The organism is Nitrospinota bacterium (assembly GCA_016208975.1).
GTDB lineage: Bacteria > Nitrospinota_A > UBA7883 > UBA7883 > JACRLM01 > JACQXA01.
In genome coordinates, this window is sequence record JACQXA010000004.1 from 841,114 (window position 1) to 953,149 (window position 112,036).

The 112,036-nt window shown below is 56.7% G+C and carries 115 protein-coding genes and 2 tRNA genes (2 of these 117 running past the window's edge); 53 read left to right on the forward strand and 64 right to left on the reverse strand.

Annotated elements, in window-relative coordinates:
• A protein-coding gene (locus HY751_07655) for a hypothetical protein (GenBank protein ID MBI4666267.1) crosses the window boundary here: on the reverse strand, positions 1-15 show its 5' end (the start). The gene continues 195 nt to the left of window position 1, outside the view; only the first 15 of its 210 coding nucleotides appear in the window; it begins with the start codon at positions 13-15; its stop codon lies off the left edge, out of view.
• A 174-nt stretch (positions 16-189) separates the two neighbouring features.
• On the opposite strand from HY751_07655, the gene HY751_07660 reads away from it, so the two are divergent.
• Genes HY751_07660 through HY751_07670 form a run of 3 tightly spaced genes read left to right on the forward strand, consistent with a single transcriptional unit; the run spans position 190 to position 3,072 of the window.
• Positions 190-612 carry a ferritin-like domain-containing protein gene (locus tag HY751_07660; protein ID MBI4666268.1) on the forward strand — a complete coding sequence of 141 codons (423 nt, stop codon included), beginning with the start codon at positions 190-192 and terminating at the stop codon, positions 610-612.
• A 7-nt stretch (positions 613-619) separates the two neighbouring features.
• A complete protein-coding gene (locus HY751_07665) occupies positions 620-1,432 on the forward strand; it encodes a ZIP family metal transporter (protein ID MBI4666269.1) in 813 nt (270 codons plus the stop codon).
• Positions 1,433-1,458: 26 nt separating this feature from the next.
• Entirely contained in the window at positions 1,459-3,072 is a 1,614-nt protein-coding gene (locus tag HY751_07670; protein ID MBI4666270.1) for a SagB/ThcOx family dehydrogenase, read from the forward strand.
• A 1-nt stretch (position 3,073) separates the two neighbouring features.
• Here the strand turns inward: HY751_07670 and HY751_07675 are convergent, their stop codons facing one another.
• Positions 3,074-3,535 carry a low molecular weight phosphotyrosine protein phosphatase gene (locus tag HY751_07675; protein MBI4666271.1) on the reverse strand — a complete coding sequence of 154 codons (462 nt, stop codon included), beginning with the start codon at positions 3,533-3,535 and terminating at the stop codon, positions 3,074-3,076.
• Positions 3,536-3,541: 6 nt separating this feature from the next.
• Complete coding sequence (locus HY751_07680) at positions 3,542-4,822, reverse strand: insulinase family protein (GenBank protein ID MBI4666272.1); 1,281 nt, start codon at positions 4,820-4,822, stop codon at positions 3,542-3,544.
• A gap of 264 nt (positions 4,823-5,086) precedes the next feature.
• Here HY751_07680 and HY751_07685 point away from each other — a divergent pair, with 264 nt between their 5' ends.
• Together HY751_07685 and HY751_07690 are read left to right on the forward strand one after the other, a co-directional pair.
• Entirely contained in the window at positions 5,087-5,317 is a 231-nt protein-coding gene (locus HY751_07685) for a type II toxin-antitoxin system HicB family antitoxin (GenBank protein MBI4666273.1), read from the forward strand.
• Positions 5,310-5,528 carry a type II toxin-antitoxin system HicA family toxin gene (locus HY751_07690; GenBank protein ID MBI4666274.1) on the forward strand — a complete coding sequence of 73 codons (219 nt, stop codon included), beginning with the start codon at positions 5,310-5,312 and terminating at the stop codon, positions 5,526-5,528. The genes HY751_07685 and HY751_07690 overlap by 8 nt, the downstream gene beginning before the upstream one ends.
• 217 nt (positions 5,529-5,745) lie before the next feature.
• Here HY751_07690 and HY751_07695 read toward each other — a convergent pair whose 3' ends face one another.
• Together HY751_07695 and HY751_07700 are read right to left on the reverse strand one after the other, a co-directional pair.
• Entirely contained in the window at positions 5,746-6,558 is an 813-nt protein-coding gene (locus HY751_07695) for a methyltransferase domain-containing protein (GenBank protein MBI4666275.1), read from the reverse strand.
• Positions 6,559-6,685: 127 nt separating this feature from the next.
• Complete coding sequence (locus tag HY751_07700; protein MBI4666276.1) at positions 6,686-6,901, reverse strand: hypothetical protein; 216 nt, start codon at positions 6,899-6,901, stop codon at positions 6,686-6,688.
• Between the two features lie 349 nt (positions 6,902-7,250).
• On the opposite strand from HY751_07700, the gene HY751_07705 reads away from it, so the two are divergent.
• Entirely contained in the window at positions 7,251-7,454 is a 204-nt protein-coding gene (locus HY751_07705) for a hypothetical protein (protein MBI4666277.1), read from the forward strand.
• Between the two features lie 80 nt (positions 7,455-7,534).
• Here HY751_07705 and recG read toward each other — a convergent pair whose 3' ends face one another.
• On the reverse strand, positions 7,535-9,664 hold the full coding sequence (gene recG / locus HY751_07710) for an ATP-dependent DNA helicase RecG (GenBank protein ID MBI4666278.1): 2,130 nt from the start codon (positions 9,662-9,664) through the stop codon (positions 7,535-7,537).
• Positions 9,665-9,790: 126 nt separating this feature from the next.
• Between recG and HY751_07715 the strand changes: the two genes are divergently transcribed.
• On the forward strand, positions 9,791-9,946 hold the full coding sequence (locus HY751_07715) for a hypothetical protein (GenBank protein ID MBI4666279.1): 156 nt from the start codon (positions 9,791-9,793) through the stop codon (positions 9,944-9,946).
• Positions 9,947-10,011: 65 nt separating this feature from the next.
• Here the strand turns inward: HY751_07715 and HY751_07720 are convergent, their stop codons facing one another.
• From HY751_07720 to HY751_07795, 16 genes are all read right to left on the reverse strand, one after another.
• Positions 10,012-11,997, reverse strand: a complete 1,986-nt coding sequence (locus HY751_07720) for a sodium-translocating pyrophosphatase (protein MBI4666280.1) — start codon at positions 11,995-11,997, stop codon at positions 10,012-10,014.
• A gap of 62 nt (positions 11,998-12,059) precedes the next feature.
• Positions 12,060-12,587 (reverse strand): aminoacyl-tRNA hydrolase, encoded by a 528-nt coding sequence (locus HY751_07725; protein ID MBI4666281.1) that lies wholly within the window; start codon positions 12,585-12,587, stop codon positions 12,060-12,062.
• 38 nt (positions 12,588-12,625) lie between these two features.
• Positions 12,626-13,324: a 50S ribosomal protein L25 gene (locus HY751_07730; protein ID MBI4666282.1), complete on the reverse strand. Its 699-nt coding sequence runs from the start codon at positions 13,322-13,324 to the stop codon at positions 12,626-12,628.
• A gap of 31 nt (positions 13,325-13,355) precedes the next feature.
• Entirely contained in the window at positions 13,356-14,312 is a 957-nt protein-coding gene (locus HY751_07735; GenBank protein MBI4666283.1) for a ribose-phosphate pyrophosphokinase, read from the reverse strand.
• An 88-nt stretch (positions 14,313-14,400) separates the two neighbouring features.
• Positions 14,401-14,475, reverse strand: a tRNA-Gln gene (locus tag HY751_07740).
• Positions 14,476-15,433: 958 nt separating this feature from the next.
• Positions 15,434-18,340 (reverse strand): fused MFS/spermidine synthase, encoded by a 2,907-nt coding sequence (locus tag HY751_07745; GenBank protein ID MBI4666284.1) that lies wholly within the window; start codon positions 18,338-18,340, stop codon positions 15,434-15,436.
• A gap of 462 nt (positions 18,341-18,802) precedes the next feature.
• Positions 18,803-21,334 (reverse strand): PBP1A family penicillin-binding protein, encoded by a 2,532-nt coding sequence (locus HY751_07750; GenBank protein ID MBI4666285.1) that lies wholly within the window; start codon positions 21,332-21,334, stop codon positions 18,803-18,805.
• Position 21,335: 1 nt separating this feature from the next.
• Positions 21,336-22,121 (reverse strand): uracil-DNA glycosylase, encoded by a 786-nt coding sequence (locus HY751_07755; GenBank protein MBI4666286.1) that lies wholly within the window; start codon positions 22,119-22,121, stop codon positions 21,336-21,338.
• Positions 22,118-23,326 carry a bifunctional phosphopantothenoylcysteine decarboxylase/phosphopantothenate--cysteine ligase CoaBC gene (gene coaBC, locus HY751_07760; GenBank protein MBI4666287.1) on the reverse strand — a complete coding sequence of 403 codons (1,209 nt, stop codon included), beginning with the start codon at positions 23,324-23,326 and terminating at the stop codon, positions 22,118-22,120. Before coaBC ends, HY751_07755 begins: the two co-directional genes overlap by 4 nt.
• A gap of 67 nt (positions 23,327-23,393) precedes the next feature.
• Positions 23,394-23,711 carry a hypothetical protein gene (locus HY751_07765; GenBank protein MBI4666288.1) on the reverse strand — a complete coding sequence of 106 codons (318 nt, stop codon included), beginning with the start codon at positions 23,709-23,711 and terminating at the stop codon, positions 23,394-23,396.
• 8 nt (positions 23,712-23,719) lie between these two features.
• Complete coding sequence (locus HY751_07770; GenBank protein MBI4666289.1) at positions 23,720-24,238, reverse strand: hypothetical protein; 519 nt, start codon at positions 24,236-24,238, stop codon at positions 23,720-23,722.
• 2 nt (positions 24,239-24,240) lie between these two features.
• Positions 24,241-24,456, reverse strand: coding sequence for a heavy-metal-associated domain-containing protein (locus tag HY751_07775; GenBank protein MBI4666290.1), 216 nt, complete (start codon positions 24,454-24,456; stop codon positions 24,241-24,243).
• 22 nt (positions 24,457-24,478) lie between these two features.
• Positions 24,479-24,871: a CBS domain-containing protein gene (locus tag HY751_07780; GenBank protein MBI4666291.1), complete on the reverse strand. Its 393-nt coding sequence runs from the start codon at positions 24,869-24,871 to the stop codon at positions 24,479-24,481.
• A 69-nt stretch (positions 24,872-24,940) separates the two neighbouring features.
• Complete coding sequence (locus tag HY751_07785; GenBank protein MBI4666292.1) at positions 24,941-25,285, reverse strand: P-II family nitrogen regulator; 345 nt, start codon at positions 25,283-25,285, stop codon at positions 24,941-24,943.
• Positions 25,286-25,302: 17 nt separating this feature from the next.
• Complete coding sequence (locus tag HY751_07790) at positions 25,303-26,025, reverse strand: DUF1538 domain-containing protein (protein MBI4666293.1); 723 nt, start codon at positions 26,023-26,025, stop codon at positions 25,303-25,305.
• Entirely contained in the window at positions 26,022-26,723 is a 702-nt protein-coding gene (locus HY751_07795) for a DUF1538 domain-containing protein (protein MBI4666294.1), read from the reverse strand. Before HY751_07795 ends, HY751_07790 begins: the two co-directional genes overlap by 4 nt.
• A 244-nt stretch (positions 26,724-26,967) precedes the next feature.
• Between HY751_07795 and HY751_07800 the strand changes: the two genes are divergently transcribed.
• From HY751_07800 to HY751_07845, 10 genes are all read left to right on the forward strand, one after another.
• The gene (locus HY751_07800; GenBank protein ID MBI4666295.1) at positions 26,968-27,855 is read left to right on the forward strand and encodes a hypothetical protein; all 888 of its coding nucleotides are present in this window, start codon (positions 26,968-26,970) and stop codon (positions 27,853-27,855) included.
• A gap of 129 nt (positions 27,856-27,984) precedes the next feature.
• A complete protein-coding gene (locus tag HY751_07805) occupies positions 27,985-28,431 on the forward strand; it encodes a GatB/YqeY domain-containing protein (protein MBI4666296.1) in 447 nt (148 codons plus the stop codon).
• A 24-nt stretch (positions 28,432-28,455) separates the two neighbouring features.
• Complete coding sequence (locus HY751_07810) at positions 28,456-30,231, forward strand: DNA primase (protein MBI4666297.1); 1,776 nt, start codon at positions 28,456-28,458, stop codon at positions 30,229-30,231.
• Between the two features lie 38 nt (positions 30,232-30,269).
• Positions 30,270-32,018 carry an RNA polymerase sigma factor RpoD gene (gene rpoD, locus HY751_07815; GenBank protein MBI4666298.1) on the forward strand — a complete coding sequence of 583 codons (1,749 nt, stop codon included), beginning with the start codon at positions 30,270-30,272 and terminating at the stop codon, positions 32,016-32,018.
• A 68-nt stretch (positions 32,019-32,086) separates the two neighbouring features.
• Positions 32,087-32,163: transfer RNA gene (locus HY751_07820), tRNA-Ile, on the forward strand.
• A 100-nt stretch (positions 32,164-32,263) separates the two neighbouring features.
• Positions 32,264-33,001, forward strand: coding sequence for a 1-(5-phosphoribosyl)-5-[(5-phosphoribosylamino)methylideneamino]imidazole-4-carboxamide isomerase (gene hisA, locus HY751_07825; protein ID MBI4666299.1), 738 nt, complete (start codon positions 32,264-32,266; stop codon positions 32,999-33,001).
• Positions 33,001-33,774 (forward strand): imidazole glycerol phosphate synthase subunit HisF, encoded by a 774-nt coding sequence (gene hisF / locus HY751_07830; GenBank protein ID MBI4666300.1) that lies wholly within the window; start codon positions 33,001-33,003, stop codon positions 33,772-33,774. Before hisA ends, hisF begins: the two co-directional genes overlap by 1 nt.
• Positions 33,771-34,082: a phosphoribosyl-ATP diphosphatase gene (locus HY751_07835; GenBank protein MBI4666301.1), complete on the forward strand. Its 312-nt coding sequence runs from the start codon at positions 33,771-33,773 to the stop codon at positions 34,080-34,082. Before hisF ends, HY751_07835 begins: the two co-directional genes overlap by 4 nt.
• A 4-nt stretch (positions 34,083-34,086) precedes the next feature.
• The gene (gene smpB / locus HY751_07840; protein ID MBI4666302.1) at positions 34,087-34,575 is read left to right on the forward strand and encodes an SsrA-binding protein SmpB; all 489 of its coding nucleotides are present in this window, start codon (positions 34,087-34,089) and stop codon (positions 34,573-34,575) included.
• A 132-nt stretch (positions 34,576-34,707) separates the two neighbouring features.
• A complete protein-coding gene (locus tag HY751_07845; GenBank protein ID MBI4666303.1) occupies positions 34,708-37,764 on the forward strand; it encodes a PAS domain S-box protein in 3,057 nt (1,018 codons plus the stop codon).
• Here HY751_07845 and HY751_07850 read toward each other — a convergent pair.
• The 14 genes from HY751_07850 to HY751_07915 form a co-directional block, all read right to left on the reverse strand.
• Positions 37,761-39,392 carry an SGNH/GDSL hydrolase family protein gene (locus HY751_07850; GenBank protein ID MBI4666304.1) on the reverse strand — a complete coding sequence of 544 codons (1,632 nt, stop codon included), beginning with the start codon at positions 39,390-39,392 and terminating at the stop codon, positions 37,761-37,763. The two genes, HY751_07845 and HY751_07850, sit on opposite strands and share 4 nt — an antisense overlap.
• Positions 39,393-39,750: 358 nt before the next feature.
• On the reverse strand, positions 39,751-40,380 hold the full coding sequence (locus HY751_07855; protein ID MBI4666305.1) for a V-type ATP synthase subunit D: 630 nt from the start codon (positions 40,378-40,380) through the stop codon (positions 39,751-39,753).
• Between the two features lie 4 nt (positions 40,381-40,384).
• The gene (locus HY751_07860; protein MBI4666306.1) at positions 40,385-41,773 is read right to left on the reverse strand and encodes a V-type ATP synthase subunit B; all 1,389 of its coding nucleotides are present in this window, start codon (positions 41,771-41,773) and stop codon (positions 40,385-40,387) included.
• Positions 41,774-41,777: 4 nt separating this feature from the next.
• Positions 41,778-43,529, reverse strand: a complete 1,752-nt coding sequence (locus tag HY751_07865) for a V-type ATP synthase subunit A (GenBank protein MBI4666307.1) — start codon at positions 43,527-43,529, stop codon at positions 41,778-41,780.
• On the reverse strand, positions 43,526-43,870 hold the full coding sequence (locus HY751_07870) for a hypothetical protein (protein MBI4666308.1): 345 nt from the start codon (positions 43,868-43,870) through the stop codon (positions 43,526-43,528). The genes HY751_07865 and HY751_07870 overlap by 4 nt, the downstream gene beginning before the upstream one ends.
• Positions 43,867-44,886, reverse strand: coding sequence for a V-type ATPase subunit (locus HY751_07875; GenBank protein MBI4666309.1), 1,020 nt, complete (start codon positions 44,884-44,886; stop codon positions 43,867-43,869). The genes HY751_07870 and HY751_07875 overlap by 4 nt, the downstream gene beginning before the upstream one ends.
• The gene (locus tag HY751_07880) at positions 44,868-45,458 is read right to left on the reverse strand and encodes a hypothetical protein (protein MBI4666310.1); all 591 of its coding nucleotides are present in this window, start codon (positions 45,456-45,458) and stop codon (positions 44,868-44,870) included. The genes HY751_07875 and HY751_07880 overlap by 19 nt, the downstream gene beginning before the upstream one ends.
• Positions 45,455-45,667, reverse strand: a complete 213-nt coding sequence (locus tag HY751_07885) for an ATPase (GenBank protein ID MBI4666311.1) — start codon at positions 45,665-45,667, stop codon at positions 45,455-45,457. Before HY751_07885 ends, HY751_07880 begins: the two co-directional genes overlap by 4 nt.
• A 19-nt stretch (positions 45,668-45,686) precedes the next feature.
• Entirely contained in the window at positions 45,687-47,555 is a 1,869-nt protein-coding gene (locus HY751_07890) for a hypothetical protein (protein ID MBI4666312.1), read from the reverse strand.
• Positions 47,552-47,869 (reverse strand): hypothetical protein, encoded by a 318-nt coding sequence (locus tag HY751_07895; GenBank protein MBI4666313.1) that lies wholly within the window; start codon positions 47,867-47,869, stop codon positions 47,552-47,554. Before HY751_07895 ends, HY751_07890 begins: the two co-directional genes overlap by 4 nt.
• Positions 47,870-48,019: 150 nt before the next feature.
• Positions 48,020-48,625, reverse strand: coding sequence for a DedA family protein (locus HY751_07900; GenBank protein ID MBI4666314.1), 606 nt, complete (start codon positions 48,623-48,625; stop codon positions 48,020-48,022).
• A 119-nt stretch (positions 48,626-48,744) separates the two neighbouring features.
• Positions 48,745-50,514, reverse strand: coding sequence for a hypothetical protein (locus tag HY751_07905; protein ID MBI4666315.1), 1,770 nt, complete (start codon positions 50,512-50,514; stop codon positions 48,745-48,747).
• A gap of 4 nt (positions 50,515-50,518) precedes the next feature.
• The gene (locus HY751_07910; GenBank protein ID MBI4666316.1) at positions 50,519-52,360 is read right to left on the reverse strand and encodes a VCBS repeat-containing protein; all 1,842 of its coding nucleotides are present in this window, start codon (positions 52,358-52,360) and stop codon (positions 50,519-50,521) included.
• A gap of 147 nt (positions 52,361-52,507) precedes the next feature.
• On the reverse strand, positions 52,508-53,659 hold the full coding sequence (locus HY751_07915) for a hypothetical protein (GenBank protein ID MBI4666317.1): 1,152 nt from the start codon (positions 53,657-53,659) through the stop codon (positions 52,508-52,510).
• Between the two features lie 328 nt (positions 53,660-53,987).
• On the opposite strand from HY751_07915, the gene HY751_07920 reads away from it, so the two are divergent.
• From HY751_07920 to HY751_07930, 3 genes are read left to right on the forward strand one after another with little or no spacing between them, the layout of a single operon-like run.
• Entirely contained in the window at positions 53,988-54,716 is a 729-nt protein-coding gene (locus tag HY751_07920; protein ID MBI4666318.1) for an EI24 domain-containing protein, read from the forward strand.
• Between the two features lie 30 nt (positions 54,717-54,746).
• Entirely contained in the window at positions 54,747-55,703 is a 957-nt protein-coding gene (locus tag HY751_07925; protein MBI4666319.1) for a DsbA family protein, read from the forward strand.
• Positions 55,673-56,629 (forward strand): retroviral-like aspartic protease family protein, encoded by a 957-nt coding sequence (locus HY751_07930; protein MBI4666320.1) that lies wholly within the window; start codon positions 55,673-55,675, stop codon positions 56,627-56,629. The genes HY751_07925 and HY751_07930 overlap by 31 nt, the downstream gene beginning before the upstream one ends.
• A 3-nt stretch (positions 56,630-56,632) precedes the next feature.
• Here HY751_07930 and HY751_07935 read toward each other — a convergent pair whose 3' ends face one another.
• Together HY751_07935 and HY751_07940 are read right to left on the reverse strand one after the other, a co-directional pair.
• Positions 56,633-57,019, reverse strand: a complete 387-nt coding sequence (locus tag HY751_07935; protein ID MBI4666321.1) for a HEPN domain-containing protein — start codon at positions 57,017-57,019, stop codon at positions 56,633-56,635.
• Positions 57,006-57,338, reverse strand: a complete 333-nt coding sequence (locus tag HY751_07940; protein MBI4666322.1) for a nucleotidyltransferase domain-containing protein — start codon at positions 57,336-57,338, stop codon at positions 57,006-57,008. Before HY751_07940 ends, HY751_07935 begins: the two co-directional genes overlap by 14 nt.
• Positions 57,339-57,558: 220 nt before the next feature.
• Here HY751_07940 and HY751_07945 point away from each other — a divergent pair, with 220 nt between their 5' ends.
• Entirely contained in the window at positions 57,559-58,473 is a 915-nt protein-coding gene (locus HY751_07945; protein MBI4666323.1) for a hypothetical protein, read from the forward strand.
• 63 nt (positions 58,474-58,536) lie between these two features.
• Here the strand turns inward: HY751_07945 and HY751_07950 are convergent, their stop codons facing one another.
• A complete protein-coding gene (locus tag HY751_07950; GenBank protein ID MBI4666324.1) occupies positions 58,537-59,034 on the reverse strand; it encodes a hypothetical protein in 498 nt (165 codons plus the stop codon).
• Positions 59,035-59,095: 61 nt separating this feature from the next.
• Complete coding sequence (locus HY751_07955) at positions 59,096-60,634, reverse strand: tetratricopeptide repeat protein (GenBank protein MBI4666325.1); 1,539 nt, start codon at positions 60,632-60,634, stop codon at positions 59,096-59,098.
• A 263-nt stretch (positions 60,635-60,897) separates the two neighbouring features.
• Here HY751_07955 and HY751_07960 point away from each other — a divergent pair, with 263 nt between their 5' ends.
• Together HY751_07960 and HY751_07965 are read left to right on the forward strand one after the other, a co-directional pair.
• Positions 60,898-61,494, forward strand: coding sequence for a LemA family protein (locus HY751_07960; GenBank protein MBI4666326.1), 597 nt, complete (start codon positions 60,898-60,900; stop codon positions 61,492-61,494).
• A gap of 20 nt (positions 61,495-61,514) precedes the next feature.
• Positions 61,515-62,297 carry a YgcG family protein gene (locus tag HY751_07965; GenBank protein MBI4666327.1) on the forward strand — a complete coding sequence of 261 codons (783 nt, stop codon included), beginning with the start codon at positions 61,515-61,517 and terminating at the stop codon, positions 62,295-62,297.
• 7 nt (positions 62,298-62,304) lie between these two features.
• Here the strand turns inward: HY751_07965 and HY751_07970 are convergent, their stop codons facing one another.
• Together HY751_07970 and HY751_07975 are read right to left on the reverse strand one after the other, a co-directional pair.
• A complete protein-coding gene (locus HY751_07970) occupies positions 62,305-62,751 on the reverse strand; it encodes an Hsp20/alpha crystallin family protein (protein ID MBI4666328.1) in 447 nt (148 codons plus the stop codon).
• A 120-nt stretch (positions 62,752-62,871) separates the two neighbouring features.
• The gene (locus HY751_07975; protein MBI4666329.1) at positions 62,872-63,492 is read right to left on the reverse strand and encodes a hypothetical protein; all 621 of its coding nucleotides are present in this window, start codon (positions 63,490-63,492) and stop codon (positions 62,872-62,874) included.
• 199 nt (positions 63,493-63,691) lie between these two features.
• Here HY751_07975 and HY751_07980 point away from each other — a divergent pair, with 199 nt between their 5' ends.
• Entirely contained in the window at positions 63,692-64,660 is a 969-nt protein-coding gene (locus HY751_07980; GenBank protein MBI4666330.1) for a WYL domain-containing transcriptional regulator, read from the forward strand.
• A gap of 161 nt (positions 64,661-64,821) precedes the next feature.
• Positions 64,822-65,049: an AbrB/MazE/SpoVT family DNA-binding domain-containing protein gene (locus HY751_07985; GenBank protein ID MBI4666331.1), complete on the forward strand. Its 228-nt coding sequence runs from the start codon at positions 64,822-64,824 to the stop codon at positions 65,047-65,049.
• Between the two features lie 60 nt (positions 65,050-65,109).
• On the opposite strand, the gene dnaK is transcribed toward HY751_07985, so the two are convergent.
• The 3 genes from dnaK to HY751_08000 all read right to left on the reverse strand — a co-directional run bounded on the left by dnaK (position 65,110) and on the right by HY751_08000 (position 69,447).
• Entirely contained in the window at positions 65,110-67,026 is a 1,917-nt protein-coding gene (dnaK, locus tag HY751_07990) for a molecular chaperone DnaK (protein MBI4666332.1), read from the reverse strand.
• Positions 67,027-67,182: 156 nt separating this feature from the next.
• The gene (locus tag HY751_07995; protein MBI4666333.1) at positions 67,183-67,773 is read right to left on the reverse strand and encodes an inorganic diphosphatase; all 591 of its coding nucleotides are present in this window, start codon (positions 67,771-67,773) and stop codon (positions 67,183-67,185) included.
• 474 nt (positions 67,774-68,247) lie between these two features.
• Positions 68,248-69,447 carry a hypothetical protein gene (locus HY751_08000; protein MBI4666334.1) on the reverse strand — a complete coding sequence of 400 codons (1,200 nt, stop codon included), beginning with the start codon at positions 69,445-69,447 and terminating at the stop codon, positions 68,248-68,250.
• Between the two features lie 634 nt (positions 69,448-70,081).
• On the opposite strand from HY751_08000, the gene HY751_08005 reads away from it, so the two are divergent.
• Positions 70,082-70,465 carry a c-type cytochrome gene (locus HY751_08005; protein MBI4666335.1) on the forward strand — a complete coding sequence of 128 codons (384 nt, stop codon included), beginning with the start codon at positions 70,082-70,084 and terminating at the stop codon, positions 70,463-70,465.
• A 636-nt stretch (positions 70,466-71,101) separates the two neighbouring features.
• The gene (locus HY751_08010) at positions 71,102-71,317 is read left to right on the forward strand and encodes a hypothetical protein (protein ID MBI4666336.1); all 216 of its coding nucleotides are present in this window, start codon (positions 71,102-71,104) and stop codon (positions 71,315-71,317) included.
• A 65-nt stretch (positions 71,318-71,382) separates the two neighbouring features.
• Here the strand turns inward: HY751_08010 and HY751_08015 are convergent, their stop codons facing one another.
• Both HY751_08015 and HY751_08020 read right to left on the reverse strand, forming a co-directional pair.
• Entirely contained in the window at positions 71,383-72,474 is a 1,092-nt protein-coding gene (locus HY751_08015) for an inorganic phosphate transporter (GenBank protein MBI4666337.1), read from the reverse strand.
• On the reverse strand, positions 72,467-73,162 hold the full coding sequence (locus HY751_08020; protein ID MBI4666338.1) for a DUF47 family protein: 696 nt from the start codon (positions 73,160-73,162) through the stop codon (positions 72,467-72,469). Before HY751_08020 ends, HY751_08015 begins: the two co-directional genes overlap by 8 nt.
• A gap of 451 nt (positions 73,163-73,613) precedes the next feature.
• On the opposite strand from HY751_08020, the gene HY751_08025 reads away from it, so the two are divergent.
• Entirely contained in the window at positions 73,614-74,882 is a 1,269-nt protein-coding gene (locus tag HY751_08025; protein ID MBI4666339.1) for an MFS transporter, read from the forward strand.
• A gap of 9 nt (positions 74,883-74,891) precedes the next feature.
• Here the strand turns inward: HY751_08025 and HY751_08030 are convergent, their stop codons facing one another.
• From HY751_08030 to HY751_08040, 3 genes are all read right to left on the reverse strand, one after another.
• A complete protein-coding gene (locus HY751_08030; protein ID MBI4666340.1) occupies positions 74,892-75,299 on the reverse strand; it encodes a PIN domain nuclease in 408 nt (135 codons plus the stop codon).
• Positions 75,296-75,496 (reverse strand): type II toxin-antitoxin system VapB family antitoxin, encoded by a 201-nt coding sequence (locus tag HY751_08035; GenBank protein ID MBI4666341.1) that lies wholly within the window; start codon positions 75,494-75,496, stop codon positions 75,296-75,298. Before HY751_08035 ends, HY751_08030 begins: the two co-directional genes overlap by 4 nt.
• A gap of 129 nt (positions 75,497-75,625) precedes the next feature.
• Positions 75,626-76,348: an isochorismatase family protein gene (locus tag HY751_08040; protein ID MBI4666342.1), complete on the reverse strand. Its 723-nt coding sequence runs from the start codon at positions 76,346-76,348 to the stop codon at positions 75,626-75,628.
• A 216-nt stretch (positions 76,349-76,564) separates the two neighbouring features.
• Here HY751_08040 and HY751_08045 point away from each other — a divergent pair, with 216 nt between their 5' ends.
• Positions 76,565-76,885: a helix-turn-helix transcriptional regulator gene (locus HY751_08045; protein MBI4666343.1), complete on the forward strand. Its 321-nt coding sequence runs from the start codon at positions 76,565-76,567 to the stop codon at positions 76,883-76,885.
• 12 nt (positions 76,886-76,897) lie between these two features.
• Here the strand turns inward: HY751_08045 and HY751_08050 are convergent, their stop codons facing one another.
• The 3 genes from HY751_08050 to lysA form a co-directional block, all read right to left on the reverse strand.
• The gene (locus tag HY751_08050) at positions 76,898-77,128 is read right to left on the reverse strand and encodes a type II toxin-antitoxin system HicB family antitoxin (GenBank protein ID MBI4666344.1); all 231 of its coding nucleotides are present in this window, start codon (positions 77,126-77,128) and stop codon (positions 76,898-76,900) included.
• Positions 77,129-77,623: 495 nt separating this feature from the next.
• Positions 77,624-78,457 carry a diaminopimelate epimerase gene (locus HY751_08055; GenBank protein MBI4666345.1) on the reverse strand — a complete coding sequence of 278 codons (834 nt, stop codon included), beginning with the start codon at positions 78,455-78,457 and terminating at the stop codon, positions 77,624-77,626.
• A 4-nt stretch (positions 78,458-78,461) separates the two neighbouring features.
• A complete protein-coding gene (gene lysA / locus HY751_08060) occupies positions 78,462-79,724 on the reverse strand; it encodes a diaminopimelate decarboxylase (GenBank protein ID MBI4666346.1) in 1,263 nt (420 codons plus the stop codon).
• A gap of 333 nt (positions 79,725-80,057) precedes the next feature.
• Here lysA and HY751_08065 point away from each other — a divergent pair, with 333 nt between their 5' ends.
• The 9 genes from HY751_08065 (at position 80,058) to HY751_08105 (ending at position 86,242) form a co-directional block, all read left to right on the forward strand.
• Entirely contained in the window at positions 80,058-80,303 is a 246-nt protein-coding gene (locus HY751_08065; protein MBI4666347.1) for a hypothetical protein, read from the forward strand.
• A gap of 143 nt (positions 80,304-80,446) precedes the next feature.
• A complete protein-coding gene (locus HY751_08070) occupies positions 80,447-81,193 on the forward strand; it encodes a hypothetical protein (protein MBI4666348.1) in 747 nt (248 codons plus the stop codon).
• A 56-nt stretch (positions 81,194-81,249) separates the two neighbouring features.
• On the forward strand, positions 81,250-81,618 hold the full coding sequence (locus tag HY751_08075) for a hypothetical protein (GenBank protein ID MBI4666349.1): 369 nt from the start codon (positions 81,250-81,252) through the stop codon (positions 81,616-81,618).
• 12 nt (positions 81,619-81,630) lie between these two features.
• Positions 81,631-82,590, forward strand: a complete 960-nt coding sequence (locus tag HY751_08080) for an alcohol dehydrogenase catalytic domain-containing protein (GenBank protein MBI4666350.1) — start codon at positions 81,631-81,633, stop codon at positions 82,588-82,590.
• Between the two features lie 47 nt (positions 82,591-82,637).
• Complete coding sequence (gene lgt / locus HY751_08085) at positions 82,638-83,420, forward strand: prolipoprotein diacylglyceryl transferase (GenBank protein ID MBI4666351.1); 783 nt, start codon at positions 82,638-82,640, stop codon at positions 83,418-83,420.
• Entirely contained in the window at positions 83,404-84,348 is a 945-nt protein-coding gene (locus HY751_08090) for an RluA family pseudouridine synthase (GenBank protein MBI4666352.1), read from the forward strand. The genes lgt and HY751_08090 overlap by 17 nt, the downstream gene beginning before the upstream one ends.
• Before the next feature lie 136 nt (positions 84,349-84,484).
• Positions 84,485-85,159, forward strand: coding sequence for a 1-acyl-sn-glycerol-3-phosphate acyltransferase (locus HY751_08095; protein MBI4666353.1), 675 nt, complete (start codon positions 84,485-84,487; stop codon positions 85,157-85,159).
• The gene (locus tag HY751_08100) at positions 85,156-85,809 is read left to right on the forward strand and encodes a ribonuclease HII (GenBank protein MBI4666354.1); all 654 of its coding nucleotides are present in this window, start codon (positions 85,156-85,158) and stop codon (positions 85,807-85,809) included. The genes HY751_08095 and HY751_08100 overlap by 4 nt, the downstream gene beginning before the upstream one ends.
• A 46-nt stretch (positions 85,810-85,855) precedes the next feature.
• A complete protein-coding gene (locus tag HY751_08105) occupies positions 85,856-86,242 on the forward strand; it encodes a YraN family protein (protein ID MBI4666355.1) in 387 nt (128 codons plus the stop codon).
• Between the two features lie 74 nt (positions 86,243-86,316).
• Here HY751_08105 and HY751_08110 read toward each other — a convergent pair whose 3' ends face one another.
• A complete protein-coding gene (locus HY751_08110) occupies positions 86,317-86,541 on the reverse strand; it encodes a hypothetical protein (protein MBI4666356.1) in 225 nt (74 codons plus the stop codon).
• Between the two features lie 241 nt (positions 86,542-86,782).
• Here HY751_08110 and HY751_08115 point away from each other — a divergent pair, with 241 nt between their 5' ends.
• The gene (locus HY751_08115) at positions 86,783-87,103 is read left to right on the forward strand and encodes a flagellar biosynthesis anti-sigma factor FlgM (protein MBI4666357.1); all 321 of its coding nucleotides are present in this window, start codon (positions 86,783-86,785) and stop codon (positions 87,101-87,103) included.
• A 66-nt stretch (positions 87,104-87,169) separates the two neighbouring features.
• Here the strand turns inward: HY751_08115 and HY751_08120 are convergent, their stop codons facing one another.
• Entirely contained in the window at positions 87,170-88,882 is a 1,713-nt protein-coding gene (locus HY751_08120; protein ID MBI4666358.1) for a serine/threonine protein kinase, read from the reverse strand.
• Positions 88,873-89,985, reverse strand: coding sequence for an alanine dehydrogenase (ald, locus tag HY751_08125; GenBank protein MBI4666359.1), 1,113 nt, complete (start codon positions 89,983-89,985; stop codon positions 88,873-88,875). Before ald ends, HY751_08120 begins: the two co-directional genes overlap by 10 nt.
• Before the next feature lie 497 nt (positions 89,986-90,482).
• On the opposite strand from ald, the gene HY751_08130 reads away from it, so the two are divergent.
• The 13 genes from HY751_08130 (at position 90,483) to rsmI (ending at position 103,310) form a co-directional block, all read left to right on the forward strand.
• Entirely contained in the window at positions 90,483-92,879 is a 2,397-nt protein-coding gene (locus HY751_08130) for a DNA polymerase III subunit alpha (GenBank protein ID MBI4666360.1), read from the forward strand.
• Positions 92,864-93,697, forward strand: a complete 834-nt coding sequence (locus HY751_08135) for a hypothetical protein (GenBank protein MBI4666361.1) — start codon at positions 92,864-92,866, stop codon at positions 93,695-93,697. The genes HY751_08130 and HY751_08135 overlap by 16 nt, the downstream gene beginning before the upstream one ends.
• Before the next feature lie 248 nt (positions 93,698-93,945).
• Positions 93,946-94,389, forward strand: coding sequence for a DsrE family protein (locus HY751_08140; protein MBI4666362.1), 444 nt, complete (start codon positions 93,946-93,948; stop codon positions 94,387-94,389).
• A gap of 128 nt (positions 94,390-94,517) precedes the next feature.
• Complete coding sequence (locus tag HY751_08145; GenBank protein ID MBI4666363.1) at positions 94,518-96,200, forward strand: N-acetylmuramoyl-L-alanine amidase; 1,683 nt, start codon at positions 94,518-94,520, stop codon at positions 96,198-96,200.
• 75 nt (positions 96,201-96,275) lie between these two features.
• On the forward strand, positions 96,276-96,533 hold the full coding sequence (xseB, locus tag HY751_08150) for an exodeoxyribonuclease VII small subunit (protein ID MBI4666364.1): 258 nt from the start codon (positions 96,276-96,278) through the stop codon (positions 96,531-96,533).
• A 3-nt stretch (positions 96,534-96,536) separates the two neighbouring features.
• Positions 96,537-97,433: a polyprenyl synthetase family protein gene (locus tag HY751_08155; protein ID MBI4666365.1), complete on the forward strand. Its 897-nt coding sequence runs from the start codon at positions 96,537-96,539 to the stop codon at positions 97,431-97,433.
• A 97-nt stretch (positions 97,434-97,530) separates the two neighbouring features.
• Positions 97,531-97,785, forward strand: a complete 255-nt coding sequence (locus HY751_08160; protein MBI4666366.1) for a type II toxin-antitoxin system HicB family antitoxin — start codon at positions 97,531-97,533, stop codon at positions 97,783-97,785.
• The gene (locus tag HY751_08165; protein MBI4666367.1) at positions 97,786-98,010 is read left to right on the forward strand and encodes a type II toxin-antitoxin system HicA family toxin; all 225 of its coding nucleotides are present in this window, start codon (positions 97,786-97,788) and stop codon (positions 98,008-98,010) included.
• A 118-nt stretch (positions 98,011-98,128) separates the two neighbouring features.
• Positions 98,129-100,066 carry a 1-deoxy-D-xylulose-5-phosphate synthase gene (locus tag HY751_08170; GenBank protein MBI4666368.1) on the forward strand — a complete coding sequence of 646 codons (1,938 nt, stop codon included), beginning with the start codon at positions 98,129-98,131 and terminating at the stop codon, positions 100,064-100,066.
• On the forward strand, positions 100,026-100,763 hold the full coding sequence (locus HY751_08175) for a TlyA family RNA methyltransferase (protein MBI4666369.1): 738 nt from the start codon (positions 100,026-100,028) through the stop codon (positions 100,761-100,763). The genes HY751_08170 and HY751_08175 overlap by 41 nt, the downstream gene beginning before the upstream one ends.
• 58 nt (positions 100,764-100,821) lie before the next feature.
• The gene (locus tag HY751_08180; protein MBI4666370.1) at positions 100,822-101,166 is read left to right on the forward strand and encodes a histidine triad nucleotide-binding protein; all 345 of its coding nucleotides are present in this window, start codon (positions 100,822-100,824) and stop codon (positions 101,164-101,166) included.
• 25 nt (positions 101,167-101,191) lie between these two features.
• On the forward strand, positions 101,192-102,571 hold the full coding sequence (locus HY751_08185) for a hypothetical protein (protein ID MBI4666371.1): 1,380 nt from the start codon (positions 101,192-101,194) through the stop codon (positions 102,569-102,571).
• Between the two features lie 46 nt (positions 102,572-102,617).
• Positions 102,618-103,310: a 16S rRNA (cytidine(1402)-2'-O)-methyltransferase gene (gene rsmI / locus HY751_08190; GenBank protein MBI4666372.1), complete on the forward strand. Its 693-nt coding sequence runs from the start codon at positions 102,618-102,620 to the stop codon at positions 103,308-103,310.
• Here the strand turns inward: rsmI and HY751_08195 are convergent.
• The 7 genes from HY751_08195 to HY751_08225 all read right to left on the reverse strand — a co-directional run bounded on the left by HY751_08195 (position 103,307) and on the right by HY751_08225 (position 109,977).
• On the reverse strand, positions 103,307-104,080 hold the full coding sequence (locus HY751_08195; GenBank protein MBI4666373.1) for a hypothetical protein: 774 nt from the start codon (positions 104,078-104,080) through the stop codon (positions 103,307-103,309). The genes rsmI and HY751_08195 overlap by 4 nt on opposite strands.
• Positions 104,067-104,474, reverse strand: a complete 408-nt coding sequence (locus HY751_08200; GenBank protein ID MBI4666374.1) for a hypothetical protein — start codon at positions 104,472-104,474, stop codon at positions 104,067-104,069. The genes HY751_08195 and HY751_08200 overlap by 14 nt, the downstream gene beginning before the upstream one ends.
• A gap of 129 nt (positions 104,475-104,603) precedes the next feature.
• A complete protein-coding gene (locus tag HY751_08205; GenBank protein ID MBI4666375.1) occupies positions 104,604-105,056 on the reverse strand; it encodes a hypothetical protein in 453 nt (150 codons plus the stop codon).
• A 119-nt stretch (positions 105,057-105,175) separates the two neighbouring features.
• Positions 105,176-107,095 (reverse strand): HAMP domain-containing protein, encoded by a 1,920-nt coding sequence (locus tag HY751_08210; GenBank protein MBI4666376.1) that lies wholly within the window; start codon positions 107,093-107,095, stop codon positions 105,176-105,178.
• A 6-nt stretch (positions 107,096-107,101) separates the two neighbouring features.
• Positions 107,102-107,758 carry a methylamine utilization protein gene (locus HY751_08215; GenBank protein MBI4666377.1) on the reverse strand — a complete coding sequence of 219 codons (657 nt, stop codon included), beginning with the start codon at positions 107,756-107,758 and terminating at the stop codon, positions 107,102-107,104.
• Positions 107,759-107,798: 40 nt separating this feature from the next.
• Positions 107,799-108,641 carry a hypothetical protein gene (locus HY751_08220; protein ID MBI4666378.1) on the reverse strand — a complete coding sequence of 281 codons (843 nt, stop codon included), beginning with the start codon at positions 108,639-108,641 and terminating at the stop codon, positions 107,799-107,801.
• 355 nt (positions 108,642-108,996) lie between these two features.
• Positions 108,997-109,977, reverse strand: coding sequence for an NADP-dependent oxidoreductase (locus HY751_08225; GenBank protein ID MBI4666379.1), 981 nt, complete (start codon positions 109,975-109,977; stop codon positions 108,997-108,999).
• A gap of 72 nt (positions 109,978-110,049) precedes the next feature.
• Here HY751_08225 and HY751_08230 point away from each other — a divergent pair, with 72 nt between their 5' ends.
• Positions 110,050-110,901 carry an alpha/beta fold hydrolase gene (locus HY751_08230; GenBank protein MBI4666380.1) on the forward strand — a complete coding sequence of 284 codons (852 nt, stop codon included), beginning with the start codon at positions 110,050-110,052 and terminating at the stop codon, positions 110,899-110,901.
• Positions 110,902-110,960: 59 nt separating this feature from the next.
• Here the strand turns inward: HY751_08230 and HY751_08235 are convergent, their stop codons facing one another.
• On the reverse strand, positions 110,961-112,036 hold the 3' portion of the coding sequence (locus HY751_08235) for a transporter (GenBank protein ID MBI4666381.1). 232 nt of this gene lie beyond the right edge of the window; 1,076 of the gene's 1,308 nt are visible here — the last part of the coding sequence; its start codon lies off the right edge, out of view; the stop codon is at positions 110,961-110,963.

A 112,036-nucleotide genomic window follows, 5' to 3' on the forward strand; every position in this document is an offset into this window, starting at 1 on the left:
GTTTATGCGGCTCATATTCTTTGTTCCCTCCCGGCTATCAAGCGGCGAAACAAATTATTAATGAACAGGGCGCTTGCCCCGGTCACCAATATATTATCCCACCGTTTCTTTTATAACCATATGCGGCGTATAATTTACACCTGGCTGGTGGAACGGCCTGTCCAAACAATATAAAGGGGGAGAACCGTCATGCCCATCACCAAAGAAGAGTTCATCGCCAAGCTCAACAAAGACCTGGAATGGGAATACGCCGCCATGATCCAATATATCCAGCACGCGGCGGTATTGTCCGGGGCCAAGTATGTTTCTGTCCAGAAAGAGCTTCTGATCCACGCCCAGGAGGAGTCCCAACACGCCATTTCCATCGCCACGCAGATTGATTACCTTGGTGGAACACCCACGGTAGCCGTGGAGAAAATAGAAACCTCCCCCAACAGTTTTGAGATGCTCAAGCAAGACCTGAAAGGGGAACGGTTCGCCATAGAAAGCTACCTGCAAAGGATAGCCGAGGCGGAGGAGTTGAGGCTATATGGCCTGCGCCGGGCGCTGGAGGACATCCTGATACAAGAAGAAGAGCACGAACGGGACATCCAGAACGCCCTGAAGGATTGACGGCCCGATGACCGGTTACCTGGTCTCCGCCCATCCGGCCATACAGGCGCTGGCGGCCTCCATGTTCACATGGGGGTTAACGGCGCTGGGGGCGGCTTCGGTGTTCCTGCATCGGGAACCGTCCAGGAAAACGCTGGACGTGATGCTCGGGTTCGCCGGGGGGATAATGGTGGCGGCCTGTTTCTGGTCTCTGCTCGCCCCTGCCATACGGATGGCTCACGACTGGCCGGTTCCCGCGTGGTTCCCCGCGGCCACGGGATTTGTGCTGGGCGCCGGGTTTTTGAACATGGTGGACCGGTTCCTGCCCCATCTGCACCTGGGCCTGCCCATGGAATCCTCGGAAGGGGTGAAAACCAAATGGCGCCGGGCCACTCTTTTAACCCTTTCCATAACGCTTCACAACATACCTGAAGGATTGGCCGTGGGGGTGGCGTTCGGCGCGGCGGCCCACGGTTTGCCAGAGGCCAGTTTCGCCGGGGCCGTGGCGCTGGCTTTCGGCATCGGCATACAGAACCTGCCCGAGGGAGCGGCCGTTTCCATCCCGTTGAGACGAGAAGGCCTTTCGCCATCGAGAAGTTTCTGGTACGGCCAGTTATCCGGCATGGTGGAGCCTTTGGCCGCGGTGACGGGGGCCGCCGTGTTCTTCCTCTCCCTCCCTTTCCTTCCATACGCCCTGGCGTTCGCCGCCGGGGCGATGATTTATGTGGTGGCCGAGGAGGTGATACCCGAGTCCCAGCAAGGCGGTAATGCGGATCAGGCCACCATGGGGTTCGTGGCGGGTTTTACTCTTATGATGATTCTGGATGTGGCTTCCGGTTAAACTGTATTGAAGGGGATTGTTCTGGCATGATGGAAGTCAAAAACTATCACGAACGGACCAAACACCGGATAGACCGGTACGCCGAAGGGCCCGGTTATCTGGATTGGGACACCCAGCCTAATCCTTACAGGTCTTTCACCGGAGCCCCTGTCACCCCCCTGCCCTTGACCTCGGACGAGTTGGAGGCCACCTGGCAGGAAATCCATCAACCCGGAGCGGTAAAACCGGCCCCCATTAATTTAAATACCATGGGCGGGCTATTCGAGCTTTCCCTGGGCCTTTCGGCCTGGAAAGAATATGGCGAAGCCCGCTGGGCTTTGCGGTGCAACCCCTCCAGCGGCAACCTGCATCCCACCGAGGCGTACCTGGTATCCAACGGCACGGGTGGAATCCCTTCCGGCGTGTTTCACTATGACTGTTACAACCATCAACTGGAGTTGAGGGTGTCTCCCGCTGGCGGGTTCCCCATGATACCCTCAGGCGCGTTTTTAATCGGCGTTTCCTCTATCCATTGGCGGGAGGCGTGGAAATATGGGGAGCGGGGTTACCGCTACAGCCAGCTGGACCTTGGCCACGCCGCCGCCGCTGTCCGCTACGCCGCCGCCACGCTGGGCTGGCGCGCCTCCATAATCCCCGATGTTTCTGACGCCGATTTAGAGACCCTTCTGGGTTTGAACCGGGCCGATGATTTTAAAAATGTGGAAATGGAACATCCAGGCTTCCTGATTCTTATAGACGCCATAAAAGACGGCTCGGCGTCTTTCGGGGCGGAATCCGCCCGGCAAGCCGCCGAAACAGCGCGGACCGGCGCATGGCATGGGGCCGCCAACGTGCTTTCAGCCACCCACGCCCATCAGTGGCCAATTATCGAGGGCGTTGCCAGCGCCGCCGTAAAACCCGCCACCGTGGAGACGCCATGGTCTATCCCCACCCGGGTGGAGCCTGTCCCCACCTTTTGCGACGAACACGCCGCCCATGTGATAAAACGCAGAAGAAGCGCCCAGGCGTTCGACGCGGAAACCACCATGCCACAGGAAAGTTTTTACAGGATGCTGGATGTGGCCCTGCCCAGGTCCGGTGTGCCACCCATGGATGCTTTTCCCTGGGAGCCCAGGATACATCTGGCCATTTTCGCGCATCGCATCGAAGGGTTGAAACCGGGGTTATATATCTTTCTTCGCAGGGATGGGGCATACGCCCGTCTCCGGGCCGCCATGCGGCCGGAATTTGTGTGGACCATGCCGGAGGACATCCCCCCTCACCTGCCGCTGTTCCACCTGACCACCGCCGACGGCCAGCGGGCCGCCCGCATGTTGGCCTGCCACCAGCAGATAGCCTCCGACGGGGCTTTCGCGGTGGGAATGTTATCGGAAATGGGCCTTTGCCTGAACGAGGGCGCCTGGTGGTATCGCCGCCTGTTCTGGGAAGCGGGGGCTATCGGCCAGGCTCTCTATCTTGAAGCCGAAACCATGGGCCTGCGTGGCGCGGGGCTGGGCTGTTATTTCGACGACGCATTTCACGACATGCTGGGGCTGAAAGACCAGACCTTTCAAAGCCTGTATCATTTCACCGTGGGAACAGCGGTGGAAGACACGCGGCTGGCCACCCTGCCTCCTTACGGGCATCTGTCTGGCAGATAGGCTAGCGGTACTCCTCCAGCCTTTCTAACAGTTTTTCCACCGCCCGGGCTATGTCTGTGAACACAGAGATGAAATACTCGTCCCCCTGCCCGTAGGGGTCTTCTATCTCCGGGCTTTCCCTGTCCGGCAAAAGCTCGCCGAGCAGGATTATTTTTTCGGACTCGCCCGGAGCCAGCGCCAGGGCCGAGTAGTAATGGTGTTTTTCCATCACCGCAACCAGCTCCGCGTCCTCTATCATGTTCCGGGTGAGGAGCCGCGCGCGGTGGTGGCGCAAGTCCAGCTCCCACAGTTTTGCCTCCGCCACAGCTTTGGAGGCGGCTGGATTACCCTCCAGCGCCATGGTTCCGGCGGATTCGGCAAATATGTTTTTCAACCCTCTTTCCGCCGCCGCCTTCTGCAAAAGATATTCGGCGAAAGGGGAGCGGCACAGGTTGCCGGAACACACGAAAAGCACGCGGCGCATGATGTTTTACTGGCCCAGCGCCCGGTCAAAAGGCTCCACGCTTTCGAACGGCCCAAGGATGGTCAGCTTTATCCTGGAGGTGTCGAAATAACGGGCAACCGCTTCGTTGGCCATCTCCAGCGTGACCGCCTCTATCTCCGCGGCGTATTCCTCCGGCGTCTTCACCTTGCGGTGCAGGGTTTCGTGGGTGGCGTATAGCGAGGCTACGCTCATGGAATCTTCCAGCGAAAGGTCGCTCCTGCCGTTTATGTTCTCCTTGGCGCGGGAAAGCTCGTCTTGCGTTATCCCCTCGGCGGAAAGTTTTCGAACCTCGTCCATTATGCAGGCGATGGCCTCTTCGGCTTTCTTGAGGTTTACGCCGGTGGATATTTTCAATGCCCCGGTGTCGGTATAGGCGTGCCTGCCGGAACGGATGTAATAGGCCAGCCCGCGCCGCTCCCTTATCTGGTGGAACAGCCTGGAGGACATGGTTCCACCCAGCGAGTTGTTTACAAGCTTTAACGCGGGCTGGTCTTCATGGTCGTCGCCTGGAATGGGAAAGCCCATAACTATGTGCGCCTGTTCGATCTCTTTTTTGCGAAGGAAACTGCGGGTGGGAGGCGCTATGGGTTTGAACGGCGCTGACACAGGCTTTACGCCACCGGCGCCGAAGGTGAAAAACTCGCTGGCAAGTTTCAGGTTCTCTTCATGGGTAATGCCACCGGCCACCACCAGCACGCAATTTCCGGCGGTGTAGAAATGGTCGCGATAACCCAGGAAGTCCTCCCGCCTCACCCGCTGGATAACTTCTTCCGGCCCCGCTATGTCCCAACCCAAAGGCTGGTCGCCATAGAAATGCTCTTTAAAATCCATCTGGGCGCGGCTCATGGGATCGTCATTGTACATGCGGATCTCCTCGATGATCACGCCCCGCTCCCGGTCTATCTCTTTTTCGTCGAACTTGGAGTTCAACAGCATGTCCGACAGCACGTCGTAAGCTATCCGCATTTTCCCGGCGGACAGTTTCACGAAATAGCCCACCCGCTCCTCGCCGGTGAAGGCGTTGAAGGCGCCGCCAACGCCGTCTATGGCCGAGGCCACTGCCATGGCGTCCGGATAGCGTTTGGCGCCCTTGAAGAACATGTGTTCCATGAAATGGCTCAGGCCGTTATGCTTTTTCTCCTCGTAGCGGGAGCCCGCCGCCACCAGCATCATCACCGTGACAGACCGGGCCGACGGCATGGGGACGGTTATAACCCTGAGGCCGTTGGGCAAGGTTTCTTTAACGAAATTATTTTCGGCTTTCAACAAAATCACTCCATCAGGTTGAGCCAGGCCCTTAATGCCAGGCTTGCGTGAACATTAATTCATCATTTTATCCCACATGAGGGATGGATGGGGAAATAGAGGCGGAGGCGCTGGTTCCCGGACAAGATTTGGAAAAATGTCACCCCGAGCTTGCCGGGGCGTGATTTGGCTCATTATAAAATTGATTGTCTCCCGGGGCAAACCGGTTGTAATATTTTCACGTAAGCTTGGAGAATCTTTGAACAATCCTTTGGTTTGGGAAAAATGAAGGACCTAAGTTACCGGATCATTCTCAAGCCGGAGCCCGAAGGCGGCTTCACCGTTACCGTTCCAGGCTTGCCTGGGTGCGTTACTTACGGTGAATCCCTGGAGGAAGCTCGTGTGATGGCCGACGACGCCATTAAGGCGTATCTTCAAAGCATGGAAAAGCACGGTGAGGCCATTGTGGACGACGCTGGCACTTTTGAAAGCCAGTTGATCGTGCATTATGCCTAAATCCCCTGCTTTAACTTCAAAGGAAGTAATCAGAATTCTTGAAAGAAACGGGTTCGTTTTCGATCACGCCACCGGGAGTCACCGGGTTTATTATCATCAACAAAACAAACGCCGGGCGGTAGTTCCGTTCCATAAAAAAGACCTGCCAAAGGGAACTTTGATAGCCATCCTAAAAGAAGCCGGGATACAAAGGGAAGAGTGGTCAAAATAATCAACCGCTCCCAATTGCTGGTGGTGTCTCAGTTTGAATCTCAAATAAAAGACAGATCCTTCATTTCGCTTGCGCTTCGCTCAGGATGACAATGTTATCAACGGCTTTTATATTGTCATTCTGAGCGTAAGTGAAGAATCTCCCCTGTACTTTCAAACTGAGACACTACCCAATTTCCCACTGTTTATAACAGCGTCTCAATACCGGCTACGCCAGCTTAAATCTTCCGGCCCACAGCGTATAGCGCGTTGACCGCAAGCCATATCCCCTCGGCGCTTTTGAGGGACTCCACTTCCTCCATATGCTCCCGCCGGAAATTTCCCAGACGTTCAGGGGGAATAGCGTTTACAAAACGGCGGAACCCGGCGTTCCACACCAGGTCCCACCATTGGCCAGCGCCGGTGAGATGATAGCCCACGTTATTGGCGCCAACGTTTATGGAGCCCAGCCCGGCTTTTGCCATCAGGGTTTCACACTCTTCCGCCGTGGCCAGTTTCTGCCACGACTGGGGCGTTTCCACCCCATATTTTTTCACCCGGTCAAAAAACATTTCCGCGATGGGCGAAAAAGAAGATTTCTGGAAACTGGTGAACAATATCTTGCCGCCAGGCTTTACTTTTTCCATCACATGGCGCAACTGCCGCTCCATGTCTTCCACGAAGAAAATGCTGAAGGAAAAAACCGCCGCGTCAAAACTTTCGTTTGGCAGGTCTATGTACTGCATGTCCATGGGGATGAGATAGATATTGGATATGCTTTCCCCGGCGATTTTAGCCCTTGCCCGCTCCAGCATCCCCTGTGAAAAATCTATCCCCGTAACCCGCCCGCGGGGCAACGCCCCGGCCAGCGCCATGGCGGCGTGGCCTGTGCCCGTGGCCACGTCCAGAACGCTTTCGTCCCCTTTCAGGCTTAAATATCCCGGAAGCAGTTGGGCGCTTTTCTGGAAAAAACGCAGGGCCGGGTTGTCGTACCCTTCCGCCACGGCGTTGAAGGAGTCGCAAATTTTCCGTTTCAGTTCCGTTTCATCCATAACAGGACGAAATTATACATTCAGAACGGGACCGGGGCAGGAGGTTTTTTAGATAAGCGGACGGATAGAAAATAAGTGTCCTTCCGTTCCATGGAACGGCGATGGGAGCCTGGGTTGCGTCTTCAAACTACATGGCCGGAACCAGCACGGAACAATCACTCTCTTCCATCAGCGCCCGGGCCGCTTTGCTTGGAGACAAACCCGCGTCGTACATCTTCCTGTACAATACCATCTCGTGATACATGGGGTTGATTATCTCCATGTCATAATCTGTGTCCATGTGCGCCTCGAAAAGGCGAAGCCAGCTGGCGAACACAAGGACCGGTCTTTTTCCCATTTCCATTTTTAAAGCCTCCAAACAATTTTTAATTGTTTGGAGAGTTCAATTGCAACTGTGATGCCAACACTCTTTCGCCATTATCCAGCTTTCCGGCTTATTTGAAGGCGCCTGAAAAGCTCCCAGCGATTATCTGAAAAACAATGTGTTGTGCGAAGCTGAAGACATTTGTCCGCCTCCATCTTTTACATCCATAAAGTTGACGCTTCCAGGCGGTGACAAATTTACGGGTTTGAAAATTGACGCCCCGCGTCAAACATCTCGCCAACATAGCGCCCTCTCCCCTCGCGCCTGGACTGCAAAATTTATACTGCCCGTGCTAACATGAAAAAAAGAGCGAATAGGATGTGGAACCATGAAAACCACCGGATTCATAGCGCTGGTCATAGTGGCGTTATTGACCAGTTCATGCGCCACTACCCGCCAGGATCAAAAATATATCGCCATAGGCGCAGGCGTGGGAGCGGCCACCATAGTTTTATTGGGAACCCCTTTAAGCGGAGTGGTGGTAGGCGCGGCGGCTGGAGGAGCGGCCGGTTACGCGCTCTCCCGGTATTAATAAAATTGCGAAACAACCGGTTTCCAAACCGGCAAAAGCCATCCAGCCGGTTGAACAAAAGGGGAGGCGTAGTTACACCCTCAACCGATATCCCCCAGTTCAAACCGGTCTTTCCAGCTTTCCTTTAGCGCCCCGGATAGTTTCCGGTTTTCGGGTTTGGAAAGGTGAGGGTCCTCCTCCACTATGTGGAACGCGGCCCTGCGGGCCTCGGCCAGAATGGCGTGGTCCCGCACGATGTCCCCTATCTTGAATTCAGGCAGGCCCGACTGTTTGACGCCGAAAAAATCCCCGGCGCCCCTCCGCGCCAAATCCTCCTCGGCTATCTTGAACCCGTCCAGGTGTTTTTCCATAACCTTCAGCCTGTCCCATCCCGGCGCGCCCCGGTGACACTCGGCCATCAACAGGCAGTGGGATTGATGCGCCCCGCGCCCCACGCGGCCCCGCAACTGGTGAAGCTGGCTTAACCCGAACCGGTCGGCGTGCTCTATCATCATCACGGTCGCGTTGGGATTGTCTATGCCCACCTCTATGACCGTGGTGGAGACCAGCGCGTCTATCTCCCCCCGGGCGAACCTGCCCATCACCTCGTCCTTCTCGGCGCTTTTCATCCGGCCATGGGTTAGGCCCAGCCTAAGGCCCGCCAGGTCTTCCTCGCTCAGGCTTTCAAACATGGCCGTGGCCGCTTTCAGCTCCAGCTTCTCGCTCTCCTCCACCAGCGGGTAGATGATATACGCCTGTCTCCCCTTTTTCACTTCGGCGCGAATAAGCTCCAGCGCGGCCCTGCGAACGGACGGATCGAATATCCGGGTGGTTATGCCCGCCCGCCCCGGGGGCATCTCGTCTATCACCGACACGTCCAGGTCGCCATACAGGGTCATGGCCAGGGTGCGGGGGATGGGCGTGGCGGTCATTATAAGGGTGTGGGTGTGGATACCGCGCTTGATAAGCTCCGCCCGCTGACGCACGCCGAACCGGTGTTGCTCGTCTATGACGGCCAGCCCCAGGTTGTGAAAAGCAACCCCTTCCTGTATCAACGCCTGGGTGCCCACCACAATGTGGCTCTCCCCCGAGGCTATCCGTTCCAGCGCCCGCTGTTTCCCCTCGGAGCCGGAGGTCACAAGCTCTATTTTCACCTTGGTGTCCGAGAGTAGCCTGGTCATGTTCCGGTAATGCTGGCTGGCCAAAATTTCGGTGGGGGCCATGATGGCCGTCTGCCGCCGGTTACGCGCAGTCATCAGGGCGCAGGCCAGCGCCACGGCGGTTTTTCCAGAGCCCACGTCCCCCTGCAGAAGACGGTTCATTGGTTTGTCCCCAGCCAGGTCTTTGGCTATCTCCTCCAACACCCTGCTCTGGGCGCCAGTGAGGGGGAACGGAAGCAAGGCGTATATCTTTTGTAATAGCTCCACGTCCACCCGCATGGCGCATTCGGGTACCGCTTTCCTCACGGTTCCGCGCTTCAACGCCAGCCCCGCCTGCATGAGGAAAAACTCGTTGAAGATGAGCTTTTTCTGGTGCCGGGTCTTGAATTCCGACAGATCCTGCACGCTCACCCCGTTGGGCGGCCAGTGGGTGAACTTCACGCTTTCCACGAAAGGAGGGATGCGGTACTTTACGTTCAACTCCCCGGGCACGAAATCCTCCAGCGCCTCCACGTAATCCATGGCGGCGTTCATCACCTGCCTCAGCGCCTTTTGCGAGAATCCCTCGGTTAGCCCGTAAACCGGCGTTATCCTCCCCAGGTTAAGCGAATTGGCGCCTCCGGTTTCTCCATTGTCCGCGTCCAGCTCTTCGGTGTCCGGATGGACCATCACCTTGCTTCCCCGGAACCGGTTCAGCGTAACCTTGCCGGAGATTATCCATTCGGAGCCTATGGCGAACCTTTTTACATACGCCTGCTCCGGGAACTTGAACCACGTCCCCCGCAGAACCCCGGTCTTGTCCGCGAAGGCCACCTCGAACACCTTCTTGCGTGACCGCGCCATTTGGGTGGCCGCCGCCGATTTCACCACGCCGCGCACCGTGGCCAGCTCATCCACGACAATCTGGGAGATGGTTTTTATATTGGCCCTGTCTTCATAACGCTGGGGGAAATAGAAGAGGAGGTCTCTAACGGTCTCCATACCCAGTTTTTTTAAAAGCTCCGCCCGGCGGGGGCCAACGCCTTTGAGGTATTGGACCGGCGAGTTTAGATTTATAGGGGTTGCGGCCATAGGCTAGATTATACTTTGTCCTGCCGCCAACTCCGCCACAGTGAAAAAACCCCTAATGCATTTTTCCGCAGGGGCCGATAAATACGCAAGGTTTGAACACAAGTTTACTGCGCAAGGAGAATGACTATGACCTCGGTAGCGGGTATTTCCAACGTAATGCCGGCAAAATCGCTAAAATCTTTCGCTTCAATGGCCCAATCCGCCACCAACGGCTTCATAGCCAACGGCAGACAGATCAATAACGGGGCCTCCGGCAGTTCCCGCATTAGTATAAAGGCGTAACCTCTCGCGATTCTCCGGCGAGGCCACGCGCCCGCCAGCGGAATTTTCCACCGCCCCCGCGCCGGTTAAATCAACAACGGCGCGATAACCAGCGATATGATGGACATAAGCTTTATGAGTATGTTCATGGCCGGGCCGGAGGTGTCTTTGAAGGGGTCTCCCACGGTGTCGCCAACCACCGCCGCCTTGTGAGCGTCGGAGCCTTTTCCGCCGTAAGCGCCGGACTCGATATATTTCTTGGCGTTGTCCCACGCGCCGCCGCCGTTTGCCATCAGAAGGGCCATTAACACTCCTGTCACCGTGGCCCCGGCCAGCATTCCGCCCAATCCCTCGGGCCCCAGAAGGGCTCCGGTGACCAGCGGCACGATAACCGCCACCATGCCGGGCAGTATCATCTCCCTCAGCGCGGCGGTGGTGGCTATGTCCACGCACCGGGCGGGGTCGGGCTTGGCTTTCCCCTCCATAAGGCCGGGGATCTCGTGGAACTGCCGCCGTATCTCCTCCACCATTTTCATGGCCGCCTTGCCCACCGAGGTCATGGTGAACGCGGCTATCAGGAATGGCACCACCCCACCGATGAACAGGCCCACCACCACGTTGGCGTTGATGATGTTTATGCTCTCAAGCTTCACCGTGGCGGTGTAGGCGGAGAAGAACGCCAGCGCCGTAAGCGCCGCCGAGCCGATGGCAAATCCTTTGCCGATGGCCGCCGTGGTGTTGCCAAGCGCGTCCAGGCTGTCGGTTATCTTCCTTGTCTCGGGCCCAAGCTCTGCCATTTCGGAAATGCCCCCGGCGTTGTCGGCTATGGGGCCGTAAGCGTCCACGCTCATGGTTATGCCCACCGTGGCCAGCATGCCCACCGCCGCCAGCGACACGCCGTAAAGCCCGCCGTACATGTTCGAAAAATATGTGGCCGCGCAGATGACCATCACCGGCAGGGCGACGGACTCCAGCGCCAGCGCGAACCCGTTGATGATAACCGTGGCCGCGCCGGTGGTGGAGGAGCTGGCCAGTTTTTTAACCGGGCCATAAATGCCCGTGTAATATTCCGTAAGAAACCCTATGGCTATGCCCGCCACGCAACCGAATAGAAGGGCCAACCATTGCCCCGTACCAACTCCCAGATTCCCTACCACGAACCAGGAGCCGCCCAGCATTATCGCCGCCGCAACCACGGGGGTGTATCTTAAGACTTCCGCCGGGTTGAGGTTCGTCATCATCTTCATGGACGCTATGCCTATCACCGACGCCACAAGCCCTATCATGGCCACCAGTATCGGAAGGGTCATGTATTCCGACTGCATATTGCCCATCACAGCGCCTATGGTGATGGCGGCCACTAGGGAGCCCACGTAAGACTCGTAGATGTCCGCCCCCAGCCCGGCCACATCCCCCACGCAGTCCCCCACGTTGTCGGCAATAACGCCGGGGTTGCGCGGATCGTCCTCGGGAATGCCCGCTTCCACTTTCCCCACCAGGTCGCTACCCACATCGGCGGATTTGGTGTATATGCCGCCGCCCACGCGGGCGAACAGGGCTATGGACGAGGCGCCCATGGAGAACCCCGCCACGTCCACCGCTCCGGCCGGGCCTCCCCCCATTTTGACGTAAAGGAAGTAAAACGCCGCCACCCCTATAAGCCCCAGGCTGGCCACGGTGATGCCCATTATGGCCCCGCCGGAGAAGGCCATCTGCAACGCGGCGGTGACACCCTTTTCGTTGGCCGCGGCAGAGGTGCGCACGTTGGCCCTTGTGGCGCCCATCATGCCTATGAACCCGGCGGCCATGGAAAACAGCCCGCCCACCACGAAAGCCGAGGCGGTTTTAACGGAGATGAATATGGAGAGGAGGATGAAAACAATAACGATAAAACCGGAGAGGATGGTGTATTCCCGTTTCAGAAATACCATGGCGCCGGTATGGATCATATCGGCGATTTCCCGCATCTTGTCGTTACCGTCGGGATGCCTTACGATGGACGCGTAAAGCCAGAGCGCCACCAAAAGGCCGCCGACGCCGAAAACAGGAGCAAGCCATACCAGCGGTTCCATGTTCCCTCCAGATAAATTTTATTACCGGCTTGGGCCAGGGCGAACCGGCTATTAGTTGAATTCTAAACCAAAAACCTCTCCTCCAGTAGATTCACGGCTTTTCCCAACGATTCCTCAACAATGGATTTTTCCCCTTTTTCGAACGGATCCAGCACATGGTCGGAGGCGGTTTTACCCGCTGGCGGGCGGTTCACGCCGATGCGGAGCCTGTGGAAATCCGGCGAGCCGAACTGCGCCATGATGGATTTCAGGCCGTTGTGGCCGCCATGGCCGCCGCCGGTTTTGTAACGCACATCCCCCAGGACAAGGTCTATATCGTCATGGACCACCAGCAGGTCGCCGATGGTGGCCTTGTAAAACTCCAGTACCGCCCGGATGGGATGGCCGGACAGGTTCATGTACGAGAGGGGTTTTATTATGATGACCGGCTGGCCGTGGATTTCGGCGGAAAGGGTGAACGTTCCGTTCTTCACCTTCCCGCCAGACAGGCCATGCCGGCGCATGAGATGGTCTACAGCCATGAAACCGGCGTTGTGCCGGGTTTTTTCATAGTCCGGGCCTGGATTCCCAAGCCCGGCGATGAACTTCACGTCTATATATGGCTATAAAGAAAAACCCACTGGCGGGATTACTTCCCGCCAGCGCCTTTCCCGCCACCAGCGGGTTTGGCGGCCCCGGCGGCAGGCTTGGCGGCGGCGGCCGGAGCGGCCCCGGCGGCTGGCGCGGCGGCGGCTGTCGCGGCGGCGGCCTCCTCGGCGGGCGTAGCCTTCACGGCCACAACGGCCACAACGGCGGCTTCCGGGTCTTCCAATACCTTCGCGTTGGCTATGGCGGGCAGGTCTTTCACCCTCAGGGTCTGGCCCAGGTCCAGGTCAACGATGGAAACGGTGACCAGGTCGGGCATCTGCGTGGGCATACACTCCACCGATATCTTGCCCAGGCTTATCTTCAGCTCGCCGCCCTTTTCCTTCACGCCTTTGGCGGGCCCGGCGAACTCCAGGTCCACCTTCACGCGGACGGGCTTGTTAAGGTCTATCTCCAGCAGGTCCACGTGGATGAGCTGGTCGGTCACAGGATGCACGTCCAGCTTCTTCACCATAACGTGGCGCTTCTTGGTGTCGCCATCGAACTGGGTGGTGATTATGTGGTGCGAGCCGCCGGTGGCCTCCAGTATTTTCAACAGTTGCTTGGCGGAGGCGGACACGGACACATTCTCGCCCATGCCATATACCACGCCGGGCACCAGCCCTTCGCTCCTCAATCTCCTGGCCGGGCCTTTCCTGCCGGCCTGGCGCACGGACCCGGATAAAACGTCGTTCTCACTCATGACAAGTATCTTCCTTCCTTGATGCTATAAACTAGTATTCGAACAGAGAGCTCACCGAACTCTCCTGGTGTATCCTCAATATGGCCTCGCCCAAAAGCTTGCCCACCGAAAGCACCGTTATCTTGCCGCAATCCAGCATGTCCTGGCTTAACGCTATGGTATTAGTGGCTATAAGCTCGGTGAGGTTGGATTTCATTATGCGGTCTTTGGCGGGGCCGGAAAGCACCGGATGTGTGCAACAGGCCGAAACCGACCTCGCCCCGGCGCCCAACAGCGCCGCCGTGGCCTCGGTCAACGTCCCGGCGGTGTCCACCATGTCGTCCACCACAAGCACGTCTTTGCCCTTCACGTCGCCTATTATGTGCATCACCTGGGCCACGTTCTTGGCCTCCCGGCGTTTGTCTATTATGCCAAGCCCGGCCCCCAGCGATTTGGCGAAGGCCCGCGCCCGTTCCACGCCACCGGCGTCCGGCGAGAAAACCACCAGGTTTTCCGGCCGTTTCTTTTTGACGTAATCGGTAAGGATGGGCGCCGCGTAAAGATGGTCCACCGGCAGGCCGAAGAAACCCTGTATCTGCCCGGCGTGGAGGTCCATGGTAAGCACACGGTCTGTCCCGGCGGCGGTCACAAGGTCGGCCACCAGCTTGGCCGTTATCGGCGTGCGGGACTGCACTTTCCTGTCCTGCCGGGCGTACCCGAAATATGGCAGAACGGCGGTTATCCGCTTGGCCGAGGCGCGCCGGAGCGCGTCTATCATTATAAGGAGCTCCATCAGGTTGTCGTTTACGTTGGTGGAGGTGGACTGGATAACGAAAACGTCCGCGCCGCGCACGTTCTCTTTTATCTGCACGAAAATTTCCCCGTCGGAGAAATTCGTCACCTCCCGCTCGCAAAGCGGGGCGCCTATGGAACCGGCGATCTCCATCGCCAACTGGGGATTGGATCTGCCGCTTATCAGCGCAAGCCTGCCGTTACCAGAGTCACTCATGTTTATATAGCCCCACCAACCTAAGAGCCAAACCAATCCAACCGGCGCCGTTTTTTGCCCGCCAGAAACCCGCCACCGGCGCGAGCCATGGCTGGGGCGGGAGGATTCGAACCTCCGAATCCGGGATCCAAAGACCCGTGTCTTACCGCTTGACGACGCCCCAACAGCAAAAAGAAACTACTGATAATATACGCTATCGCCTTAAAAATCCATTAAAATTTATGCGCATGGGCGCGGCGGGGGGCATGCGGCGCAAAGGGCATGTCTTGGTATTTCAAACAGATATATACGGGAACTGCCAGCTTCCCCGAGGCCGCTCTTTGGACGCTCCCCCGAGGTCGCCCGACCTCGGATCCCTGTTCCCCGCCTTGGCAAGGCGGGGTGGCGAAGGCAAAGCCTTACGCCGGGGCGGTTCCCGCGGTTGCAGTATGAGACCCTAACGGTTCGCTTCCCGCTCCCACCCCCTCGTCGCCTCTGGCGACACTCCCCCTCGGGCAGGGGGAGAAAAACAGACTGGGCCGCAGGTGAAGGATCCCGGCTAAATAGATTTACTAAAATCCAGCTTCCCCGTGGCCGCCCGACCACGGTTCTTTGGCGAGTTGGATATACCCCTCCTCGACAAGCTCGGGGTGACACGTTGCTTCCCCGTGGTCGCCCGACCACGGATCCCTGAGCGGAGTGGAGAAGACCGGGGTCAGCGACCCCGGTGAAGCGATCTTGAGGCGACCCGGTGAGGCGATCTTGAGGCGCCCCGGTGAAGCGAGAAATATTCAAGGAAGGTGGCACACATTATTGCCATGGTGAGTCCGGCGAACCATGACCAGCCATCCACCCCTCGACAAGCTCGGGGTGACACGTTGCTTCCCCGTGGTCGCCCCGGGCTGTTGCCCAAACCGTTTCCCGCAATGTCACCCCGGCCAAGCGAAGCGCGAGCCGGGGCCACGACCTTATATGTATTTGAAAAAAGGCCCTGATCCCGGGTCTCCGCCTGCGCTACGCCCGGGACGACATCGCTGAAACGGCGCTAAACTAATTGGGCAACAGCCCGGCCCGACCACAGCTCCTCTGATTTTCATGGTGGGGGCCTGCCAACCAACCACCCCGACAGGCGGTTTAAAACGCTATCTGGACGCCATGGTGAACAAAACCATGGAGTTCATGGACGGCCTATTGAGAAAATATTCATCCCTCGGGTCAAGGTCCCTGTTTATGTCGTCGGATTCAACCCTGTCTTCGGGAGTGAAATACACCACCGGGGATTTTAACAGCAGGTTTTTGATACCCTCCAGGTTCAAATTGGCCCCTTCAAAATAGGCTTGCGTTTCCGGGGCGCCCAGCGTGGCGGCCATGGCTTCCTTGTCCACGGGAACGGGCTGTTCGGCGCCGATCATTATGTCCCCCACCCTCGTGACGTAAGGAAACGCCCGGAGGAACGTCATGGCCGCCCGCTCCGTGGGTATCCATTGGATAACGAACCCGCCCGGGGCCAGGGCGCGGCGGGTCTGCTGGAAATACTCCAGCGAGTAAAGAAGCCCGCTGTTGGCCTCGTAAGGGGTGATGGCGTCGGTCTGGATTATGTCGTACTTCTCGTGGGAGGTGTAGAGGGCTTTCCTGCCGTCCCCCACAGTGAACTTGTAGCGGCTGTCGCCGAACAGTTTGGCCAATAGAGGGTCGCCAGCCTCGTTCAAATGGCGTTTTAGCGTCTTGTAAACCGGCGCCACTATCTCCACGGCGTGGATGCTCTCGGTGGCCCCGTGTAACCCCAGGGTATAGGCCTGCCCGCCGGAGCCTACGCCGATGAGCAATATCTTCTTGGGCGCCGGATGCAACATCGGGCCGAAAATGCTGTTGTAAACATGGAACGCGGAGAAGGGAAGGTATCCCTGCACCTTGCCGCCATTCGAAAGGACCAGCACGCCGGGAGCGGCGTTTTCATCCTCGCAAAGGGCGGTCATGCCGGTGTGGTCCGCGTTTACAAGGCATTTTCCCTTGTTACCCGTATGAATGACAGACCAGAAAGATTCCAGGCTGGGGAACATGATGGCGCCCATGGCCAGCGCCGCCGCCAGCCCCCACCGCCACCGCATGGGTTTGGCTTCCACCTGCCCGGCGCGCGCAAAGAAGCCTTCGGCCAAAAGCATGACGCTCAGGACGCATACCACTGTAAGGGAAAGGGTAATCCCGCCAACCATGAATATCAGCAGGCCTGTCACCAGGCTTCCGGCGGTGTTGCCAAGGATGTTTATCCATTGCAAGGCCCCCACCCGGCGGCCTATCAGGGCCAGGTCGTCATGCACGGCTTTCTGGACGATGGGGAAGGAGAACCCCAGCAAAAACCCGGGCAGGGCCGTAAGGGCGAAGGTAAAACCGAACATCACCCACACGTTTTCATACCCGTGTTTCAAGAAGGTGTGTTCGCTGAGCCATACCTGCGCCTGATGGATTCCATACACATAATAAAGCGCGCCCAGCGAGGCCACGGCGTAAAACGCCGCCAGCCCTATGACCACCGTGAAGAACGCGCCTGGGTTCTTAAGCCGTGGCGCCACATAAGAGCTGGCTATGATGCCCAGCCCGTCGGCCACAAGAAAGAAAGCCAGCACCAGCGAAAAGGTGTAAGGCGATGAATGGAACAGCGCGCCTATAACGCGGAACCACACCAGCTCCAGCGATATGGCTATAAAACCGGACACGAAAAATAAAAACGCCCAGCGCCGGAACACCTTTGTGGAATCCCGGGCGCCACTCTCCATCCCCGAAGTGGAAGCTTCCAGTCCGCTTCTCCGCTCCGGAACCAGCCCCACCGCCGCCAGCGCCATGGCCCCGGCGGCCACCAGAAAATTCAGCCCCACAGCCACGATAATGGCCCCTTCGTAACCATAGGCCCCCACCAGCTTCCACCCGGCCAGCATGGCCCCGATCCCCGCGCCAATGGTGTTGACTCCATACAGCCAGCCGATCCTCGCCGGAGCCTTGCCAATCTCCCTGACCATGGCCTTGGAGAGCAGGGGTAAAGACATGCCCATCAGGAACGTGGGGATCAACAGTCCGGCGAAAGCCATGGCGAAAATCAGGACGTAAGAGTCCACCTCGGACACCACTTGCCCGAAAAGGAAATCGTAAAGAAAGCTTTTGGAGAAATACGAGAATACGCCTATGGACACCTCGCAAAGGGCGAACAGTATGAAAGCCGTTTTGTTCATCAGACTGTCGGCCAGCCTGCCCCCTGCCAGGGCGCCTATCCCCAGCCCCAAAAGGAACGCGCCCACGATTATTGCGCTGGAGACGCTGTCCGACCCGCTGAACAGCCCCAGCATCCTCTGCCACGCCACTTGATAGATAATGGCGCTCACCCCCGAAAGGGTGAAGGCGGCGTACAACGCCGGGGTAAGGATTTTCTCACGGGCCTCATCGCTTGCGGCTTTAAACCCGCGCCTCGCCATTAAAAAGAACGCCGCAAGGGCGAACGGCCAACCGATAAAGATTAACCAGCGTTTCCACATGGGGGATGTGGCGTTCAGCGATATCCCGTCCAGCGCCACCCAGGAACCCTGGGCGTTTTTTATCACTATCGGGTTGGATGGATCTTCCAGCCTCCTGGCTGGAATTTGAACAACCTCGTCATATACCAGCCCGGACACGTTCCAGCTGGACTTGCCGGAACCCTTCTTTATGAAAACCTGGGTGAACAGCTCTCCCCCCGCGTAAATCTCCAGCTTTGGGGGATGATCGTTATGCGCGTCCAGAATATGCAATACCAGCGTGGTGTCTTCCCTGAAGGGCGGCTGAATCCTTATCTCGCTTTGAACGCCGTCACCCCATGAATCCATCGGGCCGGGTAGCTGGATGGGCGCTTTATCTTTCGGGCTGTTAAGCTCCACCGATTCCCGGTTTTTCCAGAAGCTGTCCCTCATCTTGCCCGAAACGCCATAGGAGACACCTATTATGTCCCTCATGACGAACTGGGCGGAGAACAAGACAAGGACAAGGATAAAAACTGAACCGGTTATGATTTTTAAACTGCGCATACCTGTCGGAATTGTTTTGGATGTTAATCTAAGCGCTTAATATTGTAGCGGAATAAACAGAAATATATACACTTATTTTTATAGAGCAGGCGCTGAATCGGGTCGTCAATTTTTTGACAGTGGACGGTGGGGCGCTATTGCTTCCCCGGGGTCGGGCGACCCCGGTCTTCTCACATCACGGAGTGCCGTGGTCAGCGACCACGGTGAAGCGTTTAGAGGGCGACCACGGGGCGGGGGCGGAGATTTGCAGAATCAGAGGCCGTCAATTGTTAACTGTGGACGGTGGGGCGCTATGGCTTCCCCGGAGTCGCCCGACCCCGGTCTTCTCACATCAACGGAGTACCGTGGTCAGCGACCACGGTGAAGCGTTTAAAGGGCGGCCACGGGCGTTATAGAGCGACCACGGGGCGGCGGATGATTTGCAGAATCAGGCCGTCAATTGTTGGCAGTGGACGGTAGTAGCTATGGCTTGGGGCTACCGGCGGGAGCGGGTGGCGCCGATTGGGCCGCGGGGGCCGTGGACTGGCCCGCTGGTGCGGATGTCAGCGACTCGTTAAATTTCTCCATCCAGTCCCCTTCCATCGCGCCGGTGTATTCCGTGGGCTGGGTGCCTTTGATAAAAGCTTCCATCAGGCTGTCTTCACCGGTGGAGTCGGTAAGAAGGCCGGTTTTTTTATCTACCCTCACGAAAATGATATCGTCCGGCGGCACGAATTCCGTGGCGATGCGGTTCTTTAACGCCTCTTTCATGAACCGCATCCAGATGGGTATGGCCGCCCGGGCGCCGGTTTCCTTGTGTCCTATGGGTTTGTTGTCGTCCCTTCCCACCCACACGGCGCAAACCAGGTCCGGAGTGAAACCGATGAACCACGCGTCCACGAAGTTGTTGGTGGTGCCGGTTTTCCCGGCGATGTGGCGGCCCAGTCCGGAAACTGTTTCCGCCGTGCCTTCCTGAACCACGCTTTCCATGACGCTGGTCATAAGGTAGGCCACTTCCGGCGAAATCACCTGCTCGCCCGAAGGCTCGTTGTTTTCCAGAATGGCCCCGTCGTTATCGGCCACGCTTTTTACATAATACTGGTTCATCCGCGCGCCGCCGTTGGCCAGGGTGGCGAAGGCCCCGGTCATCTCCTCCACCGTCACCGTGGAGGCGCCAAGCCCCAGCGAAAACGTGGGATCCAGCGGGCTTGTTATGCCGAACCGCCGGGCGTAATCCACCGCCGTCCTCACCCCTATTTTGCTCAGCACCTTCACCGTCACCACGTTGCGGGAGAAGGTGACCGCCTCGCGGATCCGGGTGGGGCCGAAATATTTTTCCTCGAAGTTCGTCGGCGTCCACTCCTTCATTCCGGTGAGCGCCATGTCGAAGGACACGGGAGAGTCCATCACGATGGTGGCGGGGGTGAACCCGTTATCCAGCGCGGCGGTGTATATTACCGGTTTGAAGGCCGAGCCGGGCTGGCGCATGGCCTGCACCGCCCTGTTGAACTTGCTGGTCTCCGCGTCGTACCCGCCCACCATGGCCTTTATACCGCCGGTCCGGGGGTCTATGGCCAGCAGGGCCGCCTGTACCTCGGGAGTCTGGTCCAGCATCAAGGGGTAAACCCCGTCCTTGCCCGGCTTGTCCAGGATCTTTACTTCCACCACGTCGCCCCGTTTCAAAACTTTGCGGGGGTCTTCCACCAATGGCGCCCACATCAGGTCCGACCCCGGTTTGGGCTTGTGGGCCCATCCCAGGTTTTCAACGGTTATGAGCCCCTTGGCGTCCTCAAAACCTATGCGGGCCTGGGTTTTGTCCACATACAGGACTACGCCTTTCAGTTTCCGCCCCGGCTTATAAAAAGCCGCTTCTGTCTGCCGGGGGTCGTCTTTGGGATTTAGCGTGGCCCAGTCCGGCTTGTGGCCCGCGTCCAGTTTTATGTTCGCCAGCGGGCCGCGATAGCCCAGCCGCTTGTCCAGTTCCTCCAGCCCCGCCGTCACCGCCGCGTCGGCGTGTTGCTGGAGCTTTACGTCCAGGGTGGTGTTCACCTTCAACCCGCCCCGGTAAAGCCGGGTGGCGCCATATTGTTTTTCCAGGTACCGCCTCAGGTGCTCGGCGAACCACGGGGCGCGGTTGGCCGGTTTTTTGTGGCCGGAAAGCTTGATGACTTCCATGCCGGCCCGTTCCGCCTGGTCCGGAGTGATGGCGTTTATAGCCAGCAGGCGGTTCAGCACATGCCCCCGGCGCGCCCGGGCTTTCTCCATGTTGTTATAGGGAGAATAACTGGAGGGCGCCTTGGGCAGGCTGGCTATCATGGCTATCTCTCCCAGCGTGAGGGCGGAAAGCTCCTTGCCGAAATATGTCTCCGCCGCCGCGGCGACCCCGTAAGCCCCATGGCCGTAATACACCTGGTTGAGGTAAATCTCCAGTATCTCGTCCTTGGAATAGTTCCGCTCTATCTCGATTGAAAGCAGGGCCTCTTTTATCTTCCTGTCGAAGGTGCGCTCGGGGGAAAGCAGAAGCACCTTGGCCACCTGCTGGGTGATGGAACTGCCCCCCTGCACCACCTTGCCCGCCTTGAGGTTCTCGAACATGGCGCGGGCGATGCCCTCGAAATTTATCCCGTGATGCTCGTAAAACTTGGCGTCTTCCACGGCGATGGTGGCCTGCATAAGCAGGCGCGGTATTTTGCCCAGGGGGGTGTACATCCTTTTTTCGGTGTAGAAATCGGCTACGATATCCCCCTTGTCGTCATAAACCCGGGTGGCGAAACTGGGGTTGAACTGTTTGATGGCCTTTATGTCCGGCAGGTCTTCGCCGAAAAGCTTGGAATAGTAATACCCCACCCCCGCCGCCGCGGCCACGGCCAATATCACAAGGATGGAGCCGGTCATGGTCAACACCCTGAGCGTGTCTCTCCTGCGCTCCCTGGCCGGGATGGGTGGAGGGGTCACAGTTTTATTCTCAGGCTGTGGCGCGGGCTTTTCAGGAGTACTACCGGGAGTTTCGGACATTTCAACCCTTCTTAGGCGGAACAGGCAGATTAAGTTGTTTCATCACCACCTTCAGATCCTCCCACGTATCTTTTTTGGCGGCGGGATTGCGCAGAAGATACGCCGGATGGTAAGTGGGCACAAGGGGCACGCCATGGTAATCGTGGATTTTGCCCCGCATGCGCGAAATGGGCGTGCCGGTTTTCAACAGCGTGGTGGCGGCCACCGCGCCCAGGGCGCAGATTATCTCGGGCTTTATTATGTCTATCTGACGGAGCAGATAAGGCTCGCAATGCTCCACCTCTTCCGGCGCCGGCGTCCGGTTGCCGGGAGGGCGGCATTTTAGGACATTGGCTATGTACACGTCGGCCCTTTTCAGGCCCATGGCGCCAATCATGTCGGTAAGAAGCTGGCCGGCCCGGCCCACGAAAGGCTCCCCCAGCCGGTCCTCATCGGCCCCGGGCGCCTCCCCCACGAACATCAGCCGCGCATATGGGTTGCCCACGCCGAAAACCGCCTGCGTCCGCAAGTTCCCCAGCGGGCATTTTGCGCAAACCACCACCTCCGCCCGGAGGTTTTCCAAAGCTTCTTCCCGGCTGGCCGGTTTTGCGCTAACTGTTTTTGACGGCAACGGCAACTCCACATCCCGCGGCTCCCGGGTTTTCTCCGGCCCGCGTAAAATTTCCATCCAGTTGGAGGGCAAGGCCCCCAACACCTCCCGGTGCCCGTGCAGGCGCAGGGTTTCAAGCTCCAGCCTTAAAGCCCTCAACCGCGCCAGGGTGGCATGGGTTTGCCCGGCCTGGCTCATTTGCCGCGCCCGCTGGCGTTGCGCTCTTTCACCGCCAGGTCCAGTATGGCGCGGGCCACCTTTGGTTTTTCCGACCGCGCCACGCTCTCCATGGCGCCGGAGCGGGTGATCATCGTCACCTCGTTATAGTCCGATCCGAACCCGATGTCTTTCCTGGACACGTCGTTTATCACTATCATGTCCAGGTTCTTGTATTCCAGTTTTTCCCTGCCGTATTCGACGGCGTTTTCGGTTTCGGCGGCGAACCCCACCAAAAACTGCGCCGTCTTGCGCCGGGAAAGCGTAAACAGTATGTCCCGGTTGGGCTCTAAAGTGAGGCTCCAGCTCTCCATCTTCTTCACCTTGCCGCCGTTGAGGCCCGCCGAACGGTAGTCCCCCACCGCCGCGGCCATTATAAGCATGTCCGCCCCGTCGAATTTCCCCGACAGCGCATGATAAAGCTCCTCCGCCGACTCCACCCGCTCCACGGTCACGCTGGCGGGCGGCTCCACCTCCATCGCCGCGGCGATGAGCGTTACATCCGCCCCGCGTTGAAAGGCCTCCTCGGCCAGCGCCACCCCCATTTTGCCCGACGAGCGGTTGCCGATAAAGCGCACCGCGTCCACCGGCTCCCGGGTTCCGCCGGCGGTGATTATGATTTTCAGCCCTTCCATGTCGCGCCGGGTTTCAAGGACGCGCTCCACGGCGGCGACGATCTCCTCCACCGGGGCCAGCTTGCCCTCCCCCTCGTCGCCGCAGGCCAACAGGCCGCTACCGGGCCCAACGAAGGTTATGCCCCGGGATTTGAGTTTTTCCATGTTTTCCCGCACGGCGGGGTTATTGTACATCCGGGTGTTCATGGCGGGGGCCACTATAACCGGTTTGCCGGCGGCCAATAGCATGGTGGTCAAAGTGTCGTCGGCGATGCCGTTGGCCATTTTGCCTATCACGTCCGCCGTGGCGGGGGCCACCAAGACCAGCGCCGCTTCCCGCAGGGCGCTGATGTGGGGCATGGGGTCTTCCCCCGGCAGGGGCATGCGGGCCAACAGCGCGGGGCGCCCCGTTACCGCCTCGAAGGTAAGAGGCGTCACGAATTTTTCGGCGTTGGCGGTCATCACCACCTGGGGCTCATAACCTGTGTCCATGAGCCTGCGGGCGATGTCCGCCGCCTTGTACGCGGCCACTCCGCCCGTAACGCCTAGTATTATCTTTCCTCGCGGGGCCATTTATCCGTCAAAAACTTAAATTATAACAATACCCGGCCCGGCGGTGGAAAGTGAAAATAAACCCGGGTCAGCTTTTCTCCCTGGCGGAAACGTACAGCCCCCAGGCCACCACCGCCACCATTATCCACTGCATAAAAAGCCTCTCCATGTCCAGCCGCACGCCAAAACTGGCGCTTATCTGCTGGCTGGCGCCGTTCACCTTGACCCCGATGGGGCCCAGGATGACCTGCGATAGCCTGTCCGGCGACGAGAAGACGCTGGCGTAGCCGCCCGGGGTTTGCACCCCCCCGGCGGGGCCCCAGGTGATGGTCCACGGGGGGAAAACGCCCATAAGAAAAATCACCAATATGCCGCCCCACATCGCGTATTTCTGATGCTTGTTCATGAGCGCTCCTATTTGTTTGAGTTTTTCCAGGCGGATATGAACTTTTCAACCCCTTCCAGCGTCCTGGCCTTCATCGCCTCAACCAAACCGGTTTGACCGGCTTTCACGCGGATGTCCAGAACCCAGGTGGGTATGGAACGTATCAGGGCGCTGTTCCTGACCAGCTTGGCGTCCTGCCGGAGGGCAAGGTGGATCAGATACGAATGTTCCGCCCCCTGTGAAGGCGTGTCCACGGTGACGTTGAGATATGGCGCCCCGTGCCGCTTCAGTTTTATGCCGGCCCCAAGACGAATGCCGGCTTCAGCGCTGGCCACATGCAACCCGGCGGTTTTCAACTTCTCCTCTACGGCTGATTGAACCCACTCCGATGTAAAGCCAAGCCCTTCAAGCTCCGCGTCCACCGGGTCGGCCACCACCATCAGGATCTTAAGCCCATCAAGCGAGGGGTCTTTCCCATTGTCCGCCGCCCCGGCGGGGATGACCGCCGCTAATATCAGAAAAAACGCGGCCAGGATAACGCGGAGCACGGTTACGATATCCCTTTAACCGTGTAACCGGCCTGAATCACCGCGTTGGAAAGCATCTCGTCGGTGACCTTGGTCTCGTCCAGGTCCACCACCGCATTCTTGGCCTCCAGGCTCACCTGTGCGTTTTCCACCCCGGCCAGGCCTTTTAGCGCGCCGGTTACCCATTCGGCGCAATGGCCGCAACTCATACCTTCTATGGTTATGGTTTTCGTCAGCATTCCCATTGTCTCCAGCCAGAAATCAGGTTTGTTTTTTCATGAGCGACTTGACCAGGTCCGTAAGCGACACTATCCCCTCAAGCCTGGAGCCGTTGGTGACGATCAGGCGGGAGATTTTAAGCTCGGTAAGCATCTTTGCGGCGAAGCGTATATCCAGCTCCGCGCTGATGGTGATGCACGGCTTGGTCATGATGTCGAACACGTTGAGCATCTCCAGCCGCTCGTCGTTGGCTATCACCTTTCGCGCTATATCGGTGAAGGTGAGGATGCCGAAAGCATCGCTGTCGCTCTTGGGGGTGACCACCAGGGACTTGACGGATTTTTCCGCCATTACAGCCAGAGCCTCAAGCAGGGAAGCGCCCGCGTCCACAGTCACCACTTCCCGGTTCATAACTTCCTTTACCCTTACGGGCATCGCCATTCTCCTGGAAAAAGTGTTTGCCGCTTTTCTATGGGAATTTTAACAGAGATTGAAAAACGCGGCTTAAATGTATTCCTCCGTTTCCTTTCTCAAAAGCAAAAGCTGGCTTTCAAGCCCCATAACCGTGTCTACCGGCAACGTGAAACATATGCCGTTGCCCGGTTTTACCATGTCGCCGGAATCATAAATGGCTTTCATGATCTTTGGGCACAAGTGGCGCTCCACCAGCATTATTACCGCTTCCTGCGGCCGGTCCAGCGAGAGGCCGAAAAAGGTTTTGGCCTCTTTTACTCCCGTACCCCGGGCCGAAAGCAGGGTGGCTCCGGTGGCCCCGGCGGCCTTTGCGGCCTCCACTATCTCCTCCTGCCTGTCCGCCGGGCAAATGGTGAATATCAGGTTGAACCTCATGTTTTCCACCCCCTCTCTTATTTGATTGAGTAAACAAGTTTTACGAACGATGCGTAGCCTAACAGGGCCATGATAGGGAACATCGAAGCCATGGCTATAAGCCCGAATCCGTCGAGCATCATTGACCGCCCCGGAACCCCTTGCGCCAGGCCCAGGCCCATGGCGAATATCACCGGAACCGTCACCGTGGAAGTGGTAACCCCGCCCGCGTCGTAGGCCAGGGGCACTATTTCCTTGGGGGCCGTAAATGTGAAAATGGCCACCGTGGCGTAACCGCACACGATATATACCCACAACGGCCCGCCGTAAAAAATCCTTGTCACGCCCAGCGCCATTCCGAAACCCACTCCCAGCGATACGGCGTTCCGTAGCGCAAAACCTTTCAGGCCCAACCCGGAAAGCTCCTCCACCTTGTGCGACACGGCGATAAGCGACGGCTCGGCCATGGTTGTGGAATAGCCTATGATGAAAGCAAACAAAAGCGCCGTGAGCCTGTTGGAAGGGTCCGCGAATTTCATGGCCATGGTTTCTCCGGCGGAATAAACCCCAGCGTCCATCCCCGTGAGGATCAGCCAGATTCCGGCCAGGACAAAAACAAAACCTGTGGCGATAACTTTTGGGTTGTGTATCTTACGGCGCAGGACCGCCCCATAGAAGAAAAGCACCATCACCGTAACCGGCGCCATGGACACCGTAACAGTCAGCGCGTTCTCGAAGGCCTTAGCGGCGAACTCGGTCATCCTATGATCATCCCGTAAAGGATGATGGTGATAATGGGCGCCAGGGAGGCGAACCCCACCAGCCCGAACCCGTCCATCGCCGGGTTCCTGCCGCCGATGGAGTTGGCCAGCCCCACCCCCACCGCCACCAGGAACGGCACTGAAACCGTGGATATGGCCGCCCCCGCAAAATCATAAGCTACCCCCACAATAGACTCCGGCGCCAGCGCCGTAAGAAGGGCGGCTAAAGAGTATCCCCCCAGGTAATAATAATGGATGGGATGCCCCAGCAATATGCGCAACACCCCGGCCATAACCCCCAAGGCCACCCCCAGCGCCGCCACGTTCCGCAAGGTAAATGCGGTGTATCGCCCATCGGAAAGCTCCTGGGTTTTCCCCGCCAGGGATATAAGCGTGGGCTCGGCTATGGCGGTGGTGTAACCTATGATCCCGGCAAAAGCCAAAAACCACCATATATTGCCCCGCTCGGCGAATAGATAGGCCATGGATTGGCCCAAGGGGAATATGCTGGTCTTAAGCCCTATATTGAATAATAACAGCCCCACAGCCATTAACCCCAGCCCGGAAAGCATCGGCCCCTGGCCTGATAACGGCTCCCCCAAGACAAATAGCTGGAAAAAAAGGACGGCGCCTATTAACGGCAAAACATCCAGAACGGATTTATAGAACAGATATAATAATTTGCGTGCAGTTCGCATCAGGCGCGCCAACCTGTAAAGTTTCGTGGATTATACGTTTTTTGGCCAAATCCCGCCAGCAATAGCGCCAATTCCGGAATTAGTTAAAGCGTTACTTTAACACCGCGGTTCTATGCTTCACATTTTTAGTATATTGACAACAGGGTTACCTGATGATATTATTTGCCGCATGTTGAAAAAGGCAGGTTTTACGGCGTTAGGTATTGCGGTGTTGGCCTTGGGCTTGCCCGTTACTGGGCAGGCTATGCCCAGCTATGCCCGCCAGCCCGGAGCTTCCTGTTTCAGCTGTCACACCCAGCCATCGGCGACCGATTTGAAAAACAGCCTGCTTTCTAATGGCAAGACGGATTCTAAAATCACCGCTTCGGCTCCCGTCACCGGGAAAATAAAGGCGGGGGTGTCGGTTCACAAGGCCCCTGCGGAAATAGGCCTGGTGGCTAAAAACCGATCCAAGACCGAGCCCGGCGTTCAGACCGAATCGGAGTCTTTCAATAAAATCGGCGACACCAGGACGCCCGCCCAAGGGCTTTCCGGGTTCGTAGCCGGGGAGAAATTCAGCGCCAGCCTTACCCTGCTAAATAACAGCGTTTCCGGAGCCGCCCCGGTGGATACCGGAGCCTCGCTGTGGTACCGGTTCGCTTACGCCCCGAAAGTGGACGGGTTGAACCTTGAAATGGGCGTCTTCGGCGAAACCCCGGTTAACGCCGGATACGCCTTAGGCGCGGCGGATCTGTACGGCAAAACCGGTTCGGCCAGTTCCTACGGCACATACGCCCAGATGCAGGGAAACCTTTTTGGTGACGTAACCTTAAATTTAAAAGCGATGTATATCAACTCAAGCGCCAATTCCAGCCAGTTCAAGGATGAAGCCCGCGCGTTGAAAGACATCACCGATGGATACGCCGCCGCCGCCCGCATAGGCAATAAAGATTACGGCTTAAGCGCCGCATACAGGGCCTATCGTGGAAAGCTTGAAGGGGTAAGCGCCGTGGAAAACGCCGCCACCCTTGGGGCGGACCTGGCCATCGCGGACAATTTAACGGTGAAATCCCAGATCACCGCGTACGGCATAAACCGCAACACCATTGTGGAAGACGGCGCTTTCACCCTCTGGCTGATATCGTCGTTCTAAAACTTTTCCCATCGCCCTAAGTCTTCAAAATCGCCCATAATCCCTTTTTTGGCCAAGCCACCCCCGTTATGCTGATAAAATGACCTGTTTGATTTATCAGGTATATTTGAACCGTCACGGAGGCAAGGCATGACCATCAAGGAAAAACTGGCTGAAGACATGAAAACGGCCATGAAGGCCAAGGAAGCCGCCAGGCTTTCCACCATCAGGATGATAAACAGCGCCATTAAGAATAAAGAAATAGACGCGCGGCATCCCCTCTCCGACGAAGAGGTGGCCCAGGTGATTGCCACTGCGGTAAAGCAAAGGAAAGAGTCCATCGAGCAATTCGGCGCCGCCGGCCGGCAAGACCTGGTGGAAAAAGAGCAGGCCGAGGTGGTTGTGCTGATGTCCTACATGCCCGCGCAGTTGACCGAGGACGAGGTGAAAGCGCTGGTTAAGGCCGCCATAGCCGAAACCGGCGCCCAGGCTCCAAAAGACATGGGCGCGGTGATGAAGGCGCTGATGCCCAAGACCAAGGGGAAAGCCGACGGGGCGATGGTAAACCGGCTGGTAAAAGAAGCCCTGGGCGGCTGACCGCCCAGCCCCGGATAACCACAGATGGCCACCATACCTGAGTCCGTCATAGAAGAGGTGCGTCGGCGCGCCGAGATAGTGGAGGTGGTGTCCCATTACCTGCCGCTGAAAAAATCGGGCGCCAACTACCGCGCCCTATGCCCGTTCCACCAGGAGAAAAGCCCCTCGTTCAACGTCAATCCGGCGAAACAGATTTTCCACTGTTTCGGATGCGGCGAGGGGGGGAACTCCATCACATTCGTAATGAAAAAAGAAGGTGTCACTTTCCCCGAGGCGGTGCGGATTCTCGCGGACAGGTATGGCGTGGACATCCCCAAGGAAAAACGGGGCGGCGAGGGTGAGCTGGACGACGTTTACCGGGCGCTGGAATCAGCGGCGGAGTTCTATCACCAGCGTTTGCTGAACGAGAAACCTGGCGCGGCGGTAAACCAATACCTCCAGAAACGGGGGGTGGACCACGCCATGGTGAATAAACTTCGGCTGGGTGTGGCGCCGGACGAATGGGACTCTCTCACCAGAAGCTTGATAAAACAGGGGTTCTCCACGCAAATCCTGGAAAAAGCCGGGCTGGCCCGCAAATCGGCACGGAATGAATTTATCGACCGGTTCCGGGCAAGGCTTATATTCCCTATATGCAGTCCCGGCGGAAGGCCGTTAGGATTCGCCGGTCGAACGCTGGGTGAAGATGCCGCTCAGGGGCCCAAATATCTCAACAGCCCAGAAACGCCGGTCTATCAGAAGAGCAAGATCCTGTACGGGTTCCATCTGGCCCGGGAGGCGGCACGGCGGGAGGGGTTTTTGTTCGTGGTGGAAGGGTATATGGACGCTTTGGCCCTGTACAAGGCCGGGGTGGAAAACTGCGTGGCCTGCGCGGGCACGGCCCTTACCCCCGGCCACGCCGAGCTTATCAAGAGGGTGTGCGACAAAGTAACCGCCCTTTTCGATTCGGACAAGGCGGGAGTGACCGCCGCAAAAAGGAGCGGGCCCATTTTGCTGGAACATGACCTGCGGGTGCGGGTGCTTGCCCTGGAGGGCTACAAAGACCCGGACGAATTTCTGGCCAACCGGAGCGCGGAGGATTTTTTAAACCTTGCGGCAAAGGCGCCCACCTTCCACGAGTACATGATAAACACGGCCATTAGTGATGTGGACATCACCGACACTGAATCCAAATTCGCCGTGATCCGGGAAATAATCCCCCACATCCGCAAGATAAAGGACGAAATAGAACGCGCCCATTACGCCCAGCTTTTAGCGGAACGGACCGGGACCGACGTGAAGGCGGTTCTTAAAACCGCCGCCAAACCCGCCCAGGAACATGGAGAGGCCAAACCTGCCGGGCCTAAAACCGGCGCAAGCGCATCACGGCAAAAACCGCTAGCCGCCCACCGGGCGGAACGGGTCCTGCTGGCGGCGCTTATATCCAATCCATCATATCTGGACACGATAGCCGCAGACCTGGCCCCGGAAGAGTTTTCAGACCCGGACCTGCGGAAGATATTCGAGGCGGCGCTGGACGCCAAAAACAGAGGCGCCCATACCTCCGCCGACATCATCCATTATGTGGAGGACGAGGAGGTTCGCCGGGCCATTACCTCCCTGGCGTCGGACAGGGGCGTGATAGACGAGGAGGAAGCGGAAAACTCGGCCCGGGATTGCATGGGCAGAATGAGGCGGCGAGGTGTGGACCGGCGCCAGGAGCTGGAGAAGGTCAAAGAGGCTGAAAAAACCGGGGATACGGAGAGCGCGCAAAAAGCTCAAAAAAAGTATTTTGATATAAGGAAAAATGGTTTAAGCTAAACAATTCGTGTTTCTTTGGGTTGGATGGAGATTGGCGGATGGCAAAGCCCTCTAAAATAGCTACGCTGGACAAGCTTATAGCCCGCGGCAAAGAGAAGGGTTTTTTAACATACGAGGAACTGAACGACTCGTTACCCGATGAGGCCATAGCGCCAGATCAGATAGAAGGCATAATGAGCCGTTTCGATGAGTTGGGCATAGACATTGTCGAGCCCGCTGAAGAAGAGGAACGGGCGCCTGCAAAAAAAGCGGGGGCCGATTTTCTGGACCGGGCTGGCCCCGCCGAGGGCAATGGCGAGGTAGAGGAGGGTTTCACCTCCTCGGAAGACCCCGTCCGCATGTACCTCAAGGAGATGGGTTCCATTTCCCTGCTCACCCGCGAGGGTGAGGTGGAGATAGCCAAGCGCATCGAAGAGGGCCAGAACGAGGTGATCAACGCTGTCATCAACTGCCCCATCACCATAAACGAGATCGTCAGCCTGGCCGACCAGGTGAAGAAAGAGGAAATTTCCCTCCAAAGTTTCGTCAACTGGGATGAGCCCGCCGAGGAAACCGCCGCTTCCGGCGCAAAGCTGAAGGCGGAGCTGAAAAGGGTGATGAACCTGGCCCGCCAGCTTAAAGTGGCTGGCGCCAAGCATGTGGAAGTAAAACGCAAGCTTGGGCTGAAAAAAAATACCGTAAAAGAGCGGGAAAAGCTTGCCAAAGAAGAGGCCAAGCTTAGAAAACAGGTGGCCGAGATAATTAAGGACATCAAGCTGGAAACCTCCCGGATGGATGACATAATCCATAAAATCAACGGGTTCGGCAGGAAATGCGCCGACAGCGAAAGGTCCATCCGCAACGCCGAAGAGGGGCTGGGTTTAAGGGAGCCCCGCCGGGTGGAGGTTGTCCGCAAGGGTGGCTCCCGCAAAAAACCGGTTTCAGCCGAACGTAAGGCGGAACTGGAGCAGGCCATAAAAGAAGCCCGGAAAGACCTGAAAAAAGTGGAAGCCGAGGCGGAGATGAGCGTGGAGGAGTTAAAATCCACCATCAACGCCATCAGCCGGGGCCATATTAAGGAGCGGGGCGCAAAGAAAGAGCTGGCCGAGGCCAATCTGAGGTTGGTGGTTTCCATCGCCAAAAAATACACCAACCGGGGCTTGCAGTTTCTGGACCTTATCCAGGAAGGCAACATCGGCCTTATGAAGGCTGTGGACAAGTTTGAGTACCGGCGCGGTTACAAGTTCTCCACCTACGCCACATGGTGGATACGGCAGGCCATTACCAGGGCCATCGCCGACCAGGCGCGCACCATCCGCATCCCGGTGCACATGATAGAGACTATCAACAAGCTCATCCGCACGTCGCGCCAGCTGGTTCAGCAGATCGGCCGGGAACCTACTCCCGAAGAGATCGCCGAGAAGATGAACATGCCGGTGGACAAGGTGCGCAAGGTGCTGAAGATAGCCAAGGAGCCCATCTCGCTGGAGACTCCCATCGGCGAGGAGGAAGACAGCCATCTGGGAGATTTCATCGAAGACAAAAAGGTGGTAAGCCCCATAGAGTCTGTCATCCGCACGGATCTAAAAGACCAGACGGCCTTGGTCCTTTCCACTCTGGGAAGCCGCGAGGAGAAGGTTATCCGCAAGCGGTTCGGCATCGGGATGGATTCCGAGCACACGCTCGAAGAGGTTGGCCAGGACTTTGAAGTGACCAGGGAACGCATCCGCCAGATAGAAGCCAAGGCGTTGCGCAAACTGCGCCACCCCAGCAGGAGCAAGAAGCTCCGCTCTTTCGTGGAGAGCTAAACCCGGCGGGTTTATAATCTCCACAGGAAGGCTCCGGCTTTCCCCTCAATCATGTAGAATCAACGTGGGGGCCTATAGCTCAATTGGTTAGAGCTTCCGGCTCATAACCGGGAGGTTCCAGGTTCAAGTCCTGGTGGGCCCACCATTTCCCCCTTTTCCCGTTAACAAAACCCCCTTTGAATGTGGCGGAAACCACGCCGGATGGTCTATCATTATTGTTTTGTGTTTGCGGGAGTTATTGGACAATGCGGATTCTGCCGGCCATAGACCTTATGGACGGGAAGGTTGTGCGCCTGACCAAGGGGGATTTCGCCCGGAAAACGGTATATTCGGACAACCCCGCCCAGTTCGCCAAAAAATGGGCCGACACGGGCGCCGATGCACTCCACCTGGTGGACCTGGACGGCGCCAAGGCCGGCCATCCGGTGAACCGCGAGGCGATAAAGGCCATCATAGACGCCATAGACATCCCGGTGGAGATAGGCGGTGGAATCCGTTCAGTGGAAACCGTAACCGAATATCTGGACCTGGGCATAAGCCAGGTTATCCTTGGCACAGCCGCCATTGAAAACCCGGAACTGGTGCTGGCCGCCGCCGACCTGTACCCGGACCGGATTCTGGTGGGCATAGACGTGAAAGACGGCAAACCCGCAACCAAAGGCTGGCTGGAAACAGCCCCGCTGGACCCGGTGGAACTTACGGAAAAATTCGCCGCCATGGGCGCCGCCGGGGTTATTTATACAGACATCTCGCGGGATGGGGCCATGGCCGGAGCCAACATTGAAGGGCTGAAAAGATTCGCCGGGGCCGTGGACATTCCCGTAACGGCCTCAGGCGGGGTGACGAATATGGACGACGTTAAAGCCATCCTGGAGCTGGCGCCTTTCGGCGTTTCCGCCATGATAATCGGCAAGGCCATTTACGAGGGGACGCTGGATTTGCACGAGGCTGTGAAAGCCGCGCAAACGGGCGCCAAACGGTAATGACACTAAAGAAACGGATAATCCCCTGCCTGGACGTGAAAGGGGGCCGCGTTGTGAAAGGGGTGCAATTCGTAAACCTGCGCGACGCGGGCGACCCGGTGGAGATAGCCGCCATGTACGACCGGCAAGGGGCCGACGAGCTGACGTTTCTGGACATCACCGCCTCCCACGAGGAGCGGAACATTATTCTGGACGTGGTGGCCCGCACCGCCGAGCAGGTGTTCATGCCCCTCACCGTGGGCGGCGGGGTGAGGACTCAGGAGGACATCCACAACCTGTTGCGCGCCGGGGCCGACAAGGTGGGGATAAACACGGCGGCGGTGAAAGACCCGGATTTTGTCCGCCAGGCGGCGGAACGGTTCGGAAGCCAATGCATCGTGGTGGCCATTGACGCCAAGCGGAAAGAAGGAGGCGGATGGGAGGTGTTCACCCACGGCGGCAGGACGCCCACCGGGCTGGACGCGGTGGAATGGGCCGTGCGGATGGAGCGGATGGGGGCCGGTGAGATACTGCTGACCTCAATGGACGCTGACGGCTCCAAAGAGGGGTACGACCTGGAGTTGACCCGCGCCGTGAGCCGCGCAGTCACCATCCCGGTGATAGCTTCTGGCGGGGTGGGCACTCTTGAGCACCTTTACGAAGGGCTTACATACGGCGAGGCGGACGCGGCGCTGGCCGCCTCCATATTCCATTTCCGTGAACATACCATAGGCGAGGCCAAACGTTACCTGAGCGAGAGGGGCGTTTGCGTCCGGCTGGAGGGGGAACAATGAGCGAAGAGATATTGAGGAAGATTTACTCCGTGGCCCAGGAGCGCAAAAAGGCCGACCCTGAAAGCTCCTACGTCGCCAAGCTTTACTCCAAAGGGGAAGACAAGGTTTTGGAGAAAGTTGGCGAAGAGGCCATAGAGGTTATCCTGGCCGTAAAAACCGGGGACCGGGGGCAGATAATATATGAAACGGCGGACTTGTGGTTCCACTCCATCCTCGCCCTGGCGTTGAAAGACGTAACCGTTGACGATGTGTTGAACGAGCTTTCCGGCCGGTTCGGCAAGACCGGTATCAGGGAGAAAAAGGATTGACCCCATGGCCGCAGGAAAAGGCCACAAGGGGGGCAAGGAAAACAAGCCAGGCCTACCCAATATTCAAAACCGCCAGGCCCGGCATGAATACCACATACTGGAGTCTTTCGAGGCGGGCATAGTCCTTTTGGGGTCGGAAATAAAATCGATCCGCGAGGGAAAGGTGAACATTGGCGACGCCTACGCCCGCATCATGAACGGCGAGGCGTGGATTATAGGGATGAACATACAACCCTACCGGAATATCAACACCTTCGACCCTTACGACCCCACGCGCACCCGCAAGTTGCTCCTGCGCCGCAAGCAGATCGAGAAACTGCACGCCGATACCCGGGAAAAAGGGCTTACGCTAATCCCTCTGAAAATATATTTCAAGAACGGCATGGCCAAGATGGAGTTGGGGCTGGGCAAGGGCAAAAAGCTCCATGACCGCCGCGAGGACATCAAGGAGCGGGACGCGAAACGGGAAATCCAGCGCGCCATGAAAAGGTGAAACTGCGGAGCAGGGCGGTTTAAAACCGCTATTAGATGATACAGGCTGGTGATAAACTATGCTGGTATTCAGGTTGGTCCAGGCATCATTGTTCCAGTAATGAAAAAGTCACCCACACGGGCAAATAGCGCGTTGAAAAAAGCCGGTCAAAAGGCCGCAACCAGCGGGAAACCCGGCCGCCCGGCCGCCGGGAAAAAAGCTCCCGCCCGCGCGGCGAAATCCGCGCCCGCCAGGAAAACGGCTCCCAAGGCGCCATCCGCCCCCAAAGGGAGAAAGAACGACAAATACCGGATCCTCCTGGAGAACGCCTCGGACGCCATCTTGCTTGCGGACATGGAGGGGAAATTAAAGGGGGCCAACAAGAAAGCCTGCCAGATGCTGGGCTATACCTCCCGTGAGATCGAGAAGCTCCATTTTACGGACATCCATCCTCCGGAAACCCTGGAACACGCCAAGAACAGTTTTAAGGAGATGGCGCAAACCGGTTTTGTCTATTACCACGACGGCTCGATATTGCGCAAAGACGGCCGCAGGCTTCCGGTGGACATCACCGCCACAATCGTTGAGATAGGCGGTGAGAAGGTAGCCCAGGGCATCTTCCGGGACGCAACCGTAAGGAAAGAAGCCGAACGGGCGCTGGCTGAAAGCGAGCGGAAGTTCCGGACATCCTTTGAAAACTCCACCATGGGCAAAGCCCTGGTATCGCTCAACGGCGAATTCATACAGGTCAATAATTCCTTCTGCTGGATGCTGGGTTATACCCGCCAGGAACTGGCCGGAAGGCTTTTCCAGGAATTCACCCATCCGGACGACCTTCCAGCCCACCTCAATTTCATAAGGAAAATAGTTGGGGGCCATCTGGAAAGCTACCAGCTGGAGAAACGTTTCACCCACAAGAGCGGCTCCACAATCTGGGTGATCCTTGGGGTATCAATGGTGATAGACCCCAACGGCGCGCCCGCAAGCCTGCTTTTCGAGGCGCAAGACATCACCCAATGGAAAGAATATGAGCTGGAACTGGAACGGCGCAAAAACCAGCTTGAAGACCTGACGCAGGAGCGGTCCGCCGAGGTGATGGAGATAAACGATCGCTTGATGCGCGAGAACGCCGGGCGGCGGGCGGTGGAGGAGGCCCTCCGCCGGAGCGAGGAGAGTCTGGCCATCGCCCAGAAAATAACCCACATCGGCAATTGGGACTGGGACATAAGCGCCAACACCCTGTTCTGGTCGGACGAGATATACAGGATATTCGGCCTGGAGCCCCAGGAGTTCGGCGCCAATTACGAGGCGTTCGTAAGCTACGTCCACCCGGAAGACCGGCATGTGGTGCAAAATGAAGTTGAAAAAGCGCTGGCCGACCCCACTGGCTACTATTTCGTGGAACACCGGGTGACGCGGCCCGGCGGGGAAATACGCCATGTCCGGGAAGAAGGGCAGGTGTTCCGGGACGCCGCTGGCGCTCCAACCCGCATGATCGGCACCGTGCATGACATCACCGAATGGAAAAAATACGAAGAGCGGCTGGTGCTGGCCACGAAAGTTTTCGAGAACGCCGCCGAGGGGGTGATGGTCACCAGCGACACGGGAATAATACAGTTCGTCAATCCGGCGTTCACATCCATCACCGGGTATGTGCCGGAGGAGGCCATCGGCCATCAGCCTAAGATCCTGCGGTCCGACAGGCACTCAAAAGACTTCTACGAGGATATGTGGAAAACCCTCACCCGGGAAGGCAAATGGCAGGGGGAGATATGGAACCGCCGCAAGGATGGGGAGCCTTACCCGGAATGGCTCACCATAACCTCCATCAAGGACAAGATGGGGCGCACCACCCAGTACGCCGCGGTTTTCTACGATATCACCGAGCTTAAACGGTCGCAGGAGCGCATAAAATACCAGGCCAACCACGACGCCCTTACGGGCCTGCCGAACCGGACGCTGTTCCACGACCGGCTGGCTGTGGCCATGGCCCATGCCCACCGGCACGAACGCAAGCTGGCGGTTTTGTTCATAGACCTGGACAACTTCAAGAACATCAACGACAGCCTGGGCCACGCTGTGGGGGATATTTTGCTCCAGAACATAGCCTCCCGCTTCGCCTTGTGCGCCCGGGAGGAAGACACCATCGCCAGGATCGGCGGGGACGAGTTCGTTATCCTTTTGGAGGAGATAGAAAGCGAAGAGGCGCCGCTGAATGTTGCCCGGCGCATAATACAAACCGTTTCAGAGCCCATGTACATCCGTGGGCATGAGCTTTACGCCGGAGCCTCCATAGGCGTCACCATATATCCGGCGGACGGGGAAGACGCCGAAACCCTGCTGAAAAACGCAGACACCGCCATGTACCGCGCCAAGGAGCGGGGCAAGAACAATTTCCAACTCTTTACACCATCCATGAACGAGAAGGTGGTGCGCAGGCTGGGGCTGGAGAACAGCCTTCGAAAGGCGCTGGACCGGGACGAGATGCGGGTTTTCTATCAGCCGAAGGTGGACGTGATCACAAGAAAACTCATCGGGGCCGAAGCGCTTCTGCGGTGGACGCCAGCCGGATCCAAGCCTGTGTCACCCATGGAGTTTATCCCCGTGGCCGAGGAGACGGGCCTTATAATCCGAATCGGTGAATGGGTCATGCGCGCCACCTGCGACAGGACCCGGCGATGGATGGACATGGGGTGGGACAGCTTGGTGGTCTCTGTCAACATTTCCGCCCGCCAGCTGGACCAAAGGGAATTTTTAGACTCTACCCGCGCCATTTTGGAAGAGACGGCCCTGCCGCCGAAAATGCTGGAGTTTGAGATAACCGAAAGCGCGGTGATGAGCAACATTAACCACGCCATAGACATAATGAACCGGGCCACGCAAATGGGCATAGGCGTGTCTATGGACGATTTCGGCACCGGCTATTCCAGCCTTAGCCAGCTTAAAAAATTGCCGTTGAACCAGCTGAAGATAGACAAGTCTTTCATCCACGACGTGCCGGAAGACAAGAACGCCGTGGCCATATCGCTGGCCATAATCTCCATGGCGCACAGCATGGGGATGAAAGTGGTGGCCGAAGGGGTGGAGACGGAAGAACAGCTCAATTTTTTAAAAGAGCACCGTTGCGACACCATACAGGGTTACTATTTCGCCAAACCCATGCCAGCCGAGGAGTTCGAGGAGCTGTTGCGGCGCGGCGGCCAGTTTTAGCCGGGCGTAACCAACCCCGCGTTCTTTAAATATTCGTAAAACGCCTCCGCCACCAGCCGGTTCCCCAGCGGCGACGCGTGGCCTATGAAATACGAGTCTATATCGTCCTGGTTACGCGCGTTTCGCGCCATGCCTTCCACGCCGTTGAAAACGCGATACCCCTTTTCCCCGCAATACGCAGTGATTTTTTCAACGGGGAAGCTTCCCCGCTTTTCCGCCCAATAATATTCCGCCTCGTCTTTTGTGGGCAGAACGGCTATCACCGGCTCGACCCCCATGGCGCGGGCGTCGGCCACGAAAGCGTCGAATATCCCGAAAAGCACATCCACTTCTCTGGAGCGCCAGATGTCTTGCAGATGGGCCGGGCGGGCTATCATGTCGTCTATCTGTTTATTGCCTTTCAGATAGTAAACCTCCAGCCAGAACCGCTTGTTCAGGAAAATCTTCAGGTAAGGGAACCCGAAAACCGGATAATCCCGCTGGTTGTAGATGTACCAGAAATCGTTCCGCCCTATCTTCTCAAGGAACGCCGGGTCGCCCAGTTTCTTTATCTCCCCCGCGTTTTCCACCGGGTTTGGGATTAGCTTAAGCTTCCCGTCTTCCATAATGAAACGTGGCTTTGCCATGGCGCCTTTGGTGGCCGGATAGTAGAACTTGCGGTACACGTTGGCCACCCGGCTTATGTTCTCCGGCACAAGGCACAGCGCGGCCACTTTGGTTTTCACCTTCGGCCAGTGCCGTTTGAACGCCAGATAAGCCTGGTCGGTGCCGTACCCGCCCACGCCGAAGTTATAAACGTTTTTGTTGAGCCTGGCCGCAAGGTAGGTCTCCCAAGTCTCATCATCGTCCACCTGGTCGCAATGGGTGAAGGAGTCGCCGAATGTGGCCATGAAACCTGTGGGGTACTCCACGGGCCGGGGCCGCTCACCGAACGGGGTTTGATAAAGCGGGCGCCAGCCCAACTGCCTGTCGTAACTTTTAGCCAGGCGGGTGGCGGTTTTCCCGTCCAACAGGTAACTGGAGAAATCGTAGAACGAAAACCTGTCTTTCGTGTAATGGAAGAAAATGGCCGCCATTCCCTCGGCCAGGGCAAGCGTTGAAAGCGCCATGGCCACACCGAAAAACGCTTTTTTTATAATTGGGGATTTTTGCAACTCCCTTCCAGCCACCGGCAGAATGTAGAGCGCCAGCGCCATCAGGGAAACCGCCAAAATCCATTTGGCCCAATATTGGGGGATGTGCCGCCATACTTCCCACGCCTCAGGCATGGGCCGGATGTTAACGCTATCCAGCGCTATCCAGGAGCCGGTTACAGAGCGGATGGCAATAACTCTACCGCTTCCCATGGCGGGGAGTTCCACCGTGTACTCCGCCGATTTGCCTTCGCTTTCCCACAGGGAGTCCGGAAGGCCCCGGCCTTTTTCGGTCTGAACGCTGGCTACCGTTGCGCCGTTAGCCAGAACGTCCAGCATAGGCGGGGCGGCCTCGTGGCTGTCCAGCGTTGAAATGGTCAAAATAGTTCCACCTGGATATGGATTCTCGATATGGATTGTCTTCGGCGCGCCGCCAGCCCATAGGTCCAGCGGGCCCGGCAGTTGGGCCGGGATTAATGAATCTCCCGCCCTCACCGTCACGGCGCTCCGGCCATTCCAGTATCCGGCTCCGCGTCCAGCCTCATCCGCATAGAGGAATACGCCTTGCTGAGGATCAGCGAGAAGCGCGGATGATGAAAGAAAGACCGCCGCCGCAAGAACCAACGGCGGCAAAACCCGTGCAAGGGTTTTAATGCGGTTTTTTATGAAGGATGAGTTCATCCGGTATTTTAGCGCGGGCTACGCCAAATTCAGCGGAATTTTAACTGGCGGAGGCTTTGCCAGGTCATACTGGTTTCAATTCCCCGCGGCCGCACGACCAGGTCTTATGTTTCATGTGGAAGCCCGGGGTCGGGGCTACCCCGGAGAAGCAACAATGGCGCAAGATTCCGGCTCAGCCCCGTTCCTTGATGGACTTGAACCGTTTCAGCCGGAAGGTTTCTTCCCGCGCCCGCTCCTCCAGCTGGGCCATGATGCGCTCCATGGTGGACTTTATCTCCGGCTCCACTTTCCGCTCCAGCGCGTTCACGCGCCGGGTGGCGTTGCGTATGGCCCCGCCGATGGACAGTAGCCTGCTTTCCGCCGCGGCGCTCTGGGCCAGCGCGGGAAGAACGTCCTCGAATAGCCCCGCCGCCTCGTCCACCGCCGGACTCCTATGACCGGGGGCCGATCCGCGCTCGAACGGTGTCCGGCGCTCTTCCGGGAAATCCACCGTGGCGATTTTCACCCCCCACACGTTCCGCAGGGCCACGTTGAACGAAATGTCCCGTTCCGCCGCCAAAGACTCGGTGAGGAGCGAATGGGCGGGCTCCATGGCCCTGGCCACGTTCAGCGCCCGTTCGGCGGTGAGGATCTTGTCGTCCAGCATCTTCCGGAGGTCGCGCACCTGCCGTACCACCCCTTTAAACTCCATTAGCAGGGCGTCCCGTTTGCTGGTGAGGATGCTTATGCCACGGGCCACCAGTTTCCTGCGGTCCCGGAGCCTTAACAGTTCCAGCCGCCCGGTTCGAACCCGCGCTTCCATATCGTTATCCGTTCCGCTTGCCGTATTTCTGGATGTTGTCCCGGCTTATACGCACCAGTTCGCTTTCCGGCAGGATGGAAAGAAGCCTCCACCCTTCCGCCAGCGTTTCCTCGATGGATCTGCTTATCTCCCCCTGGTTTAAAAATTCCCGTTCGAACGCCTCGGCGAATTTCAGGTACACCCGGTCCATGTCCGACAAACCCTCTTCACCGATGATGGCGGCCACGCGCCTCTGCTCTTCCCCCCGGGCGTAGCACATATATATCTGGTCTGACCATTGTCTGTGATCCTCCCTGGTCCTCCCCGCGCCGATTCCGTGGTCCATCAGCCGCGAGAGGCTGGGCAACACGTTAATGGGCGGGAACACCCCTTTCCTGCTTAACCCCCGGTCCAGCACTATCTGGCCTTCAGTTATGTAACCGGTCAGGTCCGGCACGGGGTGGGTTATGTCGTCGTCGGGCATGGTCAATATGGGCAATTGGGTGACGGAGCCAACTTTACCTTCAATGCGCCCCGCCCGCTCGTATATCCCCGCCAGGTCGGTGTACATATAACCCGGATACCCGCGCCGCCCGGGAATTTCCTCGCGGGAAGACGATACTTCGCGCAGGGCGTTACAGTAATGGGTCATGTCCGTGAGGGCCACCAGCACCTGCATCCCCAGGTCGAACGCCAGGTACTCCGCCGTGGTCAGCGCGAACCGGGGCGTGAGTAACCGCTCTATCACCGGGTCATCCGCCAGGTTCAGGAACACCACCGAATGTTCTATGGCGCCGGAATATTCAAACGCCTGCTTGAAATAATCGGCCTCCCGCGAGGTTATCCCCATTCCCGCGAAAACCAGGGCGAACCGCTCCCCCGGCCCGCTGACGCCAGCGTTGGCGATTATCATGGTGGCGATTTCGTTGGCGGGAAGGCCCGCTCCGGAGAAGATGGGAAGTTTCTGGCCGCGAACCAGGGTGTTCATGCCATCTATGGCGGAAACGCCGGTTTGAATGAAATCTTTCGGCATTGCCCGGCGGGTGGGGTTTAACGCGGAGCCGTTAATGTCCCGGCGCGCCATGGGCGGCGGTTTGGGCAGGCCGTCCAGCGGCTGGCCGCCTCCGGAAAAAACCCGGCCCAGCAGGAGAGGCGACAAGTCCACCTTGGCCCCCTCTTCGGAGAACCACACCAGCGTGGTGTCCGGGTTTATCCTTCCCGTGGGGCCGAACACCTGCGCCACGGCCCATTTCTCGCTTATCTCGATAATCTGCGCGGGCCGCGTGTCCCCCTCGCCGATGACAATGCTCACTATGTCGCCTTGGGCGGCCCGTTCCGCCCGGCGTATGAACACCAGCGGGCCCTTCACCGAGTCTATCGTGCCAAACTGCCTTGAAAGAAGATCGCCACCCATCCGCCTATCTCCTTTCGCTTTCCACGTACCGGACGAAAGCGGCTTTAAGCTCGCCTATAAGCGCTTCCAGTTCGTCTTCGGCAACCTCCTTGAGCCTCATCACCTGCTCCATTCCGGCGAACTTCATCACCATCTCCGCCGTCAGCCCCTTGTCCACGGCGTCCGCCATTTTCTCCACAAAGAAAAGATACGCGTCCAGCATCAACGCCTGGCGCCGGGTGGAGCAATAAGCGTCGGCGGGGCTGGCGGAGCTTTGCCGCAGATACCCCTCGCGCAGGAGCCGGGCCCCTTCAAGGATGACTTTCTCCCTGTCCTCCAGCGAATCCATACCGACTATCTTCACCACCTCCGAAAGCTCCTCCTCTTTCTGGAGCGTGGCGTGGATACTGCTCACCATCTCCCGCCATGCCGGGCTCACGTTCTGCTGGTACCACGTCCCCAGCGATGGATAGGTGAGGCTGAATGATATGCGCCAGTTTATGGCCGGGAAATGCCGCTGGTGCGCCAGGTCGTAATCTAGCCCCCAGAACGTGGAGGCCATCCTCAACGACGCCTGGGTGACCGGCTCAGAAAAATCCCCCCCCGGCGGCGACACGGCGCCTATCACGGTGACGGAGCCTGTCTCCTCCGGCCTGCCCAAAAGCCTCGCCCGTCCGGCCCTCTCGTAAAACGCCCCCAGCCGGGAAGCAAGATAAGTGGGGTACCCTTCTTCCCCCGGTATTTCCTCCAGCCGCGAGGACATCTCCCGCAATGCCTCGGCCCAGCGGGAGGTGCTGTCGGCCAGCACGGTCACCTTGTAACCCATGTCCCGGTAATATTCGGCGATGGCCATGCCGGTGTATATGGAGGCCTCCCGCGCGGCCACGGGCATGTTGGATGTGTTGGCGATGAGGATGGTGCGCTCCATAAGCGGCCTGCCGGTGTGGGGGTCTATAAGCTTGGGAAGCTGGCTTAACGTATCGGCCATCTCGTTTCCCCGCTCGCCGCAACCGACGTATATGATTATGTCCGCCTGGGCGTATTTGGCTATGGTCTGCTCCAAAACCGTCTTGCCGGAGCCGAACCCTCCGGGTATTATGGCCGCGCCCCCCTCGGCGATGGGGAACAGAGTGTCTATGACCCGCTGGCCGGTGATAAGGGGCGTGTTGAGCGGCAGACGCTCCAGCCGGGGCCTGGGCTCGCGCACGTTCCATTTCTGCCGCAGGGTTATCCGCTGGCCGTTGGTGAGGGTAACCGCCGTCTCTTCCACCGTAAGCTCCCCAACAGCCACCGTGGCCACCACGCCGGAAACATCTTTGGGAACCATAATGCGGTGGGTCACCCTTGGCGTTTCAGGAACAGTTCCCACCACCATGCCCCACTCCACATGGTCACCCGGTTTCACCGATGGGGTGAACTTCCATTTCCTGTTACGGTCCAGCCTTTTTACGCGGGCGCCGCGCTGTATGAAATCCCCCCAGCGCTCCGCAAGCCTGGGCAAAGGGCGCTGGATGCCATCGAATATGGAGCCTATCAGGCCCGGCCCCAGTTCCACCGAGAGAAGCTCGCCAAGCCGCTCCACCGGGTCACCCACGGTAAGGCCCATTGTGTCTTCATACACCTGGATCACCGCCGTGTCCCCCTCTATGCGGATGATCTCCCCCATGAGTTTTTCGGAGCCCACCAGGGCCACCTCGCTCATAAAACAGCCGAACATCCCCCCGGCCACCACCGCCGGGCCGGAAACTTTTATTATGCGGCCGCCGCTTGCCGTCACAGCTTTATCCTCATGTGGTAACCGATGGCGCGGAACGTGAGCCAGTCGGCCATATCCTCCGCCTCGCCGGTGAACCGCCACTGGCCCGGATATTCATACCTGGCCAGCAATGGGGTTACGCTTTTGCGAAGCGCTTTCTGGTTCCTGTCAGTGATCCATTCCTCCATCTGCGCCGGGATGGCCAGCACCCCCACGCCCCCTTCCGCCAGTATTTTTTCAATCTCGCCGTTAAGGGCTTCCGCGCCGGTCACCGGCACAACCTCCGCCCCGGCCAGGCGGAACCCGGCCTCCTGCCCCCAATAGGAGACAACCTTGATGGTCATCGGTTTGCCGGCGCTCATTGCCATGCCCTTATAAAATGTTCGGCCGCGTCCCCCATGGGCGTGTGGGACAAACCGAAACTCAAAGCCAGATGAAGGTTCGATGCGTTTGCCGAAAGCTCTTCCATGAAAAAGATAAGCCCCCAGGGGCCTACAGGCTCTTTCAAACTGTGGCGGCGGTACTTGACATAGAACGCCCTGCGTAGTTCCATGTAAAAAAGGGTGGCCGAGTTTTCGGAGCCCCGCCGTGGTTTAGCCCCCAGCCTCTCTTTTATCACCTTGTGCGGCGTGTCCCCCTGGCCAAACGCCAGCGTCTCAAAATCCTCCCGGCGTATGAGCCCTCCGCCGTCAATATAAAACTCCCGCAACTCCATGGGCCCCACGGAAGCCACCCGCGCCAGCATCGCGTTATTCACGTTGGCCATGTCCAGCTGGTCCCGGTAATACTCCCCTATCTGCCAAGGCAGATAACTTAGGCTCCGCAGGTATTTCGTGAAAAAATAGCGTTCAAGCCCCAATTCCGCATCCAGCGGGTTTTTCGCGAACAGCGCCGCGTCCAGCCCCGGCGCCAGCGGATGCCCGGCCTTTTTCATGAGTGTTATCAGCTCCGTTGCGGTTTTGTATCCGCCCCAGGCGGGGATGTTTTTAGGCTCGACAACCATCGGAGTAAAGCTGAACCTCCTGTCCTGGGAAAACCCGTCGCGCATAAGGTAGCGGATGGCCGATTTCAACTCTTCCAGCTCCCACCGCATCACCAGCGCCCTTCCCACGGTACTGTCCATATCTATCACCAGTTCGGCGAACCTGCGTTTTAGCCGCGCCAGCCCTTCGTTTATCACCCGCTCCATCAGCGCCGGGGTCGGCCGTAAACCGCCGCGCCTTATGATCTCCTCCATCTCCCGGGCGTAAACAGAGCTTTCTATAAGCTCCAGGGCGGGCTTTAAATCCCCCACCTCCAGAACCTTCATAAGCTCCTGCGGCGATACCAGGCGGCTCTTTATGGCCGCCAGCCGCGCCGTTACGTACTCAGCCTCCATCCGGCGGACTCCGTTAAACGGTTCACAAATTCGTTTCCCCTGGCGCGCCAGAGTTTTTCAAGCCTGGTCTCAAGAAGACACAGCCACTTTCTTCTGCCTCCGCCGGTGGACGCCACAAAGCCGCATGCCACATTTTCATCCACCGCTATTTTTTCCGGCCCTCCCAGCGACCTTATAATTTCAGCGGTCACCGCATCGGCCCTGACTTCCTCCAACTCCCCCGCCTCGGCCCTCACTGTTTCCAATTCACGCGCCACATATTGCCCGTATGCCGGTGAACCCATGAATTCTTGGAATAGACCGCGGGCCTCTTTCTTCACCGCTTGCGCCGCGGCGTCTTGCGCCTCAAGCATGGCCTCGCGCCGCGCCATCCTTTCCCGCGCCAGGCGCAACGCGTCCCGCCGGGATTCCATCAACTGCCGTTTCAGGTCTATCTCCCGCTGGATTGCGGCGCTCTTCTCCCGGGCGGCCACCGCCACTTCCTCCGCTTTTACGGCCGCCTCTTCCAGGATGGAGCGCTCTTTTATCTCCGCCTCCAGCCTCAGCGCGGAAAGCAGTTTTTCAACGCTCATTTGTAAATAAGCAGAACGGCGATGACGAATCCGAGTATCACCATGGTCTCAGGGATGGCCACCAGGATGATCATCAGCCCCGACACTTCTTTTTTCTCCACGATGGCGCCCACCGCCGCCGAGCCTATCCTGCCTTGGGCCCAGGCTGTAGCGAACGCGGTGAACCCTATGGCCAACGCCGCGCCCAATGTTGTCCAGTCCAATTCCATAAAATGCCTCCTTTGCGTTTTAAGGTCTGCCCAGCGGCGAATAAGCTACGCCGCCGGAGGTGTAGAACCGGCTGAAGAACTCCACGTAATGAAGACGGATAGCCTGTATGGCCGGGCTGAAAACGCCCATCACAAAGTTAACGCCGTGAATCAGCGCCGCCGCCAGCGCCCCGGCCACCGCCCACTCTATTGTCTTGTTTATCTCCCCGGCCACGTCGGCCATAATCACCGACGCCAGCCCCAGCGCCATGAGCCTGGCGTAGGAAAGCATATTGGAAATTATCCTTGGCGCCTCCAGCAACCCCTCCGATAAGCCCACCGCCGCCACCCTTACGGCCAGCGGAACAAGCGGGAGGAAATATGTCCACTTTGGCCCACCGGTGATGGCGGAAAAACCCGCCAGTAGCGCTGAAACTATAAATCCGAAATCGGCCAGCCGCTCCAGCGCATGGCGGCTCCGCTTTAGCCGTCTCTCCGCGAAGAAACCTATAAGACTCCCCAACGCCAGATGCATCCCTCCTGCGGCAAGAACCAGCATGAGCGTGAATACCACCTCATGTTTCCTGTCCAGCAACGGCGGCCAAAGATGGGCGGCGCCGAATATCTCGCAGAACAGCAGGCCGAACAGGGCCGATTGGGCCGCGCAAAGGTAAATGATTTTCGACATGTCCAGAGCCAGGGAATCCTCGGCGAATTTCCATCGCAACCCTGTCCCCACAGCCGCCAGCAATAACGCGTAACCCACGTCCCCCAGCATGAATCCGAAAAGCATGGGCATGGTGAAAGCTATGAGCGCCGAAGGATCCACCCCGCCGTACATCGGCGTGGCGTACAGATGGATTAGCCTTTCGAAGGGCCTGGCCCAGCTCCGGTTCTCAAGCTTTACCGGGGTTTCGGGAAATTCCGCAAGGCCGGGCCGGGCCGAATATAAAGCCACCGCTCCGCCAAATTCCCGCGCTACGGCGTCTTTTAACCGGGGCATCTCATCGGTAGGCACCCATCCGGATATCCAAAAGGTCATACCCGACGTGGCCAGATGCCCCTGCGAGCGCAAAAGCTCCGCGTACTGGCGCAGGCCCCGTTCAGCCGCCTTTATCGGCTCCAGCCATCTGGTGGAAAGCTCCACAAGCCTCGCCGAAGCCTCGCGGCGTTCTTTTTCCAGCTCCCGCTCCCGGGTGTACAAATATTTGAGCGTGGTGGCGAAAGTGCCTTTCTCGTATTTTTCCGGCAGGCGCACCGGCTGGACCTTGTGGCCGAACGCGCGCCGCCGCACCTCTTCGCCGATGGACTCGGGATATATGAGCAGAGCCGAAGATCCTTCGCCATTGGCCTTGCCCCGGAATATTGCGCAGGCGCCACCGGTGATCTCCTCCATGGTCAGCCGCATCTCGTTGAACATGTCCTCATAACCGGCGGTGAGGGTAACACCGGTTATCTCCATGCCCCGGAACGCGGACGCCTTCTCCAACAGCGGCTGGAACTCCTCGAAAAGCTCCCGGTAGGCGTTGGCCTCTTTTTGTTCCGCCACCAGCGACTCCAGCTTTTGGGCGGTTTTGGGAACCTCCTCCAGGACCTCCATCACGGATTTGCCCGAGGCGTAGGCCAGCCATTGGCTTTCATGCTGGAAAACCGGGGCAGGCTCCCGGGGCTCCTGTGGCGGAAGGTAAGTGACCGCTTCGGCCATCAGGTTAATGAGGCTCTCAGCCAGTTTCAGGTTGCTCTCCTCACCGGCGGGCAAAACCCCGTGTTCAAATGAAGCTTCTTTTAATAACTGGTCGCTGGCGGATGGCGTGACGTGAAAAACCCGATGGGCGAAAAGCAGGGCCAGCAGGCGCGCGGCGGCGGATTTGGGGCCCGCTATCCTGGTTCGCTCCATGGAGGCTATCATTTGACCTCCTCGCCCTTACCGGAGGCCAGCATGGTGAAAAGATCCCGGGCCAGCGTGGTGACAATTTCTTTTGGCGGAGGCGTGATACTCGGCGGTTCAGGGCCCGCCATGGCCCCGGTCAAAAAAGTTTCACCGGCGCGGTTGAGCGCGTCCAGCTCCGCCTGCAACCCATGGGTGGAGGCGGAGGCTTTTTGTTCCGCCTCGGTCACCATGTCCCGGGCTTTTTTCCGGACAGCCTCCAGCCTGGCGCGCAACTCGGCCTCAACCTCGCTTATCCGCTCAATGGCTTCTTTTTCTTCGGCGGCTTCGCTCATGGCGCTCCATCATTTCATACCGGCCGGCCGGCTATTGGCCGGGCGCAAGAAAGACCTCAGCAATCACCTATATTATATTTTTCACCGGCTCCCGGAGCCAGCCAATATATCAGGCTTCAGCCGTACCCCGGTAAGAAGCTAAAAGAGGGTTTAAACCTGCTGGTCCGGAACGGCCGCGGCAGGGCTTTGGGCGGAATATTTTTTCTTCCGGACGAAAAGGGAGATTATCCAGATCACCAGCCCCAGAACGCCAACACCTATCAGCGCCAGCATCTGGTAATGCTTGATGTCGCCGATGACGCTCTCCACCATCACCCCGAAAAGATAGCCCGCCATGCTTATGGTGATGGCCCAGATAATGGCGCCGATTATATTGAGCGTTACGAACAGCGACGTCTTCACGTCGCTCATTCCAAGGGCGAACGGGGTGACGTTCCGCAAACCGTACCAGAACCGGAAGAAAAGTATTATCCATGAATGCCAGCGTTCGAACCGTTTCTGGACACGGTCCATCCGCGCCTTCCAGGTAGGCCAGCGCCCAATATATTTCTTGCCCCAGAACCTGCCGATGAAGAAATAAAGCTGGTCGCCTGCGGTGGAGCCCGCGAAAGCGCACAAAATTACGAGGGTAACATCGAGGTATCCCAGGTGGGCCGCTATGCCACCCAGCACAAGGATCGTTTCGCCTTCCAGGAATGTGCCGACAAGTATGGCCAGGTAACCATAATTCTCGACCAGATACTGCAGATTCTCTATCAATTCCCGGCAACCCTCAACAGCTTATGAAATGAATCCGAACATGATAATTGATATGGCTCCCGCGGACAACCCGCCGCAAGCTTTCGCCACTATTCCTAACCTAAAAGAAAAAACCGTTACTCCACCGGCAATGCCAGTTCAGACATGTCAGAGATGGAGCCCGGCATAACCCTCACATAGCCCATGGCTGAAGGCGTAGCGCCGTCTTTGGACATGTCCACAAGGTCGCTCACCCAACCATCGCCTAAAATCATCCTGTCCTGGGTCTGGTAACCCTTTTGATTGATGGTTACAAACCTGACGGAGCCTTTCTCCAGCCTGGCGGCGGAAAACACGCCACCCGCCTTGTATTCCGCGCCCGCCACAGCCAGGGTGAGCCCGGCGTCTTTATCCATCACCGGCAAAACCTTCGGCGGAGCGGGCATGGAAAACTCCCGCCCGGCGGAAAGGTCCCGGGCGGTCAACCCGAACCCGGCGCCGCGCCACACCACTTCCCCGCTCTGGTTTACAATAACGAGAATCCCCCTGCCCGACAACCCCACGTATTCAAAAAACCCGTCTTTGTCTATGTCCAGCCGGTTGAGGCCTATGAGCGCCTCCTTCCCGTGGATGACCAGCGCGGGGATGAAACTTGGCTCGTCGCCGGAGCGGCTCACTATGAAAACCTCCGGCCCGGGAACCGGGACTTTCTCCATGCCTTTCTGGGCCAGTAAAACCCCGTCGGAAGCGGTGGAGAAGAAGTATGGGTGCCGGCCATCCCCCAGGGCGTAGCTTGCGCCTTGCCTCCGGATGAGAAGGGATTCCACCCCCTCCGAAGCCAATGCGTTCACAAACAGCTCCCGTTGTCCGTCGCCATCGAAATCATAAGCGGCGCAACTGATGAACCGCAGGCCTTGCGGCGCCCGGGTCTCCCAAAGGGTTTTCAGCTTGTCACCTTCCGGCCGCGCAATCCTCACCATGTCTCTGAAGGTGAGCGCCACTACCGGGCCCTCGGGGCTCACCACCGCCACAGACAGAAGCGCCCCTTCAACTTGATACTTTTTCCATCGCGCCCGGTCCCGGATGTCCATAACCTTCGTCTCCGGCGCCTGTTCGGCGACGGGTTCGGCGGCGCTTCTGGCTTTTAAGAATCCTGTTTTGGCCTGGGCCGTGGTGATGGATTCGCCAGTTTCGTCCCCCTGTTTTTTCTCCGTGGCCATTGTCATGGGCTTAACGTCTTGCAACATGGCTTCGGGCTGGAATAAAAACTCGCCTCCGGCTCCATACAAAGTCACTTTAACCTTGCTCCGGCCGTTAACGGGCTCTTCCCGCAATACGGCCACAAGTTCCGCGCCGGTGGCGGCCACGGCATTCACGGCCATCAGGTCTTTCGCCCACATGTCCCCGGCGGCCTGAATGGATGACAGCCTGTCCGAAATTACGCTGGGGGCCACATCGAACACCCCCTCATCCCGGAGGGCTTCTTCTATCAGCGGCAAAATTCCGCTCCCGTCATTGTTGAAGCTCCCCAGCGCCAGAAGCCGGGCCGGGGTTTTCAAACCGGCCACTATCTTGGCGGAGCCGGTGTTTTTAGCGGAGCCGAGTACCTGGCAAATGGCATGGCTTTCAGTAATCGAAACTATTTTTACGATGGCAATCCGCGCCCCGGAAGCGTCTAAAGCCTGGCCTATGGTGTTTTCCGAAAACGCGCCCGAAACCGGCAGGGTTATATATAAACGGGAGCCATCCGCTTTTATCACATAGCTCCGGAACGGGGATATGGCCCCAGCCAGTTTTCCGGCCAGGATACGGGCGGCTTGCGGCGGCTCATAAGCCATGGCCGTGGAACAGGCCAATGCCAGGGCCAGAATAAAAACGACGGTGGCCCTGTCCATCCAAACGGCCATCAGATCATTCCCCCGCTGTATATAGTATTAGTTCCGATTTATCTGGACCCGTCACATGGGTTTCCGTTTTTCCCGCCAGCGTATGGCCGGGTTTTCCCTGAACCGGAGCCATGGCGAAAATTACCCCGTCGGTGATGGGGGTGGAGAATTTTATCTCATACCCCAACCCGCCGTTCACAAGATAATGGACCCTGGATTTGCCGTAAACCGGCGCCGCGGTAATGTAGTATAGCGAATGAACGTTCTGCGCCGCTATTATCACCGCGAATTCCCCGGACATTCCGGCGGGGGCAACCTGCGGCTGAATCTCGAAATATTGGGGCAGTTCCCCGGCGTCGGGCAGTTTGATGGCCATTTCAGACCCGCCGAACTGGCCCGGAACCTTCACCCAGCTATTGAGCGCGCTGGAGAAGTAGGCGAAGTTCTTCCCGCCGTCAAACCCGGCCATGTCAATGGCCCCGTCACCGTCCATGTCGGAAAACGCCAGCCCGGAAAGATTGGCGCCGCCGGGCAGGTTGGCGAAGGGTTTTTCAATAAAACCCGCGCCACTCCGGGTAAGAAGTAATATCTTGTCCTCCAGTCCAAGATCCGCCCGTTGGCGCTGGCCGTACAGTCTGCCGTCGGACCCAGCGTAGAACAGCATGTTCCGCGTTTCAATGGTGGGAGCATAAACTCCACCCTTCTTCTCCATAACGAAAGAGCGCGCGGCGCCGTCGGCCAAGGCGTTAACGTAAATCTCCGGAACCCCATCGCCGTCATGGTCCCCCACGGCAAAACCCGTGATCATCAACCGCCGTCCGGCTTCATGTTCCCAAGCCTTCTCCAGCGTCCCGGCGCTTGTCATGTGGAGCAGGATTACTTTGTTATCCAGCCCCGCCAGCGTGTCCGTTACCCCGTCCGCGTCTATATCCCCGCCCCACAGGGCCGTTAGCTTCCCGTCCAGCCTGGCCAGGGTTACGCTTTTAAACCCAGTTCCGGTGGAAACTTCTTTCGGGGCGGGTTTTATTTCCGGCGCGGTGGGGGCCGGGATGATAACCGGCGCGGCCACAGGTTTTTTAGTTTCCCGCGTCTCCACTGCTTGCGAGGCCTCCTGCCCTGCCATACCTGCGTAACGCTCCAGCGCTTCGCCGCTGTCCAGGCTGTAGAGAACTATGTCCACAAGCTCCCTGCCTTTTTCCGTTTTAACGGATATGGCAAGCGCGTACCGGGCTCCTAAAGTTGCGGCGGCGGCAGACCGGTTGGCGCCGTCTTTGAGCCACTGGGCCGCGTCTGCTATGCCCCGGTCGAAAATCAGCCGTTCCACCGCCATGGGTGGGGCCACGGCCAGCCCGCGCCAGTTGGATAGCTCGTTGATGGCCGATGACCTGAGCGCGGCCTGCTCCGGATAACCGGGCGGGATGAAAAACATAACGGCCACCACGGTTGGCGCCTGGGGAACGCCTATATAGTCGCCTGGTTTTATCTTTTCCTTGCCGGAAACTATGGCGCATTTGATTATCTTGCCGTCGTCGGACAGGGTTTTGACATCCCCCACCGGCTCGGTTATGGTTCCAAGCTTCTCCCTTGTTACGGGATGGAAGAGCTGTTCTTTATCCCGGACGATCGAAAACCGCATCCCGGCGGGAACGGCCTGCCCCGGTGATGTTTTTGCGATAAAAACTTCTCCGCCCTTCACGCTTATTACGGAGCCCGAGGGTGTTTGCAGACGCGGCCGCATCTGGGCCAATCCCTCCATAAGGGCGCTTCCTCCCGGCGTGGCGTTTGCGGCGGCGGGGTATGGGCCGGCCACGGCCACAACCAGCGCGGCCGAAAGGGACATTAAGAGGATTTTTTCCAGTGCGATCATTTTTATCACGGCGCTGATTTGAAAATGACTTTAACTATAACATATGGAAGGTTAGCGAATCGTTAAAAGAAAAGGGGCCCGGCCATTACAGCCGAACCCCTTTTTATCCTGCCAGGGAACCTTTTTACGAGCCCCCGTTCAATCAGCTTAGTAGTACAGGACGGTCCTGAAAGCCAGCCGGGTGGGATCGTCGCTGGTGCCGTCCAGGTCCTGCTTCTCATACTCCAGGGTGAACACGAAAGCGTCCACATGCAGGCGAACGCCGAGGTCGTAACCGGTGTTCTTCTTCTCGCTGGCGCCTTTGCTCTTGATCTCGTCCCAGCCCTGGTAGCGGCCGATGAGTTCGAGGGTGTTCGGAACCAGGAAGTAGCCGAGGCGGGCATAGTAACCCTTCACCTCGTAACCGCCGGCCAGGGTGTCCTTGTCGGCCCCTTTCAAGGCGGCGTACTCACCGTCGATCCACAGGCCCAGGTCTTTCACGTCCAGCTTGGCGCCCACGGAGTACATGGAGCGGTCCAGATCCACCACCACTTTGGAAGAGGAGGAGGAAACGGCGCCGGTGGTAAGGTCGGCGGTGGAGGAGGTCACGTTAACAACGGCGTTCTCATGCTTGTTGATACCGTAACCGGCGTTGATGCGGAGGCCTTCCACCGGGGTCAGGATCAATGCCGCAGTGTAAGCCGCGTCCATGGTGCCGTTGGCCCAAATGGCTTTGGAGCCGGAGATGGAGCCGCCCACGTCGCCGTTGTTGCCGTAACCGTTGGTGGCGGTGATGCGCAAGTCAGCCATGCCGCCGAGCTTCTTGAACACCAACTCCACGCCGCGGTCGCGGGTGTTGTTGCCGGAGTCGGCCAGGAAGCTGGTCATCTGCTTTTTACCGGCCTGGTAAACATCGAGGTTCTCGATCTTGCCGCCGGAGGTTATACCCACTTCGTAGGTGCCGTAGGGGCGCATCTGGCCGATGTTGATGTCGAGAACGTCGCCGAGCGGGCGGAGGGTTATCCAGCCTTCAACGAAAGCGACCGAGCTGTTGGAGCCGGAGCCGTCGAACAGCACGTTATAGCCCAACACTTTGTCGGCCAGGTCGCCCTTGGCGCCAAGGCGCATCTGTTTAATCTGGAAACCGAAGGACTTGTCTTTCCCCTTCTCCCCGGAAGAGTCGGTGGCGGTGTTGAAAGCGCTCTCATCGAGAATGCCCCACACTGTGGCGTAACCGCCCACTGAATTGTTGTCGTTCACCTTGAAGGCGTAGGCGCCATTCGTGGTGAGGGTGATGGCCGCCATCATGGCGAAAGCCATCAATGCGAATCTCCTCATCGCGCTCATTTTCTTAAGACCTCTTAGAATGTTAAAAGGAAAATATAAGACGCTCACGGCGCAGGTTCGCCTCTTAACCTGCTCCGTGGGGTGTATTATTTTTTCAAAGCGAGGGGCAAGTCAAGCCGTTTTTGGGCCTTAACATAAATCTAACATTTGGATTTATAAAAGGTTATGGGTGGATAACGATATATGAATATATTTCAGGATGATAAATAACAGCGTCTTCCGGCCAAACGTAAAGCGCCCTGAGCCAAGGCATATTGCGTGATAAAATCCAGTTTTCGTAACTGGCGGTAAAGGCAAGAGAATGGGCGGATTCACATATCTGTTTCGCGGGCTGAAAATGATATTGGGTGACCGGCGCCTGTTAAAACTGGCCGCCATGCCCCTGCTGGTGAACATCGCGGTGTTCGCGCTGTTCTTCCTGTCATTTAATTTCTTCGCATTCCACATTTCGTCATATGTGTTCACCCAGTCTTCGCAGGAGTGGTACTGGGCGCTCCTCTCCATGGTAACGGGGGCGGCGCTGTTTGTGATATCCATTCTTGCGGTTATATTCACATTCACGGCCGTGGGGCTCATAATCGCGTCGCCGTTCAACGACGCGCTCTCCCGCGCCGTTGAGGAAAAGCTTACCGGCGGGGCTATCGAGCGCAAGATGCCCATATGGGCTCTGGCGAAACTTGTCATGGCCAACGAGTCCCGGAAAATGGCCCTTCTTCTGGCCATACAGGCGCTACTGTTCCTCATGAACCTTGTTCCCGGCATTGGCAATATGGCTTTCGTGGCCGCCAGCGGCTTTTTCGTGGCTTTCGCCATGGCCTATGAGTTTGCCGGTTACACCCTGGACCGGCGCGGGTACACGTTCGCGGAGAAACGAATGTTCATCCTGTCCCGGCCATGGACATGCCTGGGCTTTGGCCTTGCCGTGGCGGGAGCGCTTCTGATACCTTTTATTAACCTTGCGTTCATGCCTGTGGCCGTGGCCGGTGGCTCCATCCTGGCTGTGGAGAACGACCCGGCCCTGCGTGGCTGAACCAGGCTTTTCCTTCTGGAGTTTCAAGGAATGGACGTTTCCTTCGATAAAGAGATAATCCGCTTTTATCTTTCGTTTAACGACCCGGCAAGCTTCATCCTTGCCCCCATGGTGAAAAACCTCTCCCACGCCTATAAAGTGGATGTGGAATACATCCCCGTAACCACTTTTGACCGCACGGGGCTTTTTTCCATAAACGAGGCAGAGCGCAGGTATTACATCAGAGACATAGGGCGTTTTTCCAAAAAGGCGGACAGGAAACTAAATTATATAGACCAGCCGCTGGACTGCCGGAAAGCCTGCCTTGGCCGGTTCTACGCCGATGAAAAGATGCTGGGGCTTAAATACATCAACCTGGTGATGGCCGCCCGGTGGCTGGGCGCCAAAGACATTTCAAATACCGGGGCGATCGCCGAGTCGGTCAAGTTCATCGAACTGGGCGGAACCGGGCTTGCCATGGCGCTGGAGACTTCATTGTACGAAACAGCCCAGGCCGAGGCGGAGGCCGGGGCCGTTAAGGACGGCGTAATTGGCGTTCCGTTCATGGTTTTCCGGGGCGAGGGTTTTTTTGGGGCGGACAGGCTCCCTTACCTTGAAGACGTTATAAAGTCCGACCCGTCTCTTATAGTCCATCATGACGCAAGCTACTCGGTAATAAGCCCCGGTGAAATGGCCGAAAAGGTGAAAAACAACGAGCCCCTTTTGGCGCTGGATGTACGTATTCCCAAAGATTTCGGGCAGGGGCATATTCCGGGGGCCAACTGCCTTCCCGCCAAGATCGTTTACCGCAACATGAACAGGCTGGACCGCGACTGGACCATCATAGTGGTGGACGAAGGTGGCGTGGAGGCCAGCGAAGTGGCTTTCGCCCTGGCGGGCGCGGGTTTTGGCAAAGTGGCCGTGTTGTCCGGGGGCATGAAACTGTGGAACGGGGCCGTGGAAACCGGCCTGGACAAATGGCAGGACAAGTTAAAAACCGTAAAATGACGCTAAAACCCGTTTCGATGTTGACCGTGATGGCCCTATCGGCCATAACCATTGCCGGTCCGGCCCGGGCCCAGATATACAAATGGAATGAAGAAGGCGGCTCCGTAAGCTTTTCGGACGATGCGAGGAACATTCCCGTAAAATCCAGAAAAGACGCCCAGATAATCGCCACCCCCGATCAAAATAAAAAGAGCGAAGAAGCCGAGCCGCAGGATAAAGGCGGCTCCGGATTAGCTCCCCAGGCTGTGGCCCAACCCGCCGGGATGCGCTCGGATAAGGTGATCAACGTTCCGTTGAAGTCCCACGGGTTCAGTTATCTGGTGGATACGGAGGTGAACCGGGGAACGCGCGCCAGCTTTCTTGTGGATACCGGCGCCAGCTTCGTAATAATCTCCCCCGAACTGGCCAAGAAGATAGGTGTATCCAATATGGACAACCTGCCTAAAATGCCGGTTACCACCGCCGGTGGCGTCTCGTGGATATACCTTATCGAAATCGAGAGCCTCAAGGTTGGGGAGGCGGAAGCGGTACACGTTGAAGCTGGCGTATCCAGCAGTATTGGCGAGGGGTTTGACGGACTTTTGGGCATGAGTTTCCTCAACGAATTCATCCACCAGATAGACGGCCCCGGCTCCAAAATGCTTTTAAAATCCGCCAGGGGGGCCGGGCAATCGTTCGGCGGGCACGACAAGGGCTGGTGGCGGACAAAATATACCCATTACTCCGAAAGCATCCGCCGGTTCACCGCATACCGGGAAAGCCTTGTCACCGGCGCGCCTCTTGACGATCCCGAAATCAAAAAGGTGAAAGGCTTTACCGAGAAGGATGTGAAGAAGATTATCGACTACTACACGGGGTTGTTAAACTCGCTGGACCGCCGCGCCTCCGCCGCTGGAGTGCCCAGCGACTGGCGGGTGTATCCGTAAGATTTACTTTTGGTCTAATTGCCCATTAACATGAGCGATAAGCGCGCTGACCTTGCCAATCAATTCTGTCCTGTCCACCGGCTCTTCGTTGTATATCTCATAGCGGTATTCAACAGCGAAATCCGTGAGATCCGCCAAGTCCTTGAACCTTTCAATACTGGACGCCCCATATTTTTCAAGCTGGGCCAGAAGAAGCCTTAAGTCATGCTTTCCCTGGTAAGCCTGGTTATTAAGGCACATCCATGCCTTTAGTGTCTTTTCCACGGCTTGCTGGGCGTGAAAGCCGAAGATTGAATCCGAAAACATGGAAGGCTCCAGCATATTGGTCATCGCCTGAAAATCCAGCAAGGCCAGCGCTATCAACCGGCGCGCATGGTCAATGCCGTTCATAAAGCGATTTGCCTTCTCTGGCGGCTTTTTGGAGAACATGGTTTAAGGAGCTTTGCATCTCCTCGTACTCGTCAAGTGAATACACCAAAAGGTCTATTGGTAGCGGCGCGTCCCAAATAGCCCGCCGGATTTTACTGAGCTCTTTCCTGCGTGACCGGGCCGGGCCAAAAGGCTCCCTCTCAATGACCAGTATGTCATAATCTGAACCTGCCCCATGCTCACCCCTGGCCCTAGAGCCGAACAGTATTATTTTCTCCGGCTGTGTGGCATGGACTATGGCTTGAACCACGCCATCGAGATATTCGGTTTCTTTATCCATGGTTAAAGAATGATGTTAATTTGTCTTGCTCTGTTGTTTTACTATTTTCAGTAATTCTAGCATGAGAAGCTTGTGTGGGGTTCTTCAGCCAAGCCTGAGTTGCATTAATTCCACTCCCCCCGCAGTTTAAATCATTTTTTCGCATCTTCCCTCATCGCCGGGCATCAAATAGCGGTCACACACTCAACACGCCGTTTATTGAAAGAGGGGGAAATTGAAAATGCCCAGGTTTATCTACGCCCTGTTTATAGCTGTAACGCTCATTATTTCAGCTGGTTCATCTTTAGCCGCCACCTCCTTGCAACCATACTTAATCATGGGTGAGCTAAAAGGCTCCATGGCGGAAGCTGAAAAAGCCGTGGGCGAGGCGCTGGCCTCGGGCGGGTTCTCGGTGATTGGCGCATACTCGCCCGCCAGCGACCCAAAGTTACGCGCCATCGTTTTCACCCGGGACGACATAAGTTCAGCCTTGGGCGGCCTGGCCCCCACCCGGATGCTGGCGGCGGCTCTCAAGGTTGGATTAAAACAAGGCCCCGGCGGGGTGACTGTCACCATCGTCAATCCCGAATACCTGTTCCGCGCCTATACGCAGAAAGAATATTCAAAAGCGGAACGGGCGCTTTCCAAGGTTCACAACGACGTTCTGGCGGCGTTCAAACCAGACGCGGGATTTAGCGCCAAACCCGCGCCCATGGGTGGTGGAGGGCTTGCGGTCAAAGACCTGGAGCATTACCACTACATGATTGGCATGGAATATTTTGAGGACATGTCCACCCTCAACGACAAGCCTTCCACTTTCGAAGAGCTGACGGCGAAGATAGAAAAACGCCTGGCGGAGAAAGCTGGCGGGGCCGAAAAGGTTTACTCAATAAAACCGGCGGGTAAAAATGTGGCGGTATATGGCGTGGCCCTTACCGACACGAAAATGGGCGAGCGGTTTTTCCTGCCCATCATAGGCACAGACCACGTGGCCGCCATGCCTTATGAGCTTATCGTGGTGGATAAAAAGGCATACTGCCTGTATGGAAGATACCGCATCGCGTTGCACTGGCCAGCGCTCACCATGGGGACGTTCACAAAGATAATATCCACCCCCGGCGAGATAGTGGACCAGTTGAAAAGCCTGGTCAAATAGCGCGGTTTAATTGGCGCGGACGGTTACAGTTCAACGTCCGCGCCGTTACTTTACCGACGCGCGCTATTCATCGGTGGAAACCGACATCACCAACATGAACAAGGCGCTCATGAACGCCCCGGCAAGACCGAACGAGTAATAAACATTCTCCACTTCCCACTTTAGGGCCGCCATAAGCTCCGGAGCCATGTACCCGCCGCAAAGGCCCCCGGCCAAAGCGCCGTATGGGGCGGCGCAAACCACCCGGCGGAATACCCGCCGCATCCGGTTCCGGGTGTAGGTGAAATAACCTATCAAATCGAAACCCAGCCCGAATCCGCCAAAACACAAAGTAACCAGCGCCCCCCTCTCCAGCGTGGGGGCAATTATGATGCCCAACAGCGCCCCCGCGACGCCAAACAATATGGCGGCTCCGGGGAAATGCGTCCGCATCTTTATGCCGCATCTTGGGCACATTCCGTCCGGCGTGGATATCATCATCCCGCAAAGGGGGCAGACGGGGGGTTTTCGCTCCTCTTCTTCCATCGAGGGTTGATATTGATTGAAACCTTGCTCGTCCATGAGTGATTAAGCTGGTTGGGTTTGAAAAGTTGAGCCGCGTTACCAGGAAGCCGGGAGTCTATTACCCGCCGGCGTGCTCTCCCAGCATCTCCAGGTATTTGTCCACCTCGGTAAGAGACGGATCCAGCGTTTTGGCCTTCCTGAAATACTCCAGGCTCTTGTCTTCCTGGCTGGCCTTGAAGTAGGCCACCCCAAGGTTGAATATGATCGCCGCGTCGTTCGGGTCCAGCTGGGCGGCGCGCTGATACTCCATCACCGCCGCGTGACGGTCTCCCATGGTCCTGTATATAACCCCGCACAGGTTGTACGAAAACTTGTCCGAAGGGTTTATTTTCTTGGCCTTCTCGATGAAATAAAGGGATTCCCTGAACATCTTGCTCCGGTACAGCGCCAAGGCCGCCTCCTCGTACACTTCAAAAGTCCCTTCAGAAAGCTGGTCGGCCTTTTTAAAGGCGAAAAGGGCCTTCTGGGATTCATCGCGATTGAGGTACACCTTGCCCATCTCCACCCAGCCTTCGGCGTCTTTGGGCTCTATCTGGTGGGCGCGTTCGAACATCTCCATGGCTTTTAACTTCAGGCCGGTTTTCTGGTAGGCCACCATCAGGTTGTAATACGCCGAAACCATGTCTGGATCCAGCTCCACAGCCTTGTTCATGTTCCCGATGCCCTCTTCCTGCAAGGACTGGTCATTTTCCGCCTCGCCATGCTCAAACTTGGCCCGGCCCAGCGAGTTTTGCCCTTTGGCCTCCATGGCCCTTCTCAAATCCCGGGCGAAAAGCCATACGGCCTTGCCCAGATACTCGATGGCCTGGGGGTATTTACCATCCCTCAGGTAAGCTTCGCCCAGTTTCTGGGTTATGTCCGCAGATTCCGGCTGGGCTTGCAGGGCTATCTCCAGTTCCTTGATGGATTGGGGTATCTTGCCCAAGGCTTTCAAGGCCTGCGACAACAATTGATGCGCCTCCACCGCCCCGAAATCGCTGGCGATGACTTTCCTTAGCAGTTTTTCGGCGTCCCCGTAAAACCGGAACCGCATAAAAGTCTTGCCCACTTCCAGCTCCGGCTGGACGCTGAATGGGGCAACATCTCCTAAAGCCAGGAACCGGCGGGAAAATTCCTCCGCCTTGCGCCTTTGGCCCATCTCGGTTTCAGGGGCTTCCATGGCCAGGTCGACCTGGTCAAAGTAAGCGTCCACATCTTTCCGGACCATGGCGATCCTGCGTAGCAGTATGTGCGTAAGCCTTTCCCGGAAAAGATGGGGCATGGGGGGTTTAACTATGCACTCGTCCACCCCGGCGGCGGCGGCGGCGCGGATGTCGTCTTTCTTCTGCTCGTCAACCAGCATGATGAACGCCATGTTCCTGGAGCGGGCGTCGGCCCTCACGCTCTTCAACAGTTCGTAGCCGGACATATTGGCCCCGCCCCAGTCGGCCACTACAAGGCCAATGCTTTTGGATGGGGTGCTGGTGGAGAATATTATGGCGTCGAAGGCCTCTTTGCCGTTCTGGGTTTCCAGTATTTCGGTGAAACCAAGAAGCGATAACGCCGAGCGTATCCTCTGCCGCTCTACCGCCGCGTCTCCTGCGATCAGCGCACGCATCACCCGTTCCCCCTCTTCTGCGCCATGTGTCCGCGCGGCAAGGCAAGGCGCGGAGGCATAATATGGTGAAAGAATTGCGAGTTATTTTACTTCATTATCTTGAGGTCAATTCCAATACTGTGTCAACAGTTTATTGCCGGTTCAAAATGACAACCCCAACCGTTTTCAACTCAAACACTTGTCACGCCCACTGCGGGGTCATATCATGGTGGGGGCCGGTTTATGTAACAACTGTTTTCGTTTTGAGGTTTGTGATGGATAAAATGGCGAGGCTCTCACTCACCGCTATGCTGGCGGTGTTTGTCTTGACGTTGAACGGTTGCGGCTATAACGCCTTCCAGGCCGGGGATGAAAGCATAAAAGCCCATTGGGCCGAGGTGGTAAACCAGTACCAGCGCCGGGCGGACCTTGTGCCCAATCTCGTGAACGTGGTCAAAGGCTATGCCGCCCATGAAAAAGAGATACTGGAAAATGTCACCCTTGCCCGGTCTCGCGTGGCTTCCATCCAGGCGACCCCGGAGCTTTTGAACGACCCGAAAGCCTTCGCCGCTTTCCAACAAGCCCAGGCGGGCCTGCAAGGCGCCCTTTCCAGGCTTATCGCCGTGGCCGAGAACTATCCCCAATTGAAAGCCGATGGTGTTTTCCGCGACCTGATGGCCCAGCTGGAGGGCACGGAGAACCGCATCACCGTGGCCCGCAACCGTTACATAAAAGCGGTGGAAGGATATAACGTGACCGTGCGCTCGTTTCCCTCGAACCTCACGGCCATTGTTTTCGGCTACACGGTGAAACCCACCTTCGAGGTGGCTAACGAAAAAGAGATATCCACTGCCCCCAAGGTGGATTTCGGGCAAAAATAACCATCAGCCCTTTTAGATAAATGCGTATAAATATTTGGCGGCGCGCTCTTTTTATCCTGGCTCCCGCTACGGCGCTCTGCCTGTGGCCCGGCGCCGGGCGGGCCGAGACGCCAATACCCCCTTTGCGTACCGCCGTGACCGACCTGACCGGAACGCTTTCATCCAGCCAGGCCGCCGAGCTGGAGTCGAAACTCCGGGAGTTTGACAAAACGAAGGGGAGCCAGGTGGCGGTGCTTATAGTCCCGTCCACCAAGCCGGAGACCATAGAGCAATACTCCATCCGTGTATTTGAAAGCTGGAAACTTGGCCGGAAAGGGATGGACGACGGGGTGTTGTTCACCGTGGCCATGCAAGACCGTACCATGCGCATTGAGGTGGGTTACGGGCTTGAAGGGGCTTTGCCGGACGCAATTTGCAAAAGGATCACCAGCGAGCTTGTGGTTCCCAGGTTTAAGGAGGGAGACTACGCTACAGGAATTTCCGCCGGGGTGGACGCAATATTGAAATCCATCGCCGGGGAGAAATTGCCCTCGCCAGCAAGCGCCGGACAGGAGGATTTCTCGGGATGGGAAATCATATTGATCCCTATCATCCTCTTTATTGTGGTTTTTTTCATTATTTTGTCCAAGGCCGCAGGGAGGGCAAAAAGTGGAAGGCGTGGCCCGCCAGACAATGGTTCCGGTTATTATGGCGGCGGTAGCGACTATGGAAACTCTTCAAACAGCGGAAGCGATTCCGGTGGCGGTGATTTTAGCGGGGGCGGGGGCGAATCCGGGGGTGGAGGTTCATCGGACAACTGGTAGTTTGATCCTATTCCGACGACACGGGGATTACAGAACCCGCCGTTTGGGTTTTCGCTTTCGGAATGGTAACTGAAAGCAACCCGTCTTTTAATGACGCGCTCACGCTATTTTCATCCACCTCGCACGGCAGGATGAAATTGCGGATGAACTTGCCATAGTTCCGCTCTATACGGAAATAGCTTTCATCGCTCACGTCTTTCTGTTTTTTCCGCACGCCCACGAAGGTAACGGTGTTGCCGCTGATGTCCAGCACCATGTCGTCCAGGCTCATGCCGGGCACTTCCGCCTTTAACACGAACCCTTCGGCGTTCTCGTAAACGTCGCACAGCGGCACCCAAGGGGAGGGGAACCTTATGTCCACATCCAGGTTCGCCAGCACATACTCGAACAGCTTGCTCATCCTGTCCTGCACGAACATCAGGTCTTTGGCTGGATCCCAACGCAATATGGACATTTTTCCCTCGAACCCGCGCTTGCATGGTTATTATGTAATCAATATAAAAGGCCCGGCCCCGTATGGCAACTTTTTGTTGCCGGCGGGGGCGGGCTTTTCATTACCAGCCAGGCCATTGACCTATGGGGCCGCCTGCAACATTCCCTCAAGCTCGCCCAGCGCGGCCGCCACTTCCGGCCCGGCCTTTTCGCCTGAAGGGGCGCCAATTGTTTCACGCAATAGGCTTTCCGCCTCGTCCGAACCTTTGCCGGTATATTTGACTGCTCCTGTCCTGCCCCACGCGCCTGCTGAATATTTGTGAGACGTTGTGGAGTTCAATGCGTAGCATGGGCTTAGGCTACCGTTAATGGACAGGTAGAAACATCCAGTCAATCTTCCGTCTGATTCTATGACGAAGGTGTAATCGTAATACCAGCCGGTAATGGCAGTCTGGACAACCAAAAGATATTTTGAAAGTGATGGAGACCAAGCGGCCAAGGCCGAATATGTTGGATAATCAGCGTCATATCCGCTATAAATATCCTCACCATCGGAGTTTTTCTCCGATGTTTTGGCGTCCAGGGTAACTTTTTTTGTATACTCGCTGATGATGACATAAACGAACTTGAAGTTGCCCAGAAGCTTATCCGCCTCGGCCGTATTCGAACCGCCAGACCCTCCTCCGCCGCAGGCTGAAACCATCAACACCGTCATGAGAGCCGCTAACACCTTTTTCATCTTCCCCCTCCTTTTCTCGTTCATAACCGCTCCGGGGCGCGGGCTCCGGCGCTAATGGAGAGAGGGTATGGCGCCTTTGTGACAGGGCAGGTCACAAATTCCCTTGTACTATTTCATTTTGAGACCTTGCCTGTCACAACGTTCCGGTATAATTTGGTGTGGGTTTTTATGACGGGACGGAATACGCGTCCTGCCGAATTTCCATGTAACCCGGGAGGCCGGTTTGCCCAGGAACAGCCAAAGCGTCCGCATTATTGGCCTGATGAACGATTTGCGCTCGGCCTCCGGCGTTTATCCATCCCACGCCGCCAGTAAATACATGGTTACGGTACGCACCATCTACCGGGATATGGAGGGGCTGGAGAAACTGGGTTGCCCCATATATAAAGACGAAAGCGGATTCCGGGTTGTCTGGCGGATGCAGAAGACCAATGGAGCGGAATCCGGCGAAATCCCTTTTTCGCAGGGTGAAAAGTTGTCGCTCCTTTTTGCGTCCAATCTGGCGAAGAAGCTGGGTGGTTCCTCTTTTGAAAATAATATCCTGTCGCTGGTGGGCAAACTGGTGGCGCGGGGAAATGGAACCAACGGATTTCAGTCCGCTAAAAACCTGTTCTTCCCCTTCGTGAAAGGCGCGAAAGGCTACGCATCCCATGAACGCGCTCTGGACAAAATCGTTTCCGCCATCATCGAGTCCAGGGTTGTTTCCATCGTATATAATTCGTTCCATTCGGGCAGGGTGAAAAAGCTTTCTATCCATCCTTATCACGTCTTCGAGCATTCAAACGGGCTGTATGTTTACTGCCATTCCCCGGCGCACGGCAAAATAATAACCCTGGCGGTGGAGAGGATAAAAAACGTAACCGTTACAAATGAGCTTTTCCAGCCAGGCCCGGCGCGGAATATACCGGAAATTTCCCAAGACAGCATCGGCCTCGGCTCCGGCCGGCGGGTGAATGTGGAGCTGGAGTTCGACGAGAATGCGGCCAAATACGTCAAGGAGCGGCGCTGGCACCCTTCGCAGAAAATCGTTGAGATGGAAGATGGGCGCGTCCGGTTATCAATGCAAGTCTGCCTCGATTACGAGCTGACGCGGTTTATTTTGGGTTTTGGCCCGGCGGTGAGGGTGGTAAAACCTGCGGGATTGCGAAATAGAATTGCGGCCAGTTTAAAAGAGACGCTGGAGAATTATTAGAACATATATGAACTTCAGGAAAGCGCAGGAGTAATCATGTCTGGATTGACAATCACAGATGTTCTGTTCAGCCGCCTAAGCCCGTCGCCGGAACGTCGCGCATTTTTCCGCAAACGAAACAAGCAATAGCATTGTATCCTTATTGTAAGGAAACAAGGAATGTGCTTGCTAAAAAGACATCGAAGAACCAACTGACCCTTCCAAAAAAAATCGCAGATGGTTTTAATGGTGTGGACTACTTCGATGTTTCCGTTAAGGACAACTCCATAGTCCTCAAGCCTGTTAAAATAGAGCCCGCCAGGAAGGGGCTGGAGAGCATGAGGGATAAAATCAAGTCGCTCGGACTGGATGATACCGACATAAAAAAAGCGATTCGCTGGGCGCGCTAAATAAAAAGCCCCGCCGTCCTTTCGAATGGCGGGGCTGATTAACTCGACTGCCCTTAAAGACTACTTCTTCTCCTTGTCGCTGTCCACGAACTCCGCGTCCACCACGTCTTCCTTGGGGCCGCCTGAAGGTTCGCCACCGGGGCCTTCATGGCCGCCATGGGGCGCGCCGCCTTCCGCCGAGGCTTTCTGGTAGATGGCTTCCGCCAGTTTATGGCTGGCGGTCTGGAGCTTTTCAACAGCCGCGTGAAGCTCCGCCGGGTCTTTAGACTCCATGGATTTCTTCGCGTCCGCCACGGCGTCTTCCAGGTTTTTCCTGTCGCCGTCGGAAAGCTTGCCGCCGTGCTCTTTTAACGCCTTCTCGGTCTGGTAGATCAGCGCGTCGGCCTGGTTGCGCGCCTCGGCCAGTTCCTTGGCGCGTTTGTCCTCGTCCTCGTGGGCCTGGGCGTCGCCCACCATCTTCTTGATGTCGTCCTCGTTGAGGCTGGATGAGCCGGTGATGGTTATCTTCTGCTCCTTGCCGGTGCCCTTGTCCTTGGCGGAAACGTGGACGATGCCGTTTGCGTCTATGTCGAAAGTCACCTCAATCTGCGGCATGCCGCGCGGCGCGGGCGGGATACCCTCCAGGTGGAACCGGCCCAGTGTGCGGTTGTCCGTGGACATCTGGCGCTCGCCCTGCATCACGTGGATCTCCACCGATGTCTGGTTGTCCGCCGCGGTGGAGAATATCTCGCTTTTCCTCGTGGGGATGGTGGTGTTGCGCTCTATTATGCGGGTCATCACGCCGCCAAGGGTTTCAATGCCCAGCGACAGGGGCGTAACGTCTAGCAAAAGTATGTCCTTCACCTCGCCGCCCAACACGCCGGCCTGCACAGCCGCGCCCAGGGCCACCACCTCGTCGGGGTTTACGCCTTTGTGCGGCTCTTTGCCGTAATAGTTTTTAACCAGCTTTTCCACCATGGGCACACGGGTGGAACCGCCCACCAGTATGGCCTCGTGGATTTCCGACTGTTTCAGCCCGGAATCCTTCATGGCGTTCTCCACCGGCTTTCTGCTCCGCTCCACCAGGTCGTCTATCATCGCCTCGAACTTGGCCCGGGTGAGGGTTACGTTCAGGTGTTTGGGGCCTGAAGCGTCCGCGGTGATGAATGGCAGGTTGATGGCGCTCTCGGGGCTTTGCGAAAGCTCTATTTTCGCCTTCTCCGCCGCCTCTTTAAGCCTTTGCAGGGCCATCACGTCCTTGCTTAAGTCTATGGTGGTGTCTTTCTTGAACTCGGAGATCAGCCAGTCTATAACCCGCTGGTCGAAGTTGTCGCCGCCCAGGTGGGTGTCGCCGTTGGTGGCTTTCACTTCCACCACGTTGTCGCCCACTTCCAGGATGGATATGTCGAACGTGCCGCCGCCCAGGTCGTACACGGCCACCACTTCGTCTTTCTTTTTGTCCAGCCCGTAAGCCAGCGCCGCCGCCGTGGGCTCGTTGATGATGCGTTTAACCTCCAGCCCGGCTATCCTGCCAGCGTCTTTGGTGGCCTGCCGCTGGGCGTCGTTGAAATATGCGGGAACGGTTATAACCGCTTCGGTCACTTTCTCGCCCAGGTAGGCTTCCGCCGCGGATTTGAGCTTCATAAGAATATGGGCGGATATCTCCTCCGGCGAGTACTGTTTGCCCCGCACTTCCACCATGGCCTTGCCATCGGGGCCAGCCACAACCTTGTAAGGCACCAGCTTCATTTCCTGGCTCACCTCGCCGTACTGTCTGCCCATGAAGCGTTTTATCGAGAATATGGTGTTTTCGGCGTTGGTGATGGCCTGGTTCTTCGCGGCCTGGCCCACAAGCCTTCCACCATCTTTGGTAAACGCGACCACCGAGGGAGTAGTCCTGGAACCCTCTTGGTTTACAATAACTTTCGGCTCGCCACCTTCCATTACGGCAACGACCGAGTTTGTGGTTCCCAGGTCTATGCCTATTATCTTGCCCATTAATCCTCCTTCGGCTTATCTGTTAGAGCCCTATGGCTTTATATGTCCTTTTGCTTTATAAAACCGGCGCCAGGCCGCGTCAAGGCAATAATCAAAATAGGCGGGATTTTGTGGAAGAGATGGCCGGGGGTTAGCGCTTCCCCGGCCCGGCGTGAGCTATTTACCTTCGCCCCGCACGAACTGGGAATTGGGGATATAACCATACTCCTGGAACAGCCTCTTCTTCTCCGCCTGGAACATGTCCATGGAGCGGCGCACGGCCTTGGCCGCTTCGTCGTGGTTCAAGAAGTCTGTGACTTTCACCTCTTTTTTCTCCAGGGTCTTGTATTCCTCGAAGAACTTCCTCAGCTCGTCCCGCTGATACTGGGGAAGCTGGCTTATGTTGAATATTTCGGTATAGGCCGGGTCTGTGGCGGCCACGGCTATCACCTTGTCGTCAAGTTCCCCCTGGTCGAACATCTGCATGAGCCCTATCACCCTTCCCTCCACCAGTGAACCGCTAGGGATCGTCTCTGAGCAAAGGACAAAGATGTCCAGCGGATCGTGATCGTCACAATAGGTCTGGGGGATGAATCCGTAGCTGTGCGGGTAATGCACGGCGCCGTGCAGGATGCGGTCCACCTTCAGCAGGCCGGTCTTTTTTTCAAGCTCCAGCTTAAGCCGGGAGTTGGACTCTATCTCTATATAGGCGGTCACGTAAGTGGGGGCACGATCGCCAGTGTTGATATCAAACCAAGGGTGCATTATCTACTCCAATTCGCAAAAGGGTGAATTTAGCATAAAAACGGCATTGGGTTCAACAAAGGCTGGTTGAAGGTGGTGTCGCAGTTTGAATCTCAAATAATAGACAGATCTTTCATTTCGCTTGCGCTTCGCTCAGGATGACAATGTTATCAACGGCTTTTATATTGTCATTCTGGGCGTAAGTGAAGAATCTCCCCTGTACTTTCAAACTGAGACACTACCTGGTTGAAGAATCCGTGGTCAGCGACCACGGGGAAGCGGGGTAAACGGCGTCCACAGCGAAGCGGATCGGGCGGCCATGGGGAAACTGAATTGTCACCCTGAGCCTGCCGAAGGGTGACAACAGTTAGTGTCGGGCTTCGATAGGCTCAGCCTGACAGGCTTCAACAAGCCCGGACTGGCAAGTTCGGCTCCCGCAAATAAAAAGGGCCTCCACCCGAAGGTGGAGGCCCGTAAGAGCGTTACGCTTGCTTCGGTTTAGAAGCCGGCGAATACCATGACGGTGAGCTGGTTGTCCTTGCTCCGGCCATCTTCGCTGTACACAGTGTACTCCGGCGTGATGGACACGTTCTGGGCCAGGTTCCAGGTCAGCTTGCCAGTGATAGCGGAGGTCTTCAGGTCGGAAGAGCCGCTCTTATCAGTGGTGTTGCCATAAGCCAGGCCAAGCACCAGAGCCTTGCTCAGGCCGAGCTCGGCCTGCGCGGAGAGGTAGTCACCCTTTTTGTACATCACGTCATTCGCGGAGACGGTGACATACTGGGCCTGCAGCTCGAGGGTCATGCCACCCACGTCGCCCTGGGCCTGGAGGTCAACACCGAGAGCTTCGGTTTTGACTTCGGCGATGGCGGTGCCATCGAGGCCGAGGTTGCCGCAGTTGCCGCATTTGGTCTTGCCAGCGGTGCCGAACACGCCGATGAGGGTGTCAAAACCACCCAGGGTCGGCATAACAGCCACGCGATAGGAAGTGGACAGGTCGAACCCGGTGTCCGGGCCTTCGATGGCCGGGCCCCAGAGGCCGACGGCGGCGAATATCAGGCCGGTGTTGGCGTACAGGGTAAGACCGGTCACCTCGCCGTCACCCAAGCCGGAAGCCTGAGCGGCGGAGGTCTCTTTCCTGTGCTCGAAAGCGCGGGCAGAGCGGACAACGCCGGTGTTGGAGAGGTCCATGCCCCAGAAAGGCCCAAGGGCGTCGGTAGCGAAAGCCACCAAGCCGGCCCTTACGTCACCCACGGTGCCGGTGAAGACAACCTTGGAGGACACGGCAGGCCCGGGGAACTCTACGGCGTAACCCACGTTCTTGCCAGCGCGGCCGGCGAACCAGGCGGCGGCTTCATCATAAACCTGCCACTCACCGCGCTCCAGACCCACTTTCGGATCGGAAGACGTTTTGTTGGTGGCCTGCTGGTAGCGATACTTGATCACGAAGGACACCGGAGCGGTAGCCGGAACGGACACCAACTCGTCCTCGATCAGGTCCACAGCGGCGTCAGTGAAACCGCCAGCTTTGAACGAGCGCCCGAAAGCGTTCAGTTTCGGGATGTGCTGATAGTGACAGCTAAAGCAGGGCAGGTTCATCTGCCGGGCAAATGACGGAACCGCCGCGCTCTCCTTCGGCGTCACCATCACGCCCATCATGGCGAACGCCATGACCGACATAACGACAAAAAGTTTCTTCATTTAAACACGCCTCCTCAAAAAGTTAACTTAAGGCACCTAGACATATATTTCACACCCGCTCTGTAACCGGGTTTGAAATCACTGTGGACAGCTCGAATTGATGAGTTCTATTAATACACCCCTCTGCTCACCACTATAAGCGTGGGACAATTTTTATTACATTCAACACTTAATGTCAAGTCTAAATGTTAATTTTTGATTTGCCGGAAACCTGCCCCCTTATGAGGCTACTAATAGATGTCCAGGGTGGAAAGCGATTTGCGCCCGCAATTTCAACACCTGGGGCCTGTACATATGCGCGCAAAAGCTGTGGATAGAAAGCATCAACGCCCGCGGAGGCCATATAAAGAGCCTTTGAGCCCAAAATTTCCTTGACAGAGAACTGGTCAAAGTTTAGGATTTGGGCCTTAGTCAAACTATATAACGCCGCGCATCCGGCCGCTTTAACTTTTGTACCGGTATAAAGCGGGTTCGCTTACGCGGACACCGGCGTTGACGGGGGAATCCGGATGCTCTTTGGCTGACCGCTAAAATTATCTTTTGTCCTATTTGTTGGGGTAACACCGCGCGGGCTTTTTTGTCTGTAAAAATCCGCGAGGTTACGATAAATCCTTAACCGTTTTGGAGGAGTTTCATGAAGAAACACATTTTGGGCATGGTTACCGTTTGTTTCGCTATGGTGGTGGCCTTCGCCGGCTTCGCTTCCGCCGGGGACGCTGGCAAGGGCGAAGGGGTTTTCAAGGGCAAGGGCCAGTGCAAAAACTGCCACAAGCTCGATGATAAGAATTCCGTTGGCCCCGGCCTCAAAGGCGTGACCGCCAGGCATAACGACGAATGGCTTGGCAAATGGCTGGCCGACCCGCAGAAAACCTGGGAAGGTAACGACGCCGATGTACAGAAGCTGAAAACCTGGAAACCCGGCCGTGACAAGGCCGCGAAAACCGCTATGAAGATCCCCGCTCTTTCCGCCGAGGAAGTTGCGGACCTGATAGCGTTCCTGCATCAGAACGACAAATAAGCGTTTCCCGCTTATTTAGTTAAAAAACGCCCCGGCGGTAACCATCGCCGGGGTTTTTTATTCGCTGAATATTTTTAACATTCAATCCCATGTCCTTTTTTCCCCAAACTCCTGCTTTTTGTATCCATTTGATATTCTAAGGTATAGATAATATTTGCGGCGGCTTTATGCTCGCAAATAGCTACGATTTATTCCAAATGGCTCAATCCAAGCCCATTTGCATATTAAGTTGATTGAACACATATTAGATTTAAAGATGTTTTGGGTCAGCAGGAGGGTTGTTTCATGTCCGGAAAGACCATGGCCACTGAATCTGAACCTAAAAAACCCCAGGATTATAGGGATGTTTCAGTCAGTGAGTCCAAAACGGCGGAGGGGAAGCGAGAAGGATCCGCTCCGGCCCAGCAGAGCTTGGGAAAAGTGACCGGCAACGCAAGTGATGGCTTTTCAATGCCGTCCGACTTTTTCGGTTAGCATTGTTAATTGATCTGCTTTTTCCATAAAAGCCGGGCGCATAAAATCCGGGGCTAATCGTTTGAATATTTAATGTTTCCAAGCTTGGAGTTCTACAAGCCTTTGATTTTTACCGGGTACAGGCGCATATTAGAATCAGGGGCGGAAGTAGGAGATACGATCATGCTGGAGAGGGTTTCTTCAACCCAGATGGCTATCACGGAAAGACGCCGGGTGGCGCTCATAGAACAGGCCCAGAAAACGGGCATCATACTCACCGATGGCGAGTTTTGGGGCGGCATTGAACGCCGGGGCGGGAAAGGCATTCCGAGGAAAAAGGAAAAGCCCGAGGAGAAGACCCGGGAAGAGTGCCAGGAGCCGTGTGATTTCTTCGGTTAATTCGAAGGAGTGATTTATGGGCGAGAAGAGGAAAGAGGGGATTTCCGCAATCCCCCGGAAAGATGTTATTTCTTTGCTTTCAGCAAGAAAAGCAGGGCCGATGCACAGAAAACTGCAACGAGGAAGGCATCAAACCCAACACGCAGGGCGAGCCGGTAGGAAAGGAGGGAAATAAGCGCGGTTACCGGTATGGTTGCGGCCCAGGCGTATATGAGGTGGGTTACCATATCCCGCCCCATCTTGCCGGCGGTCTTCGCCGCCCCAACGCCAATTATTGAAGATATGGCAACGTGAGTGGTTGAAACGGGCATTCCAAGGCTTGTAGCCGCGGACAAAACCGCCCCTGTGGCGGCGTCGGCGGAAAATCCGTGGACAGGCTGGATGTCCGTTATTTTTTTGGCCACAGAACGTATTATTCTCCACCCGCCCGATAGCGTTCCCAGGCTTAGCGTGATAGCGCAAGCGGCCGTTACCCACAAGGGCACTTGCAGGCCTTCCGAATATCCCCCATGCATCAGGACCAGCGCCATTACCCCCATGGTTTTCTGGGCGTCATTGGCGCCATGGGCCATGCTGGAAAGCGCCGCCGAGGCCACCTGTAGCCGGGCGTAAACCCTGTTCGACTTCTGGATGGAAGTGGCCACGGGCCCGGCGGATCCGGCCCATCGGGCCGCTATCCTGAAAAATGCGAACCCAACCAAAAAACCGAAAACCGGCGAGGTGAAAAGCGCCATGGCTATCTGAAAAAGGGCGCTCCAGTGGATGGGCGCCGTCAAGGCCCCGTCCATTGTGGAGGCTTTGGCCACCGCCGCGCCCAATAGGCCGGAAATAAGCGCGTGGGAAGAACTGGAAGGTAGCCCGAAACGCCATGTGAAAAGGTTCCATATTGTGGCGGACAGCAACCCGCAAACCACAACCTGGGAATCCATGAAATGCGGATCCGCCACGCCACTTGCAATCGTGTAGGCCACCTTGTGGGAAATGAGGGAACCCGCCAGGTTGGACACCGCCGCCAGCATGAGCGCGGCGCGGGCCGTGAGCGCCCGGGTGGCGATGGCGGGGGCTATTGTGCTGGCCGCGTCGTGGAACCCCACGATATAGTTGAAAGCCAGCGCCAGGAACAGTGCGGCCAGATGGGTGAACGCCTGCTCAGGCATGCTCGATTAAAAGATCCTCCACGGTCTTTATCATGTCCACCAGGGTGTCCAAAAGCTCTTCCATCCGGTCCAGGATCATTTCGTCCATCATACCCCGGCGGTAATCCATAAGCCTGTTGGCCTCGGCGGCGGCGTTTATACCCGCCAGAATCTCTTTCTTGTGTCGCCAATACACCGCGTCCGCGGCGGTTTCCATGGCGTTCATCAAATCCAGCGTGGCGGCTATTTTGCCCATGTTGGCCCTGGAATCGGCCATCAACTCCGGCAGGGCCATGGCCTCGGCTATACCTTTCCTGTATATCTCCAGCTGTTCGCTTACAAACGCGGGGAACCCTGAACGGTAGTTCGAATGGATAACCAGCTTGGCCGACTCGTCGAGCATGTCCACCGCGTTGTCCAGACATTCGAACATCCTTCGCAGGTCCATGGCGGAATAGGGCGGGGTGAAGGTGCGTTTCAGGCCGCCAGCCACGCGGACAAGTATCTCGTCCCCTTTCTTCTCCAGCCGTTTGAGATTGTCCAACAGCCGTTCTTTTTCTTCCTGCGTGAGAGATTGTTTGGAGCAGGCATCCAGATACAAATCAACACCGGAGCTGATGAGCTTTAGCATCTCCCCCATGGGGCCGAAAAAATCCACCTCCTCGGGGAAGAAAAACCGGGAAAGCCTGCCAACCACATCAGAGAGCATCGTGCGCTCAACTTTTCGTTTTATTGTTTTTCATCACTAATCCAGGTCAGGGAAAAGCGAAAGTTGTTATATTGGCTTCGCCGGGGTCGCCCGACCCCGGTCTTCCACACACTAATAAAGAATCGTGGTCAGCGACCACGGTGAAGCATAACAAAGCCTGTTCAGAAAATCAGAAGGCATCGCGCGCTCCCGTTTTCGTTTCATCGTTTCCCATCACTAATTCCAGGTCAGGGAAAGGCGAAAGTTGTCATATTGGCTTCGCCGGGGTCGCCCGACCCCGGTCTTCCACGCGCGAGCATAGGACCGTGGTCAGCGACCACGGTGAAGCATAACAAAGCCTGTTCAGAAAATCAGAGGGCATCGCGCGTCCATTTTCGATTCATCGTTTCCCATGACCGCATTTTAACACTTATAATGTACGGACTTTTCGGGCAGTGCGAATTTAAGGAACATGAGCAAACAGTCCACTTCCCCATATCTATCGGTGTTCACCAACCGCCGGGTGGCCGCCGTGAGCATATTGGGTTTTTCATCGGGTCTGCCGCTGGCCATGACCGGTAGCTCGTTGCAGGCGTGGATGACCGTGGCGGGGGTGGATCTGACATCCATCGGCCTGTTCGGGCTGGTGGCCTTGCCTTACACGGTGAAATTCCTCTGGGCGCCGCTGATGGACCGGTTCGCGCCGCTACCTCTTGGGCGGCGGCGCGGGTGGATAGCTTTCACCCAATTGGCGTTAGCGGCGCTGATGGTACTGATGTCTTTCGCGGCTCCGGACGAAACCCCATTCGCGCTGGCGGCGCTGGCGCTTTCGCTGGCGTTCATGTCCGCATCGCAGGACATCGTGATAGACGCGTACCGGACCGATATTTTAAGGGAACGTGAACGCGGCGCGGGGGTGGCGGTGTTTGTCACCATGTACCGGCTGGCGATGATAACCTCCGGCGCGATGGCGCTTATCGCGGCGGACAGGTTCGGCTGGCCCGCCACGTTCCGCATGATGGCAGTTATCATGGCCGTACAGGTGGCGGGCACGTTGCTGGCTCCGGAGCCGGACGGGGAGATAAAACCGCCCCGCACGTTGTCCGAAGCGGTATGGGGGCCGCTAAAAAACTATTTCTCCAAAGACGCGGCGATTCTCACGCTGGCGCTCATCGTCCTTTACAAGCTGGGGGACGCTTACGCCGGTAGCCTTTCCACCACGTTTTTGCTCCGGGGAATGGAGTTTACGCAAACCGAGGTTGGCGCCATCAACAAGGGGTTCGGACTGGCGGCCACCATCGCCGGTTCGTTCCTGGGCGGAATACTGATGGCGCGGATGCCGCTGTACAGGGCGCTTATGGCTTTCGGAATTCTGCAGGCGGTTTCGAACCTTTCATATATGGCGCTGGCGGTTTATGGAAAAAATTTTGGATTGCTGATATTCGCCATAGGGTTTGAGAATTTCACCGGCGGCATGGGCTCCGCGGCGTTCGTGGCCCTGTTGATGGCCCTGTGCGACCACCGGTTTTCAGCCACCCAATACGCCATACTGTCGTCGCTATCGGCGCTGGGCCGGACGTTCGTCACCCCCACTTCCGGATATCTTGTGGAATATATGGGATGGGCCGCGTTTTTCGGATTCACAGCCATCACCGCATTGCCCGGCTTGGCCCTGTTGTGGTTCTTGAGGGGGAAGATAGATGGGTTGAACGGGAACCAGGAGAAAGAGGCGGCAGTATGATTCTCATTATTAAATATTGGGAACCTCATAGCATTTCAAGCCAGCGCATGCCTTGATAAAGTCAAAATCACTGTCTTTATGGAAGAGGGCCAGATTATTCTCCATGCATATGGCGGCGATGATGCAATCAATCGTTTTCCTTACTGTTTTTCCCTTTTTTCTGCATTCTTTGTAAATCCGCGCCGCCTCAATATACGTTTCGATGCCCTTCGGGCGCAAAACAGGAAACGTCATAAGGCTTTGCTTGACTGTTTGAAACTGGCGTTCGTCTTTAACGCCTTGAAGAATCTCCGTCATGATTATTTCAGTAATGGCCATGTCTTCATCGGCTTCAATAAGTCTATGAAGGGCTTTCCGGTGAGGCGAGTCCACGCCCCTAAAAAAGTCAATCCAGACGCTGGTGTCCACCAGGATCATGTTCTGCTTTTTCTCGTCTCGTCAAGATTACCAGCCCAGGCAACCTTGCCCTCCATGTCCAGAAGCTTCCTGCGCTTAAGTTTAAGCACAAGCTCCTCAATGGCGTAATTCACCAGCTCCTTTTTAGTCTTCTTGCGCGTAAGCCTTAAGGCCTCACTCACAAGCTTCTCGTCGAGCTCAATATTGGTTCTTAACATCCCAAACCTGCCTCCATCGATATACACATAGCATACCCCTTTTATGTGTACAAATAAAAGTGGGACTCGGCAGGCGCGCTGAAGCCTGTCAGGTGTTTTATTGAGTTATGAGGCGTCAGCGGGTTCGCTCTATTGGTCAAGAGCCGTTTTCAGTCCATCAACGGTTGTGGAACGGCCAAATTGAGTTTCAATAAGATTAGTGATAACTCTGTGCGTCCAGAACCCTTCAACTGTTTCCGGCGTCTCGAACGCCAGCGAAGCGTCTCTGACAAAGATAATATTGTATTTTTTAAGCTGTGATACGGGGATGATTCCAACCGGCCTGTTTATGACACAATAGTTTGAAGCGTATCCGGCGTACAAGACTGTCTTTATACCCGCTTTCTGTAAAAATCTATCAAATAAAGCTGTCGATTGGGCTATCTCCGGCCCCAATATGGTTTCGCCAGGAAGCGGGCGGATGCTCTTGCTGAGCTCCCACCCTTCATAAAGATGATGGGCATGAATAACCTTGATATTATGCCTGCGGGTCAATTCGAGAAGGGGCACGATTTTCTCCTGAATATTTCTTTGCGCTCTTGCTGACCATCCACCGTTTGGGTGCCGCTCCCACACATCAACAAGCACAAGAGCCATGCGATCCAAATCATAATCAAGCGTATCGTAACTAAAATGCGAATCCTTCTCTGTGTTCCATGTTTTATTTTTTACTGACGCAGTGAAACTTCTCACCTTAAGGCTGATCCGGCTCTTATTTTCTTCGCGTTGGGCAACTTGGCAAGACAAACAAAAAACACAGGCTGTTATAAACATGCTTGCCCTGAAGTATGGCTTGAGACAGGTATAGCTCACTTTCATATCGCCCAGCAAAGTAGCTGACAGATGCGGAAAGAAGGCTACCCATCCTCGCCAGCATATCCACCTTATTAATGGCCAAATAGCCTAACAATCAACCTAACAAATAGAGTTTCTATCTTATAGATAGATTTTGTCAATAGCTTTCTATCTATTAGTGCGTTCTGGATTTCCTCTACTCGGACACAATTATTGTGTTTGGAGGAAAGCGTCATGGCGGATATCAAGTCGTTCGGGTTGAGAGTGAAAACCTTGAGAGCCTTGCGAAAACTCACGCAGGAGCAGGTCGCGGAAAAATGCGGCATCAATTCCAAATATGTAAGTAGGATAGAGATGGGATACCAGTTCCCTTCATTCGACATCCTTGTAAAACTTTGCGCCGCAATGAACGTGGAAATGCAGGATCTTTTCAATTTTGCGCATACCGGCAAAAGCGCAAAGGAATACAGGAAGGGGCTGAACGAACTGGTCAACGAGGCGGATGAGGAAAAGCTAGAACTTGCCTACAGGATTATAAAGGCCGTTGTCAGATGACACAAAATCCATTTAAATCAAATCTCGCCAGGCCAGCATAAGCCTCCTGCCGCGCGGCTCCGGAATTGGATCGCCATATTCTTTAGCCGTATCAATCCACAATCTGATAGCCGCCTTTGCGTTAGCCAACGCTTTTTCCGGCGAGGCCCCATGCGCCATACAGCCGGGCAACTCTGGTATATCCGCAATAAACGCTTCATCCTCATCGCTCCAATATAAGATGATTTCATATTTGTAACTCATGGTTTTCCCCCAAATCCATATTTGATCGGAATTGGGTAGTGTCTCAGTTTGAAAGTACAGGGGAGATTCTTCACTTACGCTCAGAATGACAATATAAAAGCCGTTGATAACATAGTCATCCTGAGCGAAGCGCAAGCGAAGTGAAGGATCTGTCTGTTATTTGAGATTCAAACTGAGACACCACCTGATTTTCTCTTCAATACCATCTTTCCTGAAAACATGATGGCTCCCCCGGGTCCGTTCATCAAACCCCAGGCGCGCCAACAGGTTTCTCAATGAGTCAAACTGAACGTTGTTAACAGACTTGCCGATTAATATCGCCGCAAGAAGCTTATCGTGTTTCGACATGGCCAAATTACGCCACAAAGATGCGGTTAATGGTTGATTTGAAGCCCATCTCACCAGTGGCGGCAAAAGCGTGAATTCCGTTGATTTTCTGTGGCAGGAATAAAAAAGCGGACACGAATGTCCGCCACAACGATAAATGACGAGAGTCTAAACCCCCATCTTGCCCCTGAACACTTCCGTGGCGGGGCCGGTCATAAGCACGCGGTTGTCTTTGCCCCATTCAATTTTCAGCTGGCCGCCAGGCAGGTCCACCTTCACTTTCCGGCCGGTCTTGCCGTTCAACGCCGAGGCCACGCCCACGGCGCAGGCGCCGGTTCCGCAAGCCAGCGTAACGCCACTGCCCCGCTCCCACACGCGCACTTTCACATGGTCTTTCCCCACCACTTCAACAAACTCCACGTTGATGCGTTTGGGGAAATCCGGGTGGTTCTCCAGCACGGGCCCTTCCTGCTCCAGCGCCACATTGTCCACGCTGTCGGTGAAGATGACGCAATGCGGGTTGCCCATGGAAACGGTGGTGATGCGGTAATCCCTGCCACCCGCCGTAAACGGCCTGTCCACCACTTGCCCTTCAAACCTGGTGGGTATGGCCGGGCCGTCCAGTATGGGCTCGCCCATGTCCACCCGAACGAGCCTGTCGCCCACCATCTCGGGGCGGATTATCCCCGCCAGTGTCTCCACGGCAAGGGACTTCTTTTTCCTTATCTTCGGGTCTTTCCTGTCCCAAAGGTACTTGGCGAAACAACGGATGCCGTTGCCGCACATCTCCACCTCGCTCCCGTCGGCGTTGAAGATGCGCATTTTGTAGTCCGCCTTTTTCGACGGCTCTATGGTGATCAGCTGGTCGCACCCCACGCCGAAACGCCGGTCGCAAATAAGTTTCGCCTTTTTCGCCAGGCCGGGCATCTTCCGCTTGCGCAGGTCTATCATTACAAAGTCGTTGCCCAGCCCGTGCATCTTGGTGAATTCGAATATGGCCATGGCGTCACTCCAGGAAAGAGGGCACTTTTTCGCCCCGTATCAAGTCTTCCATGGTTTCCCGTTCGCGGACAACCTCAAAATTGGATCCGTTCACCATAACCTCCGCCACCCGCCTGCGGGAATTGTAGTTGGACGACATGGTGAATCCATAAGCCCCGGCGCTCATTACAGACATAAGCTCGCCTTGTTTGAACGAGGGTAGCACCCTGTCCTTGGCGAGGAAATCGCCCGATTCGCAGATGGGCCCCACCACGTCGGCGGAAACTTTCTTGCGCTCCGCCACCTCGGCGGATACGGGCAAAATGCCGTGATAACTTCCATAAAGCGACGGGCGCGCCAGATCGTTCATCCCCGCGTCCACCACGAAGAAGGTTTTGCCTTCGTTGTGCTTGGTGTAAAGCACACGGGTAACCAGCGCCCCGGCGTTGCCCACCAGCACCCGGCCCGGCTCGAAAACGATGGTGCAACCGGTGTCTTTCAATAGCGGGGCAACGGCGTCCGCCAAGTCTTTGGGATGGGGCGGGGCTTCGTCTTTATACGTTATGCCCAGCCCGCCGCCGATGTCTATATAGCGGATGACTATCCCTTCCTCCTTCAGCTGGCGCACCAGGTCCAGCGTTTTCTCCAGCGCGTCCACGAAGGGCGCTATCTGGGTTATCTGCGAGCCAATATGTTTGTGGATACCCACTATCTCTATGTTCGCCAAAGTGCGGGCCTGGCGGTATTCCTCCAGCGCCGAGGTGTAGCTTATGCCGAATTTGTTCTGTTTTAGGCCGGTGGATATGTATGGATGGGTCTTTGCGTCCACGTCCGGATTCACGCGCAGGGTGACGCGGGCCTTCACACCCATCTCGGCGGCCACGGCGTCTATGGCCATAAGCTCCTGGGACGATTCCACGTTGAACATCAGGATTCCCGCCTGGAGGGCCTGCCTTATCTCGTCCCGGGTCTTGCCCACGCCCGCGTACACTATGCGCTCGGCTGGCACCCCGGCTTTCAGCGCCCTGAAAAGCTCGCCGCCGGACACTATGTCCGCCCCGCCGCCGGACTTGGCGAAAAGTTTCAGGACAGCCAGGTTGGAGTTGGCCTTCACCGCGAAACATATCAGGTGAGGTACGCTCTCGAACGCCTTGTCGAACACCTCGAAATGGCGTTTCAGCGTGGCCGAACTGTAACAATAAAAGGGAGTACCCACCTTCTCCGCTATTCTGGAAAGAGGTACATCCTCGCAATGGTATTCGCCGTCCTTGTACTCGAAATGATGCATGTCACAAGCCCTGATATTTTAATGGTGTAAAACCCTTACCCGCCACCGGAACCGAACAATAAATGATGCTTTATGGGCTGTTTTTTGTCAACTTGGCCCCGGCGAGGGTAGTGTCCCAGTTTGAAAGTACTGGGGAGATTCTTCACTTACGCTCAGAATGACAATATAAAAGCCGTTGATAACATTGTCATCCTGAACGAAGCGCAAGCGAAGTGAAGGATCTGTCTATTATTTGAGATTCAAACTGAGACACCACCCCGGCGTGACTGTAATGGCTAACACATTGCGACATTTGAATATCTGAAAACCGCCCTGGAAGATAGCGACCCCAAAATGTTTCTTGTGGCCTTGAGAAATGTAATTGAGGCCCAAGGAATAAAGATTTCCAATATCGCTGGAAAAACACAACTGAACAGTGAGAACCTTTACAAGGTTCTGTCGGAAAAAGGTAATCCCAACTGGAAAAGCATCCACAAGATTCTTAACGCTATGGGGTACTCTCTTACGCTCACTGCGGGAAGACTAGCCAAACCAAAAAGAACCAGACGTGTTCACAAGCGGCCCGTTTCCGCTAATTAAAAAGTTGTTCAATCTTGACCCGGATATCCTAAAAGTCAGTCACAGTTCGCCATCCCTTATGGCCTTTTGACTGGCTGGAGCCACCGCAAAGGTGTATCCTTTTAAGCAAGATAAACATTGGGCTTTCTATACAGGGGGTCTTGATGAAAAAGAGTGTTTTAAATGTCATCCTGGCGGCGGCCTTCGGGCTGGCCATCTCCTCCGGAAACCTTTTCGCCGCGGAACCGGAAGCCACGGTTACATCCGGTGGCGGGCCCACCATGGAGCAGGCCCAGCAGGAGGCTTACAGCGGGCCGAAAGCTAGGCTGGCGGTGAACAAATTCACCGTAAAGTCCGCCAAAGGCGCGGGAGACCTGGGCCAGGGTCTGGCGGACATGCTTACCACCTCGCTGTTCCACACAAACAAGTTCATCGTTTTGGACAGGACCGACCATAAGGATGTAATGGCCGAGCAGGACCTTGGCGCCTCCGGCAGGATAAAACAGGAAACCGCGGCCCCCATCGGCCAGATGGAAGGGGCCGAACTGCTGGTTACGGCGGCTGTTACCTCCTTTGAGCCGGACGCGGGCGGCGCCATAGGCGGCGTGGGCGTTCCCGTTGGCGGCGGGGCGTTCTTCGGCCTGGGCGGCGGCGGCAAACAGGCGTATATGGCCATAGACATGAAAGTGGTGGACACAAAAAGCGGCCGTATAGTTGGCGCTGTCACCGTGGAAGGTAAATCCAGTGACTGGTTCGCCGGAATAGGCGGGGCCATCGGCGGCGTGCCGGTTCCGTTTCTTCTGGGGGGGTATGCGAACACACCCATGGAAAAGGCCATCCGCGTGTGCATCATTAAAGCGGTGGACTACCTGGCCACGCAAACGCCACCAGTATATTTCCATAGCAGGTAAGGCTTACGAAAATGGGGCTATCCTCTATTAAAACTATCGCCCTGGCGGTTGGTTTGATGATGATAACCGCCTTCGTGGCGGACGCGAAAGTTTTAAGCCGGTCGGCGCCGAAGGTTACCCAGGTACGCATAGTCCATGCGGTGAAAGACCCCGCCGCCCAACCTTCCAGTTGGGGGATAGACTCCAGTTTCATTGGCCCGGGGGACATCCGCCGGCTCGTGAGTATCGACATTTATCTGGACTCGTACAGCCGCATTGCGGCGGTTAAAATAGTCCGGCAGACCACCGTGGGGGATACGGTCACCCAGTTGTTCGCCGACGTAACGGAGCTGTCCATAGAAACCCTCAAGGAAGGCGCGGACCGGCCATTTAAAGATGTTCCGGTGACAGTGCAAACCGCCGACGGCCTGACCTTCCCCAACTAGATCCAAAACGCGGTGCTGGCCTTAAAACTCGATAACGTCATAACCCTTGACCGGGATTACCCCGTTCCAGCAACTAACCCCGGCGAGGCGCTTATCCGCCCCACCCTGGCGGGGATATGCAATACGGACCTGGAACTGGCCAAAGGTTACATGGGTTTTAAGGGCGTGCTGGGCCATGAGTTCGTGGGAGTGGTGGAACAGTCGGACGAATCGAGGTTCGTCGGAAAGCGGGTGACAGGCGAGATAAACTGCCCCTGTGGTAATTGTAACATGTGCCGGACAGGCTTGGGCAACCATTGCCCCAGCCGCACGGTGCTGGGGATAGTCAACCGCGACGGCGCTTTTTGTGAACGGTTCGTTCTGCCAAACGCCAACCTGCATGTCGTGCCGGATTCTGTAAGCGACAGGCAGGCGGTATTCACCGAGCCTCTGGCGGCGGCGTTCCAGATAAACAACCAGGTTCCCATAGGGCCGTTCCACAAAGTGGCGCTGTTGGGGGACGGCAAGCTGGGGTTTCTGATAGCGCAGACGCTGGCCATTACCGGATGCGGCTTGACGGTAGTTGGGCGGCATCCTGAGCGGCTGGAATTTTTGAAGACAAAAGGGGTGGAGTTTAAGACGGAAAGCCAGACGCAAACCCTTGGTCGCGCCTTTGATGTGGTGGTGGACGCCACCGGTTCCCAAACCGGCCTTGCCACGGCGGCGCGGCTGGTAAAACCCCGGGGGGTTATAGTGCTTAAAACCACCGTGGCCCAGCCTGGCGGGTTTGACTTGAACCAACTGGTGATAGACGAAATAACCGTCACCGGCTCCCGGTGCGGCCCTTTTGTGGAGGCGCTGGCGGCCCTGGAAAAAAACCTGATCGAAACCGGGCCGCTTATAGCCTCGGCGCAACCGCTGGAAAACGGCGTGGAGGCCATGAAAATGGCCGCGCAAAGCGGCGGGCGGAAGATTTTGCTGAAAATAAGCTGATAATATATCCGTAGTAACTTATTTTTAAATCGAAGGCGTAACCATAGATGCATCCTGTACTTTTTGAGTTCGGCCCCATAACCATCCACACTTATGGCCTGTTGGTGGCTTCCGGGTTTATGCTGGGCATCGCCTGGACAGCCAGGCTGGGCAACAAAGAGGGGTTCGATCCCCAGGTGGTTTACGACACGGCGTTCTGGCTGGTGCTTTCGGCTATCCTTTCGTCCCGCCTGGCCTACGTCATAGTTGAATATAAACATTTCGCCACCCATCCGCTGGACATCGTAAAATTCTGGGAAGGGGGCCTTGTGTTTTACGGCGGCGTTATTGGCGCGGTTTTGGCCCTTTACATCTGCGCGAAAAAATACGGCTTTAACTTGTGGAAGTTCGGCGACATCGCCGCGCCGGGGGTGGCCCTGGGGCATGTGCTGGGCCGGCTGGGCTGTTTCTTCGCAGGTTGCTGTTACGGGCAAGAGACAAACGTGCCATGGGCGGTCACCTTCCGCGATGTAAAATCCATCGCCCCACTGGACGTGCCGTTGCATCCCACCCAGCTTTACGATGCGCTCAACGAGCTTATAGTGTTCGGCATTTTGACACTCATCAGGCCATACAAGAAATTTAACGGCCAGATATGGTGGACATGGGTTGGCCTTTATTCTTCGGGCCGGATAGTGGTGGAATCTTTCCGGGGCGATCCCAGGGGGTTCTGGTTCCATGGTCTATTGTCCACCTCGCAAATACTTGGCGCCCTGGGTGTAACCCTGGCTATCGCCATGTATTTTAAAAAGCGGAAAGACGCCGCCGGGGCCGATGCCGGAAGGGATTAACAGCGTCACCCTTACGGTTCCGCCAGATTCCGCCGGAGCGAGGATAGACAAGTTCATAGCCGATTCCCCGGCTGGTCTCTCCCGCTCGTTCGTCCAGAAGCTGTTAGACGAAGGGCTGGTTAGCGTCAGCGGCAAGGTGGCGCATGCGTCCACAAAACTAAAATCCGGCGATACGGTGGCTTTCACCATCCCCGCGCCAAAACCGGCGCAGGTCCTACCCGAAAACATTCCGCTGGATGTCGTGTATGAGGATGATGACATCATCGTAATCAACAAACCCGCTGGGATGGTGGCCCACCCGGCCGCCGGGCATTTTACGGGAACGCTGGTGCACGCCCTGCTTGAGCATTGCATGGGCAACCTTTCCGGCGTGGGGGGTGAGCTGAGGCCGGGCATAGTGCACCGGCTGGACAAGGACACCACCGGGCTTATCGTGGCGGCGAAAAACGACCGCGCCCACCAATCCCTCACAAACCAGCTTTCCGAGAGAGCCATGTCCCGGGTATATGTGGCGGTGGTGAAGGGATCGCCAAAACAGGCCGAGGGAGTGGTTGAAGCCAACATCGGGCGGCATCCCAAGCAAAGGAAAAAGATGGCGGTGTTGAAAAGGGGCGGCAGGCCCGCCGCAACAAAATACCGGGTCACCCAAAACCTCGGGAAAGCCAGCGTGGTGGAGCTCTCCCTGTTGACCGGAAGGACCCACCAGATAAGAGTGCATATGCAGAGCATAAACTGCCCGGTGGCGGGGGATCAGGATTACGCCCGTTCCGGCGGGGGTTATCCAATCAAGCGCCAGGCCCTTCACGCGTGGCGGTTGAAACTTGTCCACCCGGTGTCCGGAGAGCATATGGAGTTTAGCGCGCCTCTGCCCGAAGACATGACGCAACTAATAAAATTTCTAGGCGGTAATCCGGAGCCTTATCTATAACGCGCCGGGGGCTTGTCCTGAAAGTCCCTGTCGGTTATATTCCATAATCATGCTGATAATTAGCGAAGACGAAGAGAAAAAGTTCAGCCTGTCCCCGATCCAGTCCTTTATTAATTTAATCGGGCGGGCGTCGGGTATGCCTCTGGCCTGGCTGTTTTACAAGGCGCTTAACCGCTCCAGGGCCATCGGTCTTGAGAACCTTCCCAAAGAAGGTGGGGCGCTTCTGGCGTCGAACCACGTATCCGGCGTGGATACCATGTTGATACCTTATTTCGCCTACTCCAAACGCCCGTTCATAACCCCAGCCAAGGAGGAGCTTTTCAAGGTTCCCGTGATGGGTCCAATTTTAAAGTTTTGGGGCGCGTTCCCGGTGAAACGCCACTCACGGGATGTGGAATCCATGAAACGAATCGCGGTATCCGCCCGGAAATATATGGTCATGATATTTCCCGAAGGCACCCGCACCAAAACCGGCAACCTGCTCAAAGGCAGGCCCGGCGTTGGCTGGATAGCCTACAGCGCCCATCCGGTGGTGATCCCCACCCTGGTGATAAATACCGACAAGTTTTTCTGGCCTGGCAGGCCCCGCCCATGGTTCGGAGTGCCATACACAGTGGTATTCGGTGAACCGGTGGATCTGTCCCGTTTCTACGACCTGCCAGACACCAAAGAAACTTCCCAGGCTATCGTGGACGAGATAATGGACAAGATAGGCGAGCTGAAAAAGAAACACAGCGATATTTATCTAAACCCGGTCCTGTTGCCCGACGGCTCGCCCGCCGGACAGCTTATAGACGGTGTGGTGAAATAATGCTCACCTTCGAGCGGAACGCGGCGGCCCAGGGGTTTTGCCGCGTGGCCGGGGTGGACGAAGCCGGCCGCGGCCCCTTGGCGGGCCCGGTAGTGGCCGCGGCGGTCATTCTTCCGCCGGGGGTGGACATGCCCGGCCTGACCGACTCTAAAAAACTTTCCGAAGATGCCAGGCGGAAGTTTTACCCCACAATCATGGAAACGGCGGTGGCGTGGAAAGTGGCCGCTGTGGAGGCGGATGAAATAGACCGGATAAATATCCTTCAGGCCACAAAAATGGCCATGCGCATGGCGGTGGAGGGTTTGGGTGTTGAGCCGGATCACCTGCTGATAGACGGCAACCAGAAGATATCCTGGCGCGGTTCGCAAAGGACCATTGTTAAGGGGGATTCGTTGTCCCTCTCCATCGCCGCCGCCTCGGTGCTGGCGAAGGTGACGCGGGACAGGATAATGGAAGAGCATGCCCTTCAGTATCCCGTTTACGGTTTCCAGCGGCACAAGGGATACGGAGTGGCGGAACATCTGGAAGCTATCCGCCAACACGGCCCCAGCCCCATCCATCGCAAAACCTTCAGGGGAGTGAAGGAGCATTTGGCCAAAGAAGTATCAGAAAAGCTTTTTGGGCAAATATCTATCCCTTCCTTAACCTAAAATGGGACATATATGGCGTAGCTTGATCCGCTGGATATTGGATAGAGTGGCGTTCTTGAAGGCAAGGACGGGTTCCAGCGCAGGGCATTTACGGCTGGGCAGGCTGGGGGAGGATTTGGCCGCCAACGCCCTTATTGGCGGGGGTTATAAAATACTCCATCGCAACCTGAAGGTGTACCGGCGCGAGGTGGACATCATCGCCGACCATAATGGGACTCTGGTGTTCGTGGAGGTGAAAACCCGGGCCAACCATTCATTCGGCACACCCCTGGGATCCATAAACCACAAACGGGAAAAACGGCTCCGGGAAGCCGCCGAGCTTTATGCCATGAGGAACAAGATAACCAACCGCTCCATCCGGTTCGACGTGGTTTCCGTGGATTTTAGCGAAGGAGGAGGCCCTAAGCTGGAGATAATAAAAAACGCTTTTTAAGTCAACCGGTTCAAGAGGGTTACGGGGAGCAATACACTATCTGAAAGCCTCAAGGGTAATAATCAACCAAGCCCTTATGCCTTGATGCTGATCTTAGAGCTTCCCTGGGCGCCCTGCGCCACTTTGCGGCCATTGGCCACAAAATTCTGCGTGTGCTGGGCCGCAACGCTCTGTAGCGAAGAAGGGTTGGTGGCCGGCATCATCTTGGAGTTCCCGGGGGGCGTCTGCATCATCTTGGTGCGGGAATAGCCCATACCCACCGTCCCATAACTACCGGCCCCGCTTGCGAATAACGGCATAACTCAATCTCCAGATTCCACCTCATCAGCTTTATCGGCGCTTTTTCGGAATACTTTAGTCCCCGCGCGCCAATTATTAATAATTATACATCCGCGATGATATAATCCTTAAACTATATTAAGGACTTGTACTGTTGAGGGTTGTTTGGGGGTAAACTGATTTCCCTAAACTTTGACCGTGAGGGTTCCGATATAACAATTACGAAAGACAATCGTGGTATCCTCGTAAAGGATATAGGTCATGGTAATTGAAAGAATAACGGGTGGTAAACCCCAGGAAGTCCGGAAAGCCGAAAAGGAGGATGTAAAGAAATCCCCTGCTCCGGCTAAAAAGGAGGCGGAAGCCCCAAAAGGCTTCGATATGGCTTCCAGCGCCGCCACGGTTTCCGAAAGAAGCAAAGCGGCCATCAAGGCTTATCGCATCGCCATGGAGTCGGACCCTTATTTGTCCAGGGCGGCCAAAGTGGCGCAGATAAAGTCCCAGGTGATGGAGGGAACGTATCATCCTTCCAGCGGAGATGTGGCCCAGGCCATTCTGCAGAGCATCGTAAAGGGGAGTTAGTCCAGCGCGGGGTTTTACAAAAAGCCTGCGCCGGTTAGCGCCCCTTTTTCTTTATCTTCCCCGGAATCAGCGTAAATCCAGCCGCAAAGTCTCACCGGCTTTTATCTTTACCCTGTTGTTATAAGGCGACCTGCCTTTAAACTGGACATATACAAGGTGCGTTCCGGTGGAAAGGTTTTTCACATGCACCCGCTCGGTCTTGAATTCCCTGCCGTCCACGTAAGTAACACTGCCGCCGGGGACAAATATCTCCAATGCGCCGGAATCGGCGGAAGCCGAAGTTGAGCCATTGGTGGTGGAGGGTTTAGCCGTGGATCCGGTTTGCTCGGCTATCCTGGTGAGGGCGGCGGAAAAGCTCCCCTTTGTCCCCAATGTGATCTGTTTCACCTGGGGTTTATAGCCTTTTTTGTTTATCTTTACGGTTAAATCACCGCTTTTGACCTTCATGTTATTGATTGGAGTGGAGCCGATAAACTTGCCGTTTATGAACACCTCGGCTCCGTCCGGCTCTGAATTCACCGTAAGATATCCGTATCTTGCGCCAGCCGCCGGAGCCGGTTTCTCCGTTTCCGGTGTTACAGAGGTAGCCTGCTTGACCGGCTCTTTCTTCTCTGGCTTAACCGCTGGTGTGCCCGGCGCCGCACCTGGCGCAGACGCCACCGGGGCGACGGGGGCAGATGTGGCCGCTACCGGCTCAGGCGCAGGCTTGGGCGTAGCCGCCGGGGCGGGCTCCACCTTGGCCACCTGTTGAGGCTTTTCTTCCCCTCCGCCGGAGAACACAAATACCGCCACCAGCAGGGCCAATACCACGCCCACACCACCGCCAATGTACATGCCTGTCTTTCCACCAAGCTTCGGCATACCCTTCATGGACGGGATTTTTGGGGCCATACGGCCATCAATAACGATGGTGGAGTCCCCTAAGATATTGAAATCCTTTTCTGAATTCGTAAGGATGGCGTTGAGCGCCCTTATATATTCCTGGCCGTTCTGGAACCGCGAATCCGGGTTCTTCGCCAAACCTTTCTTTATAAAAGCGTCCACCACCGGCGGCAAAGTGGCGTTCAGCCTGCGGGGTGGGATGGGCTCTTCGTTGACCACCTTATAGATTACCGAGGTGATAGACTCGGCCGAGAACGGTTTCTCGTTGGTGATCATCTCGTACAGCAGGACTGTTAGAGAGAAGAAGTCCGACCTGGCGTCCACCTGGCGCCCCTGCACCTGTTCGGGTGACATATAGTTGGGCGTGCCCAAAATGGTTCCGGTCATGGTCAAAGACGAATCCGAAAGCCTGGCCAGGCCAAAATCGGTAAGTTTCGGAATATTCTCTTCTGTAACAATGATGTTGGCCGGTTTAACGTCCCGGTGGATAACGCCCCGCTTATGGGCATAGTCCAGCCCTTCGGCTATCTGGCGGACAATGTTTACTATCTCTTCAAGGTTGGTGAAAGTGCGGTTGTTTATGTGCCAGTCCAGCCCACGGCCACTAAGAAACTCCATGGCGATGTAAACCATGGTACCGTCGGGAGTGGCTTCCTCCCCCGCATCGTATATGGTGACTATGTTGGGGTGGGAAAGCTGGCCGGCGGCCTGGGCCTCCACATGGAACCTGTGGGCGGCCTGCTGTTGGTCGGCGCTTTTGGAGCCTAGGGCCGGGCGCACAACTTTCAGGGCCACAAGACGGTTTATTTTTGGATCCCGCCCTTTATAGACGAGACCCATGCCGCCACTGCCTATTTCTTCTATTATTTCAAAACGGCCCAGATGCTTTATAGCCATTTTTCTGGAAATCTATACGAAAGTTCAAGGGATTCCGCCACTTGCGGGTGGGTAACCATTCCTTCGGCCACGTTCAAACCCATCCGCATAGAATAGTTGGAGCGCATTGTTTTATCAATCCCTTTTTCCGCCAGCTCCAGCAGTCCGGGAAAGGTGGCGTTGGACAAAGCGAAAGTTGAAGTGCGCGGCACGGCCCCAGGCATATTGGATACACAATAATGGGTAACCGAATCAACAACATAAGTCGGGTTTGAGTGGCTCGTGGGATGGGTGGTTTCGGCCATGCCGCCTTGATCCACCGCCACGTCCACTATCACGGAGCCGGGTTTCATATCGGCCAGCATGTCCCGGGTGATTAATACTGGCGTGCGCCCACCAGCCACCAGCGCCGCGCCGATAACCATATCGGCGTCATCTATGGCGGCGCAAACGGTATGCTGGTTCGAATACATGGTTTCGGCCCGCCCGCCGAAAATGTCGTCGATCATCCGCAACTTCGTCAGGTTCGTATCCAACACCTGGGTTCTGGCGCCCAACCCCAAGGAAATTTTCACCGCGTTCATCCCCACTATGCCGGCGCCTAGCACCACCACTTTTCCCGGCGGCACCCCGGGTACCCCGCCCAGCAATACCCCCCGGCCGCCATTTTCTTTTTCCAGATACCGCGCCCCGGCCTGAACGGCCATCCTTCCGGCCACTTCGCTCATCGGAATAAGCATGGGCAACGCCCCTGTGGCCTGATCCTGGACGGTTTCATAACCTATGGCTACGGTTCCGGTTTCCAGAAGTTTTTTCGCCAGCTCTGGCGCGGCGGCCAAATGCAGGAACGTGTAAAGGATCAACCCCTCGCGCAAAAACTGGTATTCGGAAGGGATGGGCTCTTTCACCTTGGCCACAATATTTGCGCCCCAAGCTTCCCCGGCGGTATCCACCATCCGGGCGCCAGCCTCTTCATATTCGGCGTCGAGTATGCCGGAACCTTCCCCCGCGCCACGCTGGACAAGGGTTTCATGCCCGGCAAGCGTCAACTGGCGGACTCCCGCCGGAGTGACGGCCACCCGGTATTCGTCTGGTTTGACTTCTTTTGGAACGCCTATGATCACCTATGTTCCCCTAAAAAGCGATTAGGGATTATAGCACTCGTGAACGCTTTTAGGATTGCGGCGGTAATTGAAGTGACGCCGCAGTCCGGCTGATCCGGCCCCGCAGGCAATAAGCGCGAACCCTTCACTCCAGCCTTCTGCCATTACCAGAAACGCGCGCTTTAATTTCACTGACCCGTTACTACGCAACCTTGGTAGTGTCTCAGTTTGAAAGTACAGGGGAGATTCTTCACTTACGCTCAGAATGACAATATAAAAGCAGTTGATAACATTGTCATCCTGGGCAAAGCGCCAGCGAAGTGAAGGATCTGTCTGTTATTTGAGATTCAAACTGAGACACCACCGCAACCCTCATTGACTTTCCCTGTAAACTGCGCCACAATTAAATCGAAAGTATAGCGAAAATACTTTCAAGAGGTGGTGGCAACGAAGATAGCAGATTGTATTTGCATGACTTATATTTTCGCTATTTGTTCGATATATTGGAGAGTGGTGGTATGAACCGGGGTTTTATCCATTTGAACAGTCATTCCTGCCATTCGCTGATGGCGGGGGCAGACACCTTTGAAACCCTGTTCAAACGCGCCGGGGAACTGGGCATGGAATCCTTGGCTATAACGGAAACCAACGGCGTTTACGGGATGATAGCGGCCCAGAAAATTGCCGGGGAAACCGGCGTGCGGCATATCGCCGGGGCGCTGGTGGACAGCCCGCAGGCGCCAGCCTACTCCCCCGATCCGCAATACGCCCTGTTGTTGCCGCTTACTTTGGAAGGCTATGGCGAGATGTGCGGCCTGATAACCGCCCGCCACCTGGATGAAAGGTTCAAACTGGCCAAAGCCGTTTCCACCCTGTCGCCGGACGTGATAGTCATCTCGCCGGACCACTCGGTGATAGAGGCTGGAAAACTGGCGGGACGCGACGGCGCGATGTACGTGGGGCTTGTGAATCATGACGACACGGCGTCCCGCAGGAAAATCGCCGGGGGGCTGAAACTGGCCCGCCGGTTCGGCGTCCCTTGCGTGGCAACGAACAACGTCCATTTCGCCATGCCGGAAGGATATGAGATCCACCGCGTGCTGGCCGCCATCCGGGAGAACACCACCGTTACCAGGTTACCAGCCGGGGCGGCCGTCCACAAAGAGTCGTGGCTCAAACCGGCGGAAGCCATGCGGAAACTTTTCGCGGAGGTTCCGGAAGCCGTGGAAAACGCCATGGCCATAGCGGACATGGCCCGGTTCCGGCTGGAGACGGGAAAGACCCGGTTCCCCAAATTCCCCGTACCCGGCCGGGAGACGGCCCCGGGCATGTTGCGCAGGCTGGCCCATGAGGGCGTCCCGCGCCGTTACGGCGAAGCCGCGGAAGAAGTGACCCGCCGGATGGAATACGAACTTTCGATAATCGAGGTCATGGGTTACGCGGACTACTTTCTGGCCGTGTGGGACATAGCCCGCGAGGCCAGACAGCGCGGCATCCCCACCTGCGGGCGCGGCTCGGCGGCCAACTCCATCGTCTGCTACCTGCTGGGGATAACCGACGTGTGCCCCATCACGCTCAACCTTTATTTCGAGCGGTTCCTCAACCCGGAGCGCACCGACCATCCGGACATAGACCTGGATTTCCCCTGGAACCGGCGGGACGAGATAATAAACTACGTCTATGAAAAATACGGCGCCGCCAACGCCGCCATGATATCCACCTACAACACGTTCCGGGGCCGCTCCATAATCCGCGAGGTGGGCAAGGCCCTGGCCGTCCCCATCGAAAAGCTGGACTGGTTCACGAAGAAAATGCCCGGCTACTACCGCCTCTCCGACATAGAGGAGGTGAAACGCCAGATACCCGAATGCCGCAACCTGCCTCTCAACGAGGAGCCGTACAGGACCATCATAGCCACGGGAAAGAAGATAGAAGGGTATCCCCGGGGTCTTTCGATCCATTGCGGCGGGATTGTGATAGCCCCATGCCCGATCACAAGGCTGGTTCCGCTCCAGCGTTCGGCCAAAGGGTTCAACATCACCCAGTTCGACATGTACCCCGTGGAGGACATGGGCCTTGTGAAGATAGACCTGCTGGGGCAGAAAGGGCTGGCCGTGATAGCCGACACCATGGAGGACGCGGAAAAACATTACGGCCACCACATTGACTGGCGCGTCATAGATCCCGTTGCGGACGGCCCAACCCGGCGGATCATGCGGGAGGGGCGGGTCATCGGCTGTTTCTACATAGAGTCGCCGGGAATGCGTAGCCTGCTTCGCAAGCTGAAGGTTGGCGATTTCGAGACGCTGGTGGCGGCCAGCTCCATAATCCGCCCCGGCGTGTCCGATTCGGGGATGATGAAAGCGTACATCAACCGCGCCCTGGGTCTGGAGAAACCGTCATACCCCCATCCTGTCATGGAGCGCGCCCTGGGAGGCGCCTACGGGGTGATGATATACCAGGAAGACGTTCTGAAAGTGGCCAACGCCGTGGCGGGAATGGGGTTGGGCGAGGCCGACAGCCTGCGAAAATGCATGAGCAAGAAACGCAACTGGGAGCGCATGGAGAAATACCGGGAGCGGTTCATCGAAGGCGCCGTGGAGCGGGGGGTGGAGATGGGCGTGGCCGAAGAGATATGGAGGCAGGTGGAGTCTTTCGGCGGATACGCCTTCTGCAAGGCCCACAGCGCATCGTTCGCGGTGTTGTCCTGGCGTGCGGCCTATCTGAAGGCCCATTACCCGGCGGAGTTCATGGCGGCGGTCATAAGGAACCGGGGCGGCTTCTACGACACAGCGGAGTACATAGAGGAGGCGCGGCGGCTGGGCATCAGGATATTGCCGCCGGACGTGAACGAAAGCGGGGCGGAATGCAAAAGCGTCCGCGTGAGGGAGGATGGGCCATGCGAAGCGGCGTGAGGGTGGAGCGGAACGCGGCTTTTTCGCCGGGAAGGCATAACGCCATCCGGGTGGGATTGTCCCACGTAAAGGGGCTTTCGAAAACGCTCATCGGGGCCACAACCGGGAACCGGCTGGCGGGGCGATACTCGACGGTGGAGGATTTTTTGAGCCGCGCCCGGCCGGACATGGCGGAGGCCGAGGCGCTGATAAACAGCGGCGCGCTGGACTGTTTCGGCCATACCCGGCCGGAGCTTTTATGGATAGCCCGGCTGTGGCGGGCCGCCGGACGTAACCGCCCTGCCCCGCATGACGGGCTTTTCGCGGAAACCGGCCAGCCCCCCTTCGCGCCGGACATCCCCCGTATTGCGGATTATCCCGCCGCCGAAAAACTCCGGATGGAGCGGGAAACGCTGGGCTTCACCGCCAGCGCCCATCCGTTGCGGATGTTCAGGCTCCATCCGGCCGACAGGATCATCCACGCCGCCGACCTCATTAACCACGTGGGCGAAACCGTAACGCTGGCTGGCTGGCTTGTTACCGCCAAACGGACCCGGACCGTCCACGGGCAGTTCATGAAGTTCCTCACGCTGGAAGACGAGACGGACATTTTTGAGGCCACGCTGTTCCCATCGGTTTACGCCCGTTACGGTCACCTGCTCACGGGCCGCGGGCCGTACCTTGTCACCGGCGTGGCGTCGCAGGATCACGAGGACCTGACCGTGACCGTTGAAAGCGTAAAACCGGCCGGACACGGGACAGGCGCATGGCAAGCCTGGGATTCGGTAGTGTCCCAGTTTGAAAGTACAGGGGAGATTCTTCACTTACGTTCAGAATGACAATATAAAAGCCGTTGATAACATTGTCATCCTGAACGAAGCGCAAGCGAAGTGAAGGATCTGTCTATTATTTGAGATTCAAACTGGGTCACCACCTGGGATTCGTCCGGTTTGACTTCCTTTGGAACGCCTATGATCATGTGGTATCCATACGAAAACGAATAGGGATTATAACCCCGGCGCGGGATTTTCAGCTTGATGGTGGTAATCTTGACAATCAGCCAACAATCAACCCGGAGTCGTCCATCATGAAAAGCCGCATGGCCCTGTTTCTGGTTTCAGCCCTTTTATTGATTAACGGGATTCCAGCCTGGGCGGATACCATCGCCAGCCCGGAGCCAGCGTTCGATAATCCCCGGAAACTGGTTATCCAGCTGAACACCGGCGACGTAAAACAGCAGGAGGCCGTATTCAACAATGTGTCGAACCTGCTCAAGTTCTACGAAAACAATGTAAGGATGGCGGTGGTGGTGTTCGGGCAGGGGATAGACGTGGTGTTGAAAGGCTCGGCGTTCAACGAACGTATCCAGTCCTTAAAAGCTTACGATGTGGAGTTCATCGCCTGCGGAAACACCCTGAAAGTCCGGCAGAAAACGAAAGACGACCTGCTTCCCGGCGTGGGGTACGCCACGGCGGGGCTGGCTGAAATAGCGGAACGCCAATTAAGCGGATGGGTATATCTGCGGCCATAAAAACCAGCCAGTTACATGCAACTGGGCCAAAGAAGTTGACACAATCAACAATGGAGGGATATATTTAAACATTACAATATATTGTACGCATTGGTTTAACAATGTACTTAAAGCTGTTTTCGGGTATTTTGACTGGCGTCGTACTCTGTTTTGGAACGGCGTTCTCCGGCCATCCTAACACCGAGGCGATGTATAAGAACGCCAAACAGCAATATCTTGCCCTCTTCTCATCCCCGAAAAAAATATCCAACCGGGCGGAGTGGGAGAGCGTTATAAGCCGGTTCAAGCTTATCGTAAAAACAAATTCCTCCTCCCCCAGGGCCGATGACGCGCTGTACACAATTGGGGTGATGTATAAAAACCTTTATCGCCGGTCCGGCTCGTTGGCGGACAAGAACGAGGCCATTGGAAGTTTCAACACCCTCGCAAGCCGATACCCTAAAAGTAGTCTGGCGGGGGAGGCGCGAAAACAGGTTGGCGATATCGAGTTTATGGCCAGGAACAACACCAAGGCCAAATACGCGTATAAAAGCGCCATGAAGCAAAAGGTGGACTCCCGGTACAAGGTAGCCAAGGCGCAAAATGCCCCATTGGAAACCAGCATAAAATCGCAGGCGCTGACACCCGCCAGGAAACCCGATGAACAGCTTGCCGCCAAAAAACCGGAGGTAAAGGGGGATGGCGCCCAGCCAGTGGCCACTTTAACCAACGTGCGCCGGTATTCCACCGACGGATACACCCGGGTGGTGCTGGATTTTTCCGACCGCACCGCCTTCCGCGTTGAGCCAGCCGGTGAAAAGGGCAAAGTTTACATTGACCTTATGGACACAAGCCTGGCCTCCAACCTATCCCCGGTGATGGCTTTCGACAATGGGTTGGCCAAAGGGTTGAAGGTGGGCAATGGGCCCGATGGGGTAAAGAGGGTGACTCTGGATATGGATGCCGGGGCCGAAAGCGCCGTGATGGCCTTAAACTCGCCATTCCGCATAGTAATAGATTTAAACCGCGCCAAACCCATGCCCGCCGTGGCAATGAAAGGGCCGGAGCCACAACCAAAACCTTCCATGGCAAGTTCATCAGTTAAGCCCGCCACGACTGTGGCGCGGGGTGGTTCGCTACGGACCATCGTGATAGACGCCGGGCATGGCGGGAAAGACCCTGGCGCCATAGGCCCCACAGGGCTTATGGAAAAAGACGTGGCGCTGGCTATCGCTAAAAAACTGAAGACCAGGCTGGAGAACCGGTTACGATGCAAGGTGGTTCTCACCCGGTCCACCGACAGGTTTTTGGAGCTGGACGAGCGGACGGTGTTCGCCAATTCGGTGAACGCCGATCTTTTTGTGTCCATCCATCTCAACGCCAGCCGGGACTCGCGCGCCAAAGGTGTGGAGACATATTTCCTCTCCCCCGCAAGGAGCAAAGACGAGCTTGAGACCGCCGCGCGGGAAAACATGATAGCCCACGGCGGACGCAACGAAATAGAGAACGACATCACCTACATAATGAGCGACCTGCAGAACACTCAGAAAGTGAACGATTCGTCCACGCTGGCCGGCGTGGTGCAACGGTCCGTGGTGGGCGGCCTGCGGGAAGACAACGTGCCCGTTAAAGACAAAGGGGTGAAACAGGCCATGTTCTATGTGTTGTGGCGCGCCTCCATGCCCAGCGTGCTGGTGGAAACCGGGTTTATATCAAACCGGGAGGAGGAACGGCGGTTCAGAGACGGAAAATACCTGGATACGCTGGCGGACTCCATCGCCGAAGGTTTGGAAAAATACGACCGCACATATATGGTGGCCGCGCGGGAGTAGGCGGGGCGGATAACTCCCCGTTCGCCAGGTCAACACCGTTCCCAATCCCGCCCGCTCATGCTAAACTTCAAAACCATGAGCGAAAAAGAAAACACAGGATTAAAATTCGAGGCGGCCATTAAACGCCTTGAGGAAATCGTGACCAAACTCGAAGGGGGCGACCTGGAGCTGGAAAACTCCATAGCGCTTTTCGAGGAGGGTATCCGCATGTCGAGGCTTTGCCAGAAAAAACTGGACGAGGCGGAGAAAAAGATAGAAAAACTCATCCGCGACAAGGAAGGGGCGCTGGCCACCGAGCCGATGGAAGACCCCACCCAGGACGCTCCCATCTAGCCAATGCCCCTTACCGCATATTTCAACGAAATCCGGTCCATGGTGGAGCGGGAAATGGACAGGCTGGTTCCAGCCGCCACGGCGTATCCGCCCCATCTGCACGAGTCCATGCGGTACTCCCTTTTCGCCGGGGGCAAACGGCTTCGCCCGATTTTAGCCGTGGCCGCTTGCGACACGGTTAAAGGAAACCGGGCGAAGGTTATCCCGTTCGCCGTGACGCTGGAGGTTGTACATACATATACCCTCATCCATGACGACCTGCCCGCCATGGACAATGACGACCTGCGGCGGGGCATGCCAACGAACCATATCAAGTTCGGCGAGGCGGCGGCCATCCTTGCGGGGGATGGCCTATTAACCCTGGCGTTCGAGATTTTGGCGGATGCGAAAAATTTCCCCGGCGTGGACCCGGAAACCTTGCTTGATGTAACCCGCCGCACGGCCCGGGCCATAGGTTCGCTGGGAACTGTGGGGGGCCAGATGGCAGACATCCAGTTTGCTGGCGACAAGGTGGAGGCGGACCTGGCCACCCTTGAATACATCCATACCCACAAGACCGGAAAACTTATCGAAATATCGGTGAGGGGCGGGGCCCAGTTGGCCGGGGCGCGGGAGGACGAAATCGAAGCGTTGGCGGAATATGGACGGAGCATCGGCCTGGCTTTCCAGGTGGTGGATGACCTGCTGGACATCGAGGGTAGCAGGGAAAAGCTGGGCAAAACCCCCGGCTCCGACGCGAAGAACAAGAAACTTACCTACCCGGCGCTTTTAGGGGTGGAAGAGTCGCGCAGACTGGCCACCAGGCTTACCGACAGGGCCATAAAGTCGCTGGAGATGTTTGGCGATTCGGCGGAACGGTTGAGCGACCTTGCCAAATACGTCATCGCCCGGGCTTTTTAAGTGGCATGTAGAACCCGGGAAGCGACGAGATTGAAACGCGTCGTTGAAAAGCGCAGAATAAGAAACGGTTGAAAGAATCCGCGATTGGGGATTTGGCATGAGTGAAGCGGCCATAAGGTTACATGTGGAACGGCTGGAGGAAGGCGGCTTTTTGGCCACAAGCCCGGACGTGCCCGGTTTGGTGGCCGAGGGACGCACAATCACGGAAACCGTCGAAATAGCTCAAGGGCTGGCGCGGAAGATACTGGAATCCTGCCTGGATCATGGAGATGAAATACCGGCGGCCCTGATGAAAATGGTGGACGAGGGGGTTTCGCCGACGGATTTTACTATTCCCGTCCCGGTCAGATAAATGGGGCGTCTGGCCGGTTTTAAATACCGTGAAGTGGCCAGAAAACTTCGTTTATTCGGCTTTATTTTTGACAGGCCGGGGCCAGGAAGCCATGAAATATGGCGTAACCCCAATACTGGCAAAAAAGTTACCCTCCCACATCACGGCAAGGATTTCGCCGAGGGCACTTTAAGGGCAATCCTGCGTGAATCCGGCATTGATGTGGATGAATTCCTCAAGGCATAACATTTCAACCAAGATACGGCTCCGCAGGCCGAGGGTATTAATAAACCGTTGATAGCCCGTAGGAATTGTGCGAATATCAACAAGTTAATTGAATCTTAATGACAACCGGGGCGCGTGGATGGGCCCAAAGGTCGATTACAATATATTAAAAACGATTTCAAGTCCTAAGGACTTGAAATCACTAAGCATAAACGAGCTTAACCAGCTCGCCGCCGAGATACGCCAGAGAATCATCGAAGTGGTCTCCCGGAACGGGGGGCACTTGGCGTCCAGCCTGGGTGTGGTGGAGCTTACCCTGGCCTTGCACTATGTGTTCGATGCCCCGGACGACAAAATTGTCTGGGACGTGGGGCATCAATGTTACGCCCATAAGATAATCACCGGCAGGAACGACCGGTTCGACACGCTCCGCCAGAGCGGCGGGGTGTCCGGTTTCCCCAGCATAAGCGAAAGCCCTTACGATTGCTTTAGCACCGGCCATGCGGGCACCTCCATTTCCGCCGCGCTGGGTTTCGCCCAGGCCCGGGACCTTGCGGGGGATAGCAATCGCGTGCTGGCGGTTATCGGGGATGGCTCCATGACCGCCGGGCTGGCCTTTGAGGGTTTGAACCACGCGGGCTCCATGCACACCAACCTTACGGTAGTGCTGAACGACAACAAAATGTCCATCTCCCGCAACGTGGGGGCGTTGTCTCAACATCTAAACCGCATCATCACCGGTAAATGGTATGTCCGGCTGAAAGAGGATATCGGCCAGACGCTCCAGCATTTGGCGGGGGACCAGGTGGCGCAGTTCACCCGGAGGTTCGAGGAAGCCATAAAAGGCATCATCGTGCCGGGGAAGCTTTTCGAGGATTTGGGTTATAAATACATCGGCCCCATCGAAGGGCACGAGATATCGTACCTGATAGAAACTTTCCAGGCCGCCAAGGAAATTAAGGGGCCCAAACTCATCCATGTGGTCACCACCAAGGGTAAAGGCTACGGCCCGGCGGAAGAGAAGGCCCAGTCTTTCCACGGGGTATCCTCTTTCCATCCGGCCACGGGAGACCTGCCTCAGGCCAAACGCACATATACAGACGTATTCGCCGACACGCTTATAGAACTGGCCGCCGAGGACGAGAAGATAGTGGCCATAACCGCCGCCATGCCCGAGGGCACCGGCCTGGCCCGGTTCGCAAGGGTGTATCCGGAGCGGTTTTACGACGTGGGCATCGCCGAACAGCACGCCACCACATTCGCCGCGGGCCTTGCCGCCGGGGGCATGAAACCGGTGGTGGCCATATATTCCACATTCCTGCAAAGGGTGTTCGACCAGATAGTGCACGACGTTTGCCTGATGAACCTCAACGTTACCTTCGCTGTGGATCGCGCGGGGCTGGTGGGGGAAGACGGCGCCACCCATCAGGGGGTGTTCGACATGACATACCTGCGGTGCATCCCCAACATGGTATTGATGGCGCCTAAAGACGAGCAGGAACTGAGGCGGATGCTAAAAACCGCCATCGAATACCAGGGTCCGGCGGCGGTAAGGTATCCGCGCGGCGCGGCCGTGGGCGTGCCAATCACAAAAGATATAGAGCCGCTACCCATGGGCAAGGCGGAGGTTGTGGCCGACGGGTCGGACATCTGCATAGTGGCGGTGGGGCATCCGGTTTACGCGGCCATGGAAGCGGCGGAACGGCTGAGGAAAGACGGATACTCGGTGGCGCTGGTGAACGCCCGGTTCGTAAAACCACTGGACGAGGAGACGCTGGAGACCATGGGGCGCAAATGCGGCCTTATCCTCACGGTGGAGGAAAACGCGCTGGCGGGCGGGTTCGGCTCGGCGGTGCTGGAGCTTATCGAGTCCCGCAGGTTACCCCATGTGGCCGTGCGCCGCATAGGCATACCGGACGCGTTCATCGACCACGCCGACCAGAAGAAACAAAGAACCTTCGCCGGGCTGGACGCCGACGGTATCGAGCGGGCCGCGAGGGAATTCATCAAGGAAGCCAAATCCACCGGAGCCGGCCATGTCGCAGACCAGGAAACGGTTGGATATCATTCTCGCTGAGCGGGGCCTGGCCGAAAGCCGCCAGCGCGCCCAGGCGCTCATCCTGGCGGGGCTGGTTTCGGTAAACGGCGCCCCGGCGCAAAAAGCCGGAGAACGGTATGCGGACGATGCGGAAATCGCCGTAAAAGGCAAAGACCATCCTTATGTCTCCCGGGGCGGCGTGAAGCTGGCCCACGCCATGGACATTTTCCACATCAACCCCGGGGGGTATGTGTGTGTGGACGTGGGCGCCTCCACCGGCGGTTTTACAGACTGCCTGCTTCAGCGCGGCGCGGTAAAGGTGTACGCCATAGACGTGGGGGAGAACCAGCTGGATTACAGGCTTCGCTCCGACCCAAGAGTTATCAGCATGGAGAAGGTGAATGCGCGCAACATGGATATGACACCCATTGTTGAACCTTTGGACATGCTGGTGGCGGATGTCTCTTTCATATCGTTAAAACTTGTCATACCGCCATTCCTGGCTTTGCTCCGGCCCGGCGCCCATCTTATCCTGCTGGTGAAACCCCAGTTCGAGGCCGGGCGGGACAAGGTGAACAAGGGAATAGTCCGGGATGAGAGTGTCCATGAGGAAGTGTTGAAAGAAATTACCGGTTTTTTTGAAAACCTGGGTTTGAAAACCACTGGAACGGCGGAATCCCCCATCCTGGGCAGAAAGGGGAACAAGGAATTTTTGTTAGGATTATCAAAAAGTTGACCGGCTGAACAAATCCTCATCGTTGCGCCCAGGTGGCGCATGGTGTAAACTTTTCCCCATGGTGGACTGTATATTTTGCAAGGTGGCGGCGGGGCTCATACCTTCGCAAAAAGTGGCGGAGACAGAGGAACTGTTTGCCTTCGAGGACATCAACCCCCAAGCCCCCACCCATGTGCTCATAGTACCCAAAAAACACATGTCTTCCAGCCTGGACATTACCGCTCATGAGGCGGAGCTTATGGGCAAGATAATAATGATGGCCAACGACATAGCCATAGACCGTGGATTGGAGAAAAGCGGGTTCCGCATCTTGACCAACACCGGCAGTCACGCGGGGCAGTCGGTATTCCATCTCCATTTCCACCTGCTGGGCGGAAGGCGGATGGAATGGCCCCCGGGTTAAACCCTCCTTTGCCGCCACACAGCCATTGAGCGATCCTTTCAGACGCGCCGCCTTCGAAATCCTCAGGAAATCGGAGAGCTCTAAAACGCCGCTGGATATTCTCCTGACAGAGTGGCGCGCGAAAAAGAAACACGAAGAGCGGGACAGGGCTTTTGTTTTCGAGCTTACCCTTGGCGTCACCCGGTGGAAAATGTCGCTGGACTATATCATCGGCAAGTTTTCGGACAGGCCGGTGGAAAAGCTGGGAACCGCCCCGTTGATTTTGCTGAGAATGGGGGTTTACCAACTGGCCTCCATGGACAAGGTTCCACCTTACGCCGCGGTGAACGAAATGGTGAACCTGGCCAAATCCAATCCCGACACGCGCAAAGCGGCGGGTTATGTGAACGCCATCCTGCGAAACCTGATCCGGCGCGTAAAACTTGGGTCCCCAAGGCCCTCAATAGCTGAAATAGTAAAATCGCTGTCTGGCGGGAAAACCACCCCCGCCGGGCTTCTGGCCGAGGCTTATTCATTTCCGGCGTGGCTGTGCAACCGGTGGGTTGACCGGTTCGGAAAGCAGATGGCCGAATCGGTAATAGCCGCCAGCAACGAGCAGGCTCCGGTGTTTTTCAGGATGAACCCGTTGAAGGCGCCCGAGGCGGATAACGAAAAACTCATGGGCCGGTGGGGTATTTCCGCGGAAAAGTTCCCCTTAGCCCCCTGGGGGTACCGGTTGACCTCCGGCAAAATCACCCCCGGCCTGGGATTGTTCGATGAGGGGTACGCGCAACCGCAAGACGGCTCTTCCATGATAGCCGCCAGCCTACTGGAGATTAAACCGGGACAGGTAGTGGCGGACATCTGTTGCGGCAAGGGGATAAAGAGCGGATTTTTCGCCGCCCGCATGGAAAACCGCGGCCTGATTTTCTCTATGGATTCCTCGACCCGCAAATTCTCCGCCTTCGCCGAAAACATGGCCCGCCAGGGGATTACTATCTGCCATCCCGTAGTGGCGGACGCGGCGGAGCATTGGCCCCTTAAAAAACCCGCGCAGGCCGTATTTATAGACGCCCCCTGTTCGGCCACCGGCGTGTTCCGCCGCCACCCCGAAGGGAAATGGAACAAGACCCCTGCCACGGTGGAAAGAATGGCGGAGCTCCAAGGAAGAATGTTGGACAGCGCGGTTAAGTCATTGGCCCCGGGAGGTGCGCTGGTGTACGCCGTTTGCTCGATAGAGCCCGAAGAGGGGGTGGACCAGGTTGAACGTCTTATAGCCTCAAATCCGGCCATCACCAGGGATGATATAAAATCCGGCAGACCGGAGCTGGAGCCGTTTATCACCGACCAGGGGGACCTTTTTATCCTGCCGGGGCAGGGGGGGATGGACGGGTTTTTCGCCACGCGCCTGGTGAAGGCCCTTTAAAACATCCAGCGGCATGGAAGGTCATCCGGAAAAAGGCGTCCTGTACATGGTGGCCACCCCTATCGGCAACCTGGAAGATTTTTCGATCCGCGCCGCCGATACGCTAAAATCCGCCGACATCGTGGCCTGCGAAGACACACGCCACGCCAGCATATTGTTGAACCGGCACGGCATCTACGCGAAAAAACTGGTCTCCTACCATTCGCATAACATCGAGCGGCGGTCTGCGGAACTATTACGGGCTCTACTGGATGGACAGAACGTGGCGCTTATTTCTGACGCTGGCTCTCCCGGTGTCAGCGACCCTGGCGCGGCCCTAACCCGGATGGCGGCCATGGAAGGGATAATAGTGCGGCCCATACCCGGCCCATCGGCGTTCCTTTCGGCGCTCATCGCTTCCGGGTTCCCCACGGCGCGCTTCGTTTACGAAGGGTTCCTGCCCCGCAAGAAAGGAAGAAAAACCAGGCTCCTCTCCTGGCAAGGCGAGCAGAGGACCGTTGTGTTCTACGAGTCTCCCCACAGGCTCATAAAAACCCTGGTGGAAATAGCGGAACTGCTGGGGGACAGGCTTGTGTGCGTCACCAGGGAGCTTACGAAAATCCACGAAGAGGTGGTCCGGGGAACAGCGGCGGAGCTGGCGGCGGAGTTCTCCGCCCGGGGCCAGGTGAAAGGGGAGATAACCGTGGTGGTGGCCCCTCAAAACTTCACCTGGGGCGCCGTGGAGAAGGAAGAGGATTAAATATAGGGGCCGCTATCCCTGATAAACGGGCTGTCCATCTCCGGGTCGTACCCCATGTCCATCATTTCCCGGAAATTTATCGCATCCGCTTTTTTACGCGCCAGCTCCCGCAACACGCTTTCAATCTTTTCGATCCTGTACCTCCTGATTAGATGGATGAGAACCCCCAGGATGGAGCAGGCAAACGCCGTGTCCACTATATGCCCCATCCCGCGGCTCATGGCGTCAAGCTTCACGTTTTCCACTTCCGGGGATAGGGTTAGAAGCATCTTCCCTTTATGCTCCAATGGAGTGTAGTTGCCGTACGCATCGGATACAGACACCACCATCCTGTAAGAAGCGGTGGAAACGATAACCATGGTCAGCAGGCCGGCCCCCCTCCTGCCGAATATGTAGTACTGGTCGTTGGCGTTGGGCGGGATAGTGTAAAGAACCTGGTTGGTCTGCGCGTCGTAGAAGCGGATATTCAGGTCCTCCTCATCCAGGGGAGACACCACGATATCCTTCCCGTTCAACGAGGTGTGATGCTCGTGGTACAGCGTCCACCGGCCCGGAGTGACGGTGACCATCCTCTCGCCCGGGACCATCAGTTCCTGCATGTCCGTGCGCACTTCCCATACGTTTAAGGCGGCGGATATGAAACCGTAGGGGATGCTGAGAGAGGCAATGATAAAGAGGAAGATGTAATTTCTGGCCTTGGGGAAAATGTCCCCCCGGCCTTTTATTACATAAATCAGCTCCGCCCTGAGGTTCGGGTCAAAGAACGGCATCCGCGCTTTTTCTCCTCAACCTTACGGCGGTGACGGTCAATAGGGCCAACAACACTGCCGCGTTGCCGCAAACCCCCGTAACGAGCATATTCTCCGCCGAATTATCCCGGTCCAAAAAACCGGCCATCAACGGCGGCGCCGTTACCGACACAACCCCAAGGAAAGGGACAAGCATGTTAATGGCGGAAACCCGGTACCGCCCGCTTATTATTATCAAACCAACTCCCGAGGCCAAAAAGAGCGGATTGAATGAAAATATAAGCACCACGAGCAGAAACGGGAAAATGGGGACAAGCGCGTATGAAATGGAGGAAAACAGGGCCGAGAAAATGGCGATACCGGAAAGAACCAGGTATGTTACGCGGTTCTTTTTCTCTTTTTCCACTTCGTTCACCCCATTAACCCCGCCAGAATTGTTACGACGACCCGCAGGTGGAATTATACAATCTAACCGGGTACAGGAATAAAAAAAGGGGATCCCTTGGGATCCCCGGATCCGGCAAGCGGATTACCCCGCCCGGCGTCAGGCCAACGCGTTTTGCTCCTCGTTTTGCCCTTCGTAAACGTGATAGTTCTTCCAGTCCCTTTTAGTTTCAAAAAGGCTCCAGGCCATCAACGCCACGGAAATGCCCAACCCTATCCAGCCCACGGCATTGTCCGACACGGGGCCGGTAAAAGGCTCGTAAGCCATTTTTATGGATGGCAGGGTTTGAAGGGGGATGGTTATGAACGCCAGGACCTTGTTGGAGAAGGCTATGGGGTGGCTCCTGCCGATTATAAGATACCCAACGCCGATAGATGCGTAAGCCAGGTCAGAGAAAAGCACCAAAGTTGAAGCGACCACCAGAATGTATGTTTCATCGTAAACCACATCGTAAAACATTCCAGCGTAGAACAAGGCGGAAAAGAAGATCATGAAGAACATGCACAGATCGAGAATTATCACCACTGCTTGCCTGTTGGACAACTGATTCATGACTACCCCAAAAAAAATTTTACGGCTTTGAAATTTTAGATGCGGCTGGCGGGCAAAGGTTTCCGGGAATCGGCGAACTTCATGTATAATGAGGGGTTATTAGCTCCGATTACGCGCAACTATTTAGGCAGGTCGTAAACGTAATCCCAACCGGCCGTCGCCGGGGCGTTGAAGATGGATTCTATCCTCATCATATAAATCCTAGATGGCTTATCGCCGCCGGTGTCGCCGTCAATCCGCTTGAACAGGCTCATGGCCGCAGTAAAATCCTGGCCCCTGAAACATCGCAACGCCTCTCCAAACTCGTTGGATAACGCCAATTGATCTTGTGTAGCCCCCTCCCGGTCCGCCAAAACCTCGAACACCCGGATGGCCTCGGTTTTTCCCGCCACCCTCACCTTGTCCAACTCCCGGCAAAGAAATATTTTTTCTACATTTCTCAGGGTGTTCTCCGAGATCAGGATGGTGGTTCCGTAATACTTGTTGGCCCCCTCCAGCCGGGAGGCCAGGTTTACCCCGTCGCCGATTACCGTGTAATTCAACCTGTTGGTGGAGCCTATATTCCCGGCCACCACCACATCCGTGTTCACTCCTATGCCTATGTTTAGGGGCGGCAAAGCGCGCCGGGCCAGGTTTTCGTTCAGTTCCTTCATGGCCCGCATCATGTCCAGCGCGGCGCTCACGGCCTGTTTCGGATGGTCCGCCATGTCCAGCGGCGCGCCGAAAATGGCCATAACAGCGTCTCCCATGTATTTATCCACCACGCCGTTGTGGTTTTCTATCACCTGGTTCATGCTGGTGAAATGGCTGTTAAGCACGTTTAAAAGGTTCTTTGGCGACATATCCTCCGACCGGGCGGTGAATCCCCTTATGTCGGAAAAAAGCACTGTAACCTCCCTTTCCTCGCCCCCCAACTCCATCTCCTTGCTCAACAATTTCTCCGCGATGGAGTGGGACACCACCTTGCCCAGCAGGTTCCGCACCCGGTCTTTCTCCATTAACCCCCTGGCCATATTGTTTATGGCCGTGGCCAGCTGGGCCAGCTCGTCATCCTGGTTTACCACGGCATAATGGCTATAGTCCCCCGAGTCTATCCGGCGAACGCTATCCCCCAGGATCTTCACAGGCTTGGTGACGGTCCTGGCGATGAAAACGCCTGCTATGGAAGAGAGGGCCAACCCCGCGCCGCCGAGGATGTAAAGGACCATCCGCAACCTGTTGTAGGGCTCCATGGCCTTTGTGAAAGAGCGCTGGAGCAGGGCGATAACCTTATAACTGGAGTTTTCCTCCAGTGAGATGGAGGTAATGGTGTATTCATCTCCGCCGATGTTGGCCGAAACGCTTTTACCCATAAATTCCGGTGGCGCGGAACGGAGAAAGTCCTCCACGCTCCGCCTCATCTCTCCGGCGCCGGTGGAGGCGATAATCCGCGTTTGCCCGGCGCTAGTTTGAAGGGCGAAGGTTATATTGAGCAGGGTCAGGTTCTCTATGTCGGCCACAAGCCGGTCATCAATAATGAACCCCAGGCATATCCAGGCTATGGGCGTTGGCGCCAGCAACGGCACCACCACCATCTGGTAAGGTTTTTCATCTATGGAAACGATGGAGAACGACTCCCCTTTCTCCTCCGCCTCGGCGATAACCGAGGGAAGTGAGAATGGGGTATTCCGGTTTTCCTCGTGAAGCGTGTCGGCTATTACGCGCCCATCCAGAGAAACGATGGTGAAAAAATCCGCCTGCACCCTCTCTTTGTGGTTGGCCACAACCGACAGGATAGTCTCGAAATCGTTGGTGGCCATGGCCTGTTTAAGAGCGTAATCGCCGGAGAGCAGAACCGCCGCGTCCACCAACTGCTGGGCCCTGGCGGTCATGACCTTGCTGAACACCCTGGAGCCTACCAGTAGCCCTTCCTCTATCTGCCGTTTGGCGCTGTTGTAATTGGCGATATCAACGAGAAGGAAGGTGGCGAGGGCGAACGCAAGAAGAAGGCCGAGGAAGAAAACCAGTATCCTGGTCTGGAAACTTTTAAAACGTAGCAAGGCGCTCTAGTACCTCTTGGCTCCTATCACCGGGGCGCGCCGGGGCCTAAACTCCGGGGTAAGCTTCAATTGCGCCTCCACCTGCATGGCGGCGGCTCCGATTTTAACTTTTTTTATCAGTTCCCCCTCAACGGCGGCTTTCATCCTGGGGTGCCAGACGTAGATGTTGTATTCGTCTTCCGGCATGCCTTTTACTGATGCCTGCCCATCTTCCCCGGTCTTGCCGAAATAGGGGGTTTCCACCACCAGCACGTAGGCTATCATCCAGTCGTGGATGTTGCATCCCAGCGCCACCACCCCCGGTTTGTCGAACACCACCGGCTCCGACGGTGAACCTATATATAACGGCAATTCGAAAGTCTTCGGTTTGGATAACGAATATACATGGTGCCGGATATTGTCGGAGTTGGGGAATTTCACCGGGGTGTTCACCAACAACGGGGTGACGTGGTCTATAAAAGTCCTGTCCACCTGATCCACCACTTTGGCTTTCGGGCTTGGGACCGCGGGGGTTTTGCCCGACGCCGGAACGGCGTAGATCACGGCGTCCTTCACCGGCTTGCCAAAGGCGTCTTTCACCACCGCCATCAGCTCTCCAGCGGAGGATGGCCCCGCGAAGGTGAGCAGTATCAATAGCGATACAATAGTTTTACCCGGTTCCATGATCACAAGCGCTCTCTTCTCATGCGGATCATTTCGCTTTTCACCATGAGTACAGGAAAGCAAGCCGAATAACGTTGTTAATGTAGTTTAGCCCCCAATCACCCTTGATATTCTGGTAATCGTAACCAAGGTTTATGGAGGACCGGTCCGCCACGGCGTGGCTTACGCTAACGGTTGCCGTATGGGTGGTGGCCCCTATCCGGTACGCCGCCAAGCCATCGAACACGTCGGATTCGGTGATGGCTTTCGACCATTTCACCACGCTTTTGCCGGGGGTAGCTTCCGATACCACATCCCCACCGCGGATGGAATAGCCAAGGCTTAGCGCGTCATCCGGTGTGAGCAGGTAAATGGCGTTTATTCGCCCGGTGTTCCCGTCCAGCTCGTAAACGTTGCTGGGCCTGTGGTACAGGAGGTAATGGACATCTATGTCCTCCATGTAGTAATGGACCACTGCGGCCTCGTGGATAGGCATACGCCTGTCGTACAGCCATCCGGCGGAAAGCTCCAGCCTGTCGGTGAACCACTTGGAGACCTCCAGTCCGGCCTCGCCAATCCATGAGTCCCGGTAGCTTTCCTTGAAAACCACCTGGCCATACGAAACATGGGCCCGCAACGATGGGGCTTCCGTTCCCACGCCGAACCTGTGGATCAGGGTCACGGCTCCGGTGGCTTCAATATTGTTAAGCTGGTCGTATTTTGACAGGAAATCGGCTTTCAGGTTTGCCGTGGCGGTTAGGCCGGTATGCGCCCCCACTCCGAAATATCTGCCGAAAACCATGGATGGCGTTAACGTAAAATCCCCTTTTTTATCGGCGCTGTACGGGGACCTGCTGATGTTGTCCTGGTAATTGGCTTCCACCCCGAAATCGGCTATCCACATGGAGTGGGCCGGCGATGGTAATAAAACAGCCGCCGAAAGGATAGCGAGGGGAATTGTCCACAAGTTGGGCCGGAAGGTGTGTAAGAGACGCGGAAAAAGTCTTTCGCCTGTCATCGCCCATCCCCCGTGGCGTGTTGCCAGTTAGACCCATTATAATCTTTTTTCCCGAACATCCAAGTCTTAACGGCCTGTTGCACAAACCGTTTCCCGCAATGTCACCCCGGCCAAGCGAAGCGCGAGCCGGGGCCGCGACCTTATATGTATTTGGAAAGAGGCCCTGATCCCGGGTCTCCGCTTGCGCTACGCCCGGGACGACATCGCTGAAACGGCGCTAAACTATTTGGGCAACAGCCCGTTAATGCCTGAAGTATTTTCTGCGGGAGATTTCCACCACTATTTTCCCCCAGCCGTGGCGGGTTTCCAGCCTCCGGTGCCCCTCGGCCACATTTTCCATGGAGATAACGCTTTCCACCTGCGGTTTAATGAAACCGCGTTCGGCTAGAGTCGCCACAAAATCCAGCGCGCGCAAGTCCGGCCGGGCCAGCTCGAAAAATATGGAGAGATTTTTTAACCGGGCGGCATTAAAGAGGGTGGCGGGCGCGTCTCCTGCGAAGGCGTTAAGGAAAACCAGCCTGCCGAATGGTTTTATGCTTTTAAAACTTTCGAAAAACACATCGCCTCCGATGGTTTCCAGCGCCACGTCGGCCCCGGCGCCACCGGTTATCTCCATCACAGCTTCCGGAACGCTGGCCTTCTGGTAATCAATTACGTGATTGGCGCCCAGGCGGGCTACCCGCTCCGCGTTCGCCCCGGAGCATACCGCTATCACATTGGCCCCTGCCCAGGCGGCCATCTGTACCGCCATGGAGCCTACGCCCCCCGCCGCGCCATATATAAGAACCGTCTCGCCGAAAGCCAGCTTGGCCATTTCAAACAGCCCCTGCCACGCCGTGGTTCCCGCCAAAGGTAATGCCGCCGCCTGGACGTGCGTCAGCCCTGTCGGTTTTTTATGAACTATACTGGCGCGAACCGCGTGATATTCCGCGTATGCGCCCTGCCGGGAGAGGTCTGCGTAATAAAACACCTCGTCGCCGGGGGCAAATCCCTCCACGCCTTCACCCGCCGATTCCACCACGCCGGACACGTCATACCCGTAAACGGTTGGATAGACCCTGCTATCGGAAAGGTACCCGGCGCGGATTTTGGTGTCCACCGGATTTAAGGCGCAGGCACAGACCCGGACAAGTATTTCACCGCTACCCGGCGAAGGTTTGGGAATATCGGCTAATTTCAAAACCTCCGGCCCGCCTGGCCCGTTCGCCACCAACGCTTTCATGGAACATCTCCCCCACTTGACGGAAAGGTTATACTGGCCATTAAGAAAGCCTGTCACCGGATTATACACATTATGGCCAAAAAACTTCTCCTGGCGCTCCTGGGGCTTATATTCGCTTTCACCGCCAGCCGGGCGGTTGTAAAGATCATGGAGCCCGGATTTCTTTTCCACCCCGTAATAGGCCTGGAGGCCAACCCCGGTTTTTACGGCATGAAATACATGGACGTGGTCATGCAGTCCGGCGGGGGGCGAATCCATGGCTGGTACCTGCCAAAACCGGAGGCTTACGGGTTCATCGTTTATTTTCATGGTAACGGCGGTAACCTGGCCCATAGCCTGGGGTTCTTGAAATTTATCGAACCAATGAAAGCCCACGTCCTGGCCATAGACTATAACGGGTATGGCAAAAGCGAGGGGGAGCCTTCCATCGAAAAAGTGGCTGAAAACGCCGTGTCCGCGGTGGAATGGCTTCACAAGGGGAAAAACATTCCGCTGGACCGGATAATTTTATGGGGATGGTCGTTGGGGGCTGGGGCGGCCCTGGAGGCGGCGGAAAAATACCCGGGCGTGGCGGGGATAATTCTAGAGTCATCCTTCGTTTCCATGCGGCGGATGGCGCTGGAGATATACCCATGGATGCCGGTGGCGCTGGTGACAGGCGCTTTCGACAACGGCCAGGCCGTGTCCACCCTGAGCGCCCCGAAGCTTTTTATCCATGGCGCCCAGGACAGGGTAATCCCTTTCAGCCATTCCCGCCAGCTTTTCGAAATGGCGTTAGAGCCTAAAGCCTTTATCGCGGCGCAAGGAGCGGGGCATGCCAATGTTTACCAGGCCGGGGGACAGGACTATTTTAAGGCTGTGGAAGCCTGGGTGTATGCCCGGTTCGCTGATTCGTGGAAAAAACCGGAGGGCGGGAAGCCATAAAGCCCATAAAAAAAGGCGGCCAGGTTGAGCCGGCCGCCTTGTAAAGCTTAAAGTATGGACTAGAACTGGTAGCCCACCGACAGACCGAAGATGTTGGCGGTGGTCTTGTAATCCCCATCCACGGTGGAGTACACCTCCGCGCCCACGTTGTTGTCCACCGTCCTGGTGGCGGACCACAGATAGGCGTATGAAATGTCCATGGTGAAGTTGTCACCCGCCTTGTAACCATAACCGATGGCCACCAGGTTCCTGTCTGCGTCCGGCAGACGCGGGTCAACGGTTTCATCCGGAACCGGCGTGGGGTCGAAATAATACCCGGCGCGCAACGTGCCATTGGCGGTGAGCTTGTATGAGCCGCCCACGCGCACGGCGGTCACGTTCTTGTAATCCTTGGTCTGCGTGGAAGTGGAAGGCAGGATCGGCGCTCCATTGGACAACACCATCGGATCGCTGAAGGTGAACGTCAGCTTGTCATAAGAAGACCAGCCGGTGTAGTCCACATCCGCCTCCAGCGTCAACCGCTCGGAGGGGCTGTATGAAATGGCCAGCACCGCGATGTCCGGGTAGGTGATGTCCACCTCGGCGCCGCTGGTGTAATCCCCGCCGGTACCGCCCACCAGCGCCCCCATGGTTCCGGGGAAATTAAGGATGTCCATATTGCCGCTCACCTTTGTCTTGATGCGCGAACGGTAGGTGACCGCCACGTTTACGCCTTTCACCGGCTTGAACAGCAGGGCCGCGTTGAACCCGATGCCGTTGCCGGTTCCCTTCAATATCCTGTAACCGTCGGTGGCGCCCGGCTCGAAAAGATAGAAGGGGTACATGGAGTCGTACCGCACATCGGTGTTCATGTAGCTGATACCGGCGGCGGCGGAGAACGAGTCGTTTATTTTCTTGGCCACGTTCAGGTTATAGGTCTGTGTGCGGAGCTGTGTGTCTGTGGCGCTGTACCGGATCCTGCTGTAGTTGGACCAGGTGGTGCCCAGCCCGAAGTTGGTGAACTCGCCGAAGCCCACGGCCCAGCCGGTGTCGCCCAAACCTTTCACCAGGTAAACATGGGGCGAGGCGAAGGTGGTGTTTGCGGTGGACTCGTTCCTGTTCTGGCCGGAATACTCTGTGGTGGCGGCGGTATATT

What these genes read in the sequence shown, in the direction of transcription:
- HY751_07700 (MBI4666276.1), bottom strand. Translation starts at nt 6,901, where the DNA reads ATGGAAATGGGAAAAAGACCGGTCCTTGTGTTCGCCAGCTGGCTTCGC.
- HY751_08175 (MBI4666369.1), top strand. Translation starts at nt 100,026, where the DNA reads ATGTCGCAGACCAGGAAACGGTTGGATATCATTCTCGCTGAGCGGGGC.
- HY751_07730 (MBI4666282.1), bottom strand. Translation starts at nt 13,324, where the DNA reads ATGAGTGAGAACGACGTTTTATCCGGGTCCGTGCGCCAGGCCGGCAGG.
- HY751_07945 (MBI4666323.1), top strand. Translation starts at nt 57,559, where the DNA reads ATGCCCAGGTTTATCTACGCCCTGTTTATAGCTGTAACGCTCATTATT.
- HY751_08165 (MBI4666367.1), top strand. Translation starts at nt 97,786, where the DNA reads ATGGGGCGTCTGGCCGGTTTTAAATACCGTGAAGTGGCCAGAAAACTT.
- HY751_08030 (MBI4666340.1), bottom strand. Translation starts at nt 75,299, where the DNA reads ATGATCCTGGTGGACACCAGCGTCTGGATTGACTTTTTTAGGGGCGTG.
- HY751_07660 (MBI4666268.1), top strand. Translation starts at nt 190, where the DNA reads ATGCCCATCACCAAAGAAGAGTTCATCGCCAAGCTCAACAAAGACCTG.
- HY751_07910 (MBI4666316.1), bottom strand. Translation starts at nt 52,360, where the DNA reads ATGATCGCACTGGAAAAAATCCTCTTAATGTCCCTTTCGGCCGCGCTG.
- HY751_07785 (MBI4666292.1), bottom strand. Translation starts at nt 25,285, where the DNA reads ATGAGGTTCAACCTGATATTCACCATTTGCCCGGCGGACAGGCAGGAG.
- lysA (MBI4666346.1), bottom strand. Translation starts at nt 79,724, where the DNA reads ATGCATCATTTCGAGTACAAGGACGGCGAATACCATTGCGAGGATGTA.
- HY751_08095 (MBI4666353.1), top strand. Translation starts at nt 84,485, where the DNA reads ATGCCTCTGGCCTGGCTGTTTTACAAGGCGCTTAACCGCTCCAGGGCC.
- HY751_08035 (MBI4666341.1), bottom strand. Translation starts at nt 75,496, where the DNA reads ATGTTAAGAACCAATATTGAGCTCGACGAGAAGCTTGTGAGTGAGGCC.
- HY751_07955 (MBI4666325.1), bottom strand. Translation starts at nt 60,634, where the DNA reads ATGCGTGCGCTGATCGCAGGAGACGCGGCGGTAGAGCGGCAGAGGATA.
- HY751_07965 (MBI4666327.1), top strand. Translation starts at nt 61,515, where the DNA reads ATGCGTATAAATATTTGGCGGCGCGCTCTTTTTATCCTGGCTCCCGCT.
- HY751_07895 (MBI4666313.1), bottom strand. Translation starts at nt 47,869, where the DNA reads ATGAGCGAAGCCGCCGAAGAAAAAGAAGCCATTGAGCGGATAAGCGAG.
- HY751_07920 (MBI4666318.1), top strand. Translation starts at nt 53,988, where the DNA reads ATGGGCGGATTCACATATCTGTTTCGCGGGCTGAAAATGATATTGGGT.
- HY751_08065 (MBI4666347.1), top strand. Translation starts at nt 80,058, where the DNA reads ATGTTTCTTGTGGCCTTGAGAAATGTAATTGAGGCCCAAGGAATAAAG.
- HY751_07810 (MBI4666297.1), top strand. Translation starts at nt 28,456, where the DNA reads ATGGCCACCATACCTGAGTCCGTCATAGAAGAGGTGCGTCGGCGCGCC.
- HY751_07795 (MBI4666294.1), bottom strand. Translation starts at nt 26,723, where the DNA reads ATGCGAACTGCACGCAAATTATTATATCTGTTCTATAAATCCGTTCTG.
- HY751_07670 (MBI4666270.1), top strand. Translation starts at nt 1,459, where the DNA reads ATGATGGAAGTCAAAAACTATCACGAACGGACCAAACACCGGATAGAC.
- HY751_07940 (MBI4666322.1), bottom strand. Translation starts at nt 57,338, where the DNA reads ATGGATAAAGAAACCGAATATCTCGATGGCGTGGTTCAAGCCATAGTC.
- recG (MBI4666278.1), bottom strand. Translation starts at nt 9,664, where the DNA reads ATGGCCGCAACCCCTATAAATCTAAACTCGCCGGTCCAATACCTCAAA.
- HY751_07790 (MBI4666293.1), bottom strand. Translation starts at nt 26,025, where the DNA reads ATGACCGAGTTCGCCGCTAAGGCCTTCGAGAACGCGCTGACTGTTACG.
- HY751_07890 (MBI4666312.1), bottom strand. Translation starts at nt 47,555, where the DNA reads ATGATAGCCTCCATGGAGCGAACCAGGATAGCGGGCCCCAAATCCGCC.
- HY751_08075 (MBI4666349.1), top strand. Translation starts at nt 81,250, where the DNA reads ATGATGATAACCGCCTTCGTGGCGGACGCGAAAGTTTTAAGCCGGTCG.
- HY751_07705 (MBI4666277.1), top strand. Translation starts at nt 7,251, where the DNA reads ATGAAAACCACCGGATTCATAGCGCTGGTCATAGTGGCGTTATTGACC.
- HY751_07675 (MBI4666271.1), bottom strand. Translation starts at nt 3,535, where the DNA reads ATGCGCCGCGTGCTTTTCGTGTGTTCCGGCAACCTGTGCCGCTCCCCT.
- HY751_08020 (MBI4666338.1), bottom strand. Translation starts at nt 73,162, where the DNA reads ATGCTCTCTGATGTGGTTGGCAGGCTTTCCCGGTTTTTCTTCCCCGAG.
- HY751_07905 (MBI4666315.1), bottom strand. Translation starts at nt 50,514, where the DNA reads ATGGCCGTTTGGATGGACAGGGCCACCGTCGTTTTTATTCTGGCCCTG.
- HY751_08120 (MBI4666358.1), bottom strand. Translation starts at nt 88,882, where the DNA reads ATGGCTATAAAGCATCTGGGCCGTTTTGAAATAATAGAAGAAATAGGC.
- HY751_07735 (MBI4666283.1), bottom strand. Translation starts at nt 14,312, where the DNA reads ATGAGTGACTCTGGTAACGGCAGGCTTGCGCTGATAAGCGGCAGATCC.
- HY751_07800 (MBI4666295.1), top strand. Translation starts at nt 26,968, where the DNA reads ATGCCCAGCTATGCCCGCCAGCCCGGAGCTTCCTGTTTCAGCTGTCAC.
- dnaK (MBI4666332.1), bottom strand. Translation starts at nt 67,026, where the DNA reads ATGGGCAAGATAATAGGCATAGACCTGGGAACCACAAACTCGGTCGTT.
- HY751_08025 (MBI4666339.1), top strand. Translation starts at nt 73,614, where the DNA reads ATGAGCAAACAGTCCACTTCCCCATATCTATCGGTGTTCACCAACCGC.
- HY751_07915 (MBI4666317.1), bottom strand. Translation starts at nt 53,659, where the DNA reads ATGGCTTTCGCCATGATGGCGGCCATCACCCTCACCACGAATGGCGCC.
- coaBC (MBI4666287.1), bottom strand. Translation starts at nt 23,326, where the DNA reads ATGGCCCCGCGAGGAAAGATAATACTAGGCGTTACGGGCGGAGTGGCC.
- HY751_08010 (MBI4666336.1), top strand. Translation starts at nt 71,102, where the DNA reads ATGCTGGAGAGGGTTTCTTCAACCCAGATGGCTATCACGGAAAGACGC.
- HY751_07935 (MBI4666321.1), bottom strand. Translation starts at nt 57,019, where the DNA reads ATGAACGGCATTGACCATGCGCGCCGGTTGATAGCGCTGGCCTTGCTG.
- HY751_08050 (MBI4666344.1), bottom strand. Translation starts at nt 77,128, where the DNA reads ATGAGTTACAAATATGAAATCATCTTATATTGGAGCGATGAGGATGAA.
- HY751_08155 (MBI4666365.1), top strand. Translation starts at nt 96,537, where the DNA reads ATGCCCCTTACCGCATATTTCAACGAAATCCGGTCCATGGTGGAGCGG.
- HY751_08045 (MBI4666343.1), top strand. Translation starts at nt 76,565, where the DNA reads ATGGCGGATATCAAGTCGTTCGGGTTGAGAGTGAAAACCTTGAGAGCC.
- HY751_07715 (MBI4666279.1), top strand. Translation starts at nt 9,791, where the DNA reads ATGACCTCGGTAGCGGGTATTTCCAACGTAATGCCGGCAAAATCGCTA.
- HY751_07855 (MBI4666305.1), bottom strand. Translation starts at nt 40,380, where the DNA reads ATGGAAGCGCGGGTTCGAACCGGGCGGCTGGAACTGTTAAGGCTCCGG.
- HY751_08015 (MBI4666337.1), bottom strand. Translation starts at nt 72,474, where the DNA reads ATGCCTGAGCAGGCGTTCACCCATCTGGCCGCACTGTTCCTGGCGCTG.
- HY751_08205 (MBI4666375.1), bottom strand. Translation starts at nt 105,056, where the DNA reads ATGAATCAGTTGTCCAACAGGCAAGCAGTGGTGATAATTCTCGATCTG.
- HY751_07975 (MBI4666329.1), bottom strand. Translation starts at nt 63,492, where the DNA reads ATGAACGAGAAAAGGAGGGGGAAGATGAAAAAGGTGTTAGCGGCTCTC.
- HY751_08090 (MBI4666352.1), top strand. Translation starts at nt 83,404, where the DNA reads ATGCCGGAAGGGATTAACAGCGTCACCCTTACGGTTCCGCCAGATTCC.
- HY751_07885 (MBI4666311.1), bottom strand. Translation starts at nt 45,667, where the DNA reads ATGGAATTGGACTGGACAACATTGGGCGCGGCGTTGGCCATAGGGTTC.
- HY751_08160 (MBI4666366.1), top strand. Translation starts at nt 97,531, where the DNA reads ATGAGTGAAGCGGCCATAAGGTTACATGTGGAACGGCTGGAGGAAGGC.
- HY751_07870 (MBI4666308.1), bottom strand. Translation starts at nt 43,870, where the DNA reads ATGAGCGCCGGCAAACCGATGACCATCAAGGTTGTCTCCTATTGGGGG.
- HY751_07750 (MBI4666285.1), bottom strand. Translation starts at nt 21,334, where the DNA reads ATGTCCGAAACTCCCGGTAGTACTCCTGAAAAGCCCGCGCCACAGCCT.
- HY751_07765 (MBI4666288.1), bottom strand. Translation starts at nt 23,711, where the DNA reads ATGAACAAGCATCAGAAATACGCGATGTGGGGCGGCATATTGGTGATT.
- HY751_08130 (MBI4666360.1), top strand. Translation starts at nt 90,483, where the DNA reads ATGAACCGGGGTTTTATCCATTTGAACAGTCATTCCTGCCATTCGCTG.
- HY751_08225 (MBI4666379.1), bottom strand. Translation starts at nt 109,977, where the DNA reads ATGAAAGCGTTGGTGGCGAACGGGCCAGGCGGGCCGGAGGTTTTGAAA.
- hisF (MBI4666300.1), top strand. Translation starts at nt 33,001, where the DNA reads ATGACACTAAAGAAACGGATAATCCCCTGCCTGGACGTGAAAGGGGGC.
- HY751_07925 (MBI4666319.1), top strand. Translation starts at nt 54,747, where the DNA reads ATGGACGTTTCCTTCGATAAAGAGATAATCCGCTTTTATCTTTCGTTT.
- HY751_07745 (MBI4666284.1), bottom strand. Translation starts at nt 18,340, where the DNA reads ATGCGCAGTTTAAAAATCATAACCGGTTCAGTTTTTATCCTTGTCCTT.
- hisA (MBI4666299.1), top strand. Translation starts at nt 32,264, where the DNA reads ATGCGGATTCTGCCGGCCATAGACCTTATGGACGGGAAGGTTGTGCGC.
- HY751_08230 (MBI4666380.1), top strand. Translation starts at nt 110,050, where the DNA reads ATGGCCAAAAAACTTCTCCTGGCGCTCCTGGGGCTTATATTCGCTTTC.
- HY751_08115 (MBI4666357.1), top strand. Translation starts at nt 86,783, where the DNA reads ATGGTAATTGAAAGAATAACGGGTGGTAAACCCCAGGAAGTCCGGAAA.
- HY751_07950 (MBI4666324.1), bottom strand. Translation starts at nt 59,034, where the DNA reads ATGGACGAGCAAGGTTTCAATCAATATCAACCCTCGATGGAAGAAGAG.
- HY751_07835 (MBI4666301.1), top strand. Translation starts at nt 33,771, where the DNA reads ATGAGCGAAGAGATATTGAGGAAGATTTACTCCGTGGCCCAGGAGCGC.
- HY751_07970 (MBI4666328.1), bottom strand. Translation starts at nt 62,751, where the DNA reads ATGTCCATATTGCGTTGGGATCCAGCCAAAGACCTGATGTTCGTGCAG.
- HY751_08220 (MBI4666378.1), bottom strand. Translation starts at nt 108,641, where the DNA reads ATGTGGATAGCCGATTTCGGGGTGGAAGCCAATTACCAGGACAACATC.
- xseB (MBI4666364.1), top strand. Translation starts at nt 96,276, where the DNA reads ATGAGCGAAAAAGAAAACACAGGATTAAAATTCGAGGCGGCCATTAAA.
- HY751_08195 (MBI4666373.1), bottom strand. Translation starts at nt 104,080, where the DNA reads ATGCCGTTCTTTGACCCGAACCTCAGGGCGGAGCTGATTTATGTAATA.
- HY751_08055 (MBI4666345.1), bottom strand. Translation starts at nt 78,457, where the DNA reads ATGGCCATATTCGAATTCACCAAGATGCACGGGCTGGGCAACGACTTT.
- HY751_08000 (MBI4666334.1), bottom strand. Translation starts at nt 69,447, where the DNA reads ATGAAGAAACTTTTTGTCGTTATGTCGGTCATGGCGTTCGCCATGATG.
- rpoD (MBI4666298.1), top strand. Translation starts at nt 30,270, where the DNA reads ATGGCAAAGCCCTCTAAAATAGCTACGCTGGACAAGCTTATAGCCCGC.
- HY751_08135 (MBI4666361.1), top strand. Translation starts at nt 92,864, where the DNA reads ATGCGAAGCGGCGTGAGGGTGGAGCGGAACGCGGCTTTTTCGCCGGGA.
- HY751_07805 (MBI4666296.1), top strand. Translation starts at nt 27,985, where the DNA reads ATGACCATCAAGGAAAAACTGGCTGAAGACATGAAAACGGCCATGAAG.
- HY751_07860 (MBI4666306.1), bottom strand. Translation starts at nt 41,773, where the DNA reads ATGGGTGGCGATCTTCTTTCAAGGCAGTTTGGCACGATAGACTCGGTG.
- HY751_07880 (MBI4666310.1), bottom strand. Translation starts at nt 45,458, where the DNA reads ATGAGCGTTGAAAAACTGCTTTCCGCGCTGAGGCTGGAGGCGGAGATA.
- HY751_07720 (MBI4666280.1), bottom strand. Translation starts at nt 11,997, where the DNA reads ATGGAACCGCTGGTATGGCTTGCTCCTGTTTTCGGCGTCGGCGGCCTT.
- HY751_07775 (MBI4666290.1), bottom strand. Translation starts at nt 24,456, where the DNA reads ATGCTGACGAAAACCATAACCATAGAAGGTATGAGTTGCGGCCATTGC.
- HY751_08170 (MBI4666368.1), top strand. Translation starts at nt 98,129, where the DNA reads ATGGGCCCAAAGGTCGATTACAATATATTAAAAACGATTTCAAGTCCT.
- HY751_08180 (MBI4666370.1), top strand. Translation starts at nt 100,822, where the DNA reads ATGGTGGACTGTATATTTTGCAAGGTGGCGGCGGGGCTCATACCTTCG.
- smpB (MBI4666302.1), top strand. Translation starts at nt 34,087, where the DNA reads ATGGCCGCAGGAAAAGGCCACAAGGGGGGCAAGGAAAACAAGCCAGGC.
- HY751_07665 (MBI4666269.1), top strand. Translation starts at nt 620, where the DNA reads ATGACCGGTTACCTGGTCTCCGCCCATCCGGCCATACAGGCGCTGGCG.
- HY751_08005 (MBI4666335.1), top strand. Translation starts at nt 70,082, where the DNA reads ATGAAGAAACACATTTTGGGCATGGTTACCGTTTGTTTCGCTATGGTG.
- HY751_07960 (MBI4666326.1), top strand. Translation starts at nt 60,898, where the DNA reads ATGGCGAGGCTCTCACTCACCGCTATGCTGGCGGTGTTTGTCTTGACG.
- HY751_07780 (MBI4666291.1), bottom strand. Translation starts at nt 24,871, where the DNA reads ATGCCCGTAAGGGTAAAGGAAGTTATGAACCGGGAAGTGGTGACTGTG.
- HY751_08140 (MBI4666362.1), top strand. Translation starts at nt 93,946, where the DNA reads ATGAAAAGCCGCATGGCCCTGTTTCTGGTTTCAGCCCTTTTATTGATT.
- HY751_07685 (MBI4666273.1), top strand. Translation starts at nt 5,087, where the DNA reads ATGAAGGACCTAAGTTACCGGATCATTCTCAAGCCGGAGCCCGAAGGC.
- HY751_07875 (MBI4666309.1), bottom strand. Translation starts at nt 44,886, where the DNA reads ATGGAGGCTGAGTACGTAACGGCGCGGCTGGCGGCCATAAAGAGCCGC.
- HY751_08215 (MBI4666377.1), bottom strand. Translation starts at nt 107,758, where the DNA reads ATGGAACCGGGTAAAACTATTGTATCGCTATTGATACTGCTCACCTTC.
- rsmI (MBI4666372.1), top strand. Translation starts at nt 102,618, where the DNA reads ATGGTGGCCACCCCTATCGGCAACCTGGAAGATTTTTCGATCCGCGCC.
- HY751_07690 (MBI4666274.1), top strand. Translation starts at nt 5,310, where the DNA reads ATGCCTAAATCCCCTGCTTTAACTTCAAAGGAAGTAATCAGAATTCTT.
- lgt (MBI4666351.1), top strand. Translation starts at nt 82,638, where the DNA reads ATGCATCCTGTACTTTTTGAGTTCGGCCCCATAACCATCCACACTTAT.
- HY751_07695 (MBI4666275.1), bottom strand. Translation starts at nt 6,558, where the DNA reads ATGGATGAAACGGAACTGAAACGGAAAATTTGCGACTCCTTCAACGCC.
- HY751_08110 (MBI4666356.1), bottom strand. Translation starts at nt 86,541, where the DNA reads ATGCCGTTATTCGCAAGCGGGGCCGGTAGTTATGGGACGGTGGGTATG.
- HY751_08070 (MBI4666348.1), top strand. Translation starts at nt 80,447, where the DNA reads ATGAAAAAGAGTGTTTTAAATGTCATCCTGGCGGCGGCCTTCGGGCTG.
- HY751_07930 (MBI4666320.1), top strand. Translation starts at nt 55,673, where the DNA reads ATGGCAGGACAAGTTAAAAACCGTAAAATGACGCTAAAACCCGTTTCG.
- HY751_07755 (MBI4666286.1), bottom strand. Translation starts at nt 22,121, where the DNA reads ATGAGCCAGGCCGGGCAAACCCATGCCACCCTGGCGCGGTTGAGGGCT.